Origin of the sequence: Streptomyces sp. SA15 (genome assembly GCF_002291145.1) — a bacterium.
Taxonomy (GTDB): Bacteria; Actinomycetota; Actinomycetes; order Streptomycetales; family Streptomycetaceae; genus Streptomyces.
The window spans coordinates 1-112,178 of the sequence record NZ_NTGE01000099.1 but is presented as its reverse complement, the minus strand read 5'-3'; the positions used below and the strand labels follow the sequence as shown (position 1 = coordinate 112,178).

The following is a 112,178-nucleotide window of genomic DNA, read 5'->3' as shown; positions in this document are numbered from 1 at the left end:
TGGACCGGCTGGAGGCCGAGGCCGCCAACGTCCGCGCCGCCCTGGCCCACGCCGTCCGCCGAGACCTCCCCGAAATGGCACTGCGCCTGGTCGACGCCCTCGCGTGGTTCTGGTTCCTGCGCGGCCGGTTCGCCGAGGCGCGGCGCTCCCTGGACCTCGCGCTCTCGGCCGGCGGCGCCCCCGAGCGGCAGGCGGCCGCCCGCGCTTGGCGGGCGGGCATGTCGCTGCTCCTGCTCGACATGTGCGAGACCGACAGCCAGGCCGTGTTGAGTCTGTACGACACCATCGAGGACCCGGCCGGACGGGCCCGCGCACGGTGGCTCATCGCGTTGGGCAGGGCCGGGTTCGGCGATTCCGCGGCGACCCTGGAACTCGCCGACCGGGCGCATGCGGAGTTCGACGCCCTGGGGGACCGCTGGGGCACCGCCGCGGCCCTGTCGGTCCGCGCCGAAGTCCTCCTCTACCGCGGCGAGCCGGAGCAGGCACGCGCGGACGCCCGGCAGGCGGGGGCGCTCTTCCAGGACCTCGGCGACGGATGGGGTCAATTACAGGCCGCCTACGTCCTCGGGGACCTGGCCGAAACGACCGGCGACTACGACGCGGCCCAACACCTGCGCGAGCAAGGCCGGCGGATCGCCCACGACCTCGGCCTGTGGAACGACGCGGTCAAGATGCTGGCGCGGCTCGGCCGCACCGCCGTGCTCACCGGCGACCTCGACCGCGCCCAGGAGCTCCACGAACGCGCCAGGCGGCTGGCCGTGGCGCACGCCTACCAGCGCGGCGAGGAGTTCGCCGAGGTCGGTCTGGGGCTGGTGGCCCGGCGCCAGGGTCGGCTGGACGACGCCGAGACCCACCTGCGAACCTGGCTCGACTGGTGCCGCCGGTGGGACAGCGACCACGGAGTGGCGTTCATCCTGGCCGAACTCGGCTTCATCGCCGAACAGCGCGGAGACGCCGAGACCGCCCGGAACCTCCACCGGGAGGGACTCGACCACGCCGGCCGCACCGGCGACCCGCGCGCGCTCGCCCTCGCCTTCGAGGGACTCGCCGGCGCTGAGGCCCTGGCGGGCGCTCACGCGCAGGCCGCCCGATTCCTCGGCGCGGCCGCCGCAGCCCGCGACGCGGTCCGCTCACCGCTGCCCGCGGCCGAACGCGGCGACGTCGACCGCATCACCGAGGCCGTCCGCGCTGGCCTGACACCGAAGGCGTACGACCGCGCCTTCCAGCAGGGAGCCGGAGGCCTGCCGGCGATCCCCGACTGACCGCTGATACCGCCGTTGCTTATTGCCAACTTTCGCTTCTGACCCGAGAGTTGAGACACAGGAACACGCGGGGGCTCGGAAGGGGCAGAGGTGAGAGTCACACTGGCCGTGGACGCCGGGAGCGGGGACGGCGTCGGGGCTGCGGATGATCTGTACAGATGGCTGCGCCAGGACCCGGAGCTGCGCGCCTTCGTCCGCCGGGAGGCTCCCGCCGCGCCGCCGGGCGGAGCCATGGGCGCGCTGGGAGAACTGATCTCGCTGCTGCTGGCCCCCGGCGGCCCGACGGCGGCTGTGGGAGCGGCCGTCGTGGTATGGCTGCAGAACCGCCGCGGCAACCAGACCGTCACCATTACGCTGCCGGACGGTACGCAGGTCGTGGTCTCCTCCGAGAAGGTGCGGGGTCTGACCGCCGAGGGCACCAGTGAACTGGCCGAAAAGGTCGCGGAGGCGATTCGGCAGGAGCGGGCGGGCCGGACGCCCGAGGCCGGCTGATCATGCCCGTACGGGGGAGACCGGATGTGGCGGGGGCCGGCTGCCACGCCGTGGTGGTCGGTACGGCGACCCACCCCGGGCAGCTGCTGCCCGGACTGCCGTCAGCCGTACGGTCGGCGCGGGCCCTGGCCGAGGCGCTGAGCACGGTGTGCGGTATGGGCGACCGGGTCACGCTGCTCACCGACCCGAAGTCACCGAGCGATGTCCTGGAGGCGCTGGCGGCGGCCGTCGAGCGGGCCGAGCCCACTCAGGAGCGGTACGAGGGCGGAACGGTTCTCTTCTACTTCGTCGGACACGGGCTGCGCGGACCCGGCCAGCGGCTGTATCTGGCGACGGCGACGACCAAGTCGCAGACCGACACGGCGCACTCCGTGCCCTACACCGAGGTCGAACGCTATCTGAGCGACGCCGCCGCGGACCCGGTCGTGATCCTCGACTGCTGTTTCGCGGGAAGCGCGCAGGAGCCGGCCCGGCCGCCCGCCACGGACCCGTTCGGCGGTGCGCGGCCCGACGGCAGTTATCTGCTCGCGTCCGCGATGCGGGGCGCCCTGGCGTACGCCCCGCAGGGCGCGGAGCACACCCTCTTCAGCGGCGAGTTGCTGCGCCTGCTGCGGGAGGGCGACGCGGGCGGCCCGAAGTGGCTGACGCTGGGCAGCCTCTACCGGCTGCTCGACCAGCGGCTCCAGGGCAGCGCGGCGCGTCCCTACGGCGGCGGCACCGCGCGCATGGCGGAGCTGACCCTCGCCGTCAACCACCGGTACACCCCGGTGACGGCCGACGGCTCGACGGAGGCCGACGCCCCGGACACGGACGCCGTCTGTCCCTATCCCGGCATCCTCCCGTTCCTGCCCGAACAGCACCATCTCTTCTTCGGCCGGGAGGAGTTGACCGAAGAGCTGCTCCAGCGGGTCGAGCAGGCACGGCCCGGTGAGCCGGTGGTCCTGGTGGGGCCGTCGGGGGTCGGGAAGTCCTCGCTGCTGCGGGCGGGGCTGAGCGTGGCCGCACTGCGGGCGGGGCTCGGGCCCGTGCGGATGGTGTCCGCGCCGGGTGAGCGGCCGTTCCGGGCGCTGGCCGAGGCGTGGGCGGCGGCGGTGGGCAGGGCGCCTTCCGACGTCGTACGGGATCTGGAACAGGGGCGCTTCAGCCGCCCCGCGCCCTCGGCCGGGCGGGCGCCGCGCGTCCTCGTCGTCGACCAGCTCGAGGAGTACTTCACGCTCTGCTCGGACGACGCCGAAAGGGAGCGTTTCGCCGCCGCGCTCACCGCGGCGGGAGCGGACGACGCGGACGGCCCGCGACTCGTCCTGGCGCTGCGCGCCGACTACTACGGCGACGCCCTGAGCGATCCCCGCCTGGCGCCCCTCGTGCGCAAGGGCCACTTCGCCGTGCCCGCGCTGAGCGACGCGGAGATCGAGGCCGCGATCACGGGCCCGGCCGAGTACGCGGGCCTGCGGTGGGAGGAAGGCGTACCGCGGCTCCTGCGGCGGGACGTGAACGAGGAGCGGCACACCGGCGGTGACGCCGCCGCGCTGCCCTTCCTGGCCTACGCCCTGCGGGAGATCTGGCTGCGACGGCGGGGGACGACGCTCACGTACGCCGGATACCGCGACGCCGGAGGCATACGGGACGCGGTGGCCCGGGCCGCCGACGAGATCTACGCCGGTCTCGACGAGACCGGCCGGAGGGACCTGCGGAGCCTGCTGCTCGCGATGGTCCATGTGGCCGACGGCGAGGGACGGCTGATGCGCCGCCGCGTGCCGCCGCAGGAACTGGCGGGCAGCGAGGAGTTGCTGCGCAGGCTCGCGGACGCCCGGCTGGTCGTAGTGGACGAGGAGGGCGGGGCACGGCTCGGCCATGACTCGCTGCTGCACGCGTGGAGGAGGCTGAGCGGATGGATCGACGAGGTACGTGACGACCTGCTCCGGCTGCGACGGCTGACCGCGGCGGCGGAGGGCTGGGACGAGGCAGGACGCGAGCCGAGCGGTCTCTACGATGGTGCGGCCCTCGAGGAGGCGAAGAAGCTCACGGCGGACGAGGTTCAGGCGGCTCGGGCAGCCCAAGTAGCTCGGGCAGCCCAAGTGGCTCCGGCAGCCCACGGGGCTCGGCAGGCCCATGGGGCTCAGGTGGCCCAGAGGGCCGAAGCAGCCCAGGCGGCCGAAGCAGCCGATGCGCCTCAAGTGGCCCAGACAGCCCCGGGGACCCATGCAGCCCCGGAGACCCATGCAGCCCCGGGGATCGGGCCGGCGGTTGCGGCCGGGGCGCCTGTCCCCGGGGCGGCCATCGCGGCCGGGGCGGCGGTCGTACGCGTTCCCATCCGCCAGGTGGTACGGGATTTCGTCGCCGCCAGCGACCGGGCGCAACGGCGCAGACGCTTCGTCACCCGGGCGTGGATCGCCGGGCTTTCGGCTCTGTTTCTGGTGGCCGCCTCGCTCTTCGGCTGGGCGTCCTACGAGAACGGGCAGGCGGCGAGCCGCGAAGCCGGCCTGATCGCCAGGGAACTGGCCAACCAGGCCGACACCATGCGCGAACGCGACCCGCAGACCGCCCTCCGCCTCAGCCTGGCCGCGTACCGCACCGCCGCGACACCGGAGACCCGCTCCAGCCTGTACGCGGCGGCGACGACGATCGCGCCGATCCACCTCGCCCCTGCGGTCCCGCACCGAAAGCCGGTGCTCAACCTCGCCTACAGCCCGGACGGCGAGGTCCTGGCCGTCAGCCATCGCGGTGGCCGGATCCAGCTGTGGGACCTGTCCGAGCCGGCCGTTCCGGTGGAGGCGGGCCGGTTCACGCTGGACAGCTCCGGGGCCATCGCCTACCACCCGCGCTCGCGTCTGCTGGCCGCGCAGTCGGCGGACGAACTGACGTTGTGGGACACCGCGGACCCGAAGAACCCGAAGCGCCTGTCGGGGCTGCGCATCGGCGGAGGCACGACGTTCACCCTGGCGTTCAGCGCGGACGGCAGGACGCTCGCGGCGGGCAGCGAGAAGGGACGGCTGCGGCTGTGGAACGTGAGCGACCCCGCGCATCCCGCACTGCGGGCGCAGCGGACGGTGGCCGAGGTGGAGTTGATCTCGCTGGCGTTCACCCGGGACGGGCGCCACCTGATCACGGGCAACGGCAACGAAGAGCCGGGGAGCGGTAGCGCACAGGTGCGGCTGTGGGACGTGAGCGATCCGGACCGGCCCGCGCTGCGGGACACGGAACGCGCCGACACGGTCATGGCGGTCGCGGCTCATCCCCGGCGCGACCTGGTCGTCGCGGTCGGCGCGGAGGGGAAGATCGCATGGTGGGAGATGAAGGGCGGCAGGGAACTGCGGCGTGTGGTCGCGGAGGAGTATCGGGACTACTGGGGCGACGGCGACGACGGTATTCCGTCGCTCGTCTTCAGCGGGGACGGCAGGTTCCTCGCGGGAGCGGACAGGGGGCACGGCGTTCAGCGATCCGAGATGCCCGCGAAGGTGCCGGATCTGGTGGACGGCAGCATGCTCGGCAATGACGTTCTGCCGTCGGGCGAACCGGCGCAGTCGGTCGCCTACAGCCCGGACAGCCAGTATCTGGCGGCCGGCGAGGTGGGCGGAGAGGTGCGGCTGTGGCCCCACCGGGCCTGGGCGCCCACGCTCGAGGGCACCGTGCCCACCGGGTACGAGGCGGGGACCGGCCCGTTCAGCGCCGACGGCAGATTCGTCATCACCAGGCGTGACAACGAGGAAGACGCGGTCACGACACAGGTGTGGGATGTCAGCGACCTCCGCGAACCGAAGGTCCGGTACACGTTGCCGAAGGGGTGGGAGGCGAGGTACTTCCTGACCAGGCGCGAGACGCCCGTGCTCCTGGCGCACTACTGGACCGAGGGGCTGGGTCACACCTTCCAGCTCTGGGAGTTCGACTCCGACGGGCCGCCGAAGAAGGGCGGCAGCATCCCGCTCACCGCCGATGTCCCGCAGGCCGCGGTGAGTCCCGACGGCCGCCTTCTCGCGGTGGGCTCGCGGGAAGAGCCCACCATCGCCCTGTGGGACATCCGGGATCCGGCGAAGCCCGTCCACCGGGGCACGGTCCCGGCACGGGCGAGCGGCGGCCTCTTCGATACCGGGAGCCTGTGGTTCGCCGGTTCGCAGACCCTGGCGACGGTGGAGGCGGGACAGGACATCAGGTTCTGGGACGTCTCCGACCCCGCCCGGCCCCGCAAGGGCGGGCAGATCGTCTGGGCGGCGGCGATGGAGGGCGCGGGGTACGTGGACTCGTCCCAGTTGCTCATGACCGAGGAAGCGGGGGACAACATGCGGCTCTATGACCTCTCCCGGCCTGCGCAGCCCGTCCGGGGCAGCCGTCTCCCTGCCGCCCCGGGCGGATACCACCCCACGGGCAAAGGGGAGTTGGCGGCAGCGCTCAAGGACGGAACCGTCGAGTTCTGGGACGTCACCAACCCCTCTGATCCCCGGAAGAAGCACGACGTCCTACGGTTCGACGGCGAGACCACGTCGATCGACATCACCGCCGACGGCCGCTACGCGGTGACGAGTGAGCCGTACCGCGTCTGGTCCGTCGGGCAGAATGGGCAATGGCGCACTCCCGAACTCCTCACCTTGGAGAACGCGGGCGCCGTACGGGTGCCACCGGCAGCCTCACCGCAGGACCGCCGCTGGCTGGCCGTCAGCGTCAACGACACACGGACCGCGCTGCCGGGGCCGCGGACCTTCGGACTCGACCTCGACGCCGACCGCCTCTACGAGGCCCTGTGTGACTCTCTTCCCCTGAGCGTCTCCGAAGACCAGTGGAAACGCCTGTTCCCGCACCTGTCCTACCGCACGTCCTGCGGCTGACACGGGGGCGGGCAGGCCGACGAGGCGCCGAGGCAGAGGTGTACGGCCGTACTCAAGCGGGCGTCGATCGTGGCGCGTTCCGCCGGATCCGAGGAGTCCGCGGGCGGAGTGAGGGCGTAGCGGAGTGCCGTGGTGAGGACGGCCAGGGTGGTGCTGTCCCGCTCCGCGCCCGCTGCGATATGGGCCGTCACATGGCCGCCGCTGACTTGGCGTTACCGCCTCACGAACCCGGACCACCGCGTCCACACGCTCCTGCTGCGAGCCGCCCTTCACTCGCCCGAGTGAAGAACGCCAACTCCCGCCTGGAAAACCCCGGTTCCAGCTTGCGCTCGTCGCTCTGCGTGCCCATAGAGTCACGCCAACAAGGAAACGCCCCCGCGGTGCGCCAACACCCGGGGGCTCGACAGCAGGAGCAACACCTCCCGATGCGCATTCATCGTACGACGCCCACGCGCGCCTTTTCCGTCTTCTCCAACGCTCTCCTCCGCGACCGGAGCATCTCCTGGTGCGCGGTCGGCGTACTGACGTACCTATTGAGTCTCCCGAACGAGGCCCGCGTCACCATTCGCACGCTCGCCGATCAGCGCAAGGAGGGGCGGGCGCGGATCGCCGCCGCCCTGCATGAGCTGGAGGAATCGCGGTATCTGCGGCGGGTTGTGCGCAAGAGCAGGGAGACGGGCCAACTCTCCACCGTCTACGAGGTGTTCGACACTCCGTACGAGGACGAGCCACCCACGGGGGAATCCCCAGAAGCCCAGAACCTGGCCTCCGGCGAGTCGGAGATCGCCCCGTCGGGCGATCTCCCTTCGGGAGAAAAGACCGGGGAACAAGAACCTCCCTCCCCGCCGCCTCCGGCCGAGCCGGATCCGCAGCCAGAGGCCGCCGTGGGCGAGCGCACCGCGCTCGCCGCCAAGCTCCTCGGCTCACTCGGCCGCACCGAAACCCCGGCTCACCCTCGGCGCCGCCGAGGCGCTGTGCTCGCGCCGCTGGTGGAGGAGTGGTGGGAGGCGGGCGCTAGCAGCACCCAGATCCGGGCGGCCCTGACCGATGGCCTGCCACGCCGCATGTACTCGGCCGCCGCCATCGTCGAGAACCGCCTGCGCCGCAAACGCCCGGCCGGGGCGAGCGCGACCGAACCGGTCACGACCGTCGAGGTCGACCTCCGCAAGCCCGGCGCCTCGGCGTACCGCGAGGCCGCGCGGCGGGGCGGGGCGATCGCCCGTGCGCTGCTGAGGGGGCAGGCGGCGCCCGCGTAGGCCCGACCACAGAGACTCCCGGCCGCACGCCCGTGCCGTCGGGTCAACCCAACCGAGAGGAACGCGATGACCGCATTGCTCGAACGGACCGAGACGGTATACCGCAGGTATACTGCCGTTATGGCTGACACTACCGTCAAGGTCGACCCTGCTGTCCGTGACCGCCTCATGGTGCTCGCCCGCGAGCGCGGCATGACCATGCGTGACCTGATCGCCGAGCTGGCCGGAGCCACGCCCACGCAGGAGGAGTTGCGGAAGCGGTACGAGGAGACCAAGGCGTACTGCGAGACGCACTTCGGTGTGACGCTCACGGACGAGGACCACGACAGGGTGGAGAAGGTCTGGCAGGACCTTGAGGCCGGTCGGCCCGTGGACAGCCTGTGAGCGCGGCACGGCCGGGGTCGACCGGCGTCGTGTTCGACGAGTCGGCCCTGCTGGCCCTCGGGTCGGGGAACTCGCTCGCCTCGCAGTTCGTCGCGAACACCGAGCACGGGCCCACACGGCACGTCTACGTTCCCGCGCTCTGCCTGGCGGCCGCGGACGGTATGCGTAAGGGCCTAGCCGAGCACGTAGGCGCTCTGCCCGCCGTCGAGATCGTCGAGCTGGACTTCGCGGGTGCGTCCACGGTAGGCGCCCTGCTGCGCGACGGCGTGGAGTGGCGGCTCGGCCACGCCATCCACCTGTCCCGGCCGACGGTCGACTGGCCGGATGGTCGGCACGTCGTGACCGTCGACCCCGACAGGTACGCCGACATGCCCCTCGTACGCACGATCAGGCTGCCTCACCAGCGCTGAGCCGAGTGAGGGCGCTCGCTCGGCGGGCGCCCTCCACGCGTACTCCGGGCCCTTCGGCCGAAGACGTGCCGGTCAGCTGAAGATGATCATCGACCCCTGCGCCAGACTCCGCGTAGCCGCCGCATGCAGCCCCAGCCACACGTGCCGCTCGCGGGAGAACGGGCTCGGGTCGTAGGGCGCGGGTACGGCAGGCTCCTCCAGCTCCGTGGGGCCCAGCGGAGCGTCCGGCGGTGCCGGGGGGTTGGCCGGGTCGATGCCGAGCGAGGGGGCCACGAACTCCAGTTCCCGCAACAGCGTCTGGGAGGAGCCCAACGGGCCGCCGCCCGCGAGGAGTTCGTCGTTGGAGAGGGGGTGCGGGAAGTCGACGGGGACGTACGCGCCCGCGTGGTCGTAGTGCCAGACGAGGTGCGACTGCTGGGCCGTCGCCTCGAACATCTCCAGCAACTGCTCGTAGTCGCCGCCCAGTTCGTCCACCGGCGTCACCGGCAGCCCGCACACCTGCAGCAGATAGGCACGGCGCAGGAAGTGCAGCGCGTCGTAGTCGAAGCCCGCCACCGGGGCGACCTCGCCGGACAGCCCCGGCATGTACTGGTACACCGGCACCGGCGGGAGCCCGGCCTCGGCGAGCACCTTGTTGTACTGCGCGAGTTCCTCGGCGAACGGGTTGTCCGGGGTGTGGCACAACACGTCCACAAGCGGCACCAGCCACAGGTCACAGGCCAAAAGTCAGCTCCTCGGATACTCGCGGCGCGCGGTCGTTGTCACACAGTGGTCAGGGAAGGGTAATCGGTACGGCGCACAGTGCGCTGCGGTCGTGCACAGAGCGAGTGCGCTGCTGCCGTGCAGGTCCCATACCCGACCCCGCCCCGCTCACCCGGCGGCGAGCCCTTCGATCAGAGCCAGGGAATGCGCGTTGTACGCGGCGACGATCGACCGGGCGCTCGCGGTGTCGCGGCGCGCGAGGGCGTCCACCAGCTCGGTGTACCCGCACCACAGCCGGCCGCGCAGCTCGGTCAGCCGGCGCAGGTGCTGCACGGTGCACACCCAGGTCTGCACGCGCAGCCGCTGCAGGAAGTCGGCGAGGTAGGGATTGCCGAACAGGGTGCTCAGCTCGCGCCAGAAACGCAGGTCGTAGCCGATCAGGACGGTGAGGTCACCGGCGGCGGCCGCGCGCTGCGCCTCCTCGCCGCGTCGGCGCACTCCCCTCACGGCGGCGGCCGTCCGGGGGTCGTCGAGATCCCGGTAGCCCTTGTGGCCGTAGTCCAGCGCCAGGAACATCCCCTCGGTGACCAGGCTGCGGGCCTCGAGCATGCCCCGGAAGTCCTCCACCGTGTACTCGTGTACACGGAAGCCCCGGTGCTGGTCGGCCTCCAGCAGGCCCTGCGCGGAGAGATCGACCAGGGCCTCGCGCACGGGCGTCGCCGAGACGCCGTACTGCTCGGCGATCTCCTTCACCGTGAACTCCTGCCCCGGTTGCAGCCGCCCGGCCAGCACCTCGTCGCGAAGCGCGTCGGCGATCTGCTGCCGGAGGGTGCTGCGGGTCACAGCGGCGTTGCCGCTGGTGCCGGGCATGGTCGGGGCGTCTCCCTCGTCGCGGCCGGGTGGCGTACACGTATATGTCTACGAGCACGCCACCTTACGCGTTCGAGTCGCCCCGGTACCTGCTACTTACGCCCGGCCGTTCCGGCGTACCTCCGCCCGGGCATCGTGCCGCCTACTCCGTGTACTCGTCCGCCACCGACAGCGCCGCGTCGAGCGCCGCCAGGCCTTCCTTCAGCTCCGCCTCGTTCACATTGCACGGCGGCACGACATGGGTCCGGTTCATGTTGATGAACGGCCACAGCCCCTGCTTCTTGGCGGCCGCCCCGAAGGCGGCCATCGCGGCATTAGCGTCACCGGCCGCGTTGTACGGCACCAGCGGCTCCCGCGTCTGCTGGTTCTTCACCAGTTCGACGGCCCAGAACATGCCGACGCCCCGCACCTCGCCCACCGAAGGATGCCGCTCGGCCAGCTCCCGCAGCGCCGGCTCGACGACGGAGCTGCCGAGGTTCGCCGCGTTCTCGACGACGCCCTCCTCGGCCATGACGTCGATCGTCGCGACGGCCGCCGCACACGCCAGCGGATGCCCCGAGTACGTCAGCCCGCCCGGGTAGGGCCGCTTGCCGAAGGTCTCCGCGATCGCCGCGGAGATGGCGACACCGCCGAGCGGCACGTACCCGGAGTTCACGCCCTTCGCGAAGGTCAGCAGGTCCGGCACGACGTCGAACAGATCCGCCGCGAACCACTCACCGGTGCGCCCGAACCCGGCCATGACCTCGTCCAGGACGAAGACGATCCCGTACTTGTCGCAGATCTCACGGACCCCGGCGAGGTAACCCGGCGGCGGGACCATGATCCCGGCCGTGCCCGGAATCGTCTCCAGGATGATCGCGGCGACCGTCCCCGGCCCCTCGAAGGCGATCGTCGTCTCCAGGTGCTCGAGGGCCCGCGCGCACTCCTGCTCCTCGGTCTCGGCGTAGAAGCGGGAGCGGTAGAGGAAGGGCGCCCAGAAGTGCACGACACCGGCCGCGGCACCGTCGGAGGCCCAGCGGCGGGGGTCACCGGTGAGGTTGATCGTCTGCTGCGTACCGCCGTGGTACGAGCGGTACGCCGACAGCACCTTCGGCCGCCCGGTGTGCAGCCGCGCCATCCGCACCGCGTGCTCCACGGCGTCGGCACCGCCGTTGGTGAAGAAGATCTTGTCCAGGTCGCCGGGCGTCCGCTCGGCGATGAGCCGCGCCGCCTCCGACCGGGCCTCGATCGCGAAGGCGGGCGCGAAGGTGGACAGGGTCGCGGCCTGCTCCTGTATCGCGGCGACGACCTTCGGGTGCTGGTAGCCGATGTTGGTGTAGACGAGCCCGCTGGTGAAGTCGAGGTACCGCTTGCCGTCGTAGTCCCAGAAGTACGACCCCTCCGCGCCGGCGACGGCGAGCGGGTCGATGAGCTCCTGCGCGGACCAGGAGTGGAAGACGTGCGCACGGTCCGCGGCCTTCACGGCAGCGCCGACCTCGGGGTTTGGCTGAGGGGTCATGCGCCCGAGCGTAGATGTCCGGGATGCGGACGCGGTATGGGCGTCCTGTCTGCGGTCGGGGGGTTTCCGCGACAGGTTGTCGAAGAGGTTGTCGAAGGGCTTGTCGAAGGGCACATTGATTGACAGTGTGCTGTCGAAATGACAGGATGTTGTCATCCAAGGAAGCTGGAACGGCCCAAGGAGGCAGCCATGAACCGCAAGCCCGTGCATCTCGCCGTCTACGACACGCTCGCCGACTGGGAGACGGGGCACGCGACGGCGTATCTCGCCCGCGCCGGGTACCAGATCCGGACGGTCGGCCCGACCCGCGAACCGGTGACCTCCGTCGGCGGCCTGCGCATCCAGCCGGACCTGGCCCTGGACGACGTACGGCCGGAAGACAGCTCCCTGCTGATCCTCCCGGGAGCTGATCTGTGGGACGAAACCGGTGACCTCTCCCCCTTCGCCCGCAAGGCCCGCACCTTCCTGGACGCCGGCGTGCCCGTCGCCGCCATCTGCGGGGCCACCGCCGGGCTCGCGCGCGAGGGCCTGCTCGACGACCGGGACCACACCAGTGCGGTCTCCTTCTACCTGGCCGCGACGGGCTACGGGGGCGGCGAGCGGTATATCGACACGGACGCCGTGACCGACCGGGGCCTGATCACCGCCGGACCCACCGAACCCGTCGCCTTCGCCCGGGAGATCTTCCGGCTCCTCGGGGTGTACGAGGGTGAGGTGCTGGACGCCTGGTTCCGGCTGTTCCACGACTCCGACGCGGAGGCGTACGCCGTACTGGAGAAGGCGGGGGCGCGGCAGTGAGCCGGGAGCGACAGGACCTGTTCAGCCGCAGCGCGCTCGGCGTCTTCCGGCTGAACGGCCAATTCCTGGCCGTGGCGGAGGAGCTGGCGCGCCCGGCCGGTCTGACCGCCGCCTGGTGGCAGGTGCTGGGCGCGGTGCTCGGCGAGCCGTTGCCCGTGTCCGGCATCGCCCGCGCGATGGGCATCACGCGGCAGAGCGTGCAGCGCATAGCCGACCTGCTGGTGGACAAGGGGCTCGCCGAGTACCGCCCCAACCCGGCCCACCGCCGCGCGAAGCTGCTGACGCCGACGCGGGAGGGGCGGGTGGCGGTGGGCCGGATCGACCCCGGGCACGCGGCGTTCGCCGACCGGCTGGTGGAGGCGTATGGGGACGAGGCCGAACTGGCGGACGCCGTACGGGTCCTGGAACGGCTGTCGAAGGTGCTGGACGAGGTCGGTCTGCCTGTTACGGAACCGATCGAGCCCGTTACGGAACCGTAGACAACGCCCAGCTCACGGCGCGGTGGGCCCGCACTATCCTCGGGCTGTTGCTGACGTGTGGGGGGAAGGCGGCGCGGCCATGGAGAAACTGGGGCCGGGGGATCCGCAGCGCATCGGTTCGTACCGGCTGCTGGCGCGGCTCGGGGCCGGCGGGATGGGGCAGGTGTACGTGGCCCGGTCGGACCGGGGGCGTACGGTCGCCGTCAAGCTGGTGCGGGAGGAGCTGGCCGCGCAGGACGAGTTCCGGGCGCGGTTCCGGCAGGAGGTGGAGGCCGCGCGGCGGGTCGGCGGGTACTGGACGGCGCCGGTGCTGGACGCGGACACGGAGGCGGCGGTGCCGTGGGTCGCCACGGGATATGTCGCCGGGCCCACCCTCCAGCAGGTCGTCGGCCAGGACCACGGGGCGCTGCCGGAACGCTCGGTACGCATCCTGGCGGCGGGGCTGGCCCACGCGCTGGGGGACATCCACGCGGCCGGAATCGTCCACCGGGACCTCAAGCCGTCCAACGTGCTGGTGACCATCGACGGCCCCCGGGTCATCGACTTCGGTATCGCGCGGGCGCTGGAGACGGTGACGGACGGCGGCCTCACCCGGACCGGCGCGCTCGTCGGTTCGCCGGGCTTCATGGCGCCGGAACAGGTGCGGGGCGACCGGATCACTCCGGCCTGCGACATCTTCTGCCTCGGCTCGGTCCTCGCCTACGCCGCCACCGGCAGACTCCCCTTCGGCACGGCCAACAGCGGCGTCCACGCCCTGATGTTCCGTATCGCCCAGGAGGAACCGGACCTGGAGGGGGTGCCCGAGGGCATCGCCGACCTGGTACGCGCCTGCCTGAGGAAGGACCCGACCGCAAGGCCCTCCCTGCGCCACATCCTGGACCGCACGGGCGCGCAGGACACGGTGTCCGGGGGCCGCTCCCGGGACCCGTGGCTGCCGAGCGCGCTGGTGGCGCAGTTGGGGCGGCATGCGGTGCGGTTGCTGGATGCGGAGGATCCGGAGGGGGAGGGGGCCTCGGGAGTGCCGGGGCGCTCCGGGGCGCCGGACGACGGTGCCGTTCCTGACGAAGGGCCGGACTCCCCCGGGCCGGGGAGCGGCCCCGGCTCCGGCTCCGCCGCACCACCCGGTGTCCCTGCCCCTGCACCCGCCCCCGCCCCCGCCCCCTCGCCCGAACACGCTCCCGCCGCCGACGACTCCGCCCCGGCGGCTTCCCCTGGTCCACCCGTCCCCGGTCGGCCCGGTGGCGGTACGCGGCTTGATCACCTGCCCACCCTCGTCACCGGCCCGGGCGGTCCGACGCCCCAGCCGGGCCAGGGCGCCCCACCCGCAGCCGGCACCCCCGCGCACCCCGCGTACGGCTACCCCCAACAACACCCACAGCCCTCCGCGTACGGCCACCCGCAGCAGCCCGGCACCACCCCCTGGGCGGCCACGCCCAGCGCCCCCTCGCCGTATACCCCCCACGGCAGCCTCGGCTCCACCCCTCCCTACGGCCCTCCACCCCTCGGCCCGCCCTACGGCCCCACCGCTCCCCAAGAGCCACCCCACAGAAACGCCCGTTCCACCGCCCTGCTCGTCCTCATCGCCCTCGTCGTCGCGCTCGCCGCCGGTGGTTCGGTCTACGCGCTGATGAGCGGCGGCGACGCGCAAGCCGACGGCACGCCGTCCCCCTCCGCCAGCACCTCCGCGAACCCCGACCCCACCACACCCGAACCGGCGTCCCCCGCATCCCCGACCCCCTCCCGGCCGACCACCCCCGCCCCCGCCGACGGCGCGATCCCGGCCGCCTACCTCGGCACCTGGAACACCACGATCAACAACGAGGACGGCCGGCACACCCGCCGACTGACCCTCCGGCAGGGCGAGGTGGGTGACACGGTGCTCTCCCTGGTCGCCGACGGTCCCACCGCCGGCGGCCTCACCTACCACTGTCTCTTCGAGGCCGACCTGGCCGAAGCCCCCAGCGCGAACGGCCCGTTGCGGATCGGCCCGTCCACCATGACGAACTGGCAGCCCCGCTCCCCCTGCGGACCGGGCGAGGCCACCGAGATCACCCTGCTCCCGGACGGCAGGCTCCAGCGCGTGAACACCACCACCAACGAGAAGCTGACGTACACCCGCCAGTGACGAACCACCCGCCCCCGCAGCCTCGTTGAACGTCCGGCGAACTTCCTTCGACCAAACCGGAATACGCCCTCGCACCGCCGTACCGTGTGACCCCACGATCCGGCTCGGGGAGTTGCGGGGGCACCCAGGGTGGAATTGCTGAGCGCAGAGAACGTCGTGGCCGTGGGTACCGCGGTCCTCGGTATCGTCGCGTCCGGCGTCATGGTCTGGTACGAACGCCGGACACCGCGCCGCAAACGCATCGGCTACCGCGTCCAGATGGACAACCCGATAGGCGACGACGTACGCCTGGGCCGGGCCAACGTCCGCCTCGGCCTCTTCGACGAGGCCCCGGACATGACGGACGCCACCCTCGTCCTGCTCCGCATCGAGAACGACGGCTCGCAGGGCATCGACCGCGACGACTACACCAGCCCCGAGGTCCACGGCCTCACCGCCGTCTTCACCGACCGAACCATCCGCGGTGTCTCGGTCACCGAGCCGTCCGACACCGACCACCTCATGGGCCACTTCACCCCCGCCCGGGGCTTCGGCTACGACGGCAACACCCTGCGCATCCCGCGCGTTCCGCTCAATCCCCACGACCACTTCAAGCTGCTCGTCCTGCTGTCCGGCGGCGACGTCGGCAGCGAGATCCGGCTGAGCGGCGGCATCCGCGACGGCGTGGTCCACCCCAACCGCAGCGCGACCCCGGACGACAAGCCGCCCCTGTTCAGCCGCGCCGCCCGGCTGATCACCATCATGCTCACGGTCTCCGTACTCACGCTCGCCACACTCGTCGTCACCCGCGACGACGCCCGCCCCCCGATCGGCTGCGCGACCGGCGATCTGACGCTCACCGGCTCGACGGCGTTCGCGCCGGTGCTGCGCGAGGTGGCGGAGAAGTACGAGGGGGACTGCGAAGGCGCGGCCATCGAGGTGGATCCGCACGGGTCGACGGCGGGTGTACGGGAGTTGGCGGCGGCAGGGGCGGAACAGGGAGAGCAGGGGACGAAGGGCTCACCGCCGATCGTGGCCCTCTCGGACGGCCCCAAACCGAGCGGTCTGCCGGAGCTGCGCGAGAACCGGGTCGCGGTGTCGGTCTTCGCGCTGGTGGTGAACGACGAGGTCGGCCTGACCAACCTGTCGACGGAGGACGTACGACGCCTCTACCGCGGCGAGATCACGAACTGGCGGCAGCTGGGAGGCCCCAACCTCCGCGTCCACCTGGTCAGCCGGGACGCCAACTCGGGCACGAGACAGGTGTTCCAGCGAAGAGTGCTGGGCCGCGGCGAGATCGCGAACTCCTCCGTCGACTGCGTTCACAAGGACGACCCGACGCTCGACGTCATCCGCTGTGAACTCGACTCCACCGAGCAGGTCCTGACCACAGTCGCCGAGCTCCCCGGCGCGATCGGCTACAGCGAGCTCAACGCCGCCGACGACGCCAAGGGCCTGCACCTGCTCAAGCTGGACGGCCACACCCCCTCCGTCGACGCCATCGAACACGGCACGAACCCCTACCCGTACCGCGAGATCGAGTACGCCTACACCTACGGCCGCCCCCCAGCCGACTCCCTGGCCTCCAGCTTCCTGACCTACCTCGCCCGCGGCAACGGCCAGGACGTCATCCGCACCCACGGCCACATCCCGTGCTGGACGCCGGAGGGCCTGGAACTCTGCGCGGAAGATTAGGGGTTGGCCGGGGCCCCCTTGCCCCCCGCTGTCGGGTCCACGACCATTTCTTCTGGGTCGACCGGCATCGGCAGCCACGGAGGACACATGAGTCCCAGCCCCACGAGAAGGACGGTCCTGACCGCGACGGCGGCGGCGGGCGCGGCGACGACGTTAGGCCCGGCGACGCCGTCCGGCGCCGCGACGACGTCCGGCGCGGCGACCGAGCCGAACACCGCGACCCCGCCCGAAGCCGCAGCGGGCCCAGCGAGCCCATCGGGTCCGGGTGGCCCGGAGGGTCCGGGGGGCACCCCGCCCGGCAGCAGCCCCCGCCCGCCCGCCACCGCCCAACCCCCCACCCGTGAACTCCGCGCCCTCCTCCGCGAGATCGACCCGGACCGCATCGAGGCGACGGTCCGCAAGCTGGTCTCCTTCGGCACCCGCCACACCCTCTCCGCCCAGGACGACCCCCGGCGCGGCATCGGCGCCGCCCGCGACTGGCTCCTCGCCGAGCTGCGCTCCTACGCCGCCGCCTCCGGCGGCCGGATGACGGCGGAACTCCAGTCGTACGTCCAGGAACCGGCGTCCCGCATCCCGACGCCCACCCGCATCACCAACGTCCTCGCGACCCTCCGTGGCTCGGTCACCCCGGAGCGCGTGTACGTCGTCTCCGGCCACTACGACTCCCGCGTCACGGACGTCATGGACGCCACGTCCGACGCGCCGGGCGCGGACGACGACGCGTCCGGCGTGGCCGTCGTCCTGGAACTGGCCCGGGTGATGGCGAAACGCCGCCCGGCGTCGACGATCGTGTTCGCGGTGGTGGCGGGGGAGGAGCAGGGCCTGTACGGATCGGCGTACATGGCCCAGCGGTTCAAGGCGGACGGCACGGACGTCCAGGGCATGTTCACCAACGACATCATCGGCAGCCCGACGGCGGACGACGGCACGCGGGACCCGTACCGGATCCGCCTCTTCGCCGAGGGCGTCCCCTCCTCGGAGACTCCCGAACAGGCCGCGATCCGCCGCTCGGCCGGCGGCGAGAACGACTCCGCGACCCGCCAACTGGCCCGCTTCGTCCGGGACGTGGCGGACAACGACGCGACCGGCATGCACGTCCGCGTCATCTACCGCCGCGACCGTTACCGCCGCGGCGGCGACCACATCCCCTTCCTCGAACGCGGCTACCCCGCCGCCCGCTTCACCGAGCCCGCCGAGGACTTCGCCCACCAGCACCAGGACGTACGCGTCGACGAGACGGGCAAGCAGTACGGCGACCTGCCGGAGTTCTGCGACTACGACTACATCGCGCGCGTCGCCCGGGTGAACGCGGCGACCCTGTGGACCCTGGCCCAGGCCCCCGGCACCCCGAAGGGCGCGAAGATCGTCACGTCCACCCTGACGAACTCCACCCAGCTGGTATGGACCCGCGGCAAGGAACCCGACCTGACCGGCTACGAGATCGTCTGGCGAGAGACGACGTCCCCGGAGTGGACCCACGTGATCGACGCGGGAGACGCGACGACACACGAGGTCGACCTGTCCAAGGACAACGTGTTCTTCGGAGTGAGGGCGGTGAACAGGGCGGGCCTACGCAGCCCGGTGGCATTCCCGGACCCACAGGCGTGAGGGCTGCGCCTTTTCACAGGCCTGAGGGCTGCCCTTTTCCGCGCCGGTCGGGCAATGTCAGCCCGTCCGGCGTTTGAGGACGAGGCCCGTTCAGGGCCGACAGCGGGGGTCTGGGGGCGGCAGCCCCCAGGGATGGGACGGGTAGGGGCGGCGGGGGCGAGAAAAGCCAGGCGCTCACCTGGGCTCAGGCGGCCGCTGCCGAGGCATGTTAGGCCGAGCCCCCGCCCCCGGAGGCAAAGGAAACCGCCCCTGAGAACCCGCCTCCGACCGCTGCCCCACCACCCCCGCCGACTGAATCCCCAACGGCGTCGCCCCCGTCCGGAACTCCACCATCCAGTCGGCAGTCTCCGCCCGCACCAGCTCCGTCACGTCCTCCGAAAACCTCCGCAACACCCCCAGACACCGTTCCGCCGCCTCCCCGGCCGTCCCCTCCGCCGGCCCCAGAACCTCCCGCACACTCTCCGACGCCCAGTCGAACTGCAACACCTGGAGCCGCCGCTGCACGGCCTGAGCCGTGGCCACGTCCCTTATCCACCCGGACGTCACCCCGAAGTACCGGTCCCCGGCCACACACGCCACGCCCAGCAGCAACGCCAGATACCCCCAGGGGGCGACCCCGCCCACGACCCCCGTCATGTCCAGCAGAGGCAACGCGGCCCCCGCCACCGCCCCACCCGCCGCGCCCAGCCGCAGCACCCGCGCCCCGCGCCGCTTCCACACCCGGTCCGCCAGATACCAGGCCGCGGTGTCCAGCGCCCCTCGCTCCACCCACCGGTACAGCTCATCGAGCCGTACCGCGGGCTCACCCCAGTCGCCGAGCGGAAACGCCCGCCCGGTCAGATCGCCCGGCCGCAGCCCGGCCGCCCCCTCACCCCGCCCGTCCTGAGGCGGACCCTCGGGCTGCATCTCCGGCTGCTGACCCACCCGGCACTCCCTACCTGATCCGACCGATCACGTTGCTGACATGCCGGACCCTTCCTACCTCCCAATGGGTGGCGAAGGCGTAGCTTTCGTCTCTTTTCCGCCCGGAAGAGTCTCTTGATCACGTATACGACTCACGGTCGACTCACTCGAAAGAGTGCTGGAGCGAGGCCCACGAGGACCACGTAGTCTCGTGCTGAACGGCAAACCCGAACGGGAAACCTGAACGGGAAACCTGAACGGAAGACCCGTACAGACCAAGGAGAGCTGATAGTGATCCCCGGTGGTGGCCAGCCCAACATGCAGCAGCTGCTGCAGCAGGCCCAGAAGATGCAGCAGGACCTGGCGCAGGCGCAGGAAGAACTCGCCAGGACGGAGGTCGACGGCCAGGCGGGCGGCGGACTGGTGAAGGCCACGGTCACCGGCGCCGGAGAGCTCCGCGCGCTGAAGATCGACCCGAAGGCGGTGGACCCGGAGGACACCGACACCCTCGCCGACCTGGTGGTCGCGGCGGTCCAGGCGGCCAACGAGAACGCGCAGGCCCTGCAGCAGCAGAAGCTGGGCCCGCTGGCCCAGGGCCTCGGCGGCGGCGGTATCCCCGGCCTCCCCTTCTAAGTCTCCGGTCTGCCTTTCTAAGAGGGGCTCCGGCCAACTACGGTACGTACCGAAGGAACCCCAGGAAGGACGGCAGTCCGGTGTACGAAGGCGTGGTCCAGGACCTCATCGACGAGCTGGGGCGGCTTCCCGGCGTCGGTCCCAAGAGCGCGCAGCGGATCGCCTTCCACATCCTGCAGGCGGAACCGACGGACGTACGGCGTCTCGCGCAGGCCCTGATGGAGGTGAAGGCGAAGGTCCGCTTCTGCGCGACCTGCGGCAACATCGCACAGGAAGAGCTGTGCAACATCTGCCGCGACACGCGCCGGGACCCCTCCGTCATCTGCGTGGTCGAGGAGCCGAAGGACGTCGTGGCGATCGAGCGCACCCGCGAGTTCAGAGGCCGCTACCACGTCCTCGGCGGCGCGATCAGCCCGATCGAGGGCGTGGGCCCGGACGACCTGCGCATCCGGGAACTCCTGGCGCGCCTGGCGGACGGCACGGTCACGGAACTGATCCTGGCCACGGACCCGAATCTCGAGGGCGAGGCGACGGCCACGTACCTCGCCCGCATGATCAAGCCCATGGGCCTCAAGGTCACCCGCCTGGCCAGCGGCCTCCCGGTGGGTGGCGACCTGGAATACGCGGACGAGGTGACCCTCGGCCGCGCCTTCGAGGGGAGACGACTCCTAGATGTCTGACGCCACGCTGCACGCGACCACCCACGACCCGGCCGACTTCGCGGTCCAGATCGCGGACCAGGTGGAGAGCTTCCTGGTAGCGGTCACCGAGGTGGCGAAGGGCGACGAGCCGGAATCGGCGATCCCCTTCCTCCTGCTGGAGGTCTCCCAGCTCCTCCTGGCCGGCGGTCGCCTGGGCGCCCACGAGGACATCGTCCCCGACGAGCGCTACGAGCCCGACCTGGGCCCGGAGCCGGACGTGGACGGACTCCGCGAGAACCTCGCCCGCCTCCTGGAGCCGGTCGACGTCTACTCGGAGGTCTTCGACCCCTACGAGCCCCGCAAGGCCCCGGTCCCGGCCCGCATCTCCGACGACCTGGCCGACGTCATCACCGACCTCCGCCACGGCATGGCCCACTACCGCGCGGGCCGCACCACGGAGGCCCTGTGGTGGTGGCAGTTCTCCTACTTCTCCAACTGGGGCTCGACGGCGTCGGCGACCCTGCGCGCACTGCAGTCGGTCCTCGCCCACGTCCGCCTGAACCAGCCCCTGGAGGAACTGGACGGCCTGGACACGGACCAGGCGATGGGCGACGAGACCCTCGAATTCGAGGCGGGCAAGGTGATGGCGAAGGAGATCGGGGGGCCGTTGGGGATGGGGCCGGCGAAGTAACCGGGTTCACAGCACCGCGAGCAGTGCCTCCGCGTCGACGTACGGCGCGGTGGGCGTCGGCTCGCTGTACCAGCGCAGGGGCCAGGTGTTCCCGTCCAGCGCCGGGATCCCGATGTACGTGACGCCACGTGTGCGTCTCCCGCCGAACTGCTGCACGCCCAGCGGCCAGTTGTGCCTCCGCATCTCCCCGGGCGTCAGCAGGAAGTACATCCACCGGAACCCGACCGCCTCGCACACGATCGGCCCCGCGTCCCCGTCGGCCGCCTCGATGATCCGCGCGGCGACCGGTTCCCCTCGTACACCTTCGATCCGTAGGGCGTCGAAGTGCACGCCTGCCACGCGGAGTTGGTGGCCGACGGCCGGGATCCAGTCGGGGCGGTGAATTGCGTTCGTCATGGTCACACAGTGGCGTCTGCGGGGCTACAAATTCCGCCGCTGGACGAGGAGACTGTCACGGAGAGGGTCGGGGCGCGGTTGGAGCGGCAGCAGATCCACAGCCGGAAGCCACTGGTGGGGTGCAGCTACGTGCTGTACGAGGCGGCTCTGCGCGGCCCCTACGTGGGCAGAGAACAACTGCTGCATCTCCTGGACGTCACCAAGCTGCGCAACGTCTCGATCCAGGTGTTGCCTTACGAGCGGGCCATGACTGCTGCCCTCCATGGGCCGATGGTGCTTCTTGAGACCAGGGACCATGAACGCCTCGCCTACACGGAAGCGCCATCGGCGAGCCAACTGACCGGCGACCCTGAGGTCGTGAGCGCCCAGACTGAGCGGCTTAGCATGATCCGCACAGTCGCCCTCGACCCGGAAGAGTCGGCGCAATTCATCGAGCGGATGGTGGTAGCGCTATGAACGATGAGCTGAAGTGGTTCAAGTCGAGCTACAGCGATGGCGAAGGCGGCGCCTGCGTCGAAGTAGCCCTCCCTGCCCCCGTCACCACGATCCACATACGAGACTCGAAGAACCCTTCGGGCCCCGAACTCCGCCTCACCGCCCTCGCCTGGACGGCGTTCCTCTCCGGAGTTTCCGCAGGTCGGCCCGGAGCTTGAGCCCCGGGCTCCCGCGTCACACAGGCCGCAGGCCATAGAGTACGAGGCGGAGTACGGGGCCTTCACCGAGGCAGAACGCGCGGAGGCCGATGCGCGGATCGCCCGGCTCTTCGGTCCCGCCGATGACGACCAGGTCGGCACCGGGAAGGAAGCGACGCCATGAACCCAAGGACCGAGGACCGGCCGCAGATGTTCAAGGAGTACGTGAACTGACCGACCCGACCCTCACAGCCCCCACACCCCCTTCCCCACAGCCGTAACTCCACCCACCAACGCCAGCAACAACACCAGCAGCCGGGCTCGTTCCTCCGGCATCCGCCCCGCGAGCCCCCTGCCGATCAACCCGCCCACGACCATCGCCGCGACCACGGAAGCCCACCGCCCCCCGCTCAGTTCCGGCACCCCGTTCGACGCCACCGAGAACGCGTTCACGACGACGCCGTAGAACATCGCGTTCGGCACGAACTCCCGTACCGTCCAACCCGCGTTGACCGCGTACAGGGACACGGGCGGTCCCCCGACCCCCGCCGCCGAGTTCATGAACCCGCCCACCGCGCCCGCCGCCACCGCACCCCGCATGCCGCGCAACGCCGGTATCCGGGCGCCTCGCATGACCAGCAGCACCGCCCCTGTCACCAAGCCGCCCATCACCAACAGCAGTACCGGCTCAGGCAGTTGACGCGTCAGCCACGTCCCCGCCGGAACCGTGCACGCCGCCGCCACGCACAGCGGCACCATCGCCGCCGGCCGCACCCGCCGCCAACCGCCCGCCAGACCCACGACACTGATCGCCCCGGCGGCGCAGTTGGCGAGGACGACGCCGTCCGACGGGCCGAGGAGCAGGACCAGCGCGGGTACGGCGACCAGGGCGAAGCCCATGCCGGTGAGCCACTGCACGCAGGAGCCGAGCAGTACGATCACCGGCAGCACCACGTCCGTCATGCACTCATCATGACGGCCGTTACGCAACGTGAATTGGAAGCATCCTGTCTCCGCCCTGTACATCGCTTGCACGGGCGCTAACCAGCGGAAAGCGAACCTGGAGTCACTCCACACCGCAGAGAACGCGGAGGGAGAGACACCACCTCGCACACCGCCACAGCAACCGCACAGGAGACAGTGATGACCCGTCGTTCCGTAAGCAAGCGCGCAGCACTCGTCACCGCCGCCGCCGTCGCCGCGATGGGCACGGTCGCCGTCGGTGTCAGCGTGGCCGGCCCGAAGGCTCCGGCGAAGCCCACCACCACGCAGGTCACGACCCTGTTCGACGGCTGGAACGCCGCCCTGCAGACCGGTGACCCGGAGAAGGTGGCGGACCTGTACGCGAACGACGCGGTCCTCCTGCCCACCGTCTCCAACAAGGTCCGCACCGACAGAGCCGGAATAGTCGACTACTTCGAGCACTTCCTGGCGAACAAGCCGGTCGGCAAGAAGATCCAGTCGCACGTCAACGTCCTCGACAGCGACTCCGCCATCGACACCGGCGTCTACGAGTTCACGCTGACCGACCACGACACCGGCGAGAAGAGGGTCGTCGAGGCCCGCTACACGTACGAGTACGAGAAGCGGGACGGCAAGTGGCTGATCGTCAACCACCACTCCTCGGCGATGCCGGAGAGCTGATCGTCAGCTCCCGCTCCGGGGCGCGGCTCGCAGGGTGATCGTCAGCTCCCGCTCCGGGGCGCGGCCCGCAGGGTGATCGTCACCTTCAGCCCGCCCCCGTGAGCGTCCCCGAGCGTCACGGTTCCGCCGTCGTCCGTCACCAGCTGTTTGACGACGGCGAGGCCGAGCCCGGAGCCGGAGCGGCCGGTCAGGCCCTGGCCGCGCCAGAAGCGGTCGAAGGCGCGGGACTTCTCGGCATCCGACATGCCGGGTCCCTCGTCGAGAACGGACAGCACCACCTCGTCGCCCCGCGATTCCACCCGGACTGTGATCGTGCCGCCGTCCGGTGACACCTCCAGGGCGTTCGAGAGCACGTTGTCCAGCACTTGGTCCAGGTGACCGGGGCTGGTCATCACAAGCGGCCGGTCGTCGATACTCCCCCTGAGCGCGATGGTGACTCCGCGCTCGTCGGCGGCCGGCCTCCACACCGCCAGACGCTCGTCCACGATGTCCCGCAGCGGCAACGGCTCCGCGGCCGTCACCTTCGCCTCGGCCCGCGCCAGCACCAGCAGCCCGTTGACCAGCCGGCTCATCCGGACCACCTCGGCGGTCGCCTGCTCGACGTCCTCCCGTACGAACTCGTCGTCCACCCCGTCCGCGATGTTGTCCAGGGACAGCCGCAAGGCCGTGAGAGGAGTGCGGAGCTGATGGGAGGCGTCCGCCACGAAGATGCGCTGCGAGGCGATCAGGGTGTCGAGGCGCTCGCCGGCCTGGTTGAGCGTGCGGGCCAGGGTCTGCGTCTCGGTCGGACCCGTCACCGCCGACCGCGCGGTCAGGTCGCCGTCGCTGAACTTGCTCGCCATGTCGTTGAGCTGGCGCAAGGGAGCGGTGATCCGGCGGGCGGCGAACGAGCCGATCGCAGCGGCTGCCCCCAGTACCAGCACGGCCAGGCCCGCCCGGAAGCCCCAGATCTGCCAGAACCTGGAGGTCATGTCCTCGGTCGAGTACCGGATCCGTACGGCGCCGACGACCTGGCTCTGTCCGGAGTCCCCGTCGGCCGCCGACTCGTGCGCGGGGACGGTGACCACCAGATGCTTGCCCCAGATGAAGTCGGCACCCCAGTCGGGCTTGGGTTGGTCGCCCTCCAGGGCCTCGGTGAGGGCCATGTCCCGCGCGGGCCGCGGCAGGCCCGGCGCGCAGTCGCCGACTCCGGTCACCTGGACCTCGCTGGACGTCTGGTCGGCGTACGCCTCGGCCATCCGCTCCAGGGCGTCGCACGAGGTGCGATCGCCGTTGCCCAGCAGCAGCGCCATGGTCTTGGCCTCGCGCTCCACGGACTGGAAGGTGTCGTCCCGCAACTGCTTGGTGAGCGTGAAGGCCACCGGCACGGTGAACAGGAAGACGGCGACCGCGACGAGCAGGATGTAGCTGCGGATGAGCTGGCGGTTCATGGCGCGTCACTACCGCCGTCGCCGTCACTACTGCCGTCGCCGCCGTTGACGATCTCCAGCCGGAACCCGACCCCCCGCACCGCCTCGATCGTGATCGCGCCCTTCAGCTTCCGCCGCAGCGCCGCCACATGCACGTCCAGCGTCTTCGTCGGCCCGAACCAGTTCGCGTCCCAGACCGCCTCCATGATCTGCTCGCGCGACATCAGCGCGCCCGGCTCCTCGGTGAGGAAGGCCAGCAGGTCGTACTCCTTGGGCGCCAGCGCGACCTCCTCGCCGTCCAGGCGGACGCGGGCGGCCTTGCGGTCGATGGTCAGGTGGGAGCCGTACCGGTCGACACCGTTCTCGGCGTTCGTACGGGGCTGCATGCGCCGCATCACCGCTCGTATTCGCGCGATGACCTCCCGTACGCCGAACGGCTTGGAGACGTAGTCGTCGGCGCCGAGCTCCAGGCCCACCACCCGGTCCGTCTCGTCGCTGCGCGCGCTGATCACGATGATCGGCACATCGCCGCGCTCGCGCAGCGCCTTGCAGACGTCGAGGCCGTCGGTGTCGGGCAGACCGAGGTCGAGGAGTACGACGTCGTAGGGCTCCCGGTGGGCCAGCGCGGCCGCGCCCGTGGTGACCCACTCCACCTCGAAGCCGTAGCGGGTCAGGCCGCGGCGAAGGGACTGGGCGACGGGTTCATCGTCTTCGACGAGAAGTACGTGCACAGGCCGAACCCTAGTGCTTGAGATCTAATGGACAGATCTCGCTTCTGAATCACTTGTGACCCGCGGCACTTTCCGAGTGTGGTGGGTGCGCCCCGGGCATGTGCAGACCGAAGCACGAGCGACCGGACATCCCGCCGACGGGACATCCCGCCGACCGGACATCGCAGATCGGGACATCTCACCATGCGGTATCCCGGAAGGGAATTTCGGACGCTCGTTAAACTGAGCCGACACACACGGACTGAGCGAGGAGCGCACGTGGGCCTTGTCGTGCAGAAGTACGGAGGCTCCTCCGTAGCCGATGCCGAGGGCATCAAGCGCGTCGCCAAGCGGATCGTGGAAGCGAAGAAGAACGGCAACCAGGTTGTCGTCGTCGTTTCCGCGATGGGCGACACGACGGACGAGCTGATCGATCTCGCCGGGCAGGTATCTCCGATGCCGGCCGGGCGTGAGTTCGACATGCTGCTGACCGCCGGAGAGCGTATCTCCATGGCACTGCTGGCCATGGCGATCAAAAACCTGGGTCACGAGGCCCAGTCCTTCACCGGCAGCCAGGCAGGCGTCATCACCGACTCGGTCCACAACAAAGCGCGGATCATCGACGTCACGCCGGGCCGGATCAGGACGGCGCTCGACGAGGGCAACATCGCCATCGTCGCCGGGTTCCAGGGCGTCAGCCAGGACAAGAAGGACATCACCACGCTCGGTCGCGGTGGGTCCGACACGACGGCCGTGGCGCTTGCCGCCGCGCTCGACGCCGAGGTGTGCGAGATCTACACCGACGTCGACGGTGTGTTCACCGCCGACCCGCGTGTGGTGAAGAAGGCCCGGAAGATGGACTGGATCTCGTTCGAGGACATGCTCGAACTGGCCAGCTCAGGGTCGAAGGTGCTGCTCCACCGCTGTGTGGAGTACGCCCGCCGCTACAACATCCCGATCCACGTCCGCTCCTCCTTCAGCGGGCTCCAGGGCACGTGGGTCAGCAGCGAGCCACTCGTTCAAAAGACACAGCAGCAAGGGGAGCAGAAGGTGGAGCAGGCCATCATCTCCGGTGTCGCGCACGACACCTCGGAGGCCAAGATCACGGTCGTCGGCGTGCCCGACAAGCCGGGCGAGGCCGCCTCCATCTTCCGCACGATCGCCGATGCCGAGATCAACCTCGACATGGTCGTGCAGAACGTGTCCGCCGCCTCCACCGGGCTGACGGACATCTCCTTCACGCTGCCGAAGACCGAGGGCCGCAAGGCCATCGACGCGCTGGAGCGGAACAAGCACGGCATCGGCTTCGACTCGCTGCGCTACGACGACCAGATCGGGAAGATCTCGCTGGTCGGCGCGGGGATGAAGACCAACCCGGGTGTCACGGCCTCGTTCTTCGAGGCGCTGAGCGACGCGGGCGTGAACATCGAGCTGATCTCGACCTCCGAGATCCGCATCTCGGTCGTCACCCGTGCCGACGACGTGCCCGAGGCCGTCCGTGCCGTGCACACCGCCTTCGGGCTCGACTCCGACAGCGACGAGGCCGTCGTCTACGGAGGCACTGGCCGCTGATGGCCGACACGGAGCGGACCGGTCGGTCCGATCGGTCCGTACGCCCGACGCTCGCGGTCGTGGGTGCGACCGGAGCCGTCGGCACGGTCATGCTCCAGATCCTGTCCCAGCACGCGGACATCTGGGGCGAGATCCGTCTGATCGCCTCACCGCGCTCGGCCGGCCGCAAGCTGGCCGTGCGCGGCGAGGAGGTCGAGGTGGTGGCCCTGTCGGAGGAGGCCTTCGACGGGGTCGACGTCGCCATGTTCGACGTACCGGACGAGATCGCCGAGCAGTGGGCGCCGGTCGCCGCCGCCAAGGGCGCGGTGGTCGTGGACAACTCGGGCGCCTTCCGGATGGACCCGGACGTGCCCCTGGTCGTCCCCGAGGTCAATCCGCACGCGGCGCGGCTGCGTCCGCGCGGGATCATCGCCAACCCCAACTGCACGACTCTCTCCATGATCGTGGCGCTCGGCGCGCTGCACGCCGAGTTCGGGCTGCGCGAACTGGTCGTCTCCTCGTACCAGGCGGTGAGCGGCGCCGGGCAGGCCGGTGTGGAGACGCTGCGGCAGCAGATGTCCCTCGTCGCCGGTACGGAACTGGGGACCAGCCCCGGTGACGTACGGCGGGCCGTCGGGGACAACACCGGGCCGTTCCCGGAGCCGGTCGCGCTGAACGTCGTACCGTGGGCCGGATCCCTCAGGGAGGACGGCTGGTCGTCGGAGGAGATGAAGGTGCGGGACGAGTCCCGCAAGATTCTCGGACTGCCGAGGCTGCCCGTCGCGGTGACCTGCGTACGGGTGCCGGTGATCACCACGCACTCGCTCACCGTCCACGCCCGCTTCGAGGGCGAGGTCACCGTCGACAAGGCGCGTGAGATCCTCGCCACAGCGCCCGGGGTCGTCCTCTTCGACGATCCGGAGGCCGGGGAGTTCCCCACGCCCGCCGATGTCGTGGGCACCGACCCGACCTGGGTCGGCCGGGTGCGTCGGGCCCTCGATGATCCAACCGCCCTTGAGCTCTTCGTATGCGGCGACAACCTGCGCAAGGGCGCCGCGCTCAACACCGCGCAGATCGCGGAGCTGGTGGCGGCGGAGTCCGAGTGACGCCGGCGCCGTTTCCGGCGCTGAGTGGGATGTGACATGTGTTGAGGCAAGGGGTTGCCACCGGAAAACTCCTGGCAGTAACCGCATACTTTTGTAGGATTCGGGTACAAGATGTGATCCAGATGTTGGTCTGGACCACTTGAACCGAGCCGCCTCGGCGTCCGAAGATTTGGCTCCCCGCCCTCCGCAACCGCGCGGAGGGCGGGGAGCGTCTTTGCGGACGCCCTGCGGGGGCGCGGGGATGTTTCACGGGGCGTGGGGACGCCCTGATCATTCAGAACACAGGGGAAGAGCGGGTAGGGCATGAGGGCGTTCGACGCACTGTCAGTTGTGCTGCCTGACACAAGACGGTCGGTCGCGTACAACCCTGACGAGGGGAAGCGTGTCCAACTGGCGTGGCTGAGGTACTCGACTTCCCTGCGGCGACGCGCGGCACGGCCCTACGGCCGCCCCGCCCGTCCCTACGACCACGCATGCCCGGCACGTCCGGTGGCATGCCGGTGATCGCGCCCATGCCCGCAGCGCGGCCCGCCCGCATACCGAATCAGCGCGACGGTGCCGACGACACGGTGGCGGCCGGAACCACCGTCGACCACCTCACCGAGACCTACCGCGCCCACTACCGCTCACTCCTGGGGCTCGCGGCGCTCCTCCTCGACGACACGGCCTCCTGCGAGGACGTCGTCCAGGAGGCGTTCATCCGCGTCCACTCCGCGCGCAAGCGCGTCCGCGACCCGGAGAAGACGCTCGCGTACCTGCGTCAGACGGTCGTCAATCTCTCCCGCTCGGCCCTGCGCCGCCGCATCCTCGGCCTGAAGCTGCTGTCCAAGCCGATGCCCGACATGGCGAGCGCCGAGGAGGGTGCCTACGACCAGCTGGAGCGCGACTCCCTGATCAAGGCGATGAAGGGCCTGCAGCGCCGCCAGCGCGAGGTCCTGGTCCTGCGCTACTTCGCGGACATGACCGAGGCGCAGGTCGCCGAGACGCTCGGGATATCGCTGGGCTCCGTCAAGGCGTACGGCTCACGTGGCATCGCGGCCCTGCGGGTCGCCATGGAGGCGCCTGCATGAGTGGTGACCAGGACGGGCGGGACGCGCGGCGTCATCTGCACGTCCCCCATGAGCCCTATGAATGGCGCGAGCCGACTCAGTCGTCGGGCAGTCAAGCGCCGAAGCAATCGCACGCTGGGAACGGAACTGTGAACCACGGCCCCGACGACCAGAGCTCCACGGGGCTCGACTCGGACGAGCTGGCACTGCGCGGGCTGCTGCATCAGGCGGTCCAGGAGATCGAGCCGCGCGACGGGACGCTGGACCACCTGCGCAAGGCGGTACCCGCCCGGCGGGCGCGCAAGCGGCAGGCCGTCGTCGGCATGGCGGCCGCGGCCCTCTTCATCGGCACCGCCGTCCCGGCCCTCGTGCACGTCTCCAACTCCACCGGCACCGACGCCAACCCGTCCGTGGCCGGACACTACTCGCAGGCACAGGGCGGCTCCGGGGAGGGCAAGGCCCCGGACGGCGGCGAGAGCACCTCGGGCACCTCCTCGGGCAAGGCCGAGGACAAGGGCAAGGGCGAGCAGAAGGAACAGGACAAGGGAAAGGGCACCGACAGCGGCAAGGGAACGGTCGGCGGCACGAACCCCTCCGCGTCCATGGTCCCGGGCGTCCCGGTGTGCACGGCCACCGAGCTGAGCCCGGGCGAGGCGACCACCGACGTCCCCGACTCCGCCGGCACGGTCTACGGCACCTTCCGCTACACCAACACCTCCGCCTCCGACTGCACGGTCAGCGGCCCGGGCACGATCACCCCGACCCCGGCGGGCGCGGCGGACGCCACCAAGATCAGCGCGGTCCGGCACACCTCCGGGGACGCGGCGGCGGGCCTGCCCGACCCGTCCCTCGAGCTCACCTCGCTGCTGCTGAAGCCGGGCTCCTCGTACGACGTGAAGTTCGCCTGGGTGCCCTCGGAAACCTGCCCCACGACCGGCGGCGGCGACACCGGCGGCGACACGGGCAACCCGACGCCCGACCCGACGCCCACGGAGAACCCCGACACGACCACGGGCAGCTCCACCGGCGGCGACACCGGCACGTCCACCCAGATGATGACGGAGGACGGCACGGCGGACGGCAGCGTCACGATCACGAACACGGGGGAGTCCGGGGGGCCGGCGACTTCGGCGACGGTGACCAATGCGTGTGCGGGGGTTGTCTACTGGACGGGTGTGCTGGCGGCGTCCTGACGGCTGCGGTTTGTCCTTCATCGTGATGGAGCCGCGGTGCCCGTGCGCGGGTGCCGACCTCGCTGGGGGCTTGCAGCCCCCGGACCCCCGCTGTCGGCCTGAACGGCCTCGTCCTCAATCTCCCCCACTCTCGGCTTCGCTCGAGCGGGGGGACCCCCACGACGGGCTGTTGTCGCCCGCCGGCGTCAGACAGTGACCCGTTCCTCGTTCTCCTGCGGCACCAGCCCGAGCTCCGCGTCCCGCAGAAACTCCACCTCACGCCGCAACAGCCGGAACCACATGAACACCACGAACCCGGCGAACACGAACCACTCCCCGGTGTACCCGAGGTTCTGGAACGCCTTCAGATCCAGCCCGGTGTCCGCAGGCGCAGCCGCCGGCACCGCCTTCATCCCCGAGTCCCCACGATCGAGCGTGACCCAAGCGTCGTACACATCGTCCGGCACGAGGTTCACCAGCGACGCCGCACTGATCGCCGCCGTCTGTCCCGCCGGCAGCCCGCCCTGCGCACTGACCCCGTTGTCCCCAGGCGTCTCGGACGCCTGCAGCGCACCGGTGACGGTGACCTCGCCGCGCGGCGCGGCGGGGGCCTTCGCCGGGTCCGCGGCGCCGGGCAGCCAGCCCCGCACCACCGGCAGGGCCTTGCCCTCGTCGGTGTGCAGCAGCGTCAGGACGTAGGAGCCGGACTTGCCGTCCAGCTCCCGGTCGGGGACCAGCAGCTGCTTGCCGTACCGGCCGCTCGCGGTGACCTGCTTGCCGACCGTCGCCTTGTCCACGGGCAGCAGCTCGGTGAGCGGACGCGCCGCCTCCCGCTTGGCCACCGCCGCCTGCTCACCGGCGCTGCGATGGTCCTCCACCCGCTGCTCGAACCGGCTCAGCTGCCACGAGCCCATGAAGATGCAGAAGGGGATGGCGAGCAGCACGAAGACGTTGATCCCCCACCAACGGGGCGTCAGCAGAAACCGGTACACACCCTCCACGGTACGGGGCTCCTGCGGAGAGCCCGGCCGCGGGGTCAGTACCTTTCGACGAGATGCTCCCGGCCCGCGGGCGGTTCGTACGGCTCCGGCCAGAAGTCGGTGACGGCGGATATACGCCCGCTGTCGTCCCCCGTGAAGAACGAGATGCCGTACATCTCCTCCAGCTCCACCGTGAAGAGTCCCCAGCTGACCACCTGCTCCGGCTCGGCGACGATCCGCTCGACCCGCAGCCGCCAGTCACCCGGATACTCCCGGTTGAACCGCACATACCGCTCCCGCCCGACGATTCGCTCCCGCGTCTGCGGCAGCGTGTACACGACGTCCTCGGCCAGCGTATCCGCGAACGCGTCCCAGTCCCGGGCCTGTGCCGTGGCCCAGAAGGTCTCGACTGTCTTGCGCAGATCCGTCATGCGATCGAGTCTGCACCGCGCCACTGACAATCGGTCCTCATGGTCGGTCCGTGTAAGAGGATCGGAAGAGCCCGGTCGAAGTTATCCACAGGCTGAGGAGGCGGCCAGCGGATTGTCGGTCGGGGCAGGCAGTATTGGGCCATGACTGAGAGCAACGGGTCCGCCGCGGCTGAGCGGAACGACGAGGAGATGCCGGACTGGGAGCAGCGTTTCCGGGCACCCCGGGTGTCCCTGCCCGACTGGGCGGAGGACGCACCGGACCGCTCCCTGTTCGTGTCGAACGCGACGGGGACGTACGAGCTGTATGCCTGGGACCGTTCGACGGGCGAGCAACGCCAGGTGACCGACCGGCCGAACGGCACGACGGACGGCGTGCTCTCCCCGGACGGCCGGTGGGTGTGGTGGTTCGACGACAAGGACGGCGACGAGTTCGGGGTCTGGCGGCGCCAGCCCTTCGACGGCGGGGAGGACGAGCTCGCCACGCCCGGGCTGGAGCCGTCGTATCCGGCGGGACTCGCCCTCGGCCGGGACGGTCGTACGGCGGTCGTGGGCCGCTCCACCGACGAGGACGGTACGACGATCCACGTCTCCCGCATCGGCGAGGACCCGGTGGAGATCTACCGTCACCGCGAGTCGGCGGGCGTCGGCGACCTCTCCCACGACGGCTCGCTGATCGCCATCGAGCACACCGAGCACGGCGACGCGATGCACTCGGCACTGCGCGTCCTGCGCCCCGACGGCACGACGGTCGCCGAACTCGACGACACCAAGGAGGGAACGGAGGAACTGGGTCTGGAGGTACTCGGCTTCGCGCCCGTCGACGGCGACAGCCGGCTCCTCATCGGGCATCAGCGGCGCGGCCGCTGGGAGCCCCTGGTGTGGGACGTGGCCTCCGGCGAGGAGACCGACCTCGCCCTGGAGCTGCCCGGCGATGTGAGTGCCGAGTGGTATCCGGACGGCAGCGGGCTGCTGATCGCGCACAGTTTCGAGGCCCGCAGCGAGCTCTTCCGGTACGACCTGGCGGGCCGTGAGCTGGTCGAGGTCCCGACCCCCGCCGGCACGGTGTCCGGGGCGACGGCCCGCCCCGACGGCAGCGTGGAGTACCTGTGGTCCTCCGCCGCCGAGCCGTCCACCGTCCGCTCGACGACCGGCAAGGTCGTCCTCGACCCGCCCGGCATGAAGTCCCCGGGGTCCGTCCCCGTGGAGGACGTGTGGGTGGAGGGTCCCGGTGGCCGTATCCACGCCCTGGTCCAGAAGCCGGCGGGCGCGACCGGCCCGCTCCCGACGGTCTTCGACATCCACGGCGGTCCCACCTGGCACGACAGCGACTCCTTCGCGGCCGGTCCCGCGGCCTGGGTCGACCACGGGTACGCGGTCGTCCGCGTCAACTACCGCGGCTCCACGGGATACGGCCGCGCCTGGACGGACGCGCTCAAGCACCGGGTCGGTCTGATCGAGCTGGAGGACATCGCGGCGGTCCGGGAATGGGCGGTCGCCTCAGGACTGGCGGACCCCTCCCGCCTTATCCTCACCGGCGGTTCCTGGGGCGGCTACCTCACCCTCCTCGGCCTCGGCACCCAGCCGGACGCGTGGACCCTGGGCATCGCGGCGGTCCCGGTCGCCGACTACGTCACGGCGTACCACGACGAGATGGAAGCCCTGAAGGCCATGGACCGCACCCTGCTGGGCGGCACCCCGGAGGAGGTCCCCGAGCGCTTCGAGGAGTCCTCCCCGCTGACCTACGTCGACCAGGTCAAGGCCCCCGTCTACATCTCGGCGGGTGTCAACGACCCCCGCTGCCCCATCCGCCAGATCGACAACTACGTCAAGCGCCTGGAGGCGAGAGGGGCGGTGCATGAGGTCTACCGCTACGACGCGGGGCACGGCTCGCTGGTGGTGGACGAGCGGATCAAGCAGGTGAGACTGGAACTGGACTTCGCGGCGAGGTATTTGCCGAGCTAGCGCAGAGGCGAGGCCTGCTTCTCGACCGACTGAGTCGGGTGGTGGGTGGCATAGGCCGGGCGCCAGGGCGCGGAGCCCCATGGCGGGGTTGTAGGGGCGGAGCCCCTACGCCCCGGCCCGCTCCCTGCGCGCCCGCCTCCCCAGCAACTCCGCCAACCCCCTCCGCGTAGCCGCCAACACCACCCGATCCGACCCCCGCAGCACATACGTATCCGGCAGATCCCACACCAACCCAGAAGCCCCTGCCGCCCGCACGTCCTCGTACGCCTCCTCCACGGCCGGCTCCTCCCGCGCCTCGCCGGAGGCCGCCGTGTCCAGCGCCAGCACCCGCCAGGCCCCCGCCCGAAACGCCTCCCCGACCGTCTTCCCCTCCAACTGCGGATGCCCGCCCACCTCCACGGCCGCGAACAACAGCACCCGCCGCTCGACCGGAATCGCCCCCAGGATCTGCCGCCCCATCATCGCCCCGGCGAAAGCGGGCGCCGCCAGATGCGACACACTGCGGCTCCGCGTGGAGGCACCCGGGTGCGCGGCCCGCAGGGTGCGGTACACCGCGGTCGCGAAGTCGTCGTCGTACAGACGAAGAACCACCCGCAGATCCGGCCGTACGGACCGCGCGTACAGCACGGCCTCCAGATTCGTCGTGTCCGCGCTCGTCACGGCGAGCAGTGCGTGCGCGCGGTGGATCTTGGCGGACTCCAGGACGCCCTCCTCGGTGACGTCGCCGAGCACCACCGGCACCCGCAGCCGCCGCGCCAGGGGGAGCCCGCGGGCCTCGGGGTCGGCCTCGACGCACACCACGGGGATGCGCAGTTCGTGCAGCCGGGCCAGCACGCGCGTGCCGATCTTGCCGAGTCCGAGCAGCACGACGTGCCCGCCGAGCCCGCGCGGCGGCTTGCGCAGCGAGGACGCGTTCCGGAAGGTGCCCAGCGCCTCCAGGACCGCGGCCAGCAGGACCGGAAGGAGCAGTAACCCGACCAGACCGGAGAGGAGTTGGAGGATTTGACGGCCGGTGGGATCCCCGATCGCCGGGTCGTTGATGGCGAAGAGATCGAGCAGGGTCAGGTAGGTCGCGTGCAGCGGGTGGTCCCCGGTGACCAGCGACAAGGCCACCGCGAGCGCGACCACGCACCCTACGAGTCCGGCCAGCGACCACCGCAGCCGCCGCGAGAACAGCGAGGCGAAGGAGGGGACGACACCGCGCCCCGCGGGCAGTGCCGGCCCGGAGTAGGACACCTGCTCCAGGACGACGGTCCCGCGCCCGGTGGCGTCCCGGACCGTCGCCGCGTCCGGCAGCAGCAGCGGCCCCTGCTCCCCGCCGGACTCGGAACCGTCCGCGCCGGCCGGGTCGTTGCCCGAAGCGGACAGCAGAGCCAGCGTGGCCAACCCCGGAGCGGCCACTGCTCCCGGCAGTGGCGGGGGACGTTCCACCGCGCGCAGCAGCAGCCCATCGGTCTCCACGACCTTGCTGGTGCCGACGAGGGCGCTGGCGGCCAGCGCGGGCGCCGCCGTGTCGGCGTCGGACAGGACGGTCGTGGAGGCGTCGAACACGGCGGTGGGTCCCGTGATGCCACCCGCAGCCAACGCCGCCGCCTGGTCGAGGAGTTCCTCGATGTGCTGCCCCAACCGCCGGTTGTACAGCCGCAGGACGAGCCGCAGCCGGGGGTTGAGTCGGCGGGCGGTGAGGGCGGCGCGGATGTTGGTCTCGTCGTCGTCGTACACGAGCGCGAGCGCGGCGGCCCGGTCCACGCCCGCCTCGACAAATGCGGACTCGGTCGGCTCGGCGGCCTCCACCACCCGCTCGGTTCCTGCGGGCGGGTCGGAAGTGCCGTTGCCCCCGGCGCGGTTGACGGCCGCGCTCACCACCCGGTCGAGCAGCGCGGACGCCGCCCGGGCCCGCCCGACCACCGGCAGCCGTACGGTGCGCTCGGAGGGCGGCACGACGAGCGTGACCTGCTCGCCGTACACACCGCGCAGTTCGGCGGCCAGCCGGTGTGCGAGTCCGTCGTCGCCGCACACCACCATGTGTACGGCCGTATCACCGGGCGAACTCTGATTCGGGACGCTTGCCACAAGGGGAAAGACTGCCTTACAGAGACGGGTGGTTGCACCATGCAATGCGATCGAATGCCCGTCACACTTCATCGGATACCTGTCGGGCTTGAACGGCGACGCCCTTCCTGCCGTACTGAAGGGGAGGCGATCCAGCGAAACCAGCGCCCTGCCGCACCACCGGAGGTACCCCGCCCGTGGCCATCACCAAAGCAGCCCCGCCGCAGACGGGCGAGGACCCGGGCCGCTCGGGGCGGGAGGCGGAGGCGCGGCGGCTCAGCTCCCCGCTCGTCCTGACCCTGTTGCTGGTCCTGGGAGTGCTGGCGCAGGACCCGATCCGGGGGGCGCTCGGTGCGCCGGTGATGCAGAGCTGGATGACGGTGTTCGTCGCGGTGATGGTGCAGGCGCTGCCCTTCCTGGTGCTGGGCGTGCTGCTGTCGGCGGCCATCGCGGTGTTCGTGCCGCCGTCGTTCTTCGCGCGGGCGCTGCCGAAGCGGCCCGCCCTGGCGGTGCCGGTGGCCGGGGCGGCGGGCGCGGTGCTGCCCGGTTGCGAGTGCGCGTCCGTGCCCGTGGCGGGGGCGCTGGTGCGGCGGGGCGTCACCCCGGCCGCGGCGCTCGCGTTCCTGCTCTCCGCGCCGGCGATCAACCCGATCGTGCTGACGGCGACAGCCGTCGCCTTCCCCGGCAACCCCGAGATGGTCCTCGCCCGGTTCGTCGCGAGCCTGCTGGTGGCGTGCGCGATGGGCTGGCTGTGGCAGCGGCTCGGCCGCGCCGACTGGCTGCGCCCGCCGGCCCGTGCGTCGTACGACGGTCAGGGCAGGGGAGTCGCCTTCTGGGGCTCGGTCCGGCATGACGTGATGCACGCGGGCGGCTTCCTGGTCGTCGGCGCGATGGCCGCCGCGACGCTGAAGGCGGTGGTGCCGGAGGGCTGGCTGCGTATGGCGGCCGACCATCCGTTCGTATCGGTGCTGGCGCTGGCGATCCTGGCCGTGCTGCTGTCGATCTGCTCGGAGGCGGACGCGTTCGTGGCGGCGTCGCTGTCGCAGTTCTCGCTGACCGCGCGGCTGGCGTTCCTGGTCGTGGGCCCGATGGTCGACCTCAAGCTGTTCGCGATGCAGGCGGGGACGTTCGGGCGCGGCTTCGCGGTGCGTTTCGCGCCCGCCACCTTCGTTCTCGCCGTCGCGGTGTCGGTGCTGACCGGAGCGGTGCTGCTGTGAACCGGCAGGCACAGGCGGCGGTGCTCTTCCTGCTCGGCGCGGCCCTGCTGCACGCGGGCCTCACCGACCTCTATCTGCGGTACGTCAAGGCGGGTCTGCGTCCGCTGGTGCTGGCGGCCGGCGTCGTACTGATCGCCACGGCGCTGGCGACGGCTTGGTACGAGTGGCGGAAGAAGGACCACGGGGACGAGCGAGGGGAGGGGCACGGGGAGGGACAAGGGGAGGGGCACGTCCACCGCGAACCCCGCGTCTCCTGGCTGCTCGTCCTGCCCCTCCTCGCGCTCATCCTGGTCGCCCCGCCGGCCCTCGGCTCCTATAGCGCCCTGCGCACCGGCACGGCCCTGCAACAGCCGTACGGCTACGCGGATCTGCCCGCCGACGGCCCGCTGCGTCTCAACCTGGTCGACTACGCCGGCCGCGCGGCCTACGACGACGGACGGTCCCTGCGCGGTCGGCAGATCAAGGTCACCGGCTTCGTCGCCCTGGACCGCGCCGGAACGCCGTACCTGGTCCGCATGGCCCTCAACTGCTGTGCCGCGGACGCCCAGCCGGTCAAGGTCGGTCTGAGCGGCCGTATCCCACCGGTCCTGCGACCGGACACCTGGCTGGAGGTCACCGGCACCTACACCACCCGGACGGCCAAGGACCCGGTCAACAACGGCCCGATCCCGTTCATCGAGGTCAGCGGCGCCGAACCGGTGGCGGCGCCCAAGGATCCGTACGACGAGACATGGAACAACTGAACCGACGTCTGACGGCCTCAACCGACCGTCAGGCCGGGGCTGTTGCACCGCGTTGACCGCTTTCGCGGTCGACCACCTCCGCGCGGCGGGCCACGAAATCCGGGTCGACCTCTACGCCATGAATTGACATCCTCCCCCTCTTGAAGAGGGGGATTTCAACCCAGGTGGGTTGAGGTTCACGGGCGTTCGAGCGGCCGGTGGCCGTTGTCACCCCTCCGGCACCGGCTGAGCGCCGGGGGCGGGGAATCCCGCCCTGTCCTGCCGCGACGTTGTGTGCTGCGTTCTCGTCCGCGTTGCAGGTGAAGCCGCAGGATACGCAGACGAACTCGGCTTGGCTCTTGCGCGAGTTCTTCTCGATCCATCCGCAGGCGCTGCACCGCAAAGACGTGTACGGGGCCGGGACGTCCTGGACCCGGCCGGGAGCCTTGTGCTCGGTGCGTTGCCGGAGCAGGCCCCAGCCCTGGGCGAGGATCGCCCGGTTCAGGCCAGCCTTCTGCTTGACCTTCTTGCCGGGCTGTTCGACCGTTCCTTTGGCGGAGGCGGTCATGTTCTTGATGTTGAGCTTCTCGAATCGCACCAGGTCATAGGTGCGGGCGAGCATCGTCGAGGTCTTCTCGCACCAGTCCTTGCGCCGGTTGGCTTCACGGGCTTTGAGCTTGGCGACCCTGGTGTACGCGGCGGTCTTCTGCTTGCTGCCCTTCGGGGCACGGGCGGCGCGGCGCTGGTGCTTGCGGATCTGCGCGCGCTCCTTGGTGGTGAGCTGTGGACAGTTCAGCTTCCGGCCGTCCGAGAGCGCTGCGGTGATCTTCACGCCCCGGTCGATGCCGATGATCTCGCCCGTACCGGGTGCGTCGACCGGCTCGGGGATGATGGCGAAGGCGATGTGCCACTGGCCGTCGCGGAAGGTGACCCTAAACGTCTTGGCGCTCGGCAGCCGGGAGCGGGTGAGACGGAACCGGACCCATCCGCAACCGGGCACCTTGACCTGAGCCCACCGGCGGTTGAGCTGCTGTACCACGACCGACCGCCCCATGACCTGCTTGCCGGTCTTCGCGTTCACCAGGGGCGTGCCGTCGGGCCGGCACTCCGGGACACGGTCCGTGCCGATCACGCGGAAGCCCTCGTGCCGGAACTTCTTGCGCCAGGTCGGCTCACCGAACCCGGAGGTGAACCTGGCGTTCTTGGCCTTGGCGAAGTCCTTCAGGGCCTGCTGCTGTACATCGGCGTTGCCGGAGCCGAGCCATTCGTTCGCGCGTCGGGCCTCGGTGAGCTGGCGGCACTGCTCGGCGAAACCGGGCGCAGGCTTCTTGTCCTTGCGCCAGTGGGCGTGCTGCTCAACGGCCAGGTTCCACACATACCGGGCGTGCGCGCAGTGCTCGAGCATCTGCTCTTCCTGCGCTCGCGTCGGGTACATCCGAAACCTGGACATGGCCCCATTATAGGGCCAGACTGGGGGCATGACCAAGCTCAATCTCCGACTCCCCGACGACCTGTACGCCAAGGCCAAGGCGCTTGCCGCCGCAGATGACCGCTCCCTCAACTCCTGGCTCGTCTCGCTCGTGCGACGGGCGGTCGAAGATGGTGAACGCCGTTCCGCCCAGGGGGCGTAACGGCTGTCGTCCCTGCCCTGCTCCGCAGAGGCTCGCATCCACCCCCGCCGTAACGGTGGACGGCCGAGCCGGTGCCGTACCAGGCGCCTGCGCGGAGCTGACGCGGCCGCTTACCCTGTCGCGATCAGTCGTCTCCCTCGTCGCCCTCTTCGTCACCCTGGGGCTTGTCGGGGGCCTTTTCGCGCTGCTTCTCCTCCTCCTTCTCCTCCTTGGTGGGAGTGGGAGTGGGAGTGGCGGTGGGGAGCGACGGACTGGGTGAGGACTCAGGGGCGGAAGGGGCCGACGGGGTAGGCGAGGTCCCGGAGAGAGGCGCCCCGGACGGCGTGGCGCTCGGCGTCGCGGCCGGGCGGGAGGTGCCCGGCGTGTCGGTGGCCGGGCTCTCCGCCGAGCTCTTGCCCGGCGAGAACCACAGCATGCCGGCGAGCATCGCGGCCAGGAAGACGACCGCCGCGGCGGCCGTTCCCACCATCTTCGGGCGGTGCGTGACGAAGCCGCGGATCCCCGGACGGGCGGGGCGCCGGGAGGCGCGGGACCGGGACGTCCGCCCGGCGGTGGACGGCAGCGCGTAGGTGGTGGCGGGTCCGGTGTCCGACGTGAGCCTGGAGGGGTCCCCCGGAAGCGCCCCGGAAGGAACGCCCGGCCCGGGTGCCGAGTACGCCGCCGTCCCGGTGCCCGCGCCCCTTTCCGGCTCCGGCGCCGGCAAGGGCTCGGAGCGGCCCTGCCAAGCCCCACTGCCGAACCACTCCGCGACCTGCTGGGCGGCGGGGCGGTCTTCGGGCTGCTTGGCGAGGAGGCCGAGCAGGTAGTTCTCGAAGGCGGGCGGGAGCCCGGCGACGAGCTGCCGGGGCGGCTCGGGGGCGGCGTCGAGGTGCTGGTGCAGGATCGCGACCGCCGAGTCGGCCCGGAACGGCGGTTTCCCGGTGAGGAGTTGGTAGAGCACGCAGCCCAGGGCGTACACGTCGGAGGCCGGACCGGCGTTCTGCCCCAGGGCGCGTTCGGGCGCGAGGTAGAGGCTGGTGCCGACGATCTGCCCGGTGGTGGTGAGCGCGCCGGACGGGTCGTCGACGAAGCGGGCGATCCCGAAGTCGCCGATCTTCAGGGTGCCGTCGGCGTCCAGCAGCAGGTTGGCGGGCTTGATGTCGCGGTGCACGATGCCCTGCTGGTGTGCGGCGGCGAGCCCGGCGGCGGCCTGGGACGCGATCCGGGCCACCTCCTCGACGGAGAGCGGGCCGGCGGTGGTGAGACGGCGGGCGAGGCTGTCGCCCTCGACCAGTTCCATCACCAGGAAGAGCCGGCCGTCGTACTCGCCGAAGTCGTAGACACCCACCACATGCGGGTGGTTGAGCCGACCCGCGGTCTGCGCCTCCAGCCGGAAGCGCGAGGCGGAGGTGGGGTCGGAGCCCTGCGGCAGGAGCAGCTTGACGGCCACCGTCCTGCCGAGCGTCTCGTCGAAACCCCGCCAGACCTCGCCCATCGCGCCGCGTCCGATGGGGTCGTGCAGCCGATACCGGCCCGCGATCAGCACCTGTGTTTCATCCTCATGCCGTATGCCATAAGACGATCGACCGCCGCAGGCGCAACACGCCACGGTGACGTGGGTGAGGTGGGGGGTGCCGCAGCCGATCCAGCCTAGTCGACACCCGTCACCCGTGGGCGCCGGAGTGCCCACACCGCCACGATCAAGGCGCCGCGTATTGCTGCCGTGGCACCCTCCCCCTACGCTGAATCTGATGGATCGTCAGATAGTGAGTAGGACAAACGAGTCGGATGAGTCCGCCGGAGACAACAGCCGGCGCATCGGCAGGCAGTAGGGGGCAAGGCGTGGCCAGTACCGTGAGCAGTGCGGCAGATCTCCCCAGGGTCATCAGCGTGGACGACCACGTGATCGAACCCGCGCACCTCTTCGAGGCGTGGCTTCCGGCCAAGTACCGGGACAAGGGGCCGAAGCCCTTCACCGCGGGCATCGGCGAACTCGCGTACGTCGGGGGGAAGTACCGTTTCACCACCGATCCGGAGGGGCAGATCACCGACTGGTGGGAGTACGAGGGCGAGATCTTCCCGTACAAGCGCATCATCGCGGCCGTCGGCTTCTCCCGGGACGAGATGACCCTCGACGGGATCACCCGGGAGCAGATGCGGCGGGGCTGCTGGGACCCCAAGGCGCGGCTGGAGGACATGGATCTCAACCATGTCGAGGCCTCGCTGTGCTTCCCGACCTTCCCGAGGTTCTGCGGGCAGACCTTCGCGGAGGCCAAGGACAAGGAGGTCGGCCTTGCGTGCGTCCGCGCCTACAACGACTGGATGGTCGAGGAGTGGTGCGGCGACAGCGGCGGGCGGCTCATCCCGCTGTGTCTCATCCCCCTGTGGGACGTGGACCTGGCCGTCGCGGAGATCCGGCGCAACGCGGCGCGGGGCGTACGGGCGGTGACCTTCAGCGAGATTCCGACGTACCTGGGGCTGCCGTCGATCCACAGCGGATACTGGGACCCGTTCTTCGCGGCGTGCGAGGAGACCGGCACGGTCGTGAACATGCACATCGGGTCGTCGTCCCAGATGCCGGCGGCGTCGCCCGACGCTCCCCCCGCCGTCCAGGCCTCGCTGAGCTTCAACAACGCCATGGCGTCGATGATGGACTTCCTCTTCTCGGGTGTCCTGGTGAAGTTCCCGCGGCTGAAGCTGGCCTACAGCGAGGGGCAGATGGGCTGGATCCCGTACGCCCTGGAGCGCGCCGACGACGTGTGGGAGGAGCACCGGGCGTGGGGCGGCGTCAAGGATCTGATTCCGGAGCCGCCCTCGACGTACTACTACCGGCAGATCTTCTGCTGCTTCTTCCGCGACAAGCACGGCATCGAGGCGATCGAGACCGTGGGCGTGGACAACGCGACCTTCGAGACCGACTACCCGCACGTCGACTCGACGTGGCCGCACACGAAGCAGGTGGCCGCCGACCACGTGGGCGGTCTCTCCGAGGAGGTGGCCTACAAGCTGCTGCGCGGCAACGCCATCCGCATGCTGGAACTGCCGTTCGACGAGGGGCGTAAGGCGCAAGCCATTGCCTGACGCTCAGCCCTGGAGCCTGTCCGGATGGTGCCACCGCATGGACGCAAGCGCCCGTGCCCTCGCCTCCACCACGGCCATCCTCGCCCGCCGCTCGGCCGCGTCCACATGCGCGGCCTGGCCGGTGACCTGGCCCTCCCACTTGCGGTAGAGGAGGCCGACCTCCGCCGAGAACCAGCCGCGGCTGACGGAGTTCAGCGCCAGCAGCAGACCCGTGTCCTCGGAGGCCGGCAGCGCCATCCAGCCGCCGAGGGCGACCAGGAGATCCCGGCGTACACAGAGGGTCGCCGGGTGGACCGGCGCGCGGAAGTCGTTCGCCGTCCAGTGGTCGAGTACGGCTCCGGGCTCGATCGGACCGTGGTCGGGATCGCCGGCGAAGCCGACCTTCGAGCCGTCCGGCAGGTGGTCGAGGACGCGTGAGGTCGCCCACCCGAGCGTGCGGTCGCCCTCGAGGGCGGCCAGGTCACGGGCCAGCGCGCCCGGCGCGAGCTGGTCGTCGGCGTCCAGGACCTTCACGTACTCGCCCTCGGCCTGCGCGAGCGCGATCGTGCGGGCGACGCCGGGTCCGCCGGGCCGGCCCTGCCGGAAGGTCACCCGGGTGTCGTCGGGGACGTGCGGGGCGACGGCGTCCGTCCGCCCGTCCTCCTGGATCACCCAGTGCCACTCCCAGCCGTCCGGTAACTCCTGGGCGCACAGCGATTTGTAGGCGTCCTGGAGGAACGGGGCCGAGGGGGCGTGGACGGCGGTGACGACGCAGATGCTTCGGGTCATGGCCGTACTCCCACCCCCTGAGGACACCAGGACACACAAGGGCCCGACCGCTGGCGACGGGGGATGCACCAGCGATCGGGCTGTCGCCAAGACTAACAACGCCGCTGGTGCGACGGGAGCAGACTGCTCAGCCGCACCGGCGACATGTGATCGGGATCACTGCCCCCGTCCCTCGCTGCCCGGTCGTTCATCACTCGCTGCACGGGGGCTCGTACGAAAGACGCGGCAGGTACTCCTGCCACTTCTCCGGTGTCAGCACGCCCCGGGTGGTCGAGCAGATGCGGCGGACGGCCGTGTCGACGTCCAGGTTCCACAGCCGGACCGTGTCGGTGCCGCTGGACACCCCGATCAGGTGGCTCTTGGGGCTGAACGACAGGAAGTTGCCCGTCTTGGCGTTCGGGCTCATCGACTGACCGATGGGCCCGGCCTCGGCCGGGTCGCCGACGTTCCACAGCCGGACGGTGTTGTCGTTGCCGCCGCTGGCCAGGGTGTGGCCGTCCTGGCTGAACGTCAGCGACACGACCGCCTCGGTGTGGCCCGTGAGCGGGGAGCCCAGCCGGCTCGCCTCCGCGGGCTCGGTGAGGTTCCACAGCCGGACCGTGTCGTCGTCGCTGCCGCTGGCCAGCGTGTCGCCGTCCGGGCTGTAGGCGAGCGCGTTGACGGGTCCGGAGTGCCCCTTGAGGGGTGCGCCGAGCCGGGCGGTACGCGCCGGGTCGGTCACGTTCCACAGCTGGATGGTGCCGTCCGCGCTGCCGCTGGCCAGCGTGTGGCCGTCCCGGCTGAAGACAAGGGAGTTGACGTAGCCCTTGTGGCCGGTGAGCGGCGCGCCGAGCCGGGTCACCCGAGCCGGGTCGCCGACGTTCCACAGCTGGATGGTGCGGTCGTCGTAGGCGGTGGCCAGGGTGCGCCCGTCCGGGCTGTACGCCAGCGCGTCGGGGCCCATGAACCGGGTCCGCAGGGCGAGGGGCGGCCCGTAGGGGACCGGTCGGGCCGGGTCGCTGACGTTCCACAGATGCACCGCCCGGCTGCCCGTCAGCACCGCGAGCGTGCGGCCGTCGGGGGAGAACACCAGCGAACGCTGGCCACCGTCCCCGGGCATGAACGCCGCGTTCAGCGCGACGGGCCGGCCGGGGCTGTCCACGTTCCACAGCCGGACGCGGCCGTCGCGCGCGGCCGTGGCCAGCACCCGCCCGTCCGGGCGGAACGCCCCGCTGCGGCCGATCATGTCCGACGTCGGTATCGACCACAGGCGGACCTTGCTGTCGCCGCTGCCGGTGGCGAGGGTCCGGCCGTCGGGGCTGAAGCCCAGCGCGTACATCTCCCCGCTGGCCCCGGCGAGCGGCTCGCCGACCTGCGAGGGGTAGGCCGGGTCGCTGACGTTCCACAGGCTCGCCGTGCTGTCCGCGCTGGCGGCGGCGAGCGTGCTCCCGTCGGGGCTGAAGGCCACGGACCAGATGGGCCCCGTGTGGCCGGTGAGCGGCGAGCCGATCGGCGCCGCGCGCGCGGGATCGGCCACGTCCCACAGCCGTACGGTGTCGTCCGCGCCGCCGCTGGCGAGGGTCCGCCCGTCGGGGCTGAACGCCACGGAGTGCACCAGGTCCGTGTGCCCGGTCAACGTACCGAGCGCCTTCGCCCGGCCCGGCTCGGCCACGTTCCACAGCCGGACCGTGTCGTCGTCGCCCCCGGCCGCCAGCGTCCGCCCGTCGGGGCTGAACGCCACCGAGCGCACGGCGGCGGTGTGGCCGGTCAGCGCATCGATCGCCTTCGGCCGGTCCGGGTCGGCCACGTCCCACAGCCGTACGGTCCGGTCCTCGCCGGCGGAGGCCAGCGTCCGCCCGTCCGGGCTGAACGCGACCAGGTAGATCGTGCCGTGATGGCCGGTCAGGGGCGCGCCGAGCGAGCGCGGTCGGCGGGGATCCCGTACGTCCCACAGCCGGACCGTGCCGTCGTCCGCCGCGCTGGCGAGGGTGCGGCCGTCCGGGCTGAACACCGCGCTGCTCACCCAGCTCGTGTGGCCGGTGAGGGGCTTGCCCTCAGGCGTGGGGCGGGACGGGTCGCTCACGTCCCACAGGCGTACGGTCCGGTCGTAGCTGGCGGTGGCCAGGGTCCGTCCGTCCGGGCTGAACGAGGTCAGGTAGACGGCGCCGGTGTGGCCACGCAGCGGCGTGGCCAGCGGCGCGTTGACGATCGAGATCAATCGGCTGTTCGTGCCCTCGTCGCCGGGGCGCAGGCGGTGCGCCACCAGGTCCAGCTGGGCCGACAGCGACGGATCCGTGTACTGGACACGATCGGCCTCGGCGACGACCTGCTCGAACACGGCGTCGTCCCGCTCCTGCCATGCCACCACCGCCGCGACGACCGCCACCATCGACAGGACGACCAGAGCCGCCACCGCACCGCGGCTGATCCACACGGTCCGCCTGCGCAGCCGGACCGAAGCGGCCAGGAACTCCACCGCGCTGCGGGTCAGGAAGGTGTCACCGGCGGTCTTCGCCCAGGTGTGGGCCTGTTCCAGCCGCGAGCCCCGGTAGAGCAGCGACGAGTCGCGGTTCGAGCCCTCCCAGGCCCGGCCGTCCTCCTCCAGCCGCTGGCGCAGCAGATGGTCGTTGCGGTTCTCCTCGATCCAGTCGCGCAGCCGCGGCCAGGCGTGCAGCAGCGCCTCATGGGTGATCTCCACGGTGTCCGCGTCGAGCGTCACCAGCCGGGCCTGCACCAGCGCCTCGAGCGACTCCTCCGTCTTGCCAGGATCCGTCGACTCGGCCGCCAGCTGACGCCGCGTCCCCCGCCTGCGGGTGGCCTGGGTGTCCTCGCCCAGCCGGACCAGCCTGAGCAGGAGCAGCCGGGCTGCCGTACGGGCCGGCGGGTCCAGGCTGGACCAGGCCCGCTCGGCGGTCGCCGCCACCGCTCCCTGGATGCCGCCCGCCGCGCGGTAGCCGGCCAGCGTCAGCCGTCCGCCCTTGCGTCGCTGCCAGGTGGCGAGCAGCGCGTGGGAGAGCAGCGGCAGCACTCCGGCGTCGTGCGCCCCGCGCGGCCCGTCGGCGCTCACCTCACGGACGATCAACTCCGCCAGCCCCGGTTCGAGTTCCAGCCCTACGGCCTTCGCGGGGCCGGTCACCGCCTCGCGCAGCTCCGCGGTGGTGAGCGGGCCCAGCACCATGTGCCGGTGCTGCAGCGCGTCGGCCAGTTCGGAATAGCCGAGGCACTGCTCATAGAAGTCGGCGCGTATGCCGAGGACCACGAGCACGGGGGGCGGTTCGCCGGGGGCGGCGGGGGTGCACGCGGCGTGCAGGAGCTGGACGAACGTGCGCCGGTCCGTCTCGTCGGAGCAGAGGGTGAACGCTTCCTCGAACTGGTCCACGATGACGACCGGCCGGCCGGGGGAGGGGTTCTCGCGGGTCGCCCAGGCACAGACGGCGTCCCGCACCGCGTCATCGGCGTCGGCCGCCCCCTCCTCCAGGGCGGAGACGGCGGGTGCGAGCTCGGGGATACGACGGATCAGCTCCTTGACCGGGTCGCCGCCCGGCACGAGTTGGAGCACTTCGCTCGGCGGGCTGTGCTCGTCGCCTCTGGTGTCCCCGAGTCCGTTGTCCCCGAGCGCGCCGTTGCGCAGGGCGGGCACCAAACCGGCGTTCAGCACGGAGGACTTTCCCGCGCCCGAGGCGCCCACGAGCATGACCAGGCCGCCCGTCGGCTCCGCCGCGCGCAGCTGGGCGATGAGGGCGTCCGTGCTCCGTTCCCGGCCGAAGAACCAGCGGGCGTCCTGCTGACGGTAGGACGCCAGCCCTCGATAGGGGCACACCCCGAGGGCGGCGGCGGACTGCTGCTGCTGCTCCTCCTCCGCGGAGGGCGTGGGCTGCTCGCCGGCGACCGGATCGGCCACCGCGCGCTCCCACAGACGCTGCCACCGCGTCAGGTCGTACAGACCCGTGGACACGGGCGTGGGCCGCGCGCGCCGCGCCAGGGGGATCAGGACGTGCAGTACGGCGGCCAGGGCGGCGAACTGCGCGGGCACGTTCTTCGCCCGCCGCCAGTCGCTGATCCGCTGCGCCGACACCCGTACCGGCCGCCCCCGCTCATCGACCCGCTGCAGCCGGACGACCGCTTCGGACACCCGTTTGAGGGGAGGGTTGCCCGCCTCGCTGTACAGCAGCGCGAGGCGTTCCGCGAAGGCCGTGCGTGCTCCTGAATCGGAACTCAAGCCTCCACCCCTTACTTCACCCGCACTTGGACATCCGGACCGGAAAACCCACTTTATATGGCTGACCTGCGAAGAAGGCTCTCTCCGGACACCGGAACCTCCTCCGTGTGCACGCCGGCTGGCAGGATCTAGTAGCAGCAGCGACCCACCGGGAGCCGCCGGACGTCCCGCCGGCGCAGCGCCCGGGGATCCCGCTCACCACGCCGCCTGCACCGTTCGGCACCGGTCCCCACGAGGGGAGGGACCGGCGCCGAACGAAGCGGCGGCGGACCGTCGGTTCCCGGTTCCGGACCTCATCGGTTCCCGCTTCCGGACCTCATCCGTTCCGGCTGACTTCCTCAGCCGCGTTTGAGTAGCGCTACTCATGCCGAGCCGCGTGGGCACCCGACATCGTGATGACTGCCCCTCCGGCACACCGTCCGGCCACACCGGCCGGTAGGGCGCCGACTCATCCGACTGATCGGAGAACACCGTGAGCTCCTCCCGTCGCAGCCGTGCCCTGCTCGCCCTGGCCACGGACAACTGGCTGTCCCGCTGCTACCTGGCCGCGGTCGTCCTCGCGAGCGGTTTCGCCCTCTACGACGACCTGTTCGTCACCCACGCCGACGCCTCCCTGGCCGGGGTCTGGCCGCTGTTCCTGACGGCTCCCCTGAGCCTGCTGTTCGTAGCGCTGCCCGAATCGCTGTCCACGGGTGCCCTCTTCTATGCGGAAATCGCACTCGCCGCACTCGTGAACGCCGTCGCCCTGGGCGCGCTCGCCCGCACGATCCGCGGCAACCGCGGGTCATCCGCGCACGCGGCGCCCAGCGCCTGAGGATCACAGGATCACTTGAGAGCGGCGACGAACTTCCCGAGCCGGGCGATGCCTTCACGAAGGTCGTCGGCCGACGCCGCATACGACAGCCGGACGTGCGTGTCCGCCGTATGCGCGCCGAAGTCCCTGCCCGGAGTGAGCGCGACGTGCGCCTCCTGGAGCGCGCGTTCGCAGAACTGCCAGGACGTCAGCCCGGTCCCGCTGACGTCGAAGTACACATAGAACGCGCCGTCCGGCGGCACAGGAACCGGCAGCCCGATCCGCGCCAGGCCGTCGAGGACGAGCGCGCGCCGCCGGCCGAACTCGACGCGGCGGGCCTCGCAGACCGCGAGGGACTCGGGGGCGAAGCAGGCGAGCGCGGCGTGCTGGGCGGGAGCGGAGGCGCAGAGGAAGTAGTTCTGGGCCAGGCGTTCCAGCGCCGGCACGAGGGGCTCGGGGACGACGCACCAGCCGAGCCGCCAGCCGGTCATCCCGAAGTACTTCGAGAAGCTGTTGATGACGACGGCGTCGGGGTCGAGCGAGAGGGCGCTGCGAGGCGGCCGGTCCTGCTCGTCGTAGTCGTCGTGGTCGCTCAGGTCGAGGTAGATCTCGTCGACGATGCGCCAGGCATCGCGCTCGCGCGCGAGGTCGCAGATCGCGGCCAGCTCGTCCGCCGGAACCGAGGTGCCGGTCGGGTTCGACGGAGTGGCGACCATGATCCCGCGCGTCCGGTCCGTCCAGTACGACCGCACGGACGCCGCGTCCAGCTGATAGCGGCTCTCGGCACCGGCGGGGACGAGAGTGACGCGGGCGCCGAAGCTCTCGACGATCTGCCGGTTGCAGGGATACGACGGGTCGGCGATGAGCACCTCGTCACCCGGGTCGACGAGGGCGGCGGTACCCAGCACCAGGGCGGCGGAGGCACCCGCGGTCACGACGACCCGAGCCGGATCGACCTCGACGCCGTGCCGGTCGAGGTAGAACCGCGCGATCGCCTCTCTCAGGGCGGGCAGCCCCAGTGCGGCCGTGTAGGTCATGGGCCGTCCGTCCATGACCTCGCGTATCGCCTCCAGGACGGCCGGGGGCGCGCCGAAGTCCGGTTCGCCGAGGTTGAGTCTGACGACGTGATGCCCCTGGGCCTCCAGGGCGGCGGCGTGCTTGCCGAACTCCATCGCGTAGAACGGGGCGACGGCCTGGGCGCGCTGCGAGATCCTCATGCCGCGACCTCCGGCTGTGCGGGGCGCTCTGTCGGGAGTGGGTTCATGTCGCCTTCCTGGTCGCTGGTGTCGGCCTGCGGATCAGCCGAAAGTCCGACCACCTGGGTCTGACACGAGTATCCCCACCTTCAACTCCCCCCTGCGCCTTCTGGCCGCTTGGGGACTGTTCGGCAGCCCTGCTGTCAGTGCGATGTGGCAGGATTTTGCGGGTGACCAGCAGACCCGCCACGGAGCAGCACCTGCGCGATCTCGCGCGGCTGCGCCGCGTCCGCGACCGGATCGACCGGGAGTTCGCGCAGCCGCTGGACGTCGAGGCGCTCGCCCGCGGGGTGAGCATGTCGGCCGGGCACCTCAGCCGCCAGTTCCGGCTGGCGTACGGCGAGTCGCCGTACGCCTATCTGATGACGCGGCGCATCGAGCGCGCGATGGCGCTGCTGCGGCGTGGCGACCTCAGCGTCACCGAGGTCTGCTTCGCGGTCGGCTGCGCGTCGCTGGGCACCTTCAGCACTCGCTTCGCCGAGCTGGTCGGTGTGCCGCCCAGCGTCTATCGCGCTGAAGCGGCGCGCACGACGGCGGGGATGCCGTCGTGCGTGGCGAAACAGGTGACCAGACCGATCAGGAATCGAGAAGCGAAGGTCGCGAGCCCCGCCTAGCGTGAGGACCATGGACATCACCATTCACGCCAGCTTCCTCCCGCACGACGACGCGGACGCCGCCCTGGCCTTCTACCGCGACACCCTCGGCTTCGAAGTCCGCAACGACGTCGGATACGACGGGATGCGCTGGCTCACGGTCGGCCCCGCCGACCAGCCCGGCACATCCATCGTCCTCACACCGCCGGCCGCCGACCCCGGCGTCACCGACGAGGAGCGCCGCACCATCGTCGAGATGATGGCCAAGGGCACCTACGCCGGCATCCTCCTGGCCACCGCCGACCTCGACGGCACCTTCGAGCGGGTGCAGGCCAGCGGCGCCGAGGTCGTCCAGGAGCCGACCAAGCAGCCGTACGGCGTGCGTGACTGCGCCTTCCGCGATCCCTCGGGCAACCTGATCCGCATCCAGGAGCGTGCCTGAGCCGTCCGGCGAGCGCGGCGGGCGCCGTCGGTCAGGTGGGGAGCGCTGCCCACCTGACCGACGAAAGGGAACAAACGTGCTGTCCGTGCCGCGCGAAGCTGGTTGGATCGAGCCGGGCGACTTCGACGGAGACCGCGAACGCGTCTCCGCCCGACAGATGGAGAGACGATGAGCATGGCCACGAGGACGGACACGCGATCGCCTGCGCCGCACGTTGCCGACAGCCACGATCTGATCCGCGTGCACGGCGCGCGCGAGAACAACCTCAAGGACGTCAGCATCGAGATCCCGAAGCGCCGGCTGACGGTGTTCACCGGCGTCTCCGGCTCGGGCAAGAGCTCGCTGGTGTTCAACACGATCGCCGCGGAGTCGCAGCGGCTGATCAACGAGACCTACAGCGCCTTCGTGCAGGGCTTCATGCCCACGCTGGCGCGGCCCGAGGTCGACGTCCTCGACGGGCTGACGACAGCGATCATCGTCGACCAGCAGCGGATGGGTGCCGACCCCCGCTCCACGGTCGGCACCGCCACCGACGCCAACGCGATGCTGCGCATCCTCTTCAGCCGGCTGGGCGAGCCGCACATCGGCCCGCCCAGCGCGTACTCCTTCAACACCGCCTCGGTCCGGGCGAGCGGCGCGATCACCGTCGAGCGCGGCAACAAGACCAAGGCCGAGAAGGCGACCTACGAGCGCACCGGCGGCATGTGCAACCGCTGCGAGGGCCGGGGCAAGGTCTCCGACATCGACCTGACCCAGCTCTACGACGACTCCAAGTCGCTCGCCGAGGGCGCGTTCACCATCCCCGGCTGGAAGTCGGACAGCGTGTGGACCGTGCAGGTCTATGCCCAGTCCGGCTTCGTCGATCCGGACAAGCCGATCCGCGAGTACACCAAGAAGGAGATGCAGGCCTTCCTCTACGGGGAGCCGGTCAAGGTCAAGGTCAACGGCGTCAACCTCACCTACGAGGGGCTGATCCCGAAGATCCAGAAGTCGTTCCTGTCCAAGGACAAGGAGGCGATGCAGCCGCACATCCGGGCGTTCGTGGAGCGGGCGGTCACCTTCACCACCTGCCCCGAGTGCGACGGCACCCGGCTCAGCGAGGGGGCCCGGTCGTCGAAGATCGGGAAGATCAGCATCGCCGACGCGTGCGCGATGGAGATCCGTGACCTGGCCGAATGGGTCCGCGGACTGGACGAGCCGTCGGTGGCGCCCCTGCTCACCGCGCTGCGGCAGACCCTCGACTCGTTCGTGGAGATCGGCCTCGGCTACCTCGCGCTCGACCGGCCGGCGAGCACGCTGTCGGGCGGCGAGGCACAGCGCGTCAAGATGATCCGCCACCTCGGCTCCTCGCTCACCGACACCACCTACGTCTTCGACGAGCCCACCATCGGCCTGCACCCCCATGACATCCAGCGGATGAACGACCTGCTGCTGCGGCTGCGCGACAAGGGCAACACGGTGCTCGTCGTGGAGCACAAGCCGGAGACGATCGTGATCGCCGACCACGTCGTCGACCTCGGCCCCGGCGCCGGTACGGCGGGCGGCACCGTCTGCTTCGAGGGCACCGTCGAAGGGCTGCGGGCCAGTGGCACCGTCACCGGCCGCCATTTCGACGACCGGGCCGCCCTCAAGGAGACGGTGCGCAAGCCCACCGGCACCTTGGAGATCCGCGGCGCGACGACGCACAACCTGCGGGGCGTCGACGTCGACATCCCGCTCGGGGTGCTCTGCGTGGTCACCGGCGTGGCCGGCTCCGGAAAGAGCTCGCTGATCCACGGCTCCGTCCCCGCCTCCGCCGACATCGTCTCGGTCGACCAGGCGCCCATCCGCGGCTCGCGCCGCAGCAACCCGGCGACGTACACCGGACTGCTCGACCCGATCCGCAAGGCGTTCGCGAAGGCCAACGGCGTGAAGCCGGCGCTGTTCAGCGCCAACTCCGAGGGCGCCTGCCCCACCTGCAACGGCGCCGGCGTCATCTACACCGACCTGGCGATGATGGCCGGGGTCGCCACCCCCTGCGAGGACTGCGAGGGGAAGCGGTTCCAGGCGTCCGTACTGGACTACCACCTCGGCGGCCGCGACATCAGTGAGGTGCTCGCGATGTCGGTGACCGAGGCCGAGGAGTTCTTCGCCGCCGGCGAGGCGCGCACACCGGCCGCCCACGCCATCCTCGGCCGTCTCGCCGACGTCGGGCTCGGCTACCTCACCCTCGGCCAGCCGCTCACCACACTGTCCGGCGGCGAGCGGCAGCGGCTCAAACTGGCCACCCACATGGCCGACAAGGGCGGCGGCCGGTCCGTCTTCGTACTCGACGAGCCGACCACCGGCCTCCACCTCGCCGACGTCGAGCAACTGCTCGGCCTGCTCGACCGGCTGGTGGACTCCGGCAAGTCGGTCATCGTCATCGAGCACCACCAGGCGGTCATGGCGCACGCCGACTGGATCATCGACCTCGGCCCCGGCGCAGGCCACGACGGCGGCCGGATCGTCTTCGAGGGCACACCCGCCGACCTCGTCACCGCCCGCTCCACCCTCACCGGCGAACACCTCGCGGCGTACGTCGGAGCCTGACCGGGGTTCTCGCGGACAGGCCTACCCGGCGGAGCCGGCGTAGGCGATGTTCGGCCGAGGCGGCCTGGACATGCCGGCGCCGAGGAAGTAGTCGGGGTGGTGGGACTGCATGTAGCCCTTGAACGTCATGGCGTTCCGGTAGGCCGGGTTGTGCGCGAGCGTGTACAACCGGGTGTTCGTCGGCTGGTTCGTGGTGAAGATGATCAACTCGTTGTGGGACGCGTTGCTGTACACGGCCTCCTCACGCCAGTCGCCGAGGATGTCGCCGACGAGGGTGGGCCCGCCCTGGGCGGCCGTGACCGCGCCGTGGTTCCAGGTGCTGACCAGCCGGGGGAGGCTGCCGCTCGCCGTCGGGTTCTGCGGGTCCCACTTCTCGATCTTGCCGCTGTTGAGCAGTTCCATGGTGAGGTCGCCGTCCCACCACAGGCCCAGCTGCGGCCACGGGCGCAGTGAGGTGTTCGGTTCGGTGAGCCTGTTGGTGGGCGCGTTGTACAGGCCCGAGAAGGACCAGACCTCCATGCCGGGGAAGCGCGGGTCGACGTCGCCGGCCATGCCGCGTCCGACGTCGGCGGGGCCGCCGTTGTGCCTCCAGATGACGGAGCCGTTCGCGGCGTCGTAGTAGTACTCGAGCAGCCCGCTCGGGTTGTCCTGCTGCACGCCGTAGCCCTCCAGGCCCGGACGGCCGGGGTCCATGTCCGCGATGTGGAAGCGGTCGCCGTGGATGATGCCCTGGGGTGCCATCGAGTAGCGCAGGGAGCCGTCGCCGTTCAGCACGAACCCGATCTCGGCGACCTCGTCCGTCCCGTCGCCGTTGACGTCGATGGCGCGGGTGTTGTGCCCGTCGGGCGCGTTCTGGCTGCCGCGCGACCACGTCCACTCCTGCCTCAGCGCGCTGCCGGTGAACTTCCAGGCGCCCATCATCAGGTTGAAGGCCCCGTCGTCGCGCCGGTTCTTCATGTAGGCGACCAGGCTCGGCGTGGTGCCGTTGAGGTACGCCACCCCGAGGCGTGCGGCCATCGGACCGTCGCCCAGGTAAGTGGTCGGTACGGCGGACCAGTTGCGGAGCGCTCCGGTCCGGCCGTCGAGGACGGCCATGAACTGACGTGAGTCGTCCGCGTGCGTCCAGGTCGCCCCGTCGCCGAACGTGACGCCGTCGGCGATCCGCAGGGCGACCTCCGCGCGGCCGTCGCTGTCGAAGTCGTAGACCGTGACGCCGTCCCAGTGGCCCAGGTCGATCGCGGACGACCCCGGCTCGATGTTGTCCTGGTTCTGACTGTTCGGCCCCAGGTCGACCTCCCAGAGGAACTGCCCGCGGCTGCTGTACGCCTCCAGTTTCTGGGGAGAGGTCTGCCGGTCCACCACGTAGTCGTACTCGCCGTCGCCGTCGAGGTCGCCGACCCAGACGAACTTCACCGGGCCGCCGGAGCGCAACGGCACGCGGACCACGGGCTCCTGGGCGTGGTTGGCCGTCAGGGTGAAGGCCCCGCTGGGCGCCTGCTCCTGCCCGCCGACGACCGGGGCCACTCGGTAGCTGTTGGACCGCGTCAGGTCGGCCGTGTTGTCCGTGTAGTTGGTGCCGCCTGTCAGGACACCGGAGTTGAGCTTGACGTACGCGGCGCCGCCGGTGGACCGGTAGACGTTGAAGCCGATGCCCTCCGGGTCGAGTCCCAGCAGCCGCCAGGAGACCAGGACCTGGGTGCTGCTGGAGCGGACCGCCACGACCCCACGGCCGAGGTTCTCCATCACGCGCGCGGCCTGAATCCTCGCATCGCCGGCTGTGGCATCGGGTGAGACGGGGTTCGCGGGGCCCGCGGCCACAGTGGCGCAGACGGCCAGGGCCGCCGAGATGGTGAGGGGCACCCGATGGGCGGCCCGCCACCGTAATTTCATGTGCATGACAACCTCCAGAACGGCTCATGGTGGTGGTGCGAGTGCGCCGGTGCCCGCCCTCGGCCCAGGCCGGAAACCTCGATGAGTTAAACCGTTTACACATCCGGGATGGAAGCACCGTGATGAGCATGCGTCAAGGTAGTCGGACCGTGCGAAGACCATCCTGTTGACGCGCCGGATCGTATGCGCGACCCTCGAGCGGAAACGCTTCCATCCAGGTGCCGGACAGCCATCCAGGTGCCGGACGCAGGAGGCCCGATGCCTCGCCGGACCGCGCCCGACGACGGGCAGCCCCGCCTCGCGACGATCCGCGACGTGGCCCGACACGCCGGCGTCTCGGTCGCCACCGTCTCCCGGATCCTGTCCGGCACCTATCCCAGCGCCCCCTCCACGCGCGCCAAGGTCCTGCGCGCCGTACGCGAGCTCGACTACGTGGCGAACGCCCACGCCAGAGGACTCGCGGGAGTGCGGCCCAAGAGCGTGGCCATCGTGGTCAACTCCGTCATCTCACCGCACTACGCCCACGTCGCGCACGGCGTGCAGGAGGAGGCCGCACGTGAGGGCTGGCTGTGCATCGTCGGCACGACCGGCGGCGACCCCGAGCGGGAGCTGGCCACCATCGCGCTGATGCGCCAGGAACAGGCCGAAGCCGTGATCCTCGTCGGGAACATCGTCGCCGACGACGCCTACCGCGAACGCATGGCGAGCTACGCCCGCGCGCTCGCCCGGGCCGGCTCGCAGCTCGTGCTGTGCGGCCGCCCCCCGCTGGGGCCCGACGTCCCGGCCATCGTGGTCGAGTACGACAACACCGCCGGCGCCCACGCCATCACCAGCCACCTGCTCGCGGCGGGCCACCGACGCATCCTGTTCCTGGGACGCCGCACCGGATACACCACCCCCGACAGCCGGATCGCCGGCTACCGCGCGGCACTGGCCACGCACCACGTCCCGCACGACCCCGGGCTCGAGCTCGACGGCACGATGGAGCGCGGCGAGGGCCACCGCATGATGCGTGCACGGCTCGACAGGGGCCCACGAGACTTCACCGCCGTCTTCGCCGCCAACGACCTCATCGCCGCCGGCGCCCGCGACGCGCTGCGCGAGCACGGGCTGCGCATCCCAGACGACATCTCGCTCGTCGGCTTCGACGACCTCCCCCCGGCCGCGGACATCGACCTGACCACCGTTCAGGTCCCGCACGAGGAACTGGGCCGCGCCGCCGTGCGACTGGCACTCGAGAGCGAGAGTCCCGGCGCCGCCCAGCACGTTCTGCTGGGCACCCATGTCGTCGTCCGCGACTCGGTCCGCCGCCGGCCGGGCCATGTGACCTGACCGAGTGGGAGACGCGTTTCGCATGATCTACCGTGGGCGGCAAGTAACGCTGTGGGTACGGAAGTTCCTTGACGGATGACCGATGACGGATGACGGGGACGGGGGGGGCTGTGGTGCGGACCGGGTTTGTCGACCGCGTGGAGCACATGGACGAGCTGCGCTCGCTGATGGCGGACGTGACCGAAGGGCGCGGTGGCCGGGCGATCGTGGTCGACGGCGTCTCGGGCATGGGCAAGTCGGCGCTGCTGCGGGCGTTCGAGGCAGAGGTCGCCGCTACGTTGTCGTATTGGAGCTGTCCGCCCGCCGTGAGGACCTCACCGAGGCGGGGTTCGTCCGCGACTACCGCGAGCTCGACGACTTCAAGAAATGGCTGGACGACACCCTCGACCACCGTCACCTGAATGAGGCGATGGGGGGTATTTCACCGTCCGCGGAAAACCTGGCCGCATGGATCTTCGACCTCTGGATCGAACGCTTCCCTGAGCTGACAGCGGTCAGGGTGTCGGAGACGCCGAAGACCTGGGCCGCATACCGACCAGGGCGATGAACAACGGCGACATCTTGGCCGACTGCGCTTGCATGACGCGATGCGGCCTTGGGACAGGGCGGCCTGTACGGTCTGCTGCTGGGCATCGCCCGGGTGGCCGAGGTGGCCGAGGTGGCCGAGGTGGCCGAGGTGGCCGAGGTGGCCGAGGTGGTCGAGGTGGTCGAGGTGGTCGGGGTGGTCGGGGCGCTGCTCCTGGCCCGGCTGCGGATATGCTCCGCAGCTGCGTGTCAGCCGGCAGGGAGGTCCTGCTCCGCAGCTGCGTGCCATGGCGGCTATCCGGCTTCGTCGCGCAGGCGGGCCGAGTCGAGGACGGTGATGCGACCGCGGGCCAGCCGGAGCAGGCCGCGGCCGGCGAAGTCGTGCAGGACCTTGGTACAGGTCTCGCGCGAGGTGCCGGCCAGGGCGGCCAACTGCTCGTGGGTGAGGGTGATCTGCGGATGACGAGCACCCGGCCGCAGCTTCCCGGCGGGAGTGTCGGCGCGGGCGGCAAGGGTGGTCAGGGTGGTGGCGACCCGCTGTGGGACCGACTTGAACACGCTGTCGGACAGGCGCTGTTCGAGGTCGGCGAGGCGGCGGCCGAGGATCTCGGTGATGCGGGCGGCGATCCGGGCGTCGGAGAGCAGGAACTTGTGCACGTCGGCGTGGCTCATCACGCACACGGTGACGTCGTCGAGGGCCTCGGCGAAGTTGTCGTACATGCGCTGGCCGAGCAGCGCCATCTCGCCGAAGATCGTGCCGGGGCTGATGATCGCGCAGGTCAGGGCCCGGCCGTCGGCGGAGACGCGGAAGATGCGCACCCGGCCGCGCTTGAGGATGAACAGCACCTCGCTGGGCTGCTGCGGGGAGTGCAGGATCTCCCCGGCGGCGTACGTCTTCATCGGAGCCGCGGTGGCGATGGCCTCCATCTCCGCCTCGGACAGGTCGCGGAAGATGTCCACCTCGGACATGCACCAGGTGCGGTCCGTATCGTCGTCGCGCTCGATCATGCGGTGCGCCTCCTCGCGTCGCCCCGGCGCCCAGGGCGGGGGTGCCGCGCCCCACGGCGGGCCGGCCAGTCCCTCGGTGCCCTCGGCCAGACAGTAGGGCAGGACTCCGTCCGCCGGGGTGCTGCCGCGCTGGGCGGCACCCCGTGACGTGCCGACCGGGCCCTCGGGTGACGCGGGCGGTATCGGCGTCATCGCCCGGCCGGATCGGTCCGCTTGCCCGTCGTCCGGGCGATGCCGGAGTAGGTCAGGCCGGCGAGCAGCCCGAAGACCAGGTGGCCGCCGAGGCTGGAGCTGGTGACGTCGTTCCACTCGAAGACCGGCATGCCCATGTTGGCCGGCATGATCCACAGGGCGCCGACGGTCCACCACACGGCCCCGTAGACCAGTCCGAGCGTGACGGCCGGGACGAGCCTCCGGGCGTACTCGCCCAGCAGGACGCCGAAGCCGATGCCCGCGAAGACGGCGATGCCCAGGTGGATCAGCCAGCCGACGACGGCGTTCGTGGAGCCGAGCAGCCCGGCCACCATGGTGATCATCGCGGTGTCCGCCATCGGCCGCGACACCGACATCCAGATGCCGAACCCGATGCCGCCGACCAGTCCGGCCACCGCGCCCCACACCGCGTGGACCGGGATGACCGCAGTGGTGGGAGATACCCGAAAGGTGGTTGTCATCGCGAGGTCCTCTCCTGCTGTGAGTGAACTGCTTCCTCTCGGTCCCGACGCTAGGAGCGGTGGCATGTTCAGGTATGTGAGCGCGCTTACGTACCGGCCGGTAAGCCGTCGCCGTGGTCAGCGGCGCCTGCAGAAGAGCTACGGCGGCGAGCACGCCTACTCCGCTCGGGACTTCTCCGCGACGAGGAGGCCGTAGCCGAGGACACCGTCGGAAACGGCGGCGCGGGCCGCGTTCAGGACGGCCGGCGCCGCGTCCGTGTCCATGCCGGCGGCGGCGAGCCTGTCGGCAGCGGTCAGCCGGAGCAGGTTCAGCCGCGCTTCGATCTGGTCGATCATGCGCAGCATCGCCTGGTCGTGGCGCTCGGTGCGGAGGGTACGCAGCCCTGCGGCCGCGAGGATCTCGGTGTACTCGGCCAGGGGGCGGGCATCGGCGATGCAGGCGATCCGTGCGGCGAGCGTGGACAGCTCCGCGGGCAGCCGGCCCGGTTCGGCGGTGACGTCGGTGATGCCGACACGGCCGCCGGGCTTGAGGACCCGGGAGAACTCGGCGGCGGCCTTCGCTTTGTCGGGGAAGGTACACAGGGCGCACTCGCAGACCACGGCGTCGAACACGCCGTCCTCGTACGTCAGTTGCTCGGCGTCCCCGGTGGTGAAGGCGACCTGCTCGGCGAGACCCGTGGCCGCGGCGGCGCCCTGGGCGAGTGCGGTGTTGGCCGGGGAGTAGTCCACGCCGTCCACCCGCACGCCGTGGGCGTCGGCGAGGAACAGGGCGGTGGTGCCGCGGCCGGAGGCGACGTCCAGGACCCGGTTCTGTGGGGTCAGCCCGAGGGCGTCGGCGAGGCGGCGGGTGAGGGTGATGCCGCCGGGATGGTAGGAGTCGCCGAGGAGCAGGGCGACAACGTCGGAGGAGTACGCCGCCGCGCAGCATGCTTTGAGGTCGTCGTCGGCCATCATGAGCTCCCTTCGATGCGTGCGGTCTTGGAGCCGTACGGGGTGTCGGTGAGGCGGCCGGCGAGGGGCAGGGCGTTGGGGGCGACGTCGGCGACCGGGACGCCGGACATCGCCGCGCGGATCTGCTCGCGGTAGCCGACGGAGTTGTACGCGCAGAACGGGATGAGTCGGCCGTCCGGGGTGATCTCCTCGACGCAGCACTTCATCAGCTGCTTGACGTTGAGGGTGTAGGGGTCCTGGAAGTCCTGTACGACGATCATGAACGCCTTGTCGTTCAGGTCCTTCACCGCTTCGGGCAGGTCGACGCCGCACGTGTCCGCGCAATTGAGGGCCTCGGCGGTGGCCCGCAGCTTCTCCTCGGTCGTGGCGGTGCCCATGAACGCGGACGCCGACCAGAGTTTCTCCAGCGCCTCGCGGATACCGGCGTCGGGCAGGACGCGGTTGGTGACGTAGTCGAGGTGGTCCTCCACGTTCAGCAGGCGTGGGATGGGGACGACGGTGCGGTTGCCGGGTTCCCCGTCCACGAGGAGGTAGGTGACGGCGCGGCAGGTGGGGAAGCAGCAGGGCACGGGGAAGAAGTCGCCCTTCTGGAACCAGCCCGGCAGCTGCTCACTGATCAGGCGGATCACGTCGGGATTGGTGAGCCGCTGGAGCGGATCGAACTCCACGTGCCGCCCGGAGTGCGTGACCGGCTGGAACGACACCGAGCGCACGGCCGGGTGGTCGATGCCGTACTCGATGATGGCGCCCAACTCGTGCTCGTTCAGACCGCGTTCGACGGCGCCGACCAGCGTGACGGTCAGTCCTGCCTCGGCGCAGTTGTCCAGCGCCCGCTGTTTGAGGGCACGAAGGTCCCGGCCGCGGATCTCCCGGTGGGTGCGCTCGTCGAAGCCGTCGAACTGCAGGTAGACGTTCACCGAGCGGCCGGGTGTCTGGTTGCGCTTGCCGAGTTCGGCGACGAAGCGGGGGTCGGTGGCCAGGCGGATTCCGTTGGTGTTGAGGGTGACGTTCCTGATCGGTCGGGCCTGGGCGAGGTCGATGAAGTCGAGGATGTGCTTGTGGATGGTGGGCTCTCCGCCGGAGAACATCACCACCTCGGCCTCGCCCTCGGAGGCCACGAAGGTGTCGAGCATGGTCGCGCACTGCTCATGGGTGATGGAGTAGCCGTCGGGCTGGTGGCCGGAGTCGGCGAAGCAGATCGGGCAGTCCAGGTTGCAGCCGGTGTTGACCTCGATGATGCCCAGGCAGGCGTGCTGCTTGTGCTCCGGGCACAGCCCGCAGTCACTGGGGCAGCCGTCCTTCACCTCGGTCTGCAAGGTGAGCGGGATCGTGCCGGGCTTGTTGAACCGTGACGAGGACAGATATTCCTCGGCGTCCCCGTAGACCAGCGCCTCGAACTCGCCGTGCTCGCGGCAGCGTTTACGCAGATAGACCTTGTTCTCGCGGATGTTGACCTGCGCGTCGATCGGGGTCTTGCACATCGGGCAGATCGACTTGGTGAACTCAATGAAGACCTCGTCCCGGTCCACCTTGCGGCGGGGCGTCGGCGCCTGGGTCATCGAAGAACTCCTTTACCGTAGGGGCGGTCGCATCGGTCAGTGAGGAACCAGATGCCGCACACCAGCTCCCCGGCGATCAGCACGACCGCCGGCACGGTCGCGGCGGCACCGTGCACCAGGCCGTACGCGCCGAGGATGGCCGACATCTCATCCATGGATGCGAGCTGACCGATCCCCATCGCCGTGTAGATCGCGCCCAGCACGAGCCGTAGCACCATGCCCACGACGCTACGGCCGTGCGGCGGCCAGGAACTGTAAGCGCGCTCACCGAACCTGCCGGTCGTCGACGGCGGTCGGTCCGCCGCTCGCGGGGTGCACCCGGGATACGGCCTGGCCAGCATGTCGCAGACAACTTCCGCCTACGGTGACCGCCACTCTCGCCTCACTCGGGCCCAGCCGACGTCCTGACGGCCCGCATCGGTCAGCGCCGGGCCCTGCGCTCCGCCTCCTCCTTGACCGCGGCGAGCGATCCGGCGACAGTCGCCTCCCAGCGGGCGGCCACCATCCGACCCCACCAGGCCCCGACCCGCCACAGATCAGTGCCCAACTCTCCCCCGTACACCAGTCGCGTCCCCGACTCGTGCTCGCTCAGCACGAACGACTCGGTCACCTGCGGCACCGGGCCACGGACCAGCCGGAAGTCGATGCGCTCGGGCCGGGTGAAGCGCACCGTCTCCAGGGTGACCGCGGTCAGCCGCCCGCCCGCGACGGGGGTGAAGTGCTCGGCCAGCACCAAGTCAGTGCCGCGCTCCAACACATGCAGCTTCTCCCGCATCGCGCGCGAGGTGCGGCCCAGATACGGCTGGGCCACCACGTCGAAGACCACCTCCCGGGGTGCCGCGATGTCCACGGTCTGCGGCCCCAGCGGGCGGACGCGCCGCCCCACACCCACGTCGACGGGTAGGGCCCCGGTCACCAGCCCCAAGTAGGCGGCGGCCAGCCCGCCGCCCGCGCCCGCGGTCCATGCGGCGATCCGCGCCAGGCGGGCGCCGGTCACCGGTGACCCTCCGGCACCACTTCTTCGACCGTGACGCCGTTCCAGAAGGCGACGTGGTTCTTGATCCGCCTGACGAGCGGGCTGGGATGCGGGTAGTACCAGGCGGCGTTCGCGTTGACCTGGTCGTCAACGGTGATCGTGTAGTAGCGGGCGAGCCCCTTCCAGAAGCACAGCGACCGCGCCCGGCTCGCCGTGAAGTACGCGCGGTCGAGCGACTCGGGCGGGAAATAGTGGTTGCCTTCCACCACGACGGTGCGCTCCGCCTGGGCGAGTACCGCCCCGTGCCACACAGCGCGCATCATGAGCGTCCACCTCCGGGCAGGCGGGGAGTGTTCATATACGCGACGTTAGCGCGGCAGCTCCGGCCCCTTCGGTGATCCCGCTTACAGTGCGGCGCTGGTGCCGGGAGTGCGGCTCCACAGCCGGAACTCGTCGACGTACGACGCCATGCACGACACCGTCACCGGCTCGGTGACCGCGCTCACGGTTTCCCGCACCCGAGGAGATCTACCGTGGCCGGTAGGAGGCCACCCCAGGAACAGTGAAGGGGAAGACCATGGAACTCGTCGTGCTCGCGGTGCCCGACTGTCCGAACGCCCCCACGATGCTTCGGCGCCTGGAGCAGGTGCTGCCCCACGAGGCCGCCCCGGTGGACGTCCGAGTGATCACCAACGACGAGGAGGCGGCCCGGACTGGCATGCACGGTTCCCCGACCCTTCTGATCAACGGCAACGACCCCTTCGCCCCACCGGACGCCGACGCCGGCGTCTCGTGCCGGATCTACCGCGACGCCGACGGACGCACCAGCGGCGCCCCCAGCATCGAACAACTCGCAGACGCCTTGAAGCGCGCCGGCCGGGGTGAATGAGGACTCCTCCGGCACGACAGGGGCCATGCTGGAAACGACCGGCAGCAACAGGGTGCTCAGTCCCGGAGGTAGGGCCGGTGCCAGTGGCGTTCACTGAGGACCTTGGTCCACTCGGCGGCGAGCCGTTCCCGCCTGTCGTCAGGCAGGTCGTCCAAGGTGGGGCGGAGTCCCTCGATGATCTTTGCTATCTCCTCAGGGTCGCGCCGGACGGGCAGACCGAGGTGGTGGGCGATCGTGCGGAGCGTCATGGTGGGTCATCTCATTCCAGGATGTTTCGCGGACTGCGCTCCCCACCCACCTGCGTTCATGCAGGTCGAGCACAGCGCTCACATATCCATACTGCGCGCGATTACGCCCACCGAGGTCTGATCCGCCTCGCACACGGACGCGCCACTGTCCTCGACCCCGCCCGACTCAAGGACGCCGCGGGCTGACGTCCCCTGCCGCGAAGCGCAGATGCCGAGTTCTTTGGGCGTTCGAACAGTGGGAGCTGGGGAGCCGTTTCGGAGCCACATCTCGAAGTCGGCTCCCAAATGGCCCGCAAAACGGCCCCCGGAACCCCTCAGGGGCCCGACCCGCACTGCGGATCAGGCCCCTGACCTGGTACTTCACTGTCGGGGTGGCGGGATTTGAACCCACGACCTCTTCGTCCCGAAGCAACTTGGGTGTGCGGTCGACCTTGGGCTGGTGTGCCTCTCACCTGCTGCGATGGTCCGCAGGTGTCCGTGCTTGTCTGCCGCTGTGCGTGGGCGTTGTCACGCAACTAGACACTCACCGTGGCTGCACCCCAGGCATTGCTTGGCGTGCCGCACTGCCTCCCCGGGTAGTAACTGATCGTGTAACGATTGAGTCACTTCGGTGATCAAGGGTGGAGCGCTTCGAACCAAAGCTCCGTAGCGTCGACCACCTGCAAGTGACAGCACGCACAACGCGTCTGTCACACCCTGGTGCGACGATGGGACTAGACGCAGGAGAGGGGTGTAGCCGTGACCATTGCTGTCCGCGACGATAGCGCTCTTGAGGTGCGCATCGCCCCCACATCATCTCGCCTTGACCTCAAGACTTATACACAGATTCTTGGCGAGGTGAGGTTGTCTCTTGAGGAAGTCGACCGAACCGCTCTGCCTGTGCGTAGCCCACGTCTTCGTTGGGCAATTAAAGATATGAAGATGGAAAGGGACGTTCGGATTATCCTCGTCCCGGCCATGGTGCCTGCCAAGCGGTCTCAGCAGTCAATTGCGGCTCCGCTTAATGGCTTCGTCGATGGTGTGGAATTGCTTTCCGGGTCGCCGAAGATTCCACCATTCTTCAGCGAGCGAACCGTTGCCCGGGTGGGGCATATTGGGAAACATATCAGGCCAGGCGGGATTGAGCAGGTCGCGGTTACCAGCTTGAATGGCGATCGCCACACGGCCGTTGTTGATGAAGGAACCGTAAGTAATGCTACGCAAGCCGTCCTTCCAGCTAAGAGCGCATTTTCTAGTGTGACGGGAACGCTAGACGTTCTGAGTCACAGCAGAGGTAGTTCACCTAGGGCTCTGATTCGTGATCCTCGAACCCGTCATGCCGTTCGCGTGGTCGCCCATAGTGATCACAGTGAGATATTGCGAAATGCGTGGGGTCGCCGCGTGATTGCTTCCGGTGTCCTGCAGAGGAATACGGAAGGGCAGGCTGTCTCACTTCAGATGACTGACCTTGAAGTCCTTCCTGAACACCGGGGCCCCATGGACCCGGCCGACATCCTTGGCATCAACCCTCGGATAACGGGTGACCTCAGTACGGCTGAATACCTGAAGCAGGTGAGAAGTGCCTGAGCCCTTGGTGTACGTTGATGCGGATATCTTCTTCAACGTAATAAAGAAGGAGAAGGGCTTGTGGCCTAATTCCTACAAGGTTCTCCGAGCTGCTCATAGGGGGGATATTCAGATTGTCGCCTCCACTCTACTGCTGGTCGAATTAAATGGCCGAAAAGGTGACGTCGACCCGGATGAGCGAGACCGCGTCGTGGATGAATACTTGGAGCGTCTCGAAATACAATGGGTCGAGGTTGACATTCTGATTGCCAGGGAAGTTCGCCAGCTTGCCGCAGATTACAAGCTCAGGGGTCCGGATGCCACCCACCTTGCCACGGCTGTTCGAATGAAAGCCGACTACTTCGTTTCGAGGGATAAGGCATTCCCGTATGGGGAGACGGTTGGGATAACCCACATCACGGCTCCCCGGGAACTCTGGAACCCAACTACGGATGACGTAGAGATTGACGCTTTGGCCGCTGCAGAGATTGGCGCCTAAAGCTCATGAACTTGAACGTGCGACGTAGGTCGGCGGAGCGGCTTTGGGCTGGAGCTGCTTTGGGGCGAGTGATCGTGGCCCCGTAAGCTTCCGGCGCGTCGGGCAGTCTGTGGACCTGCCCGTTAAAGCACGGCGTTGGGGCCATGATCTTCCAGGCTCGCGTCAAAGTGGCTGCGTAAAGCCGTGGAGCCGACCGCCCCAGCCGCAGAGGGGCTCTCTCATTTCATGCCCGAGCTCGCTAGCGACTGATCGGGATCTCATAGACGATTTCGCAGTGGGCGGCGGGCACCACGATGTCCGCCGTCTCCACGGGCCGCCCCTGGTCGCTGTAGTACGTCCGGCGGATGTGCGTGACCAGAGCGGCCTTCTGGATGCCGAGAAGTGACGCCTCCTCGGCTGTCGCCTGCCGTGGCTCGGGCTGCTCCACGGCGTGGCTGACGTTGATGCCGATCTCGGCCATGCGGTTCACGACGCCCGCTCCGGCGTGCGGCCCTCCCTCGGGGAGGACGATGAGAGTGCCGGCCGTGAGGTCGTACGGCTCCCAACTCGTCGACAACTGCACCGGCCTGCCGTCGGCGAGGAACTCGTACGCGGTACGAACGCATAGGTCGCCCTCGGCGATACCAAGACGCGCCGCGATCTCCGTCGGCGCCGGGACCTTGGCGTCGGTCCGGCTTTCCCAATCCCCCTGCCTGCCCACCGCCTTCATGTCCGCGCGGAACGGGGACCCGTCGGGCTGCTCGCGCGCCGATGAACGTACAACTCGTACCCGCTGCCGGGGCTCGGCGACATACGTACCGGAACCGGCGCGGCCCTCCAGCACGCCCTGGGAGATCAGCAGTTCCTGTGCCCGGCGCACCACGTTCTCGCCCACGCCGCACTCCTGGCCGATCTGGGCACGGGAGGGAAGACGGTCCCCCGGCTCCCACACGTGCTCCGCGATCCGCCGCCGGAGTTCGCTGGCGATGCGGAGATAGGGCGGCTGCTCAGGCATATGGAAAATCTAGTCCACTAGCTCTAATCTAGTTAACTAGCTTCACTTGAAGTGATCGCCGGTGACGGAGGCTGCCCTGTGCCCGCTTCGGGAGTTAGCGCGGCGGCCATCGCTGCCCGGTTATCGGCCGTCGGGCTCCCCACGCGCGTGGAGGAGCACACCCGACACACGACGGTCGAAGCGGAGGTGCCGGAATCGCTCTCCGCCGAGTCATGGCGGGAGGCCCTGGAAGCGGTGGCCGAGGCCGATCAATTCGGGCTTCTCGCCACCTGCTTGAACGGCCGCACCCTCTGGGCGGTCGTACGCAAAGCGGTCCCCACGACGGGCGATGTCGGGGGACCGAGCCATCAGCGATAAGGAGCTGAGCAGCGTTGCTCAACCGTATCCGTCGTGCCGTCTCGCTCACCAGAGAGCGGCACCGCCCCAAGGGCAGGCACCGCTGCCCCTTAACCTCCTTCCGGCCGACAGCTGCCTTGGCACCCCCTGCGGTTACCGACACGTCGATGACCGCCCAGGGATGGCACCCGGACCGCGCGGACTTGCGCGCGGGTGAGGACATCGCGCTCGTCCGCCCGTACGTGCTGGCCTGGGAGAAGCGCGTACGGCAGCGCTCGTTGGTCGTAGCTCGCCATCTGCCGGCTGAAGCCTGGTCCGCCCTCGCGGGGGTCCGCTGATGCCTCCTCGCCAACGGCCTCGCATCACGCACGCTGAGGCCGCTTCCTACCGATCGACCTCATGCCGGATCGGCACGCACCATGCCTGCGCGGAGTCCTCCCCGGTCGCGGCGCCGATCGACATTCCGGTGATCTACGAGACATGCGATTGCCCCTGCCACTCGGCATTCGACGAGTCCGCGCTTGCGGAGGTGAATCGGTGAGGGGACGAGCACCCAGCGGCGCGCTGGTATCCACCGTTGAGATCACCTCGACCACCGTGCAGTGCGGCGACGTCATACAGGTTGGCGGCCAGGCGTGCCGGGTGAGCAACCTCTTCCAATTGCCCCACGGGGCCAAGCGACTCCTGTTCGAGTCGGGTGAGTTGCTGACCATGCACACGCGGACCCGGCTCGTCGCCGTGCGGATGCTGAGAAGGCGGTGATGGAGTCCGTGCCTTCTCGCCATCACAGCATTGCCGACGACCTCCGGCACCAGATCACGACCGGCCGCATCAAGGCTGGCGAACGCCTTCCCTCGGAGACCCAGCTAGCAGGCCAATACAGGGTCAGCACGCCGACGCTGCGAAATGCTCTTGCAGTGCTTCAGAGGGAAGGCCTCGTCGAGAAGATCCACGGCAAGGGGAACTTCGTTCGTCGTCCCCTCCGCAAGATCACATACGTCGGCGGATGGGGCACGTTGGACCCGTGGACCGCTGGTGACGCGGCTCTGCGCGTCACTGTCCGCACCACCGCGATCCGGGCGTGCGGACATCTGACAGCCCTGTTGAGGGTGCCGAACGGTACCCCACTGACCGAGTTCCTCTGCATCAGCCACGAGGGAGAGTCGCCGCACAGCCTGGCTCGCCTCTACGTCCCCCGGGACCTGACGCCGACTTCAGCGCTCGGCGACGGAACCTCAAGCGAGGGGATAGGCACGAGGTTCGCCATGCTGAGCCCCCCGCCGTCCGAGTTCCGGGAGACGGTATGCGCCCGCCTCCCGACGCCGGACGAAGCCTCGACCCTCCGGATCAGCTCCGCCGTGGCGGTTCTCGCGATCACACGCGTCGCCGCCGACAGCGCTGGGCGGGTCGTCGAGGCCGCGCTTCTGGTGTTCCCAGGCGACCGCGTCGACGCGGTCTTCACCACCCACCACGTGATCGAGGAGAGGCAGACACAAGGATGACAGCCCGAAACGAACTAAGGCTTCTCCCGTGGTCGGGCCCGGAGGGCAAGCCCTGCTATCTCAGCACCGACGACCGCGCAGGCTACATGTCCCGCCTGGCGGACGACATGGAAGCGATCCAACTCGGGATGGCGGCCGAACTGCTGGAGCAAGCACTAGAGGTACTCGGCGACGAGGATGCGGAGCCGGGGGAGCTGCGCCCTCTGGCGACGAAGCTGACCGAAGCCTTGCAGGACGTGCTCCGTGTCGCGACCAGCCGCGGGCACCTCTTGACGGTGAGCGAACCTGACTGCTCCTGAAGGGCAATCAGAGGCCGCGACTGGTAGCGCTGAGCTTCGCTTCGCAGTAGCGCACTCATGGGGGGGAGGGAGCCTCGGTCAGGGACCGGGGCTTCTCTCTCAGTCAAGCCAAGCCGGTCCGGATCGACGGCAGTGCCCTCAGCTTGGGGAGCTGCGATTATTTGGGGCCCGTTCGGGTGCTGACCTGGGCGAATGGCCAGGACGGGGGCCAGGACGGGGTCATGTCGGACTGGGCCGCTTACATCGCGATTCCCGCTGTTTTCCGCTTGATCTGGTGTGCTTCTGGTGCGGCAACCCAGGGGGTATCACGATCGTCTCTGACTGCAGATCTGCAATTGATCAAGTTCGCCTGAACTTGTTGGGTTTCGGGCGGGCGGATACTCTTCCCGTGGCGGTACTGGACCGATTGCACGCCCCCGGTAGCCGATGAGCGCGGGGGCCTATTGTCGGCCCAGCATTGCTGAGGGTCGTGGCTGCTTAGAGCAGCACGGTCCTCGCTGAGTCTTGCGGCATCGGCACGGAGCTCAGTTTGACCACATCAACTGTGGTCGAGCTGAGCCCTGCCCTGCCTCGGTTCGACCACCGACATACGGAAGGTCGGCTGTGGCAGTCTTCGGTTTGCTTACGCTCGTCCTCTTGGGTCTATCGGGCCTGATCTTGTTGGCTTTGCGTCTCACCCAGGACTTTCTGGATCGTCTGCCGAGTTGGCTTAAGTCTCTTGAGCGTGCGCACAAGGCTGTACACAACTACCGGGAGATCAAGCACAAGTGGAGCGCAACGTCGCCGAACGAGTCCGAGCCCGAGCCCGAGTAGCGAATCTGCGACACCCGCTTTAGGACTTCGATCCAGAGCTGACCTTGGCGGGGTGGCGTGGCACCGCTGCGGCCGGAACAGGAGTGCTCGTGTACGCCCCCGTCCGGCGTCGTTGATGTCAGCCGTGGATGTCAGCCGCGTGGCGCTGCCGGGCCGTCAAGCGCTTGAGTCGGCGGTTCCTCTGCCCGGCTGCTTGCTGCTGAGCTCTTACGATCTTTACGGTCTGCGGGTCGCTGATGAGGTCGTAGTCATAGAGAAGAAGCTCATCGTCGTCTTCGGCAATGAGCTCGCGCAGGGCCGCGATGTGGCGCTTGGGATTGACCAGGCAGCGCTTCGACTCCATCCAGCAGCCGCGCCCGCCGTCATCTTCGGTCATGTGGGGACCGTAGCTCACCTCTGGAACAGGAGGGAGTGTCTTGCCTGACCAAACGCGCACGGCTCCGGAGGGGCCTTCACTCCCAGGAAAAGCAGCTAGTCAGAGCCTCATGGGCACCTTGTTAGGGCGGTTCCGTCCACAGATAGTCCACGGTGCGCCGACCACAGCCTTAGGAGTTCGATCAAAGAGTGGTGCTGGCACCCAGTCTGCCGCCGCGATGGCCAGGCCGGGCTGCTCGTTGCAGGTCCCCATCCCGGCGCCGTTAATGTCAGGAGGGGTCTCGTCGCGCGCTCTGCGTCGCCGCTGTATCAGCGTCTTCCGTTTCCAGGATGCCAACCTCTTCGCACACTGCAAGATGCAAATTAATCGACGCCTCCGAAAGCTCATCAACGATGTCCCGCTTAGCCAGCTTCCGGGGTGCGGGGAACTCGCTATCGAAGAGTTCGTCAACCCAATCTGCTATGTGATAGAAGATTGCGCCCGCGATTGCTTCGGCGTAGGTCCCTTTCCAGCTGGAATTAAAATCCAGCCCCGAAATTAGCGCATCCGCGAACCTTTCATTGGCTTCCTTCTCGGTGCTTGCAATTTCCTCTGCAGTGGAGCGGCGCTTAGACTTCGCCACACCGAGTGCCTGAGCGCTGCGCACCCACGTGCCGACCTTCATCCGAAAATCTTGGTATGCGGCGATCCGCATGATCTGATTGCCGTTTTCGCTAACGCTGAGCGAAAGAAGGGGGTTCAGGTTTGCCTTGTATTGCCGCATGGCCTTGCGGTCCAACTGATTGTGCGGATCATCGAATCGCGTATGGCATGTAGGGCATAAGGCGATCAAATTCTTGAATTCATGCTTCTTCGCTTTGGACCAAGGGACTATGTGTGCGACTTCCACTGGCGTGGCTCGGCAAGTGGGAATTGCGCAACGATGGCCAGCCTCAAGGAGGACGCGGCGTCGTAGCTCACGTGGGATGGCAGGTCGCTCGCTCATGACGGCATGCTAATGACTGGCACCGACAGTGGCACCGTGGTTCGCGCGCGGATGCCGCATGAGGTCGACGAAGTCTCAATGACCGAGTCAAGCCGACGGGGCGCCGTCCATGAGCTAAGAACGGCGCCCCTGGCGGACCTTGCGTCGAGCTGCCTCTCGATGCGAACTACGGGCAGGGCGGCCGGTGAGGTCTCCAGCCTTGCTTCAAAGGACTTCGAGGGTTCTTGGCTGTCACATGCGGTCGGGGCGGTTGCTGTACTTCGCTGCTGTACCGCCACAAGCCGCCAGCAGCCCGATCACCGCCACCGCGTCAGCGTACGCACTGGCGATTTGCCCAACCGGAGCCCAGGCAATCAGCACTAGAACGATCACGGCAATTACCCACGGTCGTGGCATCGGGTTTGACAGCCCCCACGGGGCAACAGTCACACTCACGGTGAGCCTCCAAGGCTTCGCGCCCGCTTCATCGCACATGCCTAGGAACCTGTTCGGTGGAGCGGGCATCTGTTTCAACGCCCAGGACCGTAGCAATGGACAAGCCACCTCCGCGGCTTCACCGATACACGATCAGTCACATTGAGTGTTGACTATAGTACACATGATTACTCTAAGTAGCCTCTAGTGGTGACAATTGTCCACTCCAGCAGCTCGACCGCCTTGCCTAAGCCTCTGAGCAGGCTGGTTCTCGGCTCGCCCGCGCATGTCGCCGCCTGCCCTTGCCTGCCGTAGCTCTGCGTACCTGGCCGGTTTCTGTCGATGCTGGCGGAGTCTCAATGGGAGCGCCATGCATGCCGAGGCTCTCAGTAGCCGAAGAAGTGACGGGGCGGGTCCCTGACCTGCGGCCGTGTAATCGATCAACGCTGCGACCTGTGGCTTAGCTGTCGGTGGTTGTCAGCGTTGGTCGTCGTTGAGCACCCTTCGGCGGCCCAGAGACGGCCCGAACCGTGATCGTCACTGCTACGCTGTCGGCCTCGTCAGTTGAGGCTAGGGGCGGGAGCTTGGGGTTCGATTCCCCTTGCAGCCCTCCTCATGCTCGTCTCGGTCGCAGTCGTTGCCCGGTTCATCATTCTGGTCCTAGAAAACAACATGCCAGGAACTCAAGGGTCCGCTTCGAGTCGAGAGGAGAACAATCATGAGTAATGCGCGAAAGTCTGTAGTGGCCGTATTGCAAGTGGCCGGGGCGGTCGCGGAGGAATCTGCAGCTGGTCTGCTGCTCCTCGCCTGAGCTGACGAACTGAGGTCCTGACGCCATCAAGGTGTTCAGGGCCTTTTTGCTGGCCGGAGTGATCATGGCCTCTTAAGCTTCCGGCGCGTCGGGTCCGGCGGCCGGGATGCGGTCTGTTCCTCCCACTGAGCTGCCCCAGCTCCCATCCCGTCCGCCGTCGACCCACACGCATGTGGAGCGGGCGTGGTCCATGGCGTCCAGGTGGAGCGCGCCACTGTACGAACGACCTGGACGCCATGGGCCGCGTCTGCTCGGCTTCGCCTGGGTCGACGGTGGACGGGATGGGAGCCCTTCACGCAACCACCCGCGGGCCCGCACCCGACAGCGGCGCCCCCTCCCCCCCGGTGCCGGAGCGCCCCCGCCGGAGGCATCGTCTTTGGCCCGCACCTGGCCGCGGGCTTCCTGCCCCTTCGGCCCGCATACACGTAGCGCGCCGCGTGGCGCGGCCAGCCGGTGGCGGAGACATGGAGGCGGGCCGCGCCTGGAGCGGCGCGCGCCCGCGCCGTGCGCGGGCCTTGAATGAAGTAGGGAAAGTTCTACCGCGCTGAGATCAGGTGCTTGCCGTCGTGGCTCCGCACGTGCGGGCCGTTGTGGTCCAGGGCGTCCAGGAGTCGGATCGCGTAGACCTCGGCCATGCGCTCGCTGACCTCTTCGGGCGTGAGCCAGTCGACGGCGGTTGATTCGCTGGACGTGCGCTCGTGGCCGCCGGACGGCTTGCAGCGGAAGACCAGGGCGACGATGCCTCTGGTGGTGTTCTTGTAGACGCCGGTGAGTTCATCCACCTCGACGTGGATGCCCGTCTCCTCCAGGACCTCGCGGGCTACGCCGGTCTCGGGTGCCTCGTTGAGTTCGAGTACGCCGCCAGGCAGTTCCCAAGTGCCGTTATCGGCGCGGCGGATGGCCAGGAGGCGCCCGTCTTCGCGCACCACTACCCCGGCCACGGACACCGAGTGCAGTGGTGGTGTTGAGGTTGCTTCCCGTGATGTACTCATGTACAGGAGCATAGGAGAAAGAGAAGGACTATGGGAACCGCGGTAGGAGGTGAGCGGTCCGTACCTCGGTACGTGCAGATCGCTGACGAGATCGTGCAGCAGATCAGGGCGGGTGTCCTCAAGCCTGGTGAGATGGTGCCGAGTGAGTCGGAGCTCGTCGAGCGCTACGGAGTCTCGGGCGGCACGATTCGCAAGGCCATGGTGGAGGTGCGCGCGAGCGGGCTTGTCGAGACGCGGCACGGTAAGGGCTCGATCGTGAAGGATCGGCCGCCGGTACGGCATCGCTCCTCCGATCGCTTCCGGCGCTCGCACCGCAGGGGCGGCAAGGCCGCTTACCTCGCCGAGTCCGCGCAGTCCGGCGCCACCGCCAAGGTGAGCGTCCTCTACATCGGCCCCATGCCCGCACCCAACGACATCGCCGAGCGGTTGGATGTACCCGCCGGCACTCAGGTGCTCGCGCGGCGTCGCCTCTACTTCCGCAACGGCACCCCCGTGGAGACCGCGACCTCGTACCTGCCGTGGGACGTGGTGAAGGACATCCCCGAACTGTTCGCCGAGAACCCCGGCGGCGGTGGCATCTACGCCCGACTCGAAGACCACGGGCACGAGTTCGCCGAGTACGTCGAGACGCTGCAAGCGCGCCCGGCCTCCAAGGCGGAGGCGTCGGAACTGGCGCTGAGCCCCGGCTCTCCGGTGGTTCACCTGATCCGGGATGCCGTGACGACAGAAGGCCGTGTGGTGGAGGTCTGCGACACCCTCATGGCCGCTGATCAGTTCGTTTTCGAGTACCGGATCCCCGCCGCCGACTGACGCGCGCTCAACTCCCCTCAGCCCGTCGCGAGTTCTTCTTCGCGTCGGGTTGACTCATGTACAGGAGTCATGCACTCTTCTTCATGTCACTCATATACATGAGTGACGGAGTCCAGCCTCTATAGAGGAGTGATCTGCTGTGCGTCAGATTCCCGTCGACACCACCAACGCGACCGTGATGGTCGCCAAGGCTCCGCAGCCGAAGGTCAAGGACCGCCGGACCGGCGAGATCGCCACCGACAAGGACGGCGTGACCCTGATGACCGTGGAGGTCATGTTCTCCACGCCGGAGGAGGTGGAGATCCTCAAGCTCACCGTTCCGCAGCCCGGTGTCTCCGAGGACCTGGTCATGGGGACCCCGGTCGCCCTGACGGGCCTGGTCGCCTCGGCGTGGGAGAACGAGTTCAACGGGCAGAAGCGGCACGGGATCGCGTTCCGCGCGGTCGCTGTGACCTCGCTGGCCGCCGGTGCGTCGAAGCCCAAGGCGGCCTGACCATGACCTGGTTCACGGTCGCGCTGCTGCTGGTCGTCGCCACTGCGGGTCTCCTGCGGTGGCGGCGCCCCGCCTGGTACTGGCTGAGCTTCGGTGTCACGCTCTCCGCCGTTCGGGTGCTGGTCCGCTACGCCTCCGTGATGGACGCCTGCGGGCTGACCGTCCCTCCCTCGCGCTGGCGCCTGGCCCTGGCCCGGGCGACCAACCGGCCCGCGCCGGACTCCCGTGTGCCGCGCATCCTGCGGCTGCGGCCCACCCGGACCGGCCTGGTCCTGAGGATCAAGCTCCGCCCCGGACAGGACGCGTTCGACGTCTCGGCAGCAACGGACCGGCTGCGCCACTCCTTCGGGATGTACGGCGTCACTTCCCGCGAACTGCGGTCCGGTGTCGTGGAGTTGAGGATGACCGGCTACGACGTCCTCAAGCCGGTGCAGATGCCCGCCAAGACCAACCAGGCGCCTATGCGCATCCCGGTCGCGCTCCGTGAAGACGGCGCGATCCACTACCGCGACTACCGCGCCGTTCCGCACGGGCTCACGCTCGGCGCCACGGAGTCCGGCAAATCCGTCTACCAGCGCAACCTCGTCGCCGGGCTCGCCCCGCACAACGTGGCCCTGGTCGGCATCGACTGCAAGCAGGGCGTGGAACTCTTCCCCCTCGCGCGCCGGTTCTCCGCGCTGGCCGACAACCCGGACACCGCGCTCGAACTCCTCGACGCGCTCGTGACGCACATGGAGGACGTCTACCAGCTCATCCGCGCTCAGCAGCGCATCAGCGTGAGCGTCCCGGACGCTCAGATCGCCGCCGACATCTGGGACCTGCCCGCCGACCTGCGCCCGGTGCCCGTCGTGGTCCTGGTCGACGAGGTCGCCGAACTCGCCCTGTTCGCCACCAAGGACGAGGAAAAACGCCGGGACCGCATCATCACCGCCCTGGTCCGCCTCGCCCAGCTCGGCCGCGCCGCCGGAATCTACCTGGAGATCTGCGGGCAGCGTTTCGGCTCCGAACTCGGCAAGGGCATCACCATGCTCCGAGCCCAGCTCACCGGCCGCACCGCACACCGCGTCAACGACGAACCCTCGGCGAACATGGCCTTCGGCGACATCGCCCCGGACGCCGTCCTGGCCGCGATCCAGATCCCCACCGACACCCCCGGCATCGCCATCACCGGCGACTCCTCGGGCGGCTGGTCCCGCATCCGCGCCCCGCACACCTCACTGCGCCAGGCCGTGAACCTCTGCAACAAGCACGCCGACCGCACCCCGGACCTGCCCGCCCTGGAAGCCTTCCGGCCCGCGGTCGCGCCGCTGCCCTCGGCCCGCGTGCCGCTGTCCAAGACAGCACCCGCCACCGCCTGACCTTCCCTCACTCCTCAGTTGGCGCGACCGCCTTCGCGCCACGTCCCTACCCCCTCCATGCCTCACGACAGGAAGGAGCGCCCCATGTTCTGCGAACACTGCGGCGACGTCGACGGCAACGAGATCGGCATCGACCACGACGAACGCGACTGCCCCTGGTACGACACCGACGACGGCGCCGTCACGATCGACGCTGTCGAGCTGGCCGACACCCTCCAGGCCGTGGCCGACGGCTCCCCGGCCACGCGGGCCGCGACCGGACTCCTCATCGACCACGGCCTGTGGATCAAGCGGCTGGCCGAACGGCCCGACCTGCTGCTGATCGACGACTCCGGCACCGACCCGGAGCCGTACGGCATCGACTGGCCCAAGGTCGTCGAGGCCCTGGCCGCCAACGACCTGCCCGCCTCCAGCGGGGAACTGAGCATCCTGGCCATCGCCGCATCGCTGGCCGACCCCGCCGCCCGCATCCCGCTCGGCGACGCGGTCAGCGGCCTGGACACGACCAACCTCGACCGGGTCCTGACCGCCATCGCCCAGGCCAACGGCCGCCCGCTGGCGAGGTGACCGGTCATGGCCGCGCGACTGCGCATCGATGCCGTCCTGATCCAGGCCGTCATCGCCGGGGCGCTGTCCTTCGCCCACCTGCACGACCTGGCCGCCGCTGCCGGACAGGACGGCTGGAAGGCTTGGGCCTACCCCATCTCGGTCGACCTGCTGCTGGTCGCCGCCTGGCGACGGCTGCGCTCGGACGGCCCCTCGCGGCTGGCCTGGTCCTGGTTCCTGATCGCCCTGGTCGCCTCGCTCGGCGCCAACGTCGCCACCGCCGGACTCCTCGACCTGAACCAGGTTCCGGCCTGGCTGCGCATCCTGGTCGCCGCCTGGCCCGCGATCGCCTTCATGGGCGGCACCCTCCTTGCCCACTCGCCTGGGGACCGGGTGCCGGATCCGCCGGCACCCGCAGCCCCCACCCCCATGCCCGAACCGGCTGCCGAACAGGCGGAGTTGGACGCCTCCCCGGCGCCCGAGGTCGAAGAAGCTCCGGCACTTCCCGCCGCTGAGCCCGTCCCATCTCCGCCCACGGTTCCGGCTCCGCCGGTCCCGGCCGCGCTGGTCGACCACGCTCGCAAGGTCGCCGACGACCACCACGCCCGTACCGGGACCCGGATCGATGTCGACACCCTGCGCGCCCGGCTCGGTGTCCCGTCCCACCTCGCCGACGCCATCGCCGCTCAACTCACCTAACCCGAAGGGAGATTCACCGTCATGCCTGCCCGTGACCACTTCCACTCCGTGATGCGGATCGGACCGGTGCAGATCGGCACCCACCGCGACCGCAACGGCCAGACCAAGCACGCCGCCGTGTGCACCGCCGACCGGTGCGGCTGGTCCGCCGACTTCTCCAGTTCCTCGGCCGCCCAGCTGGCCGCCCGCACCCACCGCTGCAAGGTCCGCTAGGAGGTCACCAACCGTGGACGTCCCGCTCTGGCTCGCCCTGCTCGTCGTCGGCTACCTCGGCGTCAAGCTCATCCGCCCGCCCTGGTGGCTCATCGCCGTGCTCCTCCTCGGCGGCTACCTCCTCGCCGACAGCGTGTTCGCCCCGCTCATCGACTCCACCGTCAAGTAGCCCGCACTAGAAGGGAGTTCCACCATGTTCCGCCCCAAGGTCCCGACCAACCCGATGCCGACTAGCGTCGTCGCCCCGCCCGCCGTCGTCGAGCCGGGCGCCGTCGTCCAGCCCACTCCGGCGCCCGCGCCCGTCGCCCCGGCACCCGCCCGGCCCACGATCCAGCTCACCCCCGGCGCTCTGGTCGCTCTCGTCGGTGGCGGCACGGCCGTGGTCCTGGTCGTCGGCGCCGTCCTGGTCTCCATGCTCCTGGCGGTCGCTATCACCGGCGCCTCGCTCGCCATCTGCGCCCTGGTGATCCGCTCGCTCGTCAACGCCGACGCGCACCGCCGCTGACCGGCCCCCGGGCGGCCTCGATACCGCCAAGCATCCGCCGCCCGGGAGCCGTGCCCCTGTCCGAACCACAGATCCGGAAGGAACTCCCAGCATGAACGACCGCACCACATCGCCGCCCCGCATCTGCCCGAACTGCGACGGCTTCGCCTCAGCCGCCATCACCACCGGCGGCCGTGACCGGCATGGCCACCTGCGCACCGTCACCGCCGACTGCTTCGTCTGCCACGGCACCGGAACCGCCCGCCGCACGCCAGTTCGGGAGGGCGCCCGTGCCTGAGCAGCTGCTCGACCCGACCACCCTCGGCGACCTGCTGAGGGTGGCTTCGGCCGCCGACTACGACCGCTGGCACGAGCAGATCCGCCGCACCGGCGGCTGCGCCGACCCCATCCACCTCACCGGCTGGACGCTCACCAAGGACAAGACCACCGGCCAGACCCTGCACCACTACAGCACCGAGTCCGAGCCTGGCGGACGGCTCCGCGTCGCCTGCGGCAACCGCCGCGCCTCCCGCTGCCCGGCCTGCGCCTGGACGTACGCGGGCGACACCTACCACCTCATCCGCGCGGGCCTGGCCGGAGACGACCGGCGCGACATCCCCGCCACCGTCCGCGATCACCCGCGTGTCTTCGCCACCCTCACCGCCCCCTCCTTCGGCCCGGTCCACAACCGGCCCGATCGTGGCATCTGCCGGTGCGGTACCGGCCACGCCTCGGATGACCCGGCCCTCGGCACGGCGCTCGATGCGGCTACGTACGACTACGCGGGCGCCGTCCTGTTCAACAACCATGCCGGGCAGCTGTGGCAGCGCTTCACCAACCGGCTCCGCCGCGAGATCGCTGCCCGCGCGGGCCTGACCCAGCGGGAACTGAAGGAAGTCGCACGGCTGTCGTACGGCAAGGTCGCCGAGTTCCAAAAGCGCGGCGCCGTGCACTTCCACGCCGTGATCCGCATCGACGGCCCCGAGGGACCTGACACCCCGTCGCCGTCCTGGGCGACCGTCGACCTCCTCGGCGACGCGATCCGCGCCGCCGCCGCGCACTCCTACACCTCGGTCTCCGTCCCGGCCGCCGACGACCAGCCCGCCCGCACCTTCCGCTGGGGCACCCAGCTCGACGTCCGCCCGGTCAAGGCCTTCGGCGACGGCTCCGACATCACCGAACAGGCCGTGGCCTCCTACGTCGCCAAGTACGCCACCAAAGCCGCCGAGAACACCGGCACTCTCGACCGCCGCATCGGCGAACTCTCCGAACTCGACCGCCACCAGGTCCCCGACCACACTCGCCAACTCATCAAGGCCTGCAAGGAACTCGACCCCCTGTACCCGGACCGCCGCCTGTGGGCCTGGGCTCACATGCTCGGTTTCCGCGGCCACTTCTCCTCCAAGTCCCGCCGCTACTCGACCACCCTCGGCGAACTGCGCCAGGCCCGCGCCGACTTCCGCGCCGCACAGGAACGCGAAGCCCTCGGCCTGGAGGACCGCGAACCGGACACCGTGCTCGTCCTCGCCGACTGGCAGTACGCCGGACACGGCCACACCCCCGGAGAATCCGCCCTCGCCGCCACCGTCGCCCGCGATCTCCAGCTCAACCGCGAAACCGCCCGCGAAGCCCTGCACGACCAACTCGCACAGGAAGGAGCTGCAGCATGACCACCGCCACCCCAGAACTGCTGACCGTGTCGGAGGTCATGGCGCGGCTCAAGGTCGGACGCTCCAAGGTCTACGACCTGATCCGTACTCACCGGCTGGCCTCCATCAAGATCGATGGCGCTCGCCGGATACCTACCGACGCCGTACGCGACTTCATCCAGAACCAGTTGGAGGAAGCCGCCTGATGACCAAGCGACGCAGCCGTGGTGACGGTGGGCTCCACTGGGACGAGAAGCGACAGCGTTGGATCGCCACGGCCAATCTCGGCTTCGATCCGAGCGGCAAGCGCATCGTCCGGCGGGGGAGTGGCAGAACGAAGACGGAGGCAAAGAACAAGCTCAAAGAGGTGCTACGCGACTATGAAGACGGCCTCGCGATCGCTCCGACGGGCTACACCGTCGCCGACGCCGTGAACGACTGGCTTGCGTACGGCCTGGCGGGCCGCGACCTCGGCACGGTTGAGAACTGCACGATCCTGAGCCGGAACCACGTGATCCCGGCTCTCGGCGCCCGGAAGCTTCGGGATCTGAGCGCGGAAGACGTGGACCGCTGGCTCGCGGCCAAGGCCAAGACGCTCAGCACGCGCACCCTCCAGGCGATCCACTCCTGTCTGAACCGTTCGGTCAAGCGGGCCATGGCGCGGGACAAGGTCAAGCGCAACGTGGTGGAGCTGTGCTCCGTGCCGCAGGGGCAGATGGGCCGTCCCTCCAAGGCGCTCACCTTCGCCCAGGCCGAGGCGGTGCTCAAGGCGGCCGAAGGGACTTCGATGCACGCGTACATCGTTGTAGCCCTGCTGACCGGTGCCCGTACGGAGGAGCTGCGAGCCCTCACCTGGGACCACGTCTTCCTGAAGGGCCAGCCGGACGCCGACCCACCACAGCTTCCGCACATCGCGGTGTGGCGCTCGGTCCGGCGCGGTGGGGACACCAAGACCCGGAAGTCCCGGCGCACGCTCGCTCTGCCGGCACGTTGCGTCGATGTGCTCTGGGAGCAGTTCGAAGACCAGGGCTGGGATCGGCTCGCCGCTGGCGACAAGTGGGAGGAACACGGGCTGGTCTTCTCGTCGGCCGTGGGCAAGCCGCTCGACGCGACCAACGTCCGGCGGGCCTTCCGCCAGGCGCTCAAGGACGCCGAGGGGATAAACGCCGACGAGTGGACGCCTCGGGAGCTCCGGCACAGCTTCGTGTCCCTGCTCTCTGACCGTGGCGTGCCCCTGGAGGAGATCTCCCGACTCGTCGGCCACTCTGGCACGGCCGTGACCGAGGAGGTCTACCGGAAGCAAATCCGGCCCGTGATCCAGACCGGTGCCGTGGTCATGGACGGCATCTTCAAGCGGGGGCCAGAGCGGTAGTCACGCAGATAGACACGCACACGAAACAGGTCCCCGGACTACTCACGTGAGTAGTCCGGGGACCTGGTGTTTCTCTGTCGGGGTGGCGGGATTTGAACCCACGACCTCTTCGTCCCGAACGAAGCGCGCTGCCAAGCTGCGCCACACCCCGATGTCGCTGCTCGTCGCGGCGACGTCGTTTACTTTAGCCCACTGGTGGCTGCAGACGAAATCCGGTTTTCGCGCGGTGGCGGACGGTGTTCGGGCGGGTGTGGTCGAGGCCGACCAGGAGGATGGCCAGGGCGTAGCAGGAGAGGCCGAGGAGGAGGGCGTTGCCGAGGACGGTCTTGTAGCCGTGCAGGCCTGCGTCCAGGAAGGGGTAGAGGTAGCGGCCCGGCGTGCCGGGGAGGAGCAGTTCGCCTCGGGCGAGGGAGAAGGCCAGGTAGGTGAGGGGGTAGAGCAGCCAGGTGGCGGCTTGGCGCAGGTGCAGGCGGCCGGGGGTGGTCAGGAGCAGCCAGTCCAGGAGCGCCGCCGTGGGGATGGCGGTGTGGAGGAGGTGGTTGGTCAGTGTGTGCCAGCCCGTCGGGGCGGTCGGGTCGGTCGGCACAGTGCCTGCCGTGGAGCCCGCTGTCGAGAACGGGGCCGCTCCGTTCGCCAGGAGCAGGTGGTACACCAAGGCCGCGATCACGACATAGAGGAGCGTCGCGCCCGTCACTGCGGACGGCAGGGGGCGGCGGGCCGTCCAGGCTCGGCGGGCCGAGAAGGTGAAGACCAGCGCCAGCAGGATGGTGCTCTGGATCGTGAAGTGGCCCAGCACCTGGGTCGGGCTGCCGAGGAGCAGGTCGATCGTCACCGCCGCGGCCGCGGTCAGGGCGACCAGCAGGCGGTAGACGGCGGCCAGGGGGCGGCGTACGGGGGCCACCACCGCCGTGGCGGGGACGGGCGAGGGCAGCAGCGCGGGCACGCACGGGATGGCGGGCAGGTCCGGGATGTCCCTGGGTATCGGGGCGGTCATGCCCTCACGCTAAGCAGGGTGGACAAAAGGGGCGATACGGGTGGGCCGTGCGGGTTAACCGACTTGATCGACTTGATCGAAATTAATCGAACGGATCGCCCAGGGGGCGGCTACTCCCGGCCCACCAACGTCAGCAGCGTCGCCTCCGGCGGGCACGCGAACCGTACCGGCGTGTAGCGGTTCGTGCCGCAGCCCGCCGAGACGTGCAGGTATGCCGTACGGCCCTCCGCCCGGTGTGTGGACAGGCCCTTCACACGGTCCGTGTCCAGGTCGCAGTTGGTGACGAAGGCGCCGTAGAAGGGGAGGCAGAGCTGGCCGCCGTGGGTGTGGCCGGCCAGGACCAGGGGGTAGCCGTCGGCCGTGAAGGCGTCCAGGACCCGGATGTAGGGGGCGTGGACGAGAGCCATCGAGAAGTCGGCGTCCGTCGACGGGCCGCCCGCCACCTGCGCGTAGCGGTCCCGCTTGATGTGGGGGTCGTCCAGGCCCGTCAGCTCGATCGAGGCGCCCTCGATCTTCAGCGTCCCCCGCGTGTTCGTCAGGTTCAGCCAGCCCGCCGCGTCGAAGCCGTCGCGCAGGTCCTCCCAGGGATTGTGGATCGCGCCGACGACGGGCGCGTTGCCGTTCAGGCCGTGGCGGCCCTGGGCCTTCTCGACCAAGTACAGGGCGGGGTTGCGGAGTTTGGGGCCGTAGTAGTCGTTGGAGCCGAAGACGTAGGCGCCCGGGAACTCCATCAGCGGGCCGAGGGCGTCCAGGACCTCCGGGACGCCCTCCGGGTCGGAGAGGTTGTCGCCCGTGTTGATCACGAGGTCGGGGCGCAGGCCGGCCAGCGAGCGCAGCCAGCGCTGCTTCTTGCGCTGGCCGCCGACCATGTGGATGTCGGAGACCTGGAGCACGCGCAGGGGGCGCATCCCGGCCGGGAGGACGGGGACCGTCACCCGTCGGAGGCGGAAGGAGCGGGCCTCGAAACCCGCCGCGTACACCAGACCGGCGGCGCCGGCCGCCGCAAGGGACAGAGGTACTCCGTATCGCGCGCGCATACGCCCATCGTGTCAGACCCTGAAGGTTTCCGTGCCGGGCGTCCCCTCAACGCCGCCCGGACCGACGCCCCTTAAATGAGCGGGCGTCTTCGCTCCCACTCCTGCGACAATCAAACTCATGACCACGCTCAAGGCGAAGCTGAAGGAAGACCTCAACGCCGCGATCAAGGAGCGCGACGAGCTCCGCTCCTCGACGCTCCGGCTGACGCTCACCGCGATCACCAAGGAGGAGGTCGCGGGGAAGGAGAAGCGCGAGCTCTCCGACGACGAGGTGCAGAAGGTGATCACCCGCGAGGCGAAGAAGCGCCGTGAGGCGGCCGAGGCCTTCGCGCAGGGCGGTCGCGCCGAGAGCGCGGAGCGGGAGAAGGCGGAGGGCGAGGTGCTCGCCGCGTACCTGCCGAAGCAGCTCAGCGACGACGAGCTGAACCGGATCGTCGCCCAGGCCGTCGAGGAGGCGAAGGCGGCCGGGGCGGAGGGGCCGCGGGCCATGGGCGCGGTCATGAAGATCGTGAACCCGAAGGTCGCGGGCCAGGCCGAGGGCGGCCGCGTCGCCGCGGCGGTCAAGAAGCTGCTCGCCGGCTGACCGACTTCGGGTGCCGGGAACGCCGGGCAGCTGGAAGACCGGGCACCGGGAACGCCGGCTACCGGGAACGCCGGCTACCGGGAACGCCGCCCGCCACCGGAAGCGCCGGCCACCGGAAGCACCGGCCACCAGAAGCCCCCATAACCAAAAGAGCAACGGCCCCTTCACCACCGTACGAAAGACATCCGTACGGCAGGAAGGGGCCGTCCCCGTTTCTCAGGGCGCCGGGTCAGGCGTCAGTCGCGCCCGCCGTTCCCGTTGCCCCCGTTGCCCTGGCCCTGGATGAAGCCCTCCGGGATGGAGAACGTGGGGTCCGGCTCGTCGCCGCCGTTCGTGCCGCCGTCGGTCAGGCCGCCGATGAAGCCGTCGTTGCCGTTGCCGTTGCCGTTGCCGTTCCCATTGCCGTTTCCGTTCCCGTCGCCGCGGTCGCGCTCCGGGTCCGGGATGCTGACGAGGTTGAAGGATTCGACTTCCTTGCCCGACAGGGCGCCGGCCATGGCGTCCTTCCAGATCGGGCCGGGGACCTCACCGCCGTAGACGAGCGGGCGGAAGACGCCGCCGATCGTGATGTTCTTCATCTTGACCTTCTGGGTGGCGCTGCCGACCCAGACGGCGCCCGACATGTTCGGCGTGTAGCCGACGAACCAGGCGTTCCTCCGCTCGTCCGTCGTACCCGTCTTACCGGCGCTCTCGCGGTCCGTCAGGCCGGCCTGCCGGCCCGTACCGGAGTCGACCACGCCGCGCAGCAGCGTGTTCACCGTGTCGGCGGTCTTCTCGCTCATCGCCCGCGAGCACGTCGACTTCGGCACCTCCAGTGACTTCCGCTCGTCGCCGACCTTCTGCGTGATCGACTCGATGGCGACCGGGGTGCAGTACATGCCGCGGGAGGCGAAGGCGGCGTACGCGCTCGCCATCGTCAGCGGGGACAGGCCCACCGAGCCGAGGGCGATGGCGGGCCGCTCGGGCAGCTTGGTGCCGTTGCCCTGCCGGACCTGCAGCTTGTCCGTCATGTTGACCACGGGGCACAGGCCGATGTCGGAAATCATCTGCACGAAGTAGGTGTTGACCGACTTGGCCATCGCCTCCTTCAGCCGGTAGGGGCCGACTTCCGACTCGGTCTCGTTCTCGACCTTGTCGCCGTCCCGGTTGGTCCACGGACTGCTGTCGCACGTCTGGACCGGGCTCGGGTACTCCATCTCGTACGGCGACGAGTACTCCTGCGTGGGCGGCCGGCCCTCCTCCAGCGCGGCCGCCGCCACGAACGGCTTGAACGTCGAACCGGTCGGGAAGCCGAAGTTGGAGCCGCCCATGGCCGCGTCGACCGAGTAGTTGTACTCGGTCTCGTTCTTGCCGTAGCCGAACGGCTTCGACTGGCCCATCGCGACGATCTTGCCGGTGCCCGGCTCGACCAGGGTGGCCGCCGCGGCGACCTTGTCGTCCTGGTTGACGTGGTCCTTGAGTGACTCCTCGACCGAGTTCTGCGCCTGCGGGTCGAGTGTCGTACGGATCGTCAGGCCGCCCTGGTTCCAGATCTTCGCCCGCTCCTCGCGGGTCTTGCCGAAGACCGGGTCGCTGCGGAAGACCCGCTCGATGTACTTGCAGAAGAAGCTGGCGCCCTGGACCGCCGTGATGCAGCCGTTCTTGGGCCGGCTGATCTTCAGGCCAAGCGGCTGCTTCATCGCCTCGGCGGCCTCGGCCCGCGAGACGTCGCCGACCTCGGCCATGCGCTGCAGCACGATGTTGCGCCGCTTGGTGGCCTCCGCCTCGTCGTTGACCGGGTCGTACCGGCTGGGCGACTGGACGATGCCCGCGAGCAGCGCCGACTCCTGGAGGTTGAGGTCCTTGGCGTGCTTGGAGAAGTAGCGCTGGGCGGCGGCCTCGACGCCGTAGGCCTGCTGGCCGAAGAACGTGATGTTCAGGTAGTTCTCGAGGATCTTCTTCTTGCCGAGCTCCTCCTCGACCTGGATCGCGTACTTCAGCTCCTGAAACTTGCGGCCGATGGTCTGCTGGGTGGCCTGCGCGACCTTCGTCGGGTCGTCACCGGCCTCCTCGACGAAGACGTTCTTCACGTACTGCTGCGTGAGCGTGGAGGCGCCCTGGGAGACGCCGCCGCTCTGCGCGTTCTTGTTGAGCGCGCGCAGGACGCCCTTCAGGTCGACCGCGCCGTGCTGGTAGAAGCGCGAGTCCTCGATCGCGACGATCGCCTTCTGCATGAACGGCGACATGTTCTTGAGGCTGACGACCGTACGGTCCCGTGAGTAGACCGTGGCGAGCTGGCCGCCGTCGGCGTCGAGGATCGTGGTGCGCTGGCTCAGCGGCGGCGTCTTGAGTTGGGCCGGGAGCTCGTCGAAGCTCTCCACCGACCCCTTGGCCGCGAGGCCGAGCGCACCGGCCGCGGGCAGCGCGATGCCGGCCATGACGGCTCCCGCGAGCACACTGACACCGAGGAACTTGGCGGCCTGCTGTGTAGAGGACAGACCACCGCCCGAACGCTTCTTTGGCATAGGGGCAGCCTACGTTCTCATTCGCCGGACACGCGTACAGGCCTTGGCCTAAGCTGCTCTCAACTGTCACAGCTGTAGGGCCACGTATCAATACGTCCGGCGACCCCGAATCGTTCCGGTCGTTCCCCAACTTTTTTGATGGGGACGTGTCCGAATCCGCCTTGTGTGTCACCTGGCGCCCGTTGTGACGCTGCACAAGTGTCCTGGTTTGCCGGGATAGTTATGTATGTCGCCAGCTCACTCCCCCGGGTGATCTGCCGCTTACGCATAGTCCGTTCGGGCCATTCAAGATTGGGCCCGAAGGGGGTGTTGCGCTGTGCCCGCCTTCCGTAACGTCCTCAACTGGCGGCGGTGAATATGCCGCTGCCGCCGTGGGGGAGCCTCGATTCGGGAGAGGACGGCGCCGGTATGGGCTGGGTAACCGACTGGAGTGCGCAGGCGGCCTGCCGCACTACCGATCCGGATGAACTGTTCGTTCAAGGAGCAGCGCAGAACAGGGCCAAGGCGGTGTGCACCGGCTGCCCGGTGCGCACGGAGTGCCTCGCCGACGCGCTCGACAACCGCGTCGAGTTCGGCGTGTGGGGAGGGATGACGGAGCGGGAACGCCGGGCACTGCTGCGCCGGCGGCCGACCGTCACCTCGTGGCGCAGGCTGCTCGAGACCGCGCGTACGGAGTATGAGCGGGGGGTCGGCATTGTGCCTCTCGACGACGACGAGATGTACGAGAACTACGCGGCGGTGGGCTGAGGTCTTCGGGGCGCGGTTGAGCTGAGGGCTGAGGTCTTCGGGGCGCGATTGAGCTGAGGGGGTGCCCTCAGGCGCCCGTGTCGGGCTCCGGCAGTTCCGGTTGGGCTGCCGCGAGTCGGTTTCCGATGTCCCGCAGGCCCGCGAGGTCGTGTACGTCGCCGGGCAGCGCGGCCACTTCGGCCACCGCCACTTCGGGGTGCAGCGAGGTGAAGCGGTCACGCGTGCGCTGCTCGCGGGAGAGCAGCCGCATGCGCTCGGCGTGCAGCCTCAGCAGGCCGGCTGTGAGTTGTTCGACGGTCCGCTCCTGTTCCGTGTCCTCCCTGTCCTCCGTGGCGGCGGGGGAGCCTTCGTCGGGAGCGGGAGATTCGGAAGCGGACGATTCTGAACTGCCGTGCGTGTCGGGAGAGTTACGAAGTACTGCTTTCCCGTCCCCCTGATCCACAATGCGGGGCTCTTCAAGATTTTCCGCGGCGGCGAGCGCCCGCTCGGCCGACAGCCGGTCGGCGCCGCTGCCGTGGACCCGGTTGAGCACCAGACCGGCGAGCGGCATGTCCTCGGCGGCCAGCCGCTCCACGAAGTACGCCGCCTCCCGCAGCGCGTCCCGCTCCGGCGCCGCGACCACCAGGAATGCCGTGCCGGGCGCCTGGAGCAGCTTGTACGTCGCGTCCGCGCGCGTGCGGAATCCGCCGAAGGTCGTGTCCATCGCGGCCACGAACGTCTGTACGTCCTTCAGGAGCTGTCCGCCGAGCAGCTTGCCGAGAGTGCCGGTCATCATCGACATGCCGACGTTCAGGAACTTCATCCCGGCGCGGCCGCCCAGCTTTGCCGGGGCCGTCAGCAGCCGGATCAGTCGGCCGTCCAGGAAGGAGCCGAGCCGCTTGGGGGCGTCCAGGAAGTCCAGCGCCGAGCGGGACGGGGGCGTGTCGACGACGATCAGGTCCCACTCGTCCCTGGCCCGCAGCTGGCCCAGCTTCTCCATCGCCATGTACTCCTGCGTGCCCGCGAAGCCCGCCGAGAGCGACTGGTAGAAGGGGTTGCCCAGGATCGCGGCCGCCCGCTCCGGGTCCGCGTGCGCCTCGACGATCTCGTCGAAGGTGCGCTTCATGTCGAGCATCATGGCGTGCAGTTCGCCGCCCGCCCGTCGCCCACCGCCACCCTCAACCGAATCGCCGCGCGATGCCCCTCCTCGGTCGTCGACGCCCTTGACCTTGCGCGGGGTGTTGTCCAGCGAGTCGATGCCCATCGACTGGGCGAGCCTGCGGGCCGGGTCGATGGTGAGGACGACCACCTTGCGGCCCCGCTCGGCTGCGCGCAGTCCGAGGGCAGCTGCGGTGGTGGTTTTGCCGACTCCGCCGGAGCCGCAGCACACGATGATGCGGGTTTTGGGGTCGTCGAGGAGGGGGTCGAGGTCCAGTAGGCGCGTGGGGGAGAGGTGGTGCGGGTGGTGGGGTTGGTGAGATTGGTTGGGGTGGCGGGCGTGGTCGTGTGGGGGTGCGGGGTCGTGGGCTCGGGTCGGGTCGGGTTGGAGTGCGGGGGCAGGTGAGTGGGACGGGTTGTGCCGGGGTGTGGTGTCGTGTTTGTCCGGGCTCATGACATCCCCTGTTCCCGCAGCTCGGTGGCCAGTTCGTACAGACCCGCCAGGTCCATTCCCTCGGCGAGCAGCGGCAGTTCGTGCAGCGGCAGGCCGAGCTCGCTCAGGACGCCCCGCTGCTCGTGCTCCAGCGCGTACCGCTCGGCGTACTCGTCGGCCTGTTCGACGAGCGGATCCACCAGCCGCTCGGCGTGCCCGCCGCGGCGCGCTCCGCCGAGCCCGGCGGACGACAGTGCCCGGGCGACAGAGGAACGCGGCACGGTGCGTACGAGTTCCAGGTCGGCCGCGTCCAACACCTCAGGCCGCACCATGTTCACGATGATCCGCCCGACCGGCAGCCGCGCCGCCCGCAGCTCGGCGATCCCGTCCGCGGTCTCCTGGACGGGCATCTCCTCGAGGAGCGTCACCAGATGAACCGACGTCTCCGCCGACTTCAGCACCCGCATCACGGCCTGCGCCTGATTATGTATCGGGCCGATCTTGGCGAGGCCCGCGACCTCGTCGTTGACGTTGAGGAAGCGGGTGATGCGGCCGGTGGGGGGTGCGTCCATGACGACGTAGTCGTAGGCGAACCGGCCTGACTTCTCCTTGCGGCGCACGGCCTCGCACGCCTTGCCGGTGAGGAGTACGTCCCTGAGGCCGGGCGCGATGGTGGTCGCGAAGTCGATCGCGCCGAGCTTCTTCAGGGCCCGGCCCGCGCCGCCCAGCTTGTAGAACATCTGGAGGTAGTCCAGAAGGGCCAGTTCGGGGTCGATGGCGAGGGCGTACACCTCCCCGCCCCCGGGAGCGACGGCGATCTTCCGCTCCTCATAAGGCAGCGCTTCCGTTTCGAAGAGCTGCGCGATGCCCTGCCTGCCCTCGACCTCGACGAGAAGCGTCCGCTTCCCTTCCGTCGCGAGGGCCAGCGCGAGGGCCGCGGCGACCGTCGTCTTACCGGTCCCGCCCTTGCCGCTGACGACCTGGAGCCTGCTCACGTATTCGAGCGTAACCAGTCCGTGCGCGGGCTAAGCGGGAGGCTGTGGATAACGTGGCTGCGGTCGGCTGTCCGGCTGGTGCGAAGACCCGCGCGAAGGCCCGTGCGGAGGCCCGCGAAGACCCGTGCGAAGACCCGTGCGAAGGCCCGTGCGGGGCAGCGGCGGGCAGCGGCTAGAGTCGGCCGCATGACCAAGTGGGAATACGTCACCGTGCCGCTGCTCGTCCACGCCACGAAGCAGATCCTGGACAACTGGGGCGAGGACGGCTGGGAGCTCGTCCAGGTCGTACCCGGGCCGAATCCCGAGCAGCTCGTGGCCTACCTGAAGCGGGAGAAGCAGGCGTGAGCGCGGTGGAGGCTCGGTTGGCGGAGCTGGGCCTGACTCTGCCGGAGGTCGTGCCGCCGCTTGCCGCGTACCAGCCGGCTGTGCGGTCGGGGGTCTACGTCTACACCTCCGGCCAGCTTCCCATGGTGGAGGGCAAGCTGCCGGTCAGCGGCAAGGTGGGGGCGGAGGTCACGGCGGAGGAGGCCAAGGAGCTGGCGCGTACGTGTGCGCTGAACGCCCTGGCTGCCGTGAAGTCCGTCGCGGGTGACCTGGATCGGGTGGCGCGGGTGGTGAAGGTCGTCGGCTTCGTCGCCTCGGCCTCTGACTTCACCGGGCAGCCGGGTGTGGTGAACGGCGCGAGCGAGTTGCTGGGCGAGGTCCTCGGCGACAAGGGCGTGCACGCGCGGAGCGCGGTGGGCGTGGCGGTGCTGCCGCTGGATGCGCCTGTGGAGGTTGAGGTTCAGGTGGAGCTGGTGGGGGAGTAGCTCAGACCCCGGCTGTCCCGACCCCTGACGACCAGCAACCGGTCACTCTCGAACATCAGCGCACCAAGAGATAGCCTCCGCCCATGGCAAACGGGCAGTGGTACCCCCCGGAGTGGCCGGACCGCATCCGCGCCCTCACGGACGGCACCCTCACGCCGGTGTCCCCCAAGAGAGCGGCCACCGTGATGCTCCTCCGGGACACCGACGCCGGCCCCGTCGTCCACATGCTGCGCAGACGCGCCTCCATGGCCTTCGCCGGAGGCGCGTACGCCTACCCGGGCGGGGGCGTGGACCCCCGCGACGACGACCTCCACGTCCGCTGGGCGGGCCCCACGCGCGCGTGGTGGGCGGACAGGCTCGGCGTGGACGAGACCGCGGCCCAGGCGATCGTCTGCGCGGCCGTACGTGAGACGTACGAGGAGGCAGGCGTCCTCCTCGCCGGCCCGACCCCCGACTCCGTGGTCGGCGACACCACGGGCGCGGAGTGGGAGGCCGATCGTGCGGCCCTGGTCGACCGTGAGCTGTCCTTCGCCGAGTTCCTGGACCGACGCGGACTGGTGCTGCGATCGGATCTGCTGGGTGCCTGGACCCGCTGGATCACCCCCGAGTTCGAGGCCCGCCGCTACGACACGTGGTTCTTCGTGGCAGCGCTCCCCGAGGGGCAGCGCACGCGTAACGCCTCCACGGAGGCCGACCGTACGGTGTGGATCCGGCCGGGAGACGCGGCAGCCTCGTACGACAAGGGCGAGCTGCTGATGATGCCGCCCACCATCGCGACCCTGCGCCAGCTGACGTCGTACGGCACGGCCGTCGAGGCGCTCGCCGCGGCTCCTGGACGTGATCTGACGCCCGTCCTGGCGCGGGCGCGTCTGGAGGACGGCGAGATCGTGCTGTCCTGGCCCGGGCACGACGAGTTCACCAAGCACATCCCGACCGGTGGAGCCCCCGCATGACGGACGCCGCAGCCCTTCCCGGCCAGCCACGGGGCGGGGTCCTCTCGGGCCCCGCCACCCCCCGGGCCGTCAACGTCCTCGCGCCCAACGCCTCCGCGATGACCCTGGACGGGACGAACACCTGGATCCTGTCCGAGCCCGACGCCGAGTTGGCCGTGGTGGTGGACCCCGGGCCGTTGGACGAGGGCCATCTGCGCCACGTCGTCGACACCGCCGAGCAGGCCGGCAAGCGTGTCGCCCTCACCCTGCTGACGCACGGCCACCCGGACCACGCCGAGGGCGCCGGCCGCTTCGCCGAGTTGACCGGCACGAAGGTGCGGGCCCTGGACCCGGCGCTGCGGCTGGGGGACGAAGGGCTGGGCGCCGGGGACGTGGTGCGCGTCGGGGGCCTGGAGCTGAGGGTCGTACCGACCCCGGGGCACACCGCGGACTCCCTGTGCTTCCATCTCCCGGCCGATCAGGCGGTCCTGACCGGTGACACGATCCTGGGACGCGGTACGACGGTCGTGGCGCACCCCGACGGCCGCCTCGGCGACTATCTGGACTCACTGCGGCGGCTCAGGTCCCTCACGGTCGACGACGGCGTGCACACGGTGCTCCCGGGCCACGGGCCCGTCCTGGAGGACGCCCAGGGCGCCGTCGAGTTCTACCTCGCCCACCGCGCCCACCGGCTCGCCCAGGTCGAGACGGCCGTAGAGGACGGCTACCGGACGCCCGCCGAGGTCGTCGCCCATGTGTACGCGGACGTGGACCGCTCCCTGTGGCCCGCGGCGGAGCTGTCGGTGCGGGCGCAGCTGGAGTACCTGGAGGAGCACGGGCTGATCTAGGGGCGCGGTGCTTCGACGTCGTGCACGCGCGCGTGTGCCGCGCGGAATCGACGGTACGCCCGGGGCCGGCAGCCCCCAGGCTGTACGACCGGCGTCAGCGCGACCTCTTCGCCAGCCGCTCGACGTCCAGCAGGATCACGGCCCGTGCCTCCAGGCGGAGCCACCCGCGCTGGGCGAAGTCGGCCAGGGCCTTGTTCACCGTCTCGCGGGACGCGCCGACCAGCTGGGCCAGTTCCTCCTGCGTGAGGTCGTGGACGACGTGGATGCCCTCCTCGGACTGCACGCCGAAGCGGCGGGACAGGTCGAGGAGCGCGCGGGCCACGCGGCCGGGGACGTCGGAGAAGACCAGGTCGGACATCGCGTCGTTGGTGCGGCGCAGTCGGCGGGCGACGGCGCGCAGCAGCGCGGTGGCCACCTCGGGGCGGGCGTTCAGCCAGGGCTGGAGGTCGCCGTGGCCGAGGCCGAGCAGCTTGACCTCGGTCAGCGCGGTGGCGGTCGCGGTGCGCGGGCCCGGGTCGAAGAGCGACAGTTCGCCGATGAGCTCGCCGGGGCCGACCACGGCCAGCATGTTCTCGCGGCCGTCGGGTGACGTGCGGTGAAGCTTGACCTTGCCTTCGGTGACGACGTAGAGCCGGTCTCCGGGGTCGCCCTCGTGGAAGAGCGAGTCGCCGCGTGCGAGGGTCACCTCACTCATGGAGGCGCGGAGCTCCGCGGACTGCTCGTCGTCGAGAGCCGCGAAGAGCGGGTTGCGCCGCAGGACGTCGTCCACGAGTTCTCTCCTTGTCGACCTGCTCAGGGGATCTTGCTCCCCTACGTACCAGGGGACCGTGCTCCCCATTTTGCCGGACGGTCCAAACAGTGTGATCTGTCACAAGGATGCCGCACAGGTGTCCCGGGGTAGGCGGCAGGGGTCCAATTGAGGGCCGATCTCCAGGGTCCGGGGCGGATGTCAGTGCCGGGCTTTAGTCTGGCCGGGTGTCCAAATCGCCGGTAGAGCACAGGTCCAAGGGGGCTGGGCGGGTGGTTGTACGTCGAGATTCCGCTGTGGGCGAACAGGACCCGGGCGGAGGGAGGAAAGCGGCGAAAGCGGCGAAGAAGGCTCCCGTGAAGAAGACCGCCTCGGTGAAGAAGGCGACCGTCGCGCCCAAGAAGGCCGCGGTCGCGGTCGAGAAGGCCGCCCCCGTGAAGGTCGTCGCGACGAAGCCGCCGAAGGGCGAGTCGCGTACGGCCCTGGTTCGCCGCGCCCGCCGGATCAACCGCGAGCTCGCCGAGGTCTACCCGTACGCACACCCGGAGCTGGACTTCGACAACCCCTTCCAGCTGATCGTCGCCACGGTCCTGTCGGCCCAGACCACCGACCTCAGGGTCAACCAGACGACGCCCGCCCTCTTCGCCAAGTACCCCACGCCCGAGGATCTGGCCGCCGCCAATCCGGAGGAGGTCGAGGAGATCCTCCGGCCGTGCGGGTTCTTCCGGGCCAAGACCAGGTCCGTCATAGGGCTCTCCAAGGCCCTGGTGGAGAACCACGGCGGCGAGGTCCCCGGCCGCCTCGAAGACCTCGTCAAGCTGCCCGGCGTCGGCCGCAAGACCGCCTTCGTCGTGATGGGCAACGCGTTCGGGCGGCCCGGAATCACCGTGGACACCCACTTCCAGCGGCTGGTGCGGCGCTGGCAGTGGACCGAGGAGACCGACCCGGACAAGATCGAGGCCGCCGTCGGCGCGCTCTTCCCCAAGAGCGACTGGACGGACCTCTCGCACCACGTGATCTGGCACGGCCGCCGCATCTGCCACGCCCGCAAGCCCGCCTGCGGCGCCTGCCCCATCGCCCCGCTCTGCCCGGCGTACGGCGAGGGCGAGACGGATCCGGAGAAGGCGAAGAAGCTCCTGAAGTACGAGAAGGGGGGCTTCCCGGGCCAGCGCCTGAAGCCCCCGCAGGCCTATCTGGACGCGGGCGGGAAACCCGCGCCCCCGTTGGGGGCCGGATGAGCCGCTCTTGGGTGCGTTCCCAGGAACGATCTCTGGGCCGCCGGCCGTTGGATCCAGCAGAACGACGGGGGTGGCGATGACGCAGGCGAGCAACACACAGGGCGGGCCGGTGACGCTCAGCAAGGAGGGCCTGCCCGCATGGCTGGACCCGGTGGTGCGCGTCGTCGAGACGGTCGAGCCACTGCAGCTGAGCCGTTTTCTGCCGCCGGAGGACGGGGCGGGGCGACAGTCCGCCGTGCTCGTCCTCTTCGGTGAGGGTGAGCGCGGGCCGGAGCTGCTGCTGATGGAGCGGGCGAGCTCCCTGCGGTCGCATGCCGGGCAGCCTTCCTTCCCGGGCGGCGCGCTCGATCCGGAGGACGGCGACCCGAAGGCCGACGGACCGCTCCGGGCCGCCCTGCGCGAGGCCGAGGAGGAGACCGGGCTCGACCCCGCCGGCGTCCAGCTCTTCGGCGTGCTGCCCGCGCTGTACATCCCGGTCAGCGGGTTCGTCGTGACACCCGTGATGGGCTGGTGGCGCGCGCCGAGTCCGGTAGGGGTCGTGGATCCGAACGAGACCGCTCGGGTCTTCACCGTTCCCGTGGCGGATCTCACGGATCCCGACAACCGCGCCACGACCGTTCACCCCAGGGGGCACCGAGGTCCGGCATTTCTGGTCGAATCGGCCCTGGTGTGGGGTTTCACGGCCGGAATCATCGACCGCCTGCTCCATTTCGCGGGCTGGGAGCGGCCCTGGGACCGGGGCAAGGAGGTCCCGCTCGACTGGCACGCATGACAGGGTGATCTCCGTACTGTGTCTTTCCGGGGGCCGTGACATCCACGGCTCCGCCGCGGGGCCCCTGGACCTCCGGCTGCCGACGTGTGGTGACCGCAAGTGATGAGGCGAGGCTTGAACCGGTGAACGTGCTGGACATCCTGTTGCTGGTCGCCGCCGTGTGGTTCGCGATCGTCGGCTATCGCCAGGGCTTCGTCGTCGGCATCCTGTCGGTGATCGGCTTCCTGGGCGGCGGACTCGTCGCGGTCTACTTGCTGCCCGTCATCTGGGACGCGCTGACCGACAACGCCGAGGTCGGCACGACCGCCGCCGTCGTCGCGGTCGTCGTCGTCATCGTCTGCGCCTCCGTCGGCCAGGCCCTGACCACCCACCTCGGCAGCAAGCTGCGCCGGTACATCACCTGGTCCCCGGCCCGCGCCCTGGACGCCACCGGCGGCGCGCTGGTCAACGTCGTGGCGATGCTGCTGGTCGCCTGGCTGATCGGCTCCGCCCTCGCGGGCACCACCCTGCCGACGCTCGGCAAGGAGGTCCGCAGCTCCAAGGTGCTGCTCGGCGTGTCCCGGGTGCTGCCCGCACAGGCCGACACCTGGTTCGCGGACTTCTCCTCGGTCCTCGCGCAGAACGGCTTCCCGCAGGTCTTCAGCCCGTTCTCGAACGAGCCGATCACCGACGTACAACCGCCCGACCCCGCTCTGGCGAACAGCCCCGTCGCCACGCGCGCGCAGCGTTCCATCGTCAAGGTCATGGGGACCGCCCAGAGTTGCGGCAAGGTCCTGGAGGGCACCGGCTTCGTCTTCGGCGAGCGGCGGGTCATGACCAACGCGCATGTGGTGGGCGGCGTCGACGAACCCACCGTGCAGATAGGCGGCGAGGGCAGGAAGTACGACGCGGCGGTCGTCCTCTACGACTGGGAGCGCGACATCGCCGTACTCGACGTACCCGATCTGAACGCGCCCGCGCTGCAGTTCACCTCCGAGGACGCGGCGGGCGGCGACGGCGCGATCGTCGCGGGCTTCCCGGAGAACGGGGCGTACGACGTGCGGGCCGCTCGTGTGCGCGGGCGCATCACGGCCAACGGCCCGGACATCTACCACCGCGGCACCGTCCGCCGTGACGTCTACTCGCTGTACGCGACCGTCCGCCAGGGCAACTCCGGCGGTCCGCTGCTGACGCCCGAAGGGAAGGTGTACGGCGTGGTCTTCGCGAAGTCCCTCGACGACGCCGAGACCGGGTACGCCCTCACCGCGGACGAGATCCAGCAGGACATCGCCCAGGGCCGCACCGCGAACCAGCGGGTGGACAGCGACAGCTGCGCGCTGTGAACGGGGCGCGTCGGCCGCGTGGGTGACGCGGGACCTCGGAAGGGGTCAGCCGCGAGGGTGACGCAGGCGTACCGAGACCCAGCGGGCCCGGCGGCGCAGAATGCGCGGGATGCCCACCCTCAGGTCCGTGCCGCCCGGCATCTGCGGGGCACCGCCTCGCTGGTGGGAGCTCAGGCCTCCGGCCGAGCGTCGATTGCGTGCTGCGTCACTGTAGTCGTGCGTCCAGCCCATACCCCGACGTCTGCCCCTGCCCCAAGGTCGATAACCGCTCCCACGCCCCCCAATTGGCCTATGCGCCAGGCAATTGGCTGTTCGTAGTACATGTGTTCAGGTTCGGATACCGGGCGCATCGGCGCGGTCACCGATCGGGTTCGGGGTCTTTCAGCCAGTTGACCAGTTCCGTGGAGAGGGCGACCGGATCCTCTTCCTGTGGGCTGTGCCTTCCCGGGGGCTGTGACATCAGCGGCTCGGCCGCGGGCCCCCGGACTCCCAGCCGCGCTCGGCGCAGCCGCGCTTCACCGGTCCGGCTCGGGATCCTTGAGCCAGTTGACCAACTCGGCGGAGAAGGCCGCTGGATCCTCTTCATGTGGGAAGTGTCCGAGCCCGTCGAACAGCCGCCAGCGGTACGGCGCTTCGACGTACTCGCCGGAGCCGGCCGCGCTGCGGGTGCGCATCACCGGGTCGAGCGAACCGTGCAGGTGGAGGGTCGGCACCCGCACCGGTCGCTTCATGCGCCGGTTGAACTGGATGCCGTCCGGGCGGGCCATCGACCGGACCATCCATCGGTACGGCTCGATCGAGCAGTGCGCGGTCGACGGGATGCAGATCGCACGGCGGTACGTCTGGACCGCCTCGTCGTCCGGCAGGCGCGGGCCGGACCAGTCCCGGATGAGGCGGGCGACGAGCGCGCCGTCGTCCGCGGTGAGCTGGCGCTCCGGGACCCAGGGGCGCTGGAACCCCCAGATGTAGGAACCCGCGCGGGTCTGCTTGACGTCCGAGAGCATCGCCGAGCGCCAGCGCCGGGGATGCGGCATCGACGCCACCGCGAGCCGCCGTACCAGCTTCGGGCGCATCGCGGCCGCCGTCCACGCCAGATAGCCGCCCAGGTCGTGGCCGACCAGCGCGGCGTCCGGCTCACCGAGGGAGCGGATCACGCCGGTGATGTCGAGAGCGAGGTTGGCGGGGTCGTAACCGCGCGGGGTGCGGTCGCTGCCACCGACGCCGCGCAGGTCCATGGCGACGGCCCTGAAGCCCGCGTCGGCGAGCGCGGTGAGCTGGTGCCGCCAGGTCCACCAGAACTGCGGGAAGCCGTGCAGCAGCAGCACCAGCGGCCCGTCGCCCACCTCGGCGATGTGGAAGCGCGCGCCGTTGGCGGCGACCTCCCGGTGCGTCCAGGGGCCGTCCGGTCGTACGACCGAGGCGGGTTGCGCCGAAGGGGTGGCGGGATCCGTCATGAGGACGAGCGTGCCACAGCCTCGATGGCCTTCGCGTTACGGACCCGCTCCTCCAGCACCTTGTTGTCCGTGTCCGGCCGCGGGTGCGGCTTCGCCTTCTGCAGGACGCCCGCCGTCTGCTTCACCGAGGCGGCGACCTTCTGCGGGCCCTTGCCCTTCTTCGCCTTCTTCGCGAAGACCACGCCGATGAGCGCGAGGACGACCGCGAGGAGCACGTTCGCCGCGAAGGACAGCAGGAAGCAGATCGCGAGGTTCCAGTCGGTCCAGGTCCGGATGCCGTACGCCAGCGCGAAGTTGAGCATCGGCAGGGAGAACACCAGGACCGCGCCGGCCACCATGAACGCGCCGCCGCTCGTCGCGCCGCGCTTGACGTCCTGCTTGAGCTGCGCCTTCGCCAGCGCGATCTCGTCGTGCACCAGCGCCGACATCTCGGTCGTCGCGGAGGCGAACAGCTGGCCGATGCTGCGTTCGGCGCCGACCGGGCTGCCGTCGGGTGCGCTCATCGCGTTCTCCCTTTTCTGCTGTCGTGCCTGACTTAGGGACGATCCATTTGTACCGTCCCGTCAGATCATGCCGGACGGTCGTTCTCCTCGCCTGCCCCGCCCGTCACTTCGGCAAGCGCGCGTCGCTCGGCGGCCTTCACCTCGGCCAACCGGCGGTGCTCGGCGGCCTTGCGGTCGTAGATGTCGGCCATCCGCAGGTGGTACGCCGGGTCGTCCTCCTCGTAGATGTCCGGGATGCCGTCGAGGTCCTCGTCGCGCTCCTCGGCCTCGCACAGCCTGCGGTACTTGGCGTTCCGTATCTTCAGCAGGACGCTCGCGACGAGGGCCGCGATGAGCGAGCCCATCAGTACGGCGGCCTTGACCTCGTCCGTGAGGGCCGCGTCGCCCTCGAAGGCGAGCTCGCCGATGAGCAGCGACACGGTGAAGCCGATGCCGGCCAGCGTCGCCACCGCGAACACGTCCGCCCACTGGAGGTCGTCGCTGAGCGAGGCCCGGGTGAAGCGGGCCGTGAGCCACGTGCCGCCGAAGATGCCGAGCGCCTTGCCGACGACGAGACCGAGGACCACGCCGAGGGTCTCCGGCCTGGTGAACACGTGGCCGAGTGCGCCGCCGGAGATCGAGACACCCGCGCTGAACAGCGCGAACAGCGGCACGGCCAGGCCCGCCGACAGCGGTCGTACGAGGTGCTCGATGTGCTCGCCGGGGGAGTGCGCCTCGCCCTCGTGGCGGTGGCAGCGCAGCATCAGGCCCATGGCGACGCCCGCGATGGTGGCGTGGACGCCGCTGTTGTACATCAGCGCCCAGATGACGAGCGCGAGCGGGAGGTACACGTACCAGCCGCGTACGCCCTTCCTCAGCAGCAGCCAGAAGACCGCCAGGCCGGCTACCGCGCCGCCGAGCGCGGCGAAGTCGATCGTGTCGGTGAAGAAGACCGCGATGATCAGGATCGCGAACAGGTCGTCCACGACGGCGAGCGTCAGAAGGAAGGCGCGCAGCGCGCTCGGCAGGGACGTGCCGATGACGGCGAGCACCGCCAGCGCGAAGGCGATGTCGGTGGCGGTGGGGACGGCCCAGCCTTGGAGCGATCCGCCGCCGGTGACGTTGGTGAGGGTGTAGACGAGCGCCGGTACGGCCATCCCGCACAGGGCCGCGACCACCGGCAGTACGGCCGCCTTGGGGTCCTTGAGGTCACCAGCGACCAGCTCGCGCTTGAGCTCGATGCCGGCGACGAAGAAGAAGATCGCCAGGAGTCCGTCGGCGGCCCAGTGCGCGACCGACAGGTCCAGGCCCAGGGCATCGGGGCCGAGGTGGAAGTGGCTGACGCTGTCGTAGCTGTCGTGCAGCGCGGGTATGTTCGCCCAGATCAGCGCGGTGACCGCGGCGATCAGCAGCAGCACGCCGCCGACGGTCTCGGTGCGCAGCGCGTCCGCGACGAAGGTCCGCTCGGGGAGGGACAGACGTCCGAAGGCCTTGCGGGCGGGGGTGGGGCGGGGCGCGGACACGGCGGGGACCTCCGGTCGGTGGGCAGTATTGAGCACATGCCGACCAGACTTCCCGGCGCACCTGTTTGGTTAGCTTACCTAATATGCGCGAAGAGGAATCCGATGATCCTCACGTTAGGTGCGAAAGGGGCACCCGGCGTGCTGGTCACCGGGTGCCCCTCATGGCCGTACGTACTCTCAGTCCTCGCTCGGAGCCGCCGGCAGCTTCGCCTGGATGAGGTCCATCACGGTCGAGTCCGTCAGCGTCGTCACGTCACCGAGCTGGCGGTTCTCGGCGACGTCCCGCAGCAGCCGGCGCATGATCTTGCCGGAGCGGGTCTTCGGCAGCTCGGCCACCGGCAGGATCCGCTTGGGCTTGGCGATCGGGCCGAGGGTGGCGCCGACATGGTTGCGCAGGTCGCCCACCAGGGTCTCGGTCTCCGCCGCCGTGCCGCGCAGGATGACGAAGGCGACGATCGCCTGGCCCGTCGTCTCGTCCGCGGCGCCCACCACGGCCGCCTCGGCGACCGACGGGTGGGAGACGAGCGCCGACTCGACCTCGGTGGTGGAGATGTTGTGCCCGGACACGAGCATCACGTCGTCCACCCGGCCCAGCAGCCAGATGTCGCCGTCGTCGTCCTTCTTCGCGCCGTCGCCGGCGAAGTACTTGCCCTCGAAGCGCGACCAGTACGTGTCGAGGAACCGCTGGTCGTCGCCCCAGATGGTGCGCAGCATCGACGGCCACGGCTCGGTGAGGACCAGGTAGCCGCCACCGCCGTTGGGCACCTCGTTCGCCTCATCGTCGACGACGGTCGCGGAGATGCCGGGCAGCGGCGTCTGCGCGGACCCCGGCTTGGTGTGTGTCACGCCCGGCAGCGGCGAGATCATCATCGCGCCGGTCTCGGTCTGCCACCAGGTGTCGACGATGGGGGTCCTGTCCGCGCCGATGTGCTTGCGGTACCAGATCCACGCCTCGGGGTTGATCGGCTCACCCACCGACCCCAGCACGCGCAGGCTGCTGAGGTCGAATTTCGCGGGGATGTCGTCGCCCCACTTCATGAACGTACGGATGGCCGTGGGCGCGGTGTACAGGATGCTGACCTTGTACTTCTGCACGATCTCCCAGAACCGGCCCTGGTGCGGGGTGTCCGGCGTGCCCTCGTACATGACCTGGGTGGCGCCGTTCGCCAGCGGCCCGTAGACGATGTACGAGTGCCCGGTGACCCAGCCGACGTCGGCGGTGCACCAGTACACGTCGGTCTCCGGCTTGAGGTCGAAGACGGCGTGGTGGGTGTATGCGACCTGCGTGAGGTAGCCGCCGGAGGTATGCAGGATGCCCTTCGGCTTACCCGTCGTACCGGACGTGTACAGGATGAAGAGCGGGTGCTCGGCCTCGAACGCCTCGGGTGTGTGCTCGGCGGACTGCCGCTCGACGATCTCGTGCCACCACACGTCGCGGCTGTCGTTCCAGGCGACCTCCTGGCCGGTACGGCGGACCACGAGCACGTGCTCGACGTTGCCGGCGCGCTCGACCGCGTCGTCGACGGCCGGCTTGAGCGCGGACGGCTTGCCGCGCCGCCAGCCGCCGTCGGAGGTGATGACGACGCGCGCGTCGGCATCCTGGATGCGGGTCGCGAGAGCGTCCGCCGAGAAGCCGCCGAAGACGACGGAGTGCGCGGCGCCCACGCGGGCGCACGCGAGCATCGCGATCGCCGTCTCGGGGATCATCGGCATGTAGACGGCGACTCGGTCGCCCTTCTGAACTCCCAGCTCCAGCAGGGCGTTCGCGGCCTTGGAGACCTCGTCCTTGAGCTCGGCGTAGGTGATGGTGCGGCTGTCACCGGGCTCGCCCTCGAAGTGGATGGCGACACGGTCGCCGTGCCCCGCCTCCACATGCCGGTCCACGCAGTTGTACGCGACATTGAGCTCGCCGTCCTTGAACCACTTGGCGAACGGCGGGTTCGACCAGTCCAGCGTCTCGGTCGGTTCCTTGGCCCAGGTCAGTCGGCGGGCCTGCGCGGCCCAGAAGCCGAGCCTGTCAGCCTTGGCCTGTTCATACGCCTCCGCGATGACGTTGGCGTTCGCGGCCAGGTCGGCGGGGGGTGCGAACCTGCGCTCTTCACGCAGCAGGTTGGAGAGGGAAGAAGTCTCGCTCATCGTCCCATCTCCTCCCTCAAGTGGTTGGCCAGGCTTTCGTTGCTCACGACATCTGCCTTTCCCAGGGTGTCCGTTGTGTCCCAGGCCACAGCTCATCAGACCGGGGGTGCCGGTGACAAGGGCCGATCCAGAATTGGTTTAGACCTGTCCTGCGGCCTCGTCGTGCCGGTGCCTTCTGTCTCTTTCGGTCTTTCTCGGTCCGCCTCGGTCTGTATCGGTCTCTTTGGTTTCTACGGCCGGGGTCATCCGTACCCACGGACGCCGACCGGACGGAGTTCAGCGGCTGTAACGCCTTTCACACTCCGCCGGTCGGCGGGAGGGCGGCCACAGGGCTCAGGCCGACAGATCAGCCGCCCGCACGTGGTCGAACACCGCGTCCCCGTCCACCTCGGTGAGCAGGTACGCCTGCGCCTCACCCACGTGGAAGTACATCCCGTGCAGCTCCAGCGCCCCGTCCTTGAGGGCCCGGGCGACCGACTCGTGGGCGCGCAAGTGCTCCAACTGCTGGACCACGTTGGTCAGGGAGAGCTGCTCGACCGCGTCGGCGGGTGCCCGCCGGGTCAGCCGGGCCCACGGACGGCTGTCGTCGGCCATGCGCTCCAGGCTGGGCAGCCCGTGCCGCAGCCACCGCCTCAGCGGCGTCCGTGGGCTCCCGGGTTCGGAGCTGAGCAGCGCCTGCATGGCCCCGCACCCGGAGTGCCCGCACACCGTGATGGAACGCACCTCCAGCACATCCACCGCGTACTCGATCGCGGCCGCCACCGAGTCGTCTCCACTCTCCTCGCCGGGTGGCGGGACGAGGTTGCCCACGTTGCGCACCACGAAGAGGTCGCCGGGACCACTGGAGGTGATCATCGACGTGACGAGGCGGGAGTCGGCGCAGGTGAGGAAGAGCTGGGAGGGGCGCTGACCCTCGCGGGCCAGCCGGGCCAGCTCACCCCGCACGAGCGGTGCCGTGTGTCGCTGGAACGCTCTGATGCCACGCGCCAGTTGGTGTGAGCTCGTCTCACCGCCTCTCCTGGGCTCGCCCGGATGTTCGTCGCCAGCCGACAACGCGGACTGCGGGAGCTCGCACTGGTGGTTGCGCCAGGGCGTCCAGGGGCGGCAGCGGCAGCCGGCGCGTCCTGGTGCGAGGTCGGCGGTCGGCTCGCTGGTCCCGCTGCCGGCGAGGCTCTCGGGCTCGGCGATCCGGATCCCGGCGCGGCGGCCGGTCACCTCGACGGAGCCGCCCTGCGCGGTGTGCGTGTTCTGCCAGTCCTGCAGCGACTCGTACGCCGCGTGGTCCATGAACGAGCCGTCCAACTCCACGACGACGTGGGTACCTTGGGGTGCGAGATGCAGGGCCCGGCTGAGCCGCGGGACCGCGAGGAACGTCAACTGTCCTCGGACGTGTACGTAATGGACTCCTTCCTTCTCGTCGTGCGTGATGCGGGTGCGGGCGAGGCGGTGCAGGGAGAGGGCGACGGCCACGGCGATCCCCAGCGTCACGCCCTCCAGGACGCCGAAGAAGACCACGCCGAGTGTGGTGGCGGCGTAGACCAGCACTTCTCGGTGGCGGGTCACCGTGCGGATGTGGTGCAGGGACACCATCTGGATGCCGACGGCCATCACCAGGGCGGCGAGCGAGGCGAGCGGGATGAGCTCCAGGATCGGGACCATCAGCAGCGCGGCGATCACTACGAGAACGCCGTGCAGCATCGTGGAGTTCCGGCTGACGGCACCGGCTTGCACATTCGCCGCACTGCGTACGGCGACGCCCGCGACGGGGAGTCCGCCGAGCGAGCCGGAGACGATGTTGGCGGCGCCCTGTCCGAGCAGTTCGCGGTCCAGGTCGGAGCGTCGGACGCGGGCGGGCAGGCCGGGGCGGCCGGCCACCAGCTTGTCCACGGCGACCGCGCCGAGCAGCGACTGCACGCTGCACACCAGCGTGGTGGTCAGCACGGCGGCGACGAGGCCGAGCACCGGGCCCTCGGGAAGACCGGCCAGGGCGTGGCTGCTCCAGGTCGGCAGGTCGACCTTGGGCAGAGTCAGCCCGGCGAGCGAGGCGGCGGCGGTGGCCCCGGCGACGGCGACGAGCGCGGCCGGGACCTTGCGCAGCAGGCGCCCGACCCGGCCGGGAAGCCGCGGCCAGAGCAGCAGCAGGGCCAGGGTCAGCACGCTCACCGAGACCGCGGCCGGGTGCAGGTCGGCCAACTGGGCGGGCAGAGCGCGGAGGTTGTCGGGGACGGAGCTCTGCGGGGTGCCGCCGAGGACGATGTGCAGCTGGGCGACGGCGATGGTGACGCCGATGCCCGCGAGCATGCCGTGCACGACGGCCGGGCTGACGGCGAGGGCGGAGCGGGCCACGCGCAGGCAGCCGAGGCCGAGTTGGGTGAGACCGGCCAGGACGGTGATGGCGCAGGTCGTCCGCCAGCCGTAGCGGTGGATGAGGTCGGCGGTGACGACCGTGAGCCCGGCGGCGGGGCCGCTGACCTGGAGCGGGGAGCCGCCGAGCCGGCCGGCGACGAGGCCTCCGACGGCGGCGGCGACGAGTCCGGCCTGGAGGGGCGCGCCGGTGGCGAGGGCGATGCCGAGGGACAGGGGAAGGGCGATCAGGAAGACCGCGATCGAGGCCGACACGTCGGCGCCCGCGATGCGGAAGCGGCGGGGCCGGGTCGGCGGCGGGCTGTGGGGCTGGTGGATGCGGAGAGGTTCATCGCGTGTGGGGACGCAGGCTGACATGTTCCCGTCTCCTCCGGGGCGGCGCGGTCGCGGGTGGCGGCCGTGGGTCACGGCGTACAGCGGCGGGATGGATCAACTCTAGGTAAACGAATCGTAATGCAGAGTAAAGGCTGAGCATGGATTTTCCCGGCAAATGGGTCAATCAATCACTCCGATGAGTGAACTGAACTTTTGATCGGCTTGTCGTACTAATTCCTTCTTTTGCTCTATGCGACCTTGGCGGCGCGTCACCAGAAGACGCCACCGGCGTCGGCCCGAGAGAAGGAAGAAGGTGAGCGGGATATGGCCGCCACCCAGAGGATCACCGTGGGCGCCATGGTCGCCGTGGCCTGTGCCGCGTCGCTCGCCGGTTGCGCGATCGGTGCCGACGGCTCCGGGGAAGGTGCGCCCGGCCCGCAGAAGGCCGAGCCGGCCCAGGCGCCGCCCAAGAGCCCGATCCGGCTCATCGGCGACGGCTCCACCGCGTACACCGGAGCGCAGCCGCACCTGCCCAGACCCGAACGCCTCGAGCCCGGCCGGCGGCCCCCGCAGTTCGTGGTGTTCTCCTGGGACGGCGCCGGTGAGGACGGCCAGAAGCTGTTCTCGCACTTCCGCAAGGTCGCCAGAGCGAACAACGCGACGATGACGTACTTCCTGAGCGGCGTGTACCTGCTGCCGGAGGACAAGCGCGACATCTACCGGCCGCCGCAGCACTCACCGGGCCGCTCGGACATCGGCTTCAACGACGAGCAGGGCATCGCCGACACCGTGAAGCAGCTGCGCCTGGCCTGGCTGGAGGGCAACGAGATCGGCACCCACTTCAACGGCCACTTCTGCGGCAGCGGCGGCGGGGTCGGCGAGTGGTCGGTGAAGGAGTGGAAGAGCGAGATCGCCCAGGCGAAGTACTTCGTGAAGTTCTGGAAGACCCACACTGGCCTCAAGGAGGCCGCCCCCCTGCCCTTCGACTACGACAAGGAGCTCATCGGCGCCCGCACCCCCTGCCTGGAGGGCCGGAAGAACTTCATGAAGGCCGCCCGCCAACTCGGCTTCCGCTACGACACCAGCGGGGTCAACAACCAGGTCTGGCCGAAGAAGAGAAATGGCCTGTGGGATCTGTCGATGCAGCTCGTGCCCTTCCCCGGGCACTCCTACGAGCAGCTCACCATGGACTACAACTTCATGATCAACCAGTCGGGCACCAAGACCCAGGGCGACCGCGCCAAGCACGACTTCTGGGGCGACCAGATGCGCGACGGCCTGCTCATGGGCTTCCATCGCGCCTACTACGGCAACCGCGCGCCCCTGATCATCGGCAACCACTTCGAGTCCTGGAACGGCGGCACCTACATGCGGGCCGTCGAAGAGGTCATCGAGACGGTGTGCACCAAACCCGAGGTGCGCTGCGTGTCCTTCCGGCAACTCGCCGACTGGCTGGACGCCCAGGACCCCAGGACCCTGCACAAGCTGCGTGCCCTGAACGTCGGCGAGGCCCCGCAAGAGGGCTGGGCGTCCTTCCTGTCGGGCCGCCCCGCCCCCGCCCCGAAGGGCGTACCCGGGGCGCCGGCGGCCCGGCCGTAGCCACGCTCACACGGCGGCGGTGACCCCTTCGCCGAGCACGAAGGAGGGGTCGACCTGCGCCGCCAGGTCGGCCCCGGTGCGCTCGTTGCCCCAGGTCTGGGCGTTCTTCAGGTGGAAGTGCACCATCTGGCGCGTGTAGTGCTCCCAGTCACGCAGTTCGTACGTCGCGTCGGCGGCCGTCCGCAACCGGCGCAGGGCCCGGTGGTTGGCGTCCTCCAGGAACTCGAACCGGGGCGGCCGGCCCTTCTCCAGTGCGCGCACCCAGTCCGAGTGTCCCACCGTCACGAGCAGGTCGTCCCCGACTTCGGCGCGGAGGAAGTCGAGGTCGTCCTGGCCGTGCACCTTGTTGCCGACGACCTTCAGGGTGACGCCGTAGTCACTGGCGTACTCCTTGTACTGGCGATAGACGGAGACCCCCCTCCTGGTCGGCTCGGCGACGAGGAACGTGATGTCGAAGCGGGTGAACATGCCGGAGGCGAAGGAGTCCGAGCCCGCCGTCATGTCGACCACGACGTACTCCTCGGGGCCGTCCACCAGGTGGTTCAGGCACAGCTCCACCGCCCCCGTCTTGGAGTGGTAGCAGGCGACCCCAAGGTCGGCGTCGGTGAAGGGGCCGGTGACCATCAAACGGACGGCGCCACCGTCGAGTTCCACTGGCCGGGCGCACGCGTCGTACACCGGATTGTCCTCGCACACCCGCAGCAGCCGGGAGCCCTCGCCGGGCGGGGTCGTCTTGATCATCGTCTCGGCGGAGGCGATGCGCGGGTTGGAGCCGCGCAGGTAGTCCTTGATCAGCGCCAGCCGCTCGCCCATCGCGGGCAGCGCGGCGGCGTCCGCCTCGTCCAGGCCGAGGGCCGGGCCCAGGTGCTGGTTGATGTCGGCGTCGATGGCGACGACCGGCGCGCCGGCGGCCGCGAGGTGACGGATGAACAGGGAGGACAGGGTGGTCTTGCCGCTGCCGCCCTTCCCGACGAAAGCAATTTTCATGTTCACCAAGGGTAGTGGCGACGTAGCCGTGGGTGGCAGGCGTGGGTGAAGAAGACCACTCCTTCGTGGGGTGCGTGCCCGGGCTGCGTAGGGTCGTACTTATGAGTACGACAGGCGCGACCGCCGATCCGCTCGCGGCCCTGGGCTCGCTGCCCGGTGTGCCCGATTCCGTGGAGTCCGTGCGCAAGGCCGTGGACCGGGTCTATGGGCACCGGGTCATGCGGCGCCGCAGCAACGAGATCACGTCCGAGGCGGCCCTGCGCGGTGCCCGCGGCTCGGCGGCGCTGTCCGGCGCGGACTGGGCCCTGGAGGAGGTGCGGCGGCGCAGCGACTTCAGCGGCGACGACGAGGCGCGGGTCATGGGGGCCTCCCTGCGGCTGACGGCCGAGGCGGGCCAGCTGCTGTCCATCTGGCGGCAGTCGCCGCTGCGTGTGCTGGCCCGGCTGCACCTGGTGGCGGCCGCGACCAAGGGCGACGAGGTCGGGCGTCCGCGCCGGGCGGGGGAGCCGGTCGACGAGCCGCTGGTCGAGCTGCCGTTGCCGAGCGCGGACGAGGTCTCCGGCCGGCTGGACGGGTTTGCCGAGCTGATCATCGCGGGAAGTTCGGCGCCCGCGCTGGTCACGGCCGCCGTCGTGCACGGCGAGCTCCTCGCGCTGCGCCCTTTCGCCTCCCACAACGGCCTGGTCGCGCGCGCGGCCGAGCGCGTCGTCCTGGTCGGCAGCGGTCTGGACCCGAAGTCCGTCTGCCCGGCGGAGGTCGGCCACGCCGAACTGGGCCGCGCGGCTTACCTGGCGGCGCTCGAAGGCTACGTCTCCGGTACTCCGGAGGGCATGGCCGCCTGGATCGCCCACTGCGGCCGGGCGGTCGAGCTGGGGGCGCGCGAGTCGACAGCGGTGTGCGAGGCGCTGCAGCGCGGGGCGGCGTAGAGAGCCGCCGAAAAGGGTTGCGGCGGTACGAGAATTCGTACCGCCGCTGGCATGTCCACCGGGTTACCAAGCGTCCTCGATATGTTGCCCATCAGGTCGGGAACTTCGCCCGTCCCTGGTGCGGCTGGCCCGTAATCGACGGGTCGACGTCGCGTGGGTGCTCGGTGTTCATGCTTCGGTCCGTGGGGCCATTCTGCGGTTTAAAGGTGATCCTTTCGGACGTCCTTGGTCTCGCGGGCCGTTAACTTCTTTGTACTCCGGAACTGGAGCAAGCGGAAGCCCTGGCTGCACTTCTTTACTTTTGGTTCAAAAGGGTGTTAAACGGGTGTGGATATGTCGAACATGCCCCAGGATCCGGTGAACTGCCCGATCAGAGCGCCGTCGTCCGACGCCGACTCGCGTACCAGACCACGCCCGCGGTGGCCGCCGCGGCGCCTATCGCCGCCATCGCGACGAGCGCCGGACGGGGCGGTACGGAGAACCTGGGGAACCGCTGCTTGAGCCGGACCGGCCGGTGGAAATCGAGAATCGGCCACCCGCGCGCGAGTGCCTCGCGGCGCAGCGCGCGGTCCGGATTCACCGCATGGGGATGGCCGACGGACTCCAGCATCGGCAGGTCGGTCGCCGAGTCGCTGTAGGCGTAGCAGCGCTCGAGGTCGTATCCCTCGGACGCGGCCAGCTCCTTGATCGCCTCGGCCTTCGTCGGGCCGTAGGCGTAGTACTCCACCTCTCCGGTGAAGCAGCCGTCGTCGCCCACGACCATGCGGGTGGCCACCACGCGGTCCGCGCCGAGCAGCTCGCCGATCGGCTCGACCACCTCGGCGCCGGACGTGGACACGATCACGACGTCCCGTCCGGCCGTGTGGTGTTCCTCGATGAGGGAGGCGGCCTCGTCGTAGATGATCGGGTCGATGAGGTCGTGGAGCGTCTCGGCGACGATCTCCTTGACCTGCTGGACGTTCCAGCCGCGCACGAGCGCGGACAGGTACTCGCGCGTGCGCTCCATCTGGTCGTGGTCCATGCCGCCGACGAGGAAGACGAACTGGGCATATGCGGTACGCAAGGCGGCCCGGCGGTTGATCAGGCCGCCTTGGTAGAAGGACTTGCCGAAGGTGAGGGTGCTCGACTTCGCAATGACCGTCTTGTCCAGGTCAAAGAAGGCGGCTGTGCGGGGCATCGAGTGGTTTTCCACGCCCTTGAGCATAGGCGCAGCCCATTCGGCGTAAGGTGGGCGCGTGGGTTTGCCTGAGAGGCCTCTCGGGTACACCATGGAAGTCACGGATCGTTCGCGACCGTGCTAACCCGGTCCGACTCCTCCCCCCCGAGTCGGCCGTGGAGACGACCCCCGCTCTCCCCCCCGGCGGGGGTCGTCGCATGTCCGGGTGGGTTTCTCCCCTTCTGTACTTCTGTACGCGGCCCCGGGGCCGCGCCGAGGCGGCCGTGGCCGCCTCTTCGGCATGCCCATGATCCGTCACTGTGGGTAGCCGATGCGCTGCTCTGTGGAAGTCGCACACGGGGTGGCACAGGGGTCACCGGTATGAGTGACGGCGATATTCACAACCGCCGAGTTGTCCACAGTTATCGACCAAGATCCACACGATTTCCGGGATCGCTGCACCGTGATTCCGACGCGTCCCGCTCGGGCCGAGTTCCTCGCTGGTTCCGGTTAGCCGGGCGCGTTTGGCCGGTTCGTATCGGCCGTTCATATGGAGGCCGGTTGCCGGTTCTTCACACGTTTGGGAATCGCGGGGCCGCGAGGGCTCCGCGGGAGAGACGCATCGCGGGGGCCTCGAGGGCCGCGCGAGGCGGAGCGAAGGGGGATGGAGACCGTGACCGGAGCCGTCACACACGAGCCACCACCCACCGCCGGAGGGCGGCAGGGCAGGCCGTTGATCGTCACGGAGGACGCCGAACTGCTCGACGATCTGCTGCGCCTGTGCGCGGCGGCCGGCGCCACACCCGAGGTCCACCACGGGGTGCCGGAGCACAGGGGCAGCTGGGAGGCCGCACCGCTCGTCCTGGTCGGGGACGACGCCGCCCGACGGGTGCGCGGGGCCGCGCGCCGACGTGGAGTGGTGCTGATCGGCCGCGTCCAGGACGACTCCGGGGTCTGGCAGCGGGCCGTCGAGATCGGCGCCGACCACGTCCTGATGCTGCCCGACGGCGAGCAGTGGCTGGTCGACCGCATCGCCGACGTCGCCGAGGGCGTCGGCCGCCCCGCCCTCACCGTCGGCGTCATCGGCGGTCGCGGCGGCGCCGGGGCGTCCACGCTCGCGTGCGCCCTCGCCGTCACCTCCGCGCGTGAGGGACTGCGCACCCTGCTCGTGGACGCCGATCCGCTGGGCGGCGGACTCGACGTACTCCTCGGGGGCGAGAGTGCCGATGGGCTGCGCTGGCCCGCGTTCGCGGCCTCACGCGGGCGGGTCGGCGGCGGCGCACTGGAGGAATCCCTGCCGCGTCTGCACTCGCTGCGGGTGCTCAGCTGGGACCGCGGCGACTGCGTCGCCGTCCCGCCCCAGGCCGTACGGGCGGTGCTCGCCGCTGCCCGACGCCGTGGCGGCACGGTCGTCGTCGACCTGCCCCGGCGCATCGACGACGGCGTCGCCGAGGTCCTCGCCCAGCTCGACGTGGGGCTGCTGGTGGTCCCCGCCGAACTGCGCGCCGTCGCCGCGGCCGGCCGGGTGGCCTCCGCTGTCGGCATGGTCCTGCGCGACCTACGGGCGGCGGTACGAGGCCCGTACGCACCCGGACTCGACGACCGCGAGGTGGCCCGGCTGCTCGGGCTGCCCCTGGCCGGTGAGGTCCCGGTGGAGTCCGCGCTGCTGCGCCCACAGGGGAGCAAGGCGCCTCCTGGAGCGGCTGGACGCGGACCGCTCGCGCGTTTCTGCAAGGAGTTCTGGGAGCGGGCGTTGCTGGAGGCGGGTGCGGCGTGAGCGCGTTTTCCGGACTCGAGCGGGGGAGCCCTGGCCCGGCGGCCGCCCTGGCGGGCGGTGCGGAGATGTCGCCGGGGCTGCTGGACGGCGTACGGCGGTGGCTGGCCGAGAGCGGGGGTGAACCCACTCCCGCGCGCGTGGCGCAGGCCTTGCGGGAGCAGGGGCGGGTGCTCGGGGACGCGGAAGTCCTCGGTGCCGCCGAGCAGTTGCGGTCCGAACTGGTCGGCAGCGGGCCGCTGGAGCCGCTGCTCGCCGATCCGTCGGTGACCGACGTGCTGGTGTCGGCGCAGGACCGGGTCTGGGTGGACCGGGGCGGCGGCCTGGAGCTGACCGCCGTCTCCTTCCCGGACGCGGCAGCCGTACGACGCCTCGCGCAGCGCCTGGCGGCGGTGGCCGGACGCCGACTGGACGACGCCCGGCCCTGGGTCGACGCCCGGCTTCCCGACGGAACCCGGCTGCACGCGGTGCTGCCCCCGGTCGCCGTCGGCTGCACCTGCCTGTCGCTGCGAGTGGTACGGCCGCGCGCCTTCACCCTCGACGAACTGGTGGCGGCGGGCACGGTGCCGCCGGGCGGGGACCGCGTGCTGCGGGCGCTGCTCAGGGCGCGGCTGTCCTTCCTCATCAGCGGGGGGACGGGCACCGGCAAGACAACACTGCTGAGCGCCCTGCTGGGTCTGGTCGGGCCGGACGAGCGGATCGTGCTCGCCGAGGACTCCGCCGAACTGAGGCCGGACCATCCGCACGTCGTACGGCTGGAGAGCAGACCCGCCAACCAGGAGGGCGCCGGACTCGTCACGCTCCAGGACCTGGTGCGCCAGGCGCTGCGGATGCGGCCGGACCGGCTCGTGGTGGGCGAGGTGCGCGGGCCCGAAGTGGTCCATCTGCTGGCCGCGTTGAACACCGGCCACGAAGGCGGCTGCGGAACCGTGCACGCGAACGCCGCGGGCGATGTGCCGGCCCGGCTGGAGGCGCTCGGTACGGCGGCCGGGCTGGACCGGGCCGCCCTGCACAGCCAGTTGGCGGCGGCGCTGTCGGTCGTACTGCATCTCGTGCGCGATCGGGCCGGGCAGCGGCGGATCGCCGAGGTGCATGTGCTGGAACGGGATTCCACGGGGCTGGTGCGGACGGTGCCGGCGCTGCGGTGGGGCGCGGAGGCGTTCGCGTACGAGCGGGGGTGGGAGCGGCTGCGGGGGCTGATTCAGGGGGCGGTGCGAGAAGGCTGGAGTGGAGACGGGGATGGGCGAGGACGGAGGAGCGGTGACCGGGGTGAGTGAGATGTCGATGGGCGCTGCTGTGCTGTGCGTGGGGGCGGCCGTGTGGTTGCTGGGCGGGCGGCACTCAGGGGCGCGGAGGGCGCAATTGCTGCTCGCCGGCGGCGCAGTGGTGGGGGCCGGGCCGCCCGCGTGGCGGCAACTGGTCGGCGAACTGCGGCGGATGTGCGGGGGGGTGCGCGGAGTGGTGGGGGGGGGGGGGTGGGGGGGGGGGGGGGGGGGGGGGGGGGGGGGGGGGGGGGGGGGGGGGGGGGGGGTG

Annotated in this window: 110 protein-coding genes, 1 tRNA gene and 1 pseudogene (1 of these 112 running past the window's edge); 66 read left to right on the top strand and 46 right to left on the bottom strand. The window is 70.0% G+C overall.

Translation table 11 applies throughout. The features are described 5' to 3' along the window. The 3 genes from CLM62_RS20645 to CLM62_RS20635 form a co-directional block, all read left to right on the top strand. Positions 1–1,262 carry the 3' end of a BTAD domain-containing putative transcriptional regulator gene (locus CLM62_RS20645; RefSeq protein WP_095751377.1) on the top strand. Its footprint begins 1,906 nt before the window's first position, so only the last 1,262 of its 3,168 coding nucleotides appear in the window; its start codon lies beyond the left edge, outside the window; its stop codon occupies positions 1,260–1,262. 90 nt (positions 1,263–1,352) lie between these two features. Further along, positions 1,353–1,754 (top strand): hypothetical protein, encoded by a 402-nt coding sequence (locus CLM62_RS20640; protein ID WP_095751376.1) that lies wholly within the window; start codon positions 1,353–1,355, stop codon positions 1,752–1,754. A gap of 26 nt (positions 1,755–1,780) precedes the next feature. Continuing rightward, on the top strand, positions 1,781–6,571 hold the full coding sequence (locus tag CLM62_RS20635) for an AAA family ATPase (protein ID WP_095751375.1): 4,791 nt from the start codon (positions 1,781–1,783) through the stop codon (positions 6,569–6,571). Here CLM62_RS20635 and CLM62_RS50115 read toward each other — a convergent pair. Continuing rightward, a complete protein-coding gene (locus CLM62_RS50115; RefSeq protein ID WP_095751374.1) occupies positions 6,550–6,762 on the bottom strand; it encodes a hypothetical protein in 213 nt (70 codons plus the stop codon). The two genes, CLM62_RS20635 and CLM62_RS50115, sit on opposite strands and share 22 nt — an antisense overlap. A gap of 234 nt (positions 6,763–6,996) precedes the next feature. Between CLM62_RS50115 and CLM62_RS20625 the strand changes: the two genes are divergently transcribed. The 3 genes from CLM62_RS20625 (at position 6,997) to CLM62_RS20615 (ending at position 8,621) form a co-directional block, all read left to right on the top strand. Next, positions 6,997–7,827, top strand: a complete 831-nt coding sequence (locus CLM62_RS20625; RefSeq protein ID WP_095751373.1) for a hypothetical protein — start codon at positions 6,997–6,999, stop codon at positions 7,825–7,827. Between the two features lie 120 nt (positions 7,828–7,947). Next, complete coding sequence (locus CLM62_RS20620) at positions 7,948–8,211, top strand: hypothetical protein (RefSeq protein WP_232108223.1); 264 nt, start codon at positions 7,948–7,950, stop codon at positions 8,209–8,211. Continuing rightward, positions 8,208–8,621: a hypothetical protein gene (locus CLM62_RS20615; RefSeq protein WP_095751371.1), complete on the top strand. Its 414-nt coding sequence runs from the start codon at positions 8,208–8,210 to the stop codon at positions 8,619–8,621. The genes CLM62_RS20620 and CLM62_RS20615 overlap by 4 nt, the downstream gene beginning before the upstream one ends. A gap of 72 nt (positions 8,622–8,693) precedes the next feature. Here the strand turns inward: CLM62_RS20615 and CLM62_RS20610 are convergent, their stop codons facing one another. From CLM62_RS20610 to CLM62_RS20600, 3 genes are all read right to left on the bottom strand, one after another. After that, positions 8,694–9,344: a hypothetical protein gene (locus CLM62_RS20610; protein WP_095751370.1), complete on the bottom strand. Its 651-nt coding sequence runs from the start codon at positions 9,342–9,344 to the stop codon at positions 8,694–8,696. 147 nt (positions 9,345–9,491) lie between these two features. Then, the gene (locus CLM62_RS20605; RefSeq protein WP_095751369.1) at positions 9,492–10,193 is read right to left on the bottom strand and encodes a GntR family transcriptional regulator; all 702 of its coding nucleotides are present in this window, start codon (positions 10,191–10,193) and stop codon (positions 9,492–9,494) included. A gap of 142 nt (positions 10,194–10,335) precedes the next feature. Further along, entirely contained in the window at positions 10,336–11,691 is a 1,356-nt protein-coding gene (locus tag CLM62_RS20600) for an aspartate aminotransferase family protein (RefSeq protein WP_095751682.1), read from the bottom strand. 189 nt (positions 11,692–11,880) lie between these two features. On the opposite strand from CLM62_RS20600, the gene CLM62_RS20595 reads away from it, so the two are divergent. The 5 genes from CLM62_RS20595 to CLM62_RS20575 all read left to right on the top strand — a co-directional run bounded on the left by CLM62_RS20595 (position 11,881) and on the right by CLM62_RS20575 (position 18,375). After that, positions 11,881–12,489: a type 1 glutamine amidotransferase family protein gene (locus tag CLM62_RS20595; protein WP_095751368.1), complete on the top strand. Its 609-nt coding sequence runs from the start codon at positions 11,881–11,883 to the stop codon at positions 12,487–12,489. Continuing rightward, positions 12,486–12,968, top strand: a complete 483-nt coding sequence (locus CLM62_RS20590) for a MarR family winged helix-turn-helix transcriptional regulator (RefSeq protein WP_095751367.1) — start codon at positions 12,486–12,488, stop codon at positions 12,966–12,968. The genes CLM62_RS20595 and CLM62_RS20590 overlap by 4 nt, the downstream gene beginning before the upstream one ends. A 79-nt stretch (positions 12,969–13,047) precedes the next feature. Then, complete coding sequence (locus CLM62_RS20585) at positions 13,048–15,093, top strand: serine/threonine-protein kinase (protein ID WP_095751366.1); 2,046 nt, start codon at positions 13,048–13,050, stop codon at positions 15,091–15,093. Between the two features lie 129 nt (positions 15,094–15,222). Continuing rightward, positions 15,223–16,767, top strand: a complete 1,545-nt coding sequence (locus CLM62_RS20580) for a substrate-binding domain-containing protein (protein WP_095751365.1) — start codon at positions 15,223–15,225, stop codon at positions 16,765–16,767. Between the two features lie 87 nt (positions 16,768–16,854). Further along, a complete protein-coding gene (locus CLM62_RS20575) occupies positions 16,855–18,375 on the top strand; it encodes a M20/M25/M40 family metallo-hydrolase (RefSeq protein WP_095751364.1) in 1,521 nt (506 codons plus the stop codon). A 174-nt stretch (positions 18,376–18,549) separates the two neighbouring features. Here CLM62_RS20575 and CLM62_RS20570 read toward each other — a convergent pair whose 3' ends face one another. Next, a complete protein-coding gene (locus CLM62_RS20570; RefSeq protein WP_179382188.1) occupies positions 18,550–19,281 on the bottom strand; it encodes an SLATT domain-containing protein in 732 nt (243 codons plus the stop codon). Positions 19,282–19,569: 288 nt separating this feature from the next. On the opposite strand from CLM62_RS20570, the gene CLM62_RS20565 reads away from it, so the two are divergent. From CLM62_RS20565 to CLM62_RS20555, 3 genes are all read left to right on the top strand, one after another. Then, positions 19,570–19,911, top strand: coding sequence for a YbaB/EbfC family nucleoid-associated protein (locus CLM62_RS20565; protein ID WP_095751362.1), 342 nt, complete (start codon positions 19,570–19,572; stop codon positions 19,909–19,911). Positions 19,912–19,991: 80 nt separating this feature from the next. Continuing rightward, positions 19,992–20,591 (top strand): recombination mediator RecR, encoded by a 600-nt coding sequence (recR, locus tag CLM62_RS20560; RefSeq protein ID WP_009309432.1) that lies wholly within the window; start codon positions 19,992–19,994, stop codon positions 20,589–20,591. Next, positions 20,584–21,243 carry a DUF5063 domain-containing protein gene (locus tag CLM62_RS20555; protein ID WP_095751361.1) on the top strand — a complete coding sequence of 220 codons (660 nt, stop codon included), beginning with the start codon at positions 20,584–20,586 and terminating at the stop codon, positions 21,241–21,243. The genes recR and CLM62_RS20555 overlap by 8 nt, the downstream gene beginning before the upstream one ends. 6 nt (positions 21,244–21,249) lie before the next feature. Here CLM62_RS20555 and CLM62_RS20550 read toward each other — a convergent pair whose 3' ends face one another. Further along, positions 21,250–21,645 carry a hypothetical protein gene (locus tag CLM62_RS20550; protein ID WP_095751360.1) on the bottom strand — a complete coding sequence of 132 codons (396 nt, stop codon included), beginning with the start codon at positions 21,643–21,645 and terminating at the stop codon, positions 21,250–21,252. On the opposite strand from CLM62_RS20550, the gene CLM62_RS20545 reads away from it, so the two are divergent. Then, positions 21,568–22,095: a DUF5753 domain-containing protein gene (locus CLM62_RS20545; protein ID WP_306457919.1), complete on the top strand. Its 528-nt coding sequence runs from the start codon at positions 21,568–21,570 to the stop codon at positions 22,093–22,095. The genes CLM62_RS20550 and CLM62_RS20545 overlap by 78 nt on opposite strands. Further along, entirely contained in the window at positions 22,092–22,292 is a 201-nt protein-coding gene (locus CLM62_RS20540) for a DUF397 domain-containing protein (RefSeq protein WP_095751358.1), read from the top strand. Before CLM62_RS20545 ends, CLM62_RS20540 begins: the two co-directional genes overlap by 4 nt. A gap of 225 nt (positions 22,293–22,517) precedes the next feature. Here CLM62_RS20540 and CLM62_RS20535 read toward each other — a convergent pair whose 3' ends face one another. Continuing rightward, positions 22,518–23,234, bottom strand: coding sequence for a sulfite exporter TauE/SafE family protein (locus tag CLM62_RS20535; protein WP_179382166.1), 717 nt, complete (start codon positions 23,232–23,234; stop codon positions 22,518–22,520). A 180-nt stretch (positions 23,235–23,414) separates the two neighbouring features. On the opposite strand from CLM62_RS20535, the gene CLM62_RS20530 reads away from it, so the two are divergent. Continuing rightward, complete coding sequence (locus CLM62_RS20530) at positions 23,415–23,915, top strand: SgcJ/EcaC family oxidoreductase (protein WP_095751357.1); 501 nt, start codon at positions 23,415–23,417, stop codon at positions 23,913–23,915. A 41-nt stretch (positions 23,916–23,956) separates the two neighbouring features. Here CLM62_RS20530 and CLM62_RS20525 read toward each other — a convergent pair whose 3' ends face one another. Together CLM62_RS20525 and CLM62_RS20520 are read right to left on the bottom strand one after the other, a co-directional pair. After that, positions 23,957–25,345: a HAMP domain-containing sensor histidine kinase gene (locus CLM62_RS20525; RefSeq protein WP_095751356.1), complete on the bottom strand. Its 1,389-nt coding sequence runs from the start codon at positions 25,343–25,345 to the stop codon at positions 23,957–23,959. Next, positions 25,342–26,055, bottom strand: a complete 714-nt coding sequence (locus tag CLM62_RS20520; protein WP_095751355.1) for a response regulator transcription factor — start codon at positions 26,053–26,055, stop codon at positions 25,342–25,344. The genes CLM62_RS20525 and CLM62_RS20520 overlap by 4 nt, the downstream gene beginning before the upstream one ends. 258 nt (positions 26,056–26,313) lie before the next feature. Between CLM62_RS20520 and CLM62_RS20515 the strand changes: the two genes are divergently transcribed. The 4 genes from CLM62_RS20515 (at position 26,314) to CLM62_RS20500 (ending at position 30,933) form a co-directional block, all read left to right on the top strand. Next, the gene (locus tag CLM62_RS20515; RefSeq protein ID WP_095751354.1) at positions 26,314–27,606 is read left to right on the top strand and encodes an aspartate kinase; all 1,293 of its coding nucleotides are present in this window, start codon (positions 26,314–26,316) and stop codon (positions 27,604–27,606) included. Continuing rightward, complete coding sequence (locus tag CLM62_RS20510; protein WP_095751353.1) at positions 27,606–28,691, top strand: aspartate-semialdehyde dehydrogenase; 1,086 nt, start codon at positions 27,606–27,608, stop codon at positions 28,689–28,691. The genes CLM62_RS20515 and CLM62_RS20510 overlap by 1 nt, the downstream gene beginning before the upstream one ends. 494 nt (positions 28,692–29,185) lie before the next feature. Beyond that, positions 29,186–29,761: a SigE family RNA polymerase sigma factor gene (locus CLM62_RS20505; protein WP_095751680.1), complete on the top strand. Its 576-nt coding sequence runs from the start codon at positions 29,186–29,188 to the stop codon at positions 29,759–29,761. 128 nt (positions 29,762–29,889) lie between these two features. After that, entirely contained in the window at positions 29,890–30,933 is a 1,044-nt protein-coding gene (locus tag CLM62_RS20500) for a hypothetical protein (protein ID WP_095751352.1), read from the top strand. Between the two features lie 185 nt (positions 30,934–31,118). Here CLM62_RS20500 and CLM62_RS20495 read toward each other — a convergent pair whose 3' ends face one another. Continuing rightward, positions 31,119–31,904 carry an SURF1 family protein gene (locus CLM62_RS20495; protein ID WP_179382165.1) on the bottom strand — a complete coding sequence of 262 codons (786 nt, stop codon included), beginning with the start codon at positions 31,902–31,904 and terminating at the stop codon, positions 31,119–31,121. A gap of 44 nt (positions 31,905–31,948) precedes the next feature. Continuing rightward, on the bottom strand, positions 31,949–32,323 hold the full coding sequence (locus CLM62_RS20490; RefSeq protein ID WP_095751350.1) for a nuclear transport factor 2 family protein: 375 nt from the start codon (positions 32,321–32,323) through the stop codon (positions 31,949–31,951). A 141-nt stretch (positions 32,324–32,464) separates the two neighbouring features. Between CLM62_RS20490 and CLM62_RS20485 the strand changes: the two genes are divergently transcribed. Continuing rightward, a complete protein-coding gene (locus tag CLM62_RS20485; protein WP_095751349.1) occupies positions 32,465–34,285 on the top strand; it encodes a prolyl oligopeptidase family serine peptidase in 1,821 nt (606 codons plus the stop codon). A 105-nt stretch (positions 34,286–34,390) separates the two neighbouring features. Here CLM62_RS20485 and CLM62_RS20480 read toward each other — a convergent pair whose 3' ends face one another. Beyond that, positions 34,391–36,310 carry an NAD-binding protein gene (locus tag CLM62_RS20480; RefSeq protein WP_095751348.1) on the bottom strand — a complete coding sequence of 640 codons (1,920 nt, stop codon included), beginning with the start codon at positions 36,308–36,310 and terminating at the stop codon, positions 34,391–34,393. 224 nt (positions 36,311–36,534) lie between these two features. Here CLM62_RS20480 and CLM62_RS20475 point away from each other — a divergent pair, with 224 nt between their 5' ends. Continuing rightward, the gene (locus CLM62_RS20475; RefSeq protein WP_095751347.1) at positions 36,535–37,554 is read left to right on the top strand and encodes a permease; all 1,020 of its coding nucleotides are present in this window, start codon (positions 36,535–36,537) and stop codon (positions 37,552–37,554) included. Next, entirely contained in the window at positions 37,551–38,297 is a 747-nt protein-coding gene (locus tag CLM62_RS20470; protein ID WP_095751346.1) for a TIGR03943 family protein, read from the top strand. Before CLM62_RS20475 ends, CLM62_RS20470 begins: the two co-directional genes overlap by 4 nt. A 28-nt stretch (positions 38,298–38,325) precedes the next feature. On the opposite strand, the gene CLM62_RS20465 is transcribed toward CLM62_RS20470, so the two are convergent. After that, positions 38,326–39,726: a transposase gene (locus CLM62_RS20465; protein ID WP_257003956.1), complete on the bottom strand. Its 1,401-nt coding sequence runs from the start codon at positions 39,724–39,726 to the stop codon at positions 38,326–38,328. Positions 39,727–39,754: 28 nt separating this feature from the next. Here CLM62_RS20465 and CLM62_RS20460 point away from each other — a divergent pair, with 28 nt between their 5' ends. Beyond that, positions 39,755–39,907, top strand: coding sequence for a YlcI/YnfO family protein (locus CLM62_RS20460; protein ID WP_095751344.1), 153 nt, complete (start codon positions 39,755–39,757; stop codon positions 39,905–39,907). 124 nt (positions 39,908–40,031) lie between these two features. Here the strand turns inward: CLM62_RS20460 and CLM62_RS20455 are convergent, their stop codons facing one another. Continuing rightward, entirely contained in the window at positions 40,032–41,432 is a 1,401-nt protein-coding gene (locus CLM62_RS20455) for a serine/threonine-protein kinase (protein WP_179382164.1), read from the bottom strand. Positions 41,433–41,728: 296 nt separating this feature from the next. Here CLM62_RS20455 and CLM62_RS20450 point away from each other — a divergent pair, with 296 nt between their 5' ends. After that, positions 41,729–42,967: an amidohydrolase family protein gene (locus CLM62_RS20450; RefSeq protein ID WP_095751343.1), complete on the top strand. Its 1,239-nt coding sequence runs from the start codon at positions 41,729–41,731 to the stop codon at positions 42,965–42,967. Positions 42,968–42,970: 3 nt separating this feature from the next. Here the strand turns inward: CLM62_RS20450 and CLM62_RS20445 are convergent, their stop codons facing one another. Further along, entirely contained in the window at positions 42,971–43,735 is a 765-nt protein-coding gene (locus tag CLM62_RS20445) for a glycosyltransferase family 2 protein (protein WP_095751342.1), read from the bottom strand. Positions 43,736–43,925: 190 nt separating this feature from the next. Continuing rightward, positions 43,926–47,933, bottom strand: coding sequence for a WD40 repeat domain-containing protein (locus CLM62_RS20440; RefSeq protein ID WP_095751341.1), 4,008 nt, complete (start codon positions 47,931–47,933; stop codon positions 43,926–43,928). 472 nt (positions 47,934–48,405) lie between these two features. Here CLM62_RS20440 and CLM62_RS20435 point away from each other — a divergent pair, with 472 nt between their 5' ends. Further along, positions 48,406–48,747 carry an SCO4225 family membrane protein gene (locus CLM62_RS20435; RefSeq protein ID WP_095751340.1) on the top strand — a complete coding sequence of 114 codons (342 nt, stop codon included), beginning with the start codon at positions 48,406–48,408 and terminating at the stop codon, positions 48,745–48,747. A gap of 11 nt (positions 48,748–48,758) precedes the next feature. Here the strand turns inward: CLM62_RS20435 and CLM62_RS20430 are convergent, their stop codons facing one another. Then, a complete protein-coding gene (locus tag CLM62_RS20430; RefSeq protein ID WP_095751339.1) occupies positions 48,759–49,943 on the bottom strand; it encodes a pyridoxal phosphate-dependent aminotransferase in 1,185 nt (394 codons plus the stop codon). Between the two features lie 209 nt (positions 49,944–50,152). On the opposite strand from CLM62_RS20430, the gene CLM62_RS20425 reads away from it, so the two are divergent. The 3 genes from CLM62_RS20425 to CLM62_RS20415 all read left to right on the top strand — a co-directional run bounded on the left by CLM62_RS20425 (position 50,153) and on the right by CLM62_RS20415 (position 53,588). After that, entirely contained in the window at positions 50,153–50,596 is a 444-nt protein-coding gene (locus tag CLM62_RS20425; protein ID WP_095751338.1) for a helix-turn-helix transcriptional regulator, read from the top strand. Positions 50,597–50,606: 10 nt separating this feature from the next. Then, positions 50,607–51,017 (top strand): VOC family protein, encoded by a 411-nt coding sequence (locus CLM62_RS20420; RefSeq protein WP_179382163.1) that lies wholly within the window; start codon positions 50,607–50,609, stop codon positions 51,015–51,017. A 168-nt stretch (positions 51,018–51,185) separates the two neighbouring features. Next, positions 51,186–53,588 (top strand): excinuclease ABC subunit UvrA, encoded by a 2,403-nt coding sequence (locus tag CLM62_RS20415; RefSeq protein ID WP_095751336.1) that lies wholly within the window; start codon positions 51,186–51,188, stop codon positions 53,586–53,588. A gap of 21 nt (positions 53,589–53,609) precedes the next feature. On the opposite strand, the gene CLM62_RS20410 is transcribed toward CLM62_RS20415, so the two are convergent. Further along, positions 53,610–55,484 carry a hypothetical protein gene (locus tag CLM62_RS20410; RefSeq protein WP_257003953.1) on the bottom strand — a complete coding sequence of 625 codons (1,875 nt, stop codon included), beginning with the start codon at positions 55,482–55,484 and terminating at the stop codon, positions 53,610–53,612. 252 nt (positions 55,485–55,736) lie between these two features. Between CLM62_RS20410 and CLM62_RS20405 the strand changes: the two genes are divergently transcribed. From CLM62_RS20405 to CLM62_RS20395, 3 genes are all read left to right on the top strand, one after another. Continuing rightward, on the top strand, positions 55,737–56,810 hold the full coding sequence (locus CLM62_RS20405; RefSeq protein ID WP_095751335.1) for a LacI family DNA-binding transcriptional regulator: 1,074 nt from the start codon (positions 55,737–55,739) through the stop codon (positions 56,808–56,810). Positions 56,811–56,899: 89 nt separating this feature from the next. Further along, positions 56,900–57,211 (top strand): AAA family ATPase, encoded by a 312-nt coding sequence (locus CLM62_RS53100; protein WP_373559166.1) that lies wholly within the window; start codon positions 56,900–56,902, stop codon positions 57,209–57,211. Next, entirely contained in the window at positions 57,097–57,357 is a 261-nt protein-coding gene (locus tag CLM62_RS20395) for a 6-carboxytetrahydropterin synthase (RefSeq protein WP_095751334.1), read from the top strand. The genes CLM62_RS53100 and CLM62_RS20395 overlap by 115 nt, the downstream gene beginning before the upstream one ends. Before the next feature lie 272 nt (positions 57,358–57,629). Here CLM62_RS20395 and CLM62_RS20390 read toward each other — a convergent pair whose 3' ends face one another. The 7 genes from CLM62_RS20390 to CLM62_RS20360 form a co-directional block, all read right to left on the bottom strand. Then, on the bottom strand, positions 57,630–58,535 hold the full coding sequence (locus CLM62_RS20390; protein WP_257003952.1) for a Crp/Fnr family transcriptional regulator: 906 nt from the start codon (positions 58,533–58,535) through the stop codon (positions 57,630–57,632). Next, positions 58,532–59,017, bottom strand: coding sequence for a hypothetical protein (locus tag CLM62_RS20385; protein ID WP_095751333.1), 486 nt, complete (start codon positions 59,015–59,017; stop codon positions 58,532–58,534). The genes CLM62_RS20390 and CLM62_RS20385 overlap by 4 nt, the downstream gene beginning before the upstream one ends. A 156-nt stretch (positions 59,018–59,173) precedes the next feature. After that, the gene (locus CLM62_RS20380) at positions 59,174–59,968 is read right to left on the bottom strand and encodes a class I SAM-dependent methyltransferase (RefSeq protein WP_095751332.1); all 795 of its coding nucleotides are present in this window, start codon (positions 59,966–59,968) and stop codon (positions 59,174–59,176) included. Beyond that, positions 59,968–61,527 (bottom strand): radical SAM protein, encoded by a 1,560-nt coding sequence (locus CLM62_RS20375; protein ID WP_095751331.1) that lies wholly within the window; start codon positions 61,525–61,527, stop codon positions 59,968–59,970. Before CLM62_RS20375 ends, CLM62_RS20380 begins: the two co-directional genes overlap by 1 nt. Continuing rightward, complete coding sequence (locus CLM62_RS48825; protein WP_107483814.1) at positions 61,524–61,745, bottom strand: MauE/DoxX family redox-associated membrane protein; 222 nt, start codon at positions 61,743–61,745, stop codon at positions 61,524–61,526. Before CLM62_RS48825 ends, CLM62_RS20375 begins: the two co-directional genes overlap by 4 nt. Positions 61,746–61,948: 203 nt before the next feature. Then, complete coding sequence (locus tag CLM62_RS20365) at positions 61,949–62,524, bottom strand: SRPBCC family protein (RefSeq protein WP_257003951.1); 576 nt, start codon at positions 62,522–62,524, stop codon at positions 61,949–61,951. Beyond that, a complete protein-coding gene (locus CLM62_RS20360; protein ID WP_095751329.1) occupies positions 62,521–62,826 on the bottom strand; it encodes a DUF427 domain-containing protein in 306 nt (101 codons plus the stop codon). Before CLM62_RS20360 ends, CLM62_RS20365 begins: the two co-directional genes overlap by 4 nt. 254 nt (positions 62,827–63,080) lie before the next feature. Between CLM62_RS20360 and CLM62_RS20355 the strand changes: the two genes are divergently transcribed. Beyond that, on the top strand, positions 63,081–63,392 hold the full coding sequence (locus tag CLM62_RS20355; protein WP_143659120.1) for an alkylmercury lyase: 312 nt from the start codon (positions 63,081–63,083) through the stop codon (positions 63,390–63,392). 56 nt (positions 63,393–63,448) lie between these two features. Here the strand turns inward: CLM62_RS20355 and CLM62_RS20350 are convergent, their stop codons facing one another. Next, positions 63,449–63,640, bottom strand: coding sequence for a hypothetical protein (locus tag CLM62_RS20350; protein ID WP_095751327.1), 192 nt, complete (start codon positions 63,638–63,640; stop codon positions 63,449–63,451). A 738-nt stretch (positions 63,641–64,378) separates the two neighbouring features. On the opposite strand from CLM62_RS20350, the gene CLM62_RS49380 reads away from it, so the two are divergent. Both CLM62_RS49380 and CLM62_RS20345 read left to right on the top strand, forming a co-directional pair. Then, on the top strand, positions 64,379–65,206 hold the full coding sequence (locus CLM62_RS49380) for a hypothetical protein (RefSeq protein ID WP_143659119.1): 828 nt from the start codon (positions 64,379–64,381) through the stop codon (positions 65,204–65,206). Then, complete coding sequence (locus CLM62_RS20345; RefSeq protein ID WP_095751326.1) at positions 65,199–65,684, top strand: type II toxin-antitoxin system VapC family toxin; 486 nt, start codon at positions 65,199–65,201, stop codon at positions 65,682–65,684. Before CLM62_RS49380 ends, CLM62_RS20345 begins: the two co-directional genes overlap by 8 nt. A gap of 238 nt (positions 65,685–65,922) precedes the next feature. Here the strand turns inward: CLM62_RS20345 and CLM62_RS20340 are convergent, their stop codons facing one another. Continuing rightward, positions 65,923–66,678, bottom strand: a complete 756-nt coding sequence (locus tag CLM62_RS20340; protein WP_095751325.1) for a GntR family transcriptional regulator — start codon at positions 66,676–66,678, stop codon at positions 65,923–65,925. Between the two features lie 78 nt (positions 66,679–66,756). Here CLM62_RS20340 and CLM62_RS51630 point away from each other — a divergent pair, with 78 nt between their 5' ends. From CLM62_RS51630 to CLM62_RS20310, 5 genes are all read left to right on the top strand, one after another. Beyond that, positions 66,757–67,035 (top strand): hypothetical protein, encoded by a 279-nt coding sequence (locus tag CLM62_RS51630; protein WP_095751324.1) that lies wholly within the window; start codon positions 66,757–66,759, stop codon positions 67,033–67,035. Positions 67,036–67,181: 146 nt separating this feature from the next. Further along, positions 67,182–67,352: a hypothetical protein gene (locus tag CLM62_RS51625; protein WP_257003950.1), complete on the top strand. Its 171-nt coding sequence runs from the start codon at positions 67,182–67,184 to the stop codon at positions 67,350–67,352. 199 nt (positions 67,353–67,551) lie between these two features. After that, positions 67,552–67,776: a hypothetical protein gene (locus CLM62_RS20320; protein WP_095751321.1), complete on the top strand. Its 225-nt coding sequence runs from the start codon at positions 67,552–67,554 to the stop codon at positions 67,774–67,776. Next, on the top strand, positions 67,776–68,516 hold the full coding sequence (locus CLM62_RS20315; RefSeq protein WP_095751676.1) for a GntR family transcriptional regulator: 741 nt from the start codon (positions 67,776–67,778) through the stop codon (positions 68,514–68,516). Before CLM62_RS20320 ends, CLM62_RS20315 begins: the two co-directional genes overlap by 1 nt. After that, positions 68,513–68,815 carry a hypothetical protein gene (locus CLM62_RS20310; protein WP_095751320.1) on the top strand — a complete coding sequence of 101 codons (303 nt, stop codon included), beginning with the start codon at positions 68,513–68,515 and terminating at the stop codon, positions 68,813–68,815. The genes CLM62_RS20315 and CLM62_RS20310 overlap by 4 nt, the downstream gene beginning before the upstream one ends. Before the next feature lie 931 nt (positions 68,816–69,746). On the opposite strand, the gene CLM62_RS20300 is transcribed toward CLM62_RS20310, so the two are convergent. From CLM62_RS20300 to CLM62_RS20290, 4 genes and pseudogenes are all read right to left on the bottom strand, one after another. Then, entirely contained in the window at positions 69,747–70,004 is a 258-nt protein-coding gene (locus tag CLM62_RS20300) for a hypothetical protein (RefSeq protein WP_095751318.1), read from the bottom strand. 268 nt (positions 70,005–70,272) lie between these two features. Further along, complete coding sequence (locus tag CLM62_RS20295; RefSeq protein ID WP_257003949.1) at positions 70,273–70,782, bottom strand: hypothetical protein; 510 nt, start codon at positions 70,780–70,782, stop codon at positions 70,273–70,275. Positions 70,783–70,806: 24 nt separating this feature from the next. Next, positions 70,807–70,989: pseudogene (locus CLM62_RS53095) on the bottom strand (HNH endonuclease); the annotation flags it as partial. Positions 70,990–72,750: 1,761 nt separating this feature from the next. Further along, a complete protein-coding gene (locus CLM62_RS20290) occupies positions 72,751–73,218 on the bottom strand; it encodes an NUDIX hydrolase (RefSeq protein WP_179382161.1) in 468 nt (155 codons plus the stop codon). Positions 73,219–73,236: 18 nt separating this feature from the next. On the opposite strand from CLM62_RS20290, the gene CLM62_RS20285 reads away from it, so the two are divergent. The 12 genes from CLM62_RS20285 to xerC all read left to right on the top strand — a co-directional run bounded on the left by CLM62_RS20285 (position 73,237) and on the right by xerC (position 80,830). Further along, complete coding sequence (locus CLM62_RS20285; RefSeq protein WP_095751316.1) at positions 73,237–74,016, top strand: GntR family transcriptional regulator; 780 nt, start codon at positions 73,237–73,239, stop codon at positions 74,014–74,016. 139 nt (positions 74,017–74,155) lie between these two features. After that, positions 74,156–74,509, top strand: coding sequence for a hypothetical protein (locus CLM62_RS20280; RefSeq protein WP_095751315.1), 354 nt, complete (start codon positions 74,156–74,158; stop codon positions 74,507–74,509). A 2-nt stretch (positions 74,510–74,511) separates the two neighbouring features. Beyond that, positions 74,512–75,867: an FtsK/SpoIIIE domain-containing protein gene (locus CLM62_RS20275; protein ID WP_095751314.1), complete on the top strand. Its 1,356-nt coding sequence runs from the start codon at positions 74,512–74,514 to the stop codon at positions 75,865–75,867. A gap of 84 nt (positions 75,868–75,951) precedes the next feature. Then, positions 75,952–76,434, top strand: a complete 483-nt coding sequence (locus CLM62_RS20270; protein ID WP_095751313.1) for a hypothetical protein — start codon at positions 75,952–75,954, stop codon at positions 76,432–76,434. A gap of 6 nt (positions 76,435–76,440) precedes the next feature. Then, positions 76,441–77,112, top strand: coding sequence for a DUF2637 domain-containing protein (locus CLM62_RS20265; protein ID WP_095751312.1), 672 nt, complete (start codon positions 76,441–76,443; stop codon positions 77,110–77,112). A 21-nt stretch (positions 77,113–77,133) separates the two neighbouring features. After that, positions 77,134–77,325: a mobile element transfer protein gene (locus tag CLM62_RS20260; protein WP_095751311.1), complete on the top strand. Its 192-nt coding sequence runs from the start codon at positions 77,134–77,136 to the stop codon at positions 77,323–77,325. 13 nt (positions 77,326–77,338) lie between these two features. Then, on the top strand, positions 77,339–77,494 hold the full coding sequence (locus tag CLM62_RS20255) for a hypothetical protein (protein WP_095751310.1): 156 nt from the start codon (positions 77,339–77,341) through the stop codon (positions 77,492–77,494). Positions 77,495–77,518: 24 nt separating this feature from the next. Continuing rightward, entirely contained in the window at positions 77,519–77,830 is a 312-nt protein-coding gene (locus CLM62_RS20250) for a SpdD-like protein (RefSeq protein ID WP_095751309.1), read from the top strand. A 91-nt stretch (positions 77,831–77,921) separates the two neighbouring features. Continuing rightward, positions 77,922–78,107: a hypothetical protein gene (locus CLM62_RS20245; RefSeq protein WP_095751308.1), complete on the top strand. Its 186-nt coding sequence runs from the start codon at positions 77,922–77,924 to the stop codon at positions 78,105–78,107. Next, complete coding sequence (repSA, locus tag CLM62_RS20240; RefSeq protein ID WP_095751307.1) at positions 78,100–79,479, top strand: replication initiator protein RepSA; 1,380 nt, start codon at positions 78,100–78,102, stop codon at positions 79,477–79,479. The genes CLM62_RS20245 and repSA overlap by 8 nt, the downstream gene beginning before the upstream one ends. Further along, entirely contained in the window at positions 79,476–79,664 is a 189-nt protein-coding gene (locus CLM62_RS20235) for a helix-turn-helix domain-containing protein (RefSeq protein WP_095751306.1), read from the top strand. Before repSA ends, CLM62_RS20235 begins: the two co-directional genes overlap by 4 nt. After that, the gene (xerC, locus tag CLM62_RS20230; RefSeq protein WP_095751305.1) at positions 79,664–80,830 is read left to right on the top strand and encodes a tyrosine recombinase XerC; all 1,167 of its coding nucleotides are present in this window, start codon (positions 79,664–79,666) and stop codon (positions 80,828–80,830) included. Before CLM62_RS20235 ends, xerC begins: the two co-directional genes overlap by 1 nt. 77 nt (positions 80,831–80,907) lie before the next feature. On the opposite strand, the gene CLM62_RS20225 is transcribed toward xerC, so the two are convergent. The 3 genes from CLM62_RS20225 to CLM62_RS20215 form a co-directional block, all read right to left on the bottom strand. Beyond that, a tRNA-Pro gene (locus CLM62_RS20225) sits at positions 80,908–80,981 on the bottom strand. A 33-nt stretch (positions 80,982–81,014) separates the two neighbouring features. Continuing rightward, a complete protein-coding gene (locus CLM62_RS20220) occupies positions 81,015–81,824 on the bottom strand; it encodes a Pr6Pr family membrane protein (RefSeq protein ID WP_095751304.1) in 810 nt (269 codons plus the stop codon). A 110-nt stretch (positions 81,825–81,934) separates the two neighbouring features. Further along, a complete protein-coding gene (locus CLM62_RS20215) occupies positions 81,935–82,861 on the bottom strand; it encodes a metallophosphoesterase (RefSeq protein WP_095751303.1) in 927 nt (308 codons plus the stop codon). Between the two features lie 118 nt (positions 82,862–82,979). On the opposite strand from CLM62_RS20215, the gene CLM62_RS20210 reads away from it, so the two are divergent. Next, a complete protein-coding gene (locus CLM62_RS20210; RefSeq protein ID WP_095751302.1) occupies positions 82,980–83,444 on the top strand; it encodes a GatB/YqeY domain-containing protein in 465 nt (154 codons plus the stop codon). Between the two features lie 236 nt (positions 83,445–83,680). Here the strand turns inward: CLM62_RS20210 and CLM62_RS20205 are convergent, their stop codons facing one another. Next, entirely contained in the window at positions 83,681–85,948 is a 2,268-nt protein-coding gene (locus CLM62_RS20205) for a transglycosylase domain-containing protein (RefSeq protein ID WP_095751301.1), read from the bottom strand. 408 nt (positions 85,949–86,356) lie between these two features. On the opposite strand from CLM62_RS20205, the gene wblA reads away from it, so the two are divergent. Beyond that, positions 86,357–86,695, top strand: a complete 339-nt coding sequence (gene wblA / locus CLM62_RS20195; protein ID WP_179382160.1) for a transcriptional regulator WblA — start codon at positions 86,357–86,359, stop codon at positions 86,693–86,695. A 67-nt stretch (positions 86,696–86,762) separates the two neighbouring features. Here wblA and CLM62_RS20190 read toward each other — a convergent pair whose 3' ends face one another. Together CLM62_RS20190 and CLM62_RS20185 are read right to left on the bottom strand one after the other, a co-directional pair. Further along, positions 86,763–88,286: an ArsA family ATPase gene (locus CLM62_RS20190; protein WP_257003947.1), complete on the bottom strand. Its 1,524-nt coding sequence runs from the start codon at positions 88,284–88,286 to the stop codon at positions 86,763–86,765. Further along, entirely contained in the window at positions 88,283–89,260 is a 978-nt protein-coding gene (locus CLM62_RS20185; RefSeq protein WP_095751299.1) for an ArsA-related P-loop ATPase, read from the bottom strand. Before CLM62_RS20185 ends, CLM62_RS20190 begins: the two co-directional genes overlap by 4 nt. Before the next feature lie 186 nt (positions 89,261–89,446). Between CLM62_RS20185 and CLM62_RS20180 the strand changes: the two genes are divergently transcribed. The 4 genes from CLM62_RS20180 (at position 89,447) to CLM62_RS20165 (ending at position 91,849) form a co-directional block, all read left to right on the top strand. Beyond that, positions 89,447–89,605 (top strand): DUF4177 domain-containing protein, encoded by a 159-nt coding sequence (locus CLM62_RS20180; protein WP_095751298.1) that lies wholly within the window; start codon positions 89,447–89,449, stop codon positions 89,603–89,605. Then, positions 89,602–90,069 carry a RidA family protein gene (locus CLM62_RS20175; protein ID WP_095751297.1) on the top strand — a complete coding sequence of 156 codons (468 nt, stop codon included), beginning with the start codon at positions 89,602–89,604 and terminating at the stop codon, positions 90,067–90,069. The genes CLM62_RS20180 and CLM62_RS20175 overlap by 4 nt, the downstream gene beginning before the upstream one ends. A gap of 83 nt (positions 90,070–90,152) precedes the next feature. Further along, on the top strand, positions 90,153–91,022 hold the full coding sequence (locus CLM62_RS20170) for an NUDIX hydrolase (RefSeq protein ID WP_095751296.1): 870 nt from the start codon (positions 90,153–90,155) through the stop codon (positions 91,020–91,022). Beyond that, positions 91,019–91,849: an MBL fold metallo-hydrolase gene (locus CLM62_RS20165; protein ID WP_095751295.1), complete on the top strand. Its 831-nt coding sequence runs from the start codon at positions 91,019–91,021 to the stop codon at positions 91,847–91,849. Before CLM62_RS20170 ends, CLM62_RS20165 begins: the two co-directional genes overlap by 4 nt. 94 nt (positions 91,850–91,943) lie before the next feature. Here CLM62_RS20165 and CLM62_RS20160 read toward each other — a convergent pair whose 3' ends face one another. Next, a complete protein-coding gene (locus CLM62_RS20160) occupies positions 91,944–92,618 on the bottom strand; it encodes a Crp/Fnr family transcriptional regulator (RefSeq protein ID WP_015658871.1) in 675 nt (224 codons plus the stop codon). A 335-nt stretch (positions 92,619–92,953) separates the two neighbouring features. Between CLM62_RS20160 and nth the strand changes: the two genes are divergently transcribed. The 3 genes from nth (at position 92,954) to CLM62_RS20145 (ending at position 95,929) form a co-directional block, all read left to right on the top strand. Beyond that, on the top strand, positions 92,954–93,835 hold the full coding sequence (nth, locus tag CLM62_RS20155; protein ID WP_373559165.1) for an endonuclease III: 882 nt from the start codon (positions 92,954–92,956) through the stop codon (positions 93,833–93,835). A gap of 76 nt (positions 93,836–93,911) precedes the next feature. Further along, complete coding sequence (locus tag CLM62_RS20150) at positions 93,912–94,607, top strand: CoA pyrophosphatase (RefSeq protein WP_095751293.1); 696 nt, start codon at positions 93,912–93,914, stop codon at positions 94,605–94,607. A gap of 122 nt (positions 94,608–94,729) precedes the next feature. Then, positions 94,730–95,929, top strand: coding sequence for a MarP family serine protease (locus tag CLM62_RS20145; protein WP_095751292.1), 1,200 nt, complete (start codon positions 94,730–94,732; stop codon positions 95,927–95,929). 45 nt (positions 95,930–95,974) lie between these two features. Here the strand turns inward: CLM62_RS20145 and CLM62_RS51620 are convergent, their stop codons facing one another. The 6 genes from CLM62_RS51620 to CLM62_RS20115 form a co-directional block, all read right to left on the bottom strand. Then, the gene (locus CLM62_RS51620; protein ID WP_095751291.1) at positions 95,975–96,160 is read right to left on the bottom strand and encodes a hypothetical protein; all 186 of its coding nucleotides are present in this window, start codon (positions 96,158–96,160) and stop codon (positions 95,975–95,977) included. A gap of 284 nt (positions 96,161–96,444) precedes the next feature. Further along, positions 96,445–97,383 (bottom strand): alpha/beta fold hydrolase, encoded by a 939-nt coding sequence (locus CLM62_RS20135; protein WP_095751290.1) that lies wholly within the window; start codon positions 97,381–97,383, stop codon positions 96,445–96,447. Further along, positions 97,380–97,886 (bottom strand): phage holin family protein, encoded by a 507-nt coding sequence (locus CLM62_RS20130; protein ID WP_095751289.1) that lies wholly within the window; start codon positions 97,884–97,886, stop codon positions 97,380–97,382. Before CLM62_RS20130 ends, CLM62_RS20135 begins: the two co-directional genes overlap by 4 nt. 65 nt (positions 97,887–97,951) lie before the next feature. Next, positions 97,952–99,388 (bottom strand): Na+/H+ antiporter NhaA, encoded by a 1,437-nt coding sequence (gene nhaA, locus CLM62_RS20125; protein WP_095751288.1) that lies wholly within the window; start codon positions 99,386–99,388, stop codon positions 97,952–97,954. A gap of 177 nt (positions 99,389–99,565) precedes the next feature. Then, on the bottom strand, positions 99,566–101,524 hold the full coding sequence (gene acs, locus CLM62_RS20120; protein ID WP_095751287.1) for an acetate--CoA ligase: 1,959 nt from the start codon (positions 101,522–101,524) through the stop codon (positions 99,566–99,568). A 333-nt stretch (positions 101,525–101,857) separates the two neighbouring features. Next, complete coding sequence (locus tag CLM62_RS20115; RefSeq protein ID WP_095751286.1) at positions 101,858–104,245, bottom strand: bifunctional SulP family inorganic anion transporter/carbonic anhydrase; 2,388 nt, start codon at positions 104,243–104,245, stop codon at positions 101,858–101,860. Between the two features lie 282 nt (positions 104,246–104,527). On the opposite strand from CLM62_RS20115, the gene CLM62_RS20110 reads away from it, so the two are divergent. Next, positions 104,528–105,802 (top strand): hypothetical protein, encoded by a 1,275-nt coding sequence (locus CLM62_RS20110; protein WP_095751285.1) that lies wholly within the window; start codon positions 104,528–104,530, stop codon positions 105,800–105,802. A 6-nt stretch (positions 105,803–105,808) separates the two neighbouring features. On the opposite strand, the gene CLM62_RS20105 is transcribed toward CLM62_RS20110, so the two are convergent. Beyond that, positions 105,809–106,789: an ATP-binding protein gene (locus CLM62_RS20105; protein WP_095751284.1), complete on the bottom strand. Its 981-nt coding sequence runs from the start codon at positions 106,787–106,789 to the stop codon at positions 105,809–105,811. Between the two features lie 101 nt (positions 106,790–106,890). Between CLM62_RS20105 and CLM62_RS20100 the strand changes: the two genes are divergently transcribed. Continuing rightward, positions 106,891–107,715 (top strand): Fic family protein, encoded by an 825-nt coding sequence (locus CLM62_RS20100; RefSeq protein WP_095751283.1) that lies wholly within the window; start codon positions 106,891–106,893, stop codon positions 107,713–107,715. Between the two features lie 370 nt (positions 107,716–108,085). Here the strand turns inward: CLM62_RS20100 and CLM62_RS20095 are convergent, their stop codons facing one another. Further along, on the bottom strand, positions 108,086–108,919 hold the full coding sequence (locus CLM62_RS20095) for an HAD family phosphatase (protein ID WP_095751282.1): 834 nt from the start codon (positions 108,917–108,919) through the stop codon (positions 108,086–108,088). 616 nt (positions 108,920–109,535) lie between these two features. Here CLM62_RS20095 and ssd point away from each other — a divergent pair. Further along, positions 109,536–110,648 (top strand): septum site-determining protein Ssd, encoded by a 1,113-nt coding sequence (ssd, locus tag CLM62_RS20090; RefSeq protein WP_095751281.1) that lies wholly within the window; start codon positions 109,536–109,538, stop codon positions 110,646–110,648. A gap of 65 nt (positions 110,649–110,713) precedes the next feature. Next, positions 110,714–111,922, top strand: coding sequence for a TadA family conjugal transfer-associated ATPase (locus CLM62_RS20085; protein WP_095751280.1), 1,209 nt, complete (start codon positions 110,714–110,716; stop codon positions 111,920–111,922). The last annotated feature ends 256 nt before the right edge of the window (positions 111,923–112,178 follow it).

What these genes read in the sequence shown, in the direction of transcription:
- CLM62_RS20095 (WP_095751282.1), bottom strand. Translation starts at nt 108,919, where the DNA reads ATGCTCAAGGGCGTGGAAAACCACTCGATGCCCCGCACAGCCGCCTTC.
- CLM62_RS20360 (WP_095751329.1), bottom strand. Translation starts at nt 62,826, where the DNA reads ATGATGCGCGCTGTGTGGCACGGGGCGGTACTCGCCCAGGCGGAGCGC.
- CLM62_RS20410 (WP_257003953.1), bottom strand. Translation starts at nt 55,484, where the DNA reads ATGCACATGAAATTACGGTGGCGGGCCGCCCATCGGGTGCCCCTCACC.
- CLM62_RS51620 (WP_095751291.1), bottom strand. Translation starts at nt 96,160, where the DNA reads ATGGGCTGGACGCACGACTACAGTGACGCAGCACGCAATCGACGCTCG.
- CLM62_RS20380 (WP_095751332.1), bottom strand. Translation starts at nt 59,968, where the DNA reads ATGGCCGACGACGACCTCAAAGCATGCTGCGCGGCGGCGTACTCCTCC.
- xerC (WP_095751305.1), top strand. Translation starts at nt 79,664, where the DNA reads ATGACCAAGCGACGCAGCCGTGGTGACGGTGGGCTCCACTGGGACGAG.
- CLM62_RS20510 (WP_095751353.1), top strand. Translation starts at nt 27,606, where the DNA reads ATGGCCGACACGGAGCGGACCGGTCGGTCCGATCGGTCCGTACGCCCG.
- CLM62_RS20490 (WP_095751350.1), bottom strand. Translation starts at nt 32,323, where the DNA reads ATGACGGATCTGCGCAAGACAGTCGAGACCTTCTGGGCCACGGCACAG.
- CLM62_RS20135 (WP_095751290.1), bottom strand. Translation starts at nt 97,383, where the DNA reads ATGACGGATCCCGCCACCCCTTCGGCGCAACCCGCCTCGGTCGTACGA.
- CLM62_RS20555 (WP_095751361.1), top strand. Translation starts at nt 20,584, where the DNA reads ATGTCTGACGCCACGCTGCACGCGACCACCCACGACCCGGCCGACTTC.
- CLM62_RS20540 (WP_095751358.1), top strand. Translation starts at nt 22,092, where the DNA reads ATGAACGATGAGCTGAAGTGGTTCAAGTCGAGCTACAGCGATGGCGAA.
- CLM62_RS20105 (WP_095751284.1), bottom strand. Translation starts at nt 106,789, where the DNA reads ATGAAAATTGCTTTCGTCGGGAAGGGCGGCAGCGGCAAGACCACCCTG.
- CLM62_RS20535 (WP_179382166.1), bottom strand. Translation starts at nt 23,234, where the DNA reads ATGACGGACGTGGTGCTGCCGGTGATCGTACTGCTCGGCTCCTGCGTG.
- CLM62_RS20180 (WP_095751298.1), top strand. Translation starts at nt 89,447, where the DNA reads ATGACCAAGTGGGAATACGTCACCGTGCCGCTGCTCGTCCACGCCACG.
- ssd (WP_095751281.1), top strand. Translation starts at nt 109,536, where the DNA reads ATGGAGACCGTGACCGGAGCCGTCACACACGAGCCACCACCCACCGCC.
- CLM62_RS20245 (WP_095751308.1), top strand. Translation starts at nt 77,922, where the DNA reads ATGAACGACCGCACCACATCGCCGCCCCGCATCTGCCCGAACTGCGAC.
- CLM62_RS20385 (WP_095751333.1), bottom strand. Translation starts at nt 59,017, where the DNA reads ATGACAACCACCTTTCGGGTATCTCCCACCACTGCGGTCATCCCGGTC.
- CLM62_RS20625 (WP_095751373.1), top strand. Translation starts at nt 6,997, where the DNA reads ATGCGCATTCATCGTACGACGCCCACGCGCGCCTTTTCCGTCTTCTCC.
- CLM62_RS20600 (WP_095751682.1), bottom strand. Translation starts at nt 11,691, where the DNA reads ATGACCCCTCAGCCAAACCCCGAGGTCGGCGCTGCCGTGAAGGCCGCG.
- CLM62_RS53100 (WP_373559166.1), top strand. Translation starts at nt 56,900, where the DNA reads ATGACGGGGACGGGGGGGGCTGTGGTGCGGACCGGGTTTGTCGACCGC.
- CLM62_RS20460 (WP_095751344.1), top strand. Translation starts at nt 39,755, where the DNA reads ATGACCAAGCTCAATCTCCGACTCCCCGACGACCTGTACGCCAAGGCC.
- wblA (WP_179382160.1), top strand. Translation starts at nt 86,357, where the DNA reads ATGGGCTGGGTAACCGACTGGAGTGCGCAGGCGGCCTGCCGCACTACC.
- CLM62_RS20250 (WP_095751309.1), top strand. Translation starts at nt 77,519, where the DNA reads ATGTTCCGCCCCAAGGTCCCGACCAACCCGATGCCGACTAGCGTCGTC.
- CLM62_RS20130 (WP_095751289.1), bottom strand. Translation starts at nt 97,886, where the DNA reads ATGAGCGCACCCGACGGCAGCCCGGTCGGCGCCGAACGCAGCATCGGC.
- CLM62_RS20505 (WP_095751680.1), top strand. Translation starts at nt 29,186, where the DNA reads ATGCCGGTGATCGCGCCCATGCCCGCAGCGCGGCCCGCCCGCATACCG.
- CLM62_RS20465 (WP_257003956.1), bottom strand. Translation starts at nt 39,726, where the DNA reads ATGTCCAGGTTTCGGATGTACCCGACGCGAGCGCAGGAAGAGCAGATG.
- CLM62_RS20270 (WP_095751313.1), top strand. Translation starts at nt 75,952, where the DNA reads ATGTTCTGCGAACACTGCGGCGACGTCGACGGCAACGAGATCGGCATC.
- CLM62_RS20150 (WP_095751293.1), top strand. Translation starts at nt 93,912, where the DNA reads ATGACGCAGGCGAGCAACACACAGGGCGGGCCGGTGACGCTCAGCAAG.
- CLM62_RS20285 (WP_095751316.1), top strand. Translation starts at nt 73,237, where the DNA reads ATGGGAACCGCGGTAGGAGGTGAGCGGTCCGTACCTCGGTACGTGCAG.
- CLM62_RS20480 (WP_095751348.1), bottom strand. Translation starts at nt 36,310, where the DNA reads ATGGTGGTGTGCGGCGACGACGGACTCGCACACCGGCTGGCCGCCGAA.
- acs (WP_095751287.1), bottom strand. Translation starts at nt 101,524, where the DNA reads ATGAGCGAGACTTCTTCCCTCTCCAACCTGCTGCGTGAAGAGCGCAGG.
- CLM62_RS20525 (WP_095751356.1), bottom strand. Translation starts at nt 25,345, where the DNA reads ATGAACCGCCAGCTCATCCGCAGCTACATCCTGCTCGTCGCGGTCGCC.
- CLM62_RS20575 (WP_095751364.1), top strand. Translation starts at nt 16,855, where the DNA reads ATGAGTCCCAGCCCCACGAGAAGGACGGTCCTGACCGCGACGGCGGCG.
- CLM62_RS20315 (WP_095751676.1), top strand. Translation starts at nt 67,776, where the DNA reads ATGGAGTCCGTGCCTTCTCGCCATCACAGCATTGCCGACGACCTCCGG.
- CLM62_RS20215 (WP_095751303.1), bottom strand. Translation starts at nt 82,861, where the DNA reads ATGCGCGCGCGATACGGAGTACCTCTGTCCCTTGCGGCGGCCGGCGCC.
- CLM62_RS20350 (WP_095751327.1), bottom strand. Translation starts at nt 63,640, where the DNA reads ATGACGCTCCGCACGATCGCCCACCACCTCGGTCTGCCCGTCCGGCGC.
- CLM62_RS20595 (WP_095751368.1), top strand. Translation starts at nt 11,881, where the DNA reads ATGAACCGCAAGCCCGTGCATCTCGCCGTCTACGACACGCTCGCCGAC.
- CLM62_RS20115 (WP_095751286.1), bottom strand. Translation starts at nt 104,245, where the DNA reads ATGTCAGCCTGCGTCCCCACACGCGATGAACCTCTCCGCATCCACCAG.
- CLM62_RS20570 (WP_179382188.1), bottom strand. Translation starts at nt 19,281, where the DNA reads ATGCAGCCCGAGGGTCCGCCTCAGGACGGGCGGGGTGAGGGGGCGGCC.
- CLM62_RS20290 (WP_179382161.1), bottom strand. Translation starts at nt 73,218, where the DNA reads ATGCTCCTGTACATGAGTACATCACGGGAAGCAACCTCAACACCACCA.
- CLM62_RS20355 (WP_143659120.1), top strand. Translation starts at nt 63,081, where the DNA reads ATGGAACTCGTCGTGCTCGCGGTGCCCGACTGTCCGAACGCCCCCACG.
- CLM62_RS20205 (WP_095751301.1), bottom strand. Translation starts at nt 85,948, where the DNA reads ATGCCAAAGAAGCGTTCGGGCGGTGGTCTGTCCTCTACACAGCAGGCC.
- CLM62_RS20485 (WP_095751349.1), top strand. Translation starts at nt 32,465, where the DNA reads ATGACTGAGAGCAACGGGTCCGCCGCGGCTGAGCGGAACGACGAGGAG.
- CLM62_RS20420 (WP_179382163.1), top strand. Translation starts at nt 50,607, where the DNA reads ATGGACATCACCATTCACGCCAGCTTCCTCCCGCACGACGACGCGGAC.
- CLM62_RS20110 (WP_095751285.1), top strand. Translation starts at nt 104,528, where the DNA reads ATGGCCGCCACCCAGAGGATCACCGTGGGCGCCATGGTCGCCGTGGCC.
- CLM62_RS20390 (WP_257003952.1), bottom strand. Translation starts at nt 58,535, where the DNA reads ATGACGCCGATACCGCCCGCGTCACCCGAGGGCCCGGTCGGCACGTCA.
- CLM62_RS20605 (WP_095751369.1), bottom strand. Translation starts at nt 10,193, where the DNA reads ATGCCCGGCACCAGCGGCAACGCCGCTGTGACCCGCAGCACCCTCCGG.
- CLM62_RS20340 (WP_095751325.1), bottom strand. Translation starts at nt 66,678, where the DNA reads ATGCCTGAGCAGCCGCCCTATCTCCGCATCGCCAGCGAACTCCGGCGG.
- CLM62_RS20260 (WP_095751311.1), top strand. Translation starts at nt 77,134, where the DNA reads ATGCCTGCCCGTGACCACTTCCACTCCGTGATGCGGATCGGACCGGTG.
- CLM62_RS20220 (WP_095751304.1), bottom strand. Translation starts at nt 81,824, where the DNA reads ATGACCGCCCCGATACCCAGGGACATCCCGGACCTGCCCGCCATCCCG.
- CLM62_RS20530 (WP_095751357.1), top strand. Translation starts at nt 23,415, where the DNA reads ATGACCCGTCGTTCCGTAAGCAAGCGCGCAGCACTCGTCACCGCCGCC.
- CLM62_RS51625 (WP_257003950.1), top strand. Translation starts at nt 67,182, where the DNA reads ATGACCGCCCAGGGATGGCACCCGGACCGCGCGGACTTGCGCGCGGGT.
- CLM62_RS20300 (WP_095751318.1), bottom strand. Translation starts at nt 70,004, where the DNA reads ATGACCGAAGATGACGGCGGGCGCGGCTGCTGGATGGAGTCGAAGCGC.
- CLM62_RS20165 (WP_095751295.1), top strand. Translation starts at nt 91,019, where the DNA reads ATGACGGACGCCGCAGCCCTTCCCGGCCAGCCACGGGGCGGGGTCCTC.
- CLM62_RS20170 (WP_095751296.1), top strand. Translation starts at nt 90,153, where the DNA reads ATGGCAAACGGGCAGTGGTACCCCCCGGAGTGGCCGGACCGCATCCGC.
- CLM62_RS20405 (WP_095751335.1), top strand. Translation starts at nt 55,737, where the DNA reads ATGCCTCGCCGGACCGCGCCCGACGACGGGCAGCCCCGCCTCGCGACG.
- CLM62_RS20190 (WP_257003947.1), bottom strand. Translation starts at nt 88,286, where the DNA reads ATGAGCCCGGACAAACACGACACCACACCCCGGCACAACCCGTCCCAC.
- CLM62_RS20310 (WP_095751320.1), top strand. Translation starts at nt 68,513, where the DNA reads ATGACAGCCCGAAACGAACTAAGGCTTCTCCCGTGGTCGGGCCCGGAG.
- CLM62_RS20100 (WP_095751283.1), top strand. Translation starts at nt 106,891, where the DNA reads ATGAGTACGACAGGCGCGACCGCCGATCCGCTCGCGGCCCTGGGCTCG.
- CLM62_RS48825 (WP_107483814.1), bottom strand. Translation starts at nt 61,745, where the DNA reads ATGGTGCTACGGCTCGTGCTGGGCGCGATCTACACGGCGATGGGGATC.
- CLM62_RS20620 (WP_232108223.1), top strand. Translation starts at nt 7,948, where the DNA reads ATGGCTGACACTACCGTCAAGGTCGACCCTGCTGTCCGTGACCGCCTC.
- CLM62_RS20375 (WP_095751331.1), bottom strand. Translation starts at nt 61,527, where the DNA reads ATGACCCAGGCGCCGACGCCCCGCCGCAAGGTGGACCGGGACGAGGTC.
- CLM62_RS20430 (WP_095751339.1), bottom strand. Translation starts at nt 49,943, where the DNA reads ATGAGGATCTCGCAGCGCGCCCAGGCCGTCGCCCCGTTCTACGCGATG.
- CLM62_RS20265 (WP_095751312.1), top strand. Translation starts at nt 76,441, where the DNA reads ATGGCCGCGCGACTGCGCATCGATGCCGTCCTGATCCAGGCCGTCATC.
- CLM62_RS20210 (WP_095751302.1), top strand. Translation starts at nt 82,980, where the DNA reads ATGACCACGCTCAAGGCGAAGCTGAAGGAAGACCTCAACGCCGCGATC.
- CLM62_RS20235 (WP_095751306.1), top strand. Translation starts at nt 79,476, where the DNA reads ATGACCACCGCCACCCCAGAACTGCTGACCGTGTCGGAGGTCATGGCG.
- CLM62_RS20445 (WP_095751342.1), bottom strand. Translation starts at nt 43,735, where the DNA reads ATGACCCGAAGCATCTGCGTCGTCACCGCCGTCCACGCCCCCTCGGCC.
- CLM62_RS20585 (WP_095751366.1), top strand. Translation starts at nt 13,048, where the DNA reads ATGGAGAAACTGGGGCCGGGGGATCCGCAGCGCATCGGTTCGTACCGG.
- CLM62_RS20415 (WP_095751336.1), top strand. Translation starts at nt 51,186, where the DNA reads ATGAGCATGGCCACGAGGACGGACACGCGATCGCCTGCGCCGCACGTT.
- CLM62_RS20275 (WP_095751314.1), top strand. Translation starts at nt 74,512, where the DNA reads ATGACCTGGTTCACGGTCGCGCTGCTGCTGGTCGTCGCCACTGCGGGT.
- CLM62_RS20085 (WP_095751280.1), top strand. Translation starts at nt 110,714, where the DNA reads ATGTCGCCGGGGCTGCTGGACGGCGTACGGCGGTGGCTGGCCGAGAGC.